A 115,343-nucleotide genomic window follows, 5' to 3' on the forward strand; every position below is an offset into this window, starting at 1 on the left:
TGTGGTGTTCAAACGCTCCATGGCCGCCGGCTACGCAGGAGTCCAAAACCCGCTGTTCTTCCGCGACAACTCCCAAATGCTCTTCGGCGACGCCAAACAGCGAGTCGAAGACATCCTCCGGGCGTTCTGATTACGAGACGAGAGACCATGACCCTGTCCCGAATATTTCGTAACTGCACTCCCAGCATGGCGACGCGGCTCAGTAAACCGGAGCCAATCATCAACACCGAACAAGCACAAGCACCAGCGCAGCTTGTCAGTTTCATCGACGAATTCCATGCATCAGCGTGGGTAGGACTCCACCACAGACACGAGTTTTTGCTCCATTACAAGCACGAGCTTTTGGAGCACCAGCATCCAGTGGCCGGTGGGCGTTGGTGACCTGACAGGTCACACGTAGGAGCAACTGGCTGCCCGAGCGATGCAACAAAAACGAGTACGAGCCCCGTCCCGGAGGGACAGGGCTCGTACCCGTTTAAGTAGCGGGGCCGGCGGCGGCTGGGGGAGGTGCACGTGGTCTCAGCCGTACACCTTCGCCGCCGGCTCCGCTGTCAACAGTACGGATGCGACCCGAGGGTTACCCGGGTAACGGGTACCCGATTCCCGTGGAAGCCTTACTTGCCCGAGCCTGCCGGGACCGTGCCCGGACTAATGCGTCGACTTGATTTCGTGGATGGTCAGGTCACGGAAAGTGGCGGCTCCTTCGTGGGCGTACAGGCGGATCCCGCTGTCGCCTTCAAGAGGGAAGACCCGGTGCGAGTGCACCACCCGTCCGTCTCCGACGAACATCTCCACGCTCGTGCGGTCCACGAGGATGCGGATGGTGAGCCTTCCCGTCGAGGGGTCAATCGGCGTCCGGGTTTCACCGCCGGTTGGGTTGATAGTTGGGCGCCTGTTCACGTAAACGAAGGGACCCCGCAGGAATGCGCCGGCGGCGACATGCCGGCCGCCGCCCGGTGCACGGCATACTTCCAGCCCCACGTTGGCAGGCGGGGAAGCGGGGTCCCACATCAGCTCGCAGGTAAGGTCGTAAGCGGCTGTGCGAACGTCGAGGTCCCGGGTGCCCCGTACAACGACGTCGCCCAGGAGATGGGTGCGCTTCACATGGTTTTGCAGCGCCGCCGTGGGGGCGGAAACGAGGTGGTACACACCGTTCGTGTGTTTGAGGCGGACGTCGCGCACGATCATGTCATCGCCGTTGTAGCCGTCGGTCTCGAGGGTGGGTGTGTTGTGGGGGTAGTCCCAGAAGTTGGCCCACCCGATCGCCCGGCGGAGGGTCTGATCTTCCGCACCCGAGGCGTCGTGATGCGGATATGTAACTGCTCCATAAAAGTCGTAGCCATAGTCGAGCCATTCGGGCTCGGGATGATCAGGCGTGAAAGACGTGCCGTCGAAGGTGCCTGTCCAGTACGCGTAGGTGGCGGGCAGGCCGCGGCCTTTGCCGTTGGCGCTCGTGCCGAGGATCCAATGCGGGCTGCCGTCGTCGGCGGTCATTTGGAAGATATCAGGACATTCCAGCAGCCCAAGATCGGTACGCACGAATTCGCCGATGCGCTCCCAGGACCGCAGGTCGGCCGATGTGTAGAAGCCGAGCTTTTGCCCTTCCGCGTTCATCATGAACCATCGCCCGCGGTCAGCGTCCCAGATCACTTTGGGATCGCGGAAGTCATGCACTCCGGGGTTCGGCAACACGGGGGCTGTACCCGCGGGCTGGAACGAGCGTCCCCGGTCGGTTGAGTACCAGAGGTACTGAGCCTGGCGGCCATTCGGCGCCTGCGTGACGAGGGCTATTACCGCACCCTCGCCATACCCGGCGGTATTCCGCTCGTCGACCACAAGGGATCCTGACCAGCAGTCGCCGTTGCCGTCGCTGAATTTGGGGATCGCGACGCCGCGGTCGGTGAATGCCACGTGATCCGTGGTGGTGGCGCGGCGCCACGACGTGCCTCCGCCGCCCTGCAGGTAGTCGGCGTTGTACAGGTAGTAGTAGTGGTATTCCCCGTCCAGGTAGATGGGGCGCTGGGGGTCGTTCTTCCAGTTGTCGGGGACGCTGAAGTGATAGGTCGGGCGCATCCGGCGTGATCCTTTTGACAGTGAGCCTTTTGATCCGGGGTCAGGCGTCTTCGCCGGCGCGGCTGCAGCGGGTTCGGCGAAGGAGGCTGAAAGTGCAAGCGATCCGCTGAGTGCAGCCACCCCGCTTCCGCTAAGGATTGCACGGCGGGAGACCGGGGGTGGCAGTTCAGTCATGCGGTTGCCGTTTCTTGAACGTTCGACGGCGGGACGTTGGGTTGGGCCGGTTCGCCCGTCAGGGCGTGGCCGTCGGCACCAGCCCAGGGCCGGTAGAGGTGGCAGCGCACCCAGTGGCGGTTTGCAGGGTCACCAACCTGATGGCGCACGGGTTCCTCGGCCGAACAGGGCTGGTTCGTGTCGCCGTCGTAAGCGCACGTGGTTGAAGCCATGACCGCTTGCCGCAGTTCGGCGCGGCGGACGGGATCGTATGAGCCTGCCCGCGCGGGATCCGGGACAGCCGACACCAGGAGTTGCGTGTAGGGGTGCGCGGGGTTTGCCAGCAGGTCCACGGACTCGCCCTCCTCAACAACTTCACCGGCGAACATCACGGCCGTCCGGTCCGCCAGGTAGCGGGCGGACGCGAGGTCGTGGGTGATGTAGAGCATCGAGATGCCCTGCTCGTCGCGGAGCTTGCGCATCAGGTTCAGCACGCCGATGCGGACGGACACATCCAGCATCGAGGTGGGCTCGTCAGCCAGGATGACTTGTGGTTCGACGGCGAGGGCCCGGGCAATCGCAACGCGTTGGCGCTGGCCGCCGGAGAGCTCGTGCGGGTACGAGTTCAGCATGTCAGCCTGCAGGCCAACAGTGGTCATGAGGTCTTCGAGACGCCGCCGGGTCTCGTCCTCGGTGCCGCCACTTTTCCCGTGGATCGCCAGCGAACGCCGCAGGAAATGCTCGATCCTGTGGGCAGGGTTCAACGAACCGAAGGGGTCCTGGAAGACCATCTGCAGCTGGGACCGAAACGCACGAGACGCCTGGAAACGATCGCGTTTGAGGATGTCGACGCCGTCGATCAGGATCGCGCCGGAGTTCGGCTTCTCGAGCCGGGCCACACAGCGGGCCAGCGTGCTCTTGCCGGAACCGGACTCGCCAACAAGCGCCACGATTTCGCCGCGGTCCAGGGTCAGGTCGACACCGTGCAGGGCGCGGACCGACGAGCGGGTGAACAGTCCTCCGATGGGGAAGGACTTGCCGAGGCCACGGATTTCAAGGGCGGGTGTGCTGGTGGTGGACCCAGCCGCCGGGAACGTCAGGGAGTGGCTCATCGTGCGGCTCCTTCCAGGTTTGCGGAATCAATGACTGAAGCGTCGGCACCAAACGGGGCCACGAAATGGCCGGGCGCAGCCTCGCCCAGGTCCGGGATGTTCCGGAACTTCACGCCGTCGGGCAGTCCCGTCAGCGGAACCCGCGGGCCGGTGAGCGGCGGGAACGCACCCATCAGCGCCTGCGTGTAGGGGTGAAGGGGGTTGGCGTAGACGTCCTGGGCTTTCGCGGTCTCCACGATCCTGCCGCCGTACATCACGGCCATGCGGTGGGAAAGTTCCACCATGAGTGACATGTCGTGCGTGATGAACAGGACTGAGAATCCAAGCTCGCGCTGGAGGTCCTTGATCTGCGCCATGATCTCCTGCTGCACCACCACGTCCAGCGCGGTGGTGGGTTCGTCGAGGATCAACAGCGACGGCTTGAGTGCCACGGCCATCGCTATGACAGCGCGTTGACGCATGCCGCCCGAGAGTTGGTGCGGGTAGGACTTGAGGCGCGCGGGGTCTATCCTCACGAGTTCCAGCAGTTCAGCGGCGCGCCGCAGGGATTCCTTGCGGGAGTAACCGGCGTGGGTAGTAAAGATGTCCACGATCTGTTCGCCGATGGTCAGCACCGGGTTGAGCGAGTTCATGGCCGACTGGAAGACCATGGCCACGTCCTGCCAGCGGAAGCGCCGCAGCTCCTCCGGGCTCATGGCCAGGACGTCCTTGCCGCCGAAGGAAATGCTGCCGCCTGCGATCTTCGCAGGATCCTTCAGGAGCCGCATGATCGAATTGGCGATGGTTGACTTCCCGCAGCCGGATTCCCCTGCGAGACCGAACACCTCACCGGTGCCGATGCTGAAGGAAACACGGTCCACGGCGGTGGTGGAGCGGGTGTCGCCGATGTACTTGACGGTGAGGTCCTTGACGTCCAGGACAGGTTCGTGGGAGCCGAAGGACACTTGGGAGATGGTCATTTGGCGGCGCTCCTTTCGGTGTCTTTCGGGGTTTTGATCTTCCGCAGCCGCGGGTTGGTGACCTCGTCCACGGCGTAGTTGATGAGGGCAAGGGCGAAGGCGACCAGCGCGATGCAGACGCCCGAGGGAACGAACACCCACCAGCTGCCGGTCAGCAGGGCGCCTTCGTTGCCTGCCCAGAAGAGGTTGTTGCCCCACGAGACCGTGCTGGCATCGCCCAGGCCCAGGAACTCCAGGCCTGCTTGGGCACCGATGCCATAGATGACGCAGGCCAGCAGCGTGCCCATCACGATCGAGGCCATGTTGGGCAGGATTTCGCGGAACATGATCCGGCCGGCCCGTTCACCGGACACCACGGCCGCGGCCACAAAGTCCTTCGAGCGGATGGACAGGGCCTGCGAGCGCAGGACGCGCGCTGAGCCTGCCCACCCGGTGACCACCAGGACGAGAATCACTGTGCCCAGTCCCGGAGGGAGGAACGCGGCCAGGATGACCAGCAGCGGCAGGCCGGGAAGGAGCAGGAAGACGTTGGTTACCAGGGACAGCGCTTCGTCGATGAACTTGCCGAAGTACGCCGAGGCAAGTCCCACCAGGATGCCGACGAAGGTGGACGCGAAGCCCACGGTGAGCCCCACGAACAGCGAACTCCGGGAGCCGTGGACCGTCAGCGCGAGCACGTCCTGACCCTTGGCTGTAGTTCCCAGCCAGTGCTCGGCCGATGGTTCCATGGATGCCATGGCGGTGATCCGCGACGGGTCTCCGGGGAAGAGTACCGGTGCCAGCAGGGCCAGTGCGATGAAGACGAGCATCACGGCCATGCCTGTGAGGGCTTTTTTGTTGGTGAGGATGCCGTGGACGAAGCTGCGGTTGGGCTTGCGGGCCGCCGGGGTTTTGGCGGCCGTTGTGCCGGGTTGCTTCAGGATTGCGGTTGTCATGATCGCTCCCTCTAGTTACTGCGCACGCGCGGGTCGAGGCGGACGTAGAGGATGTCCACCAGGAAGTTGGCCAGCAGCACGGCGGCGGTGATTGTCAGGAACAGGCCCTGCATGAGCGGGTAGTCGAGGCCCTGGACGGCGTTGAGGAGCTGGTAGCCGACGCCGGGGTAGGCGAACACCACCTCGGTGAGCAGCGCGCCGCCCACCACGAATCCCAGCCCCATGCCGAAGCTTGTGACGGACGGGAGCATGGCGTTGCGGGCTGCGTAGCGGAGCATGATGCGGCCCGGGCGGAGTCCCTTGGCCTCGGCCATGGTGATGTAGTCCTCGGAGTTGGTGGCGATCATGGTGTTCCGCATGCCCAGCATCCAGCCCCCGATGGAGACCAGCACGATGGTCAATGCCGGAAGCACCAGGTGGGCGCCGACGTCGCCAATGAACTCCCACGTGAACCCTGGCTCCAGGCCGGCAGTGAAGGCGTGCCGGATGGGGAACCAGTTCAGGACCACCCCGAACAGGTACAGTGCACCCATCGCGAGCCAGAAGTAGGGGAACGAGCCGATGAACACGAGCAGCGGCGGAAGCGCGGAGTCGACCGCGCCGCCGCGGCGCCAGGCTGCAAGGACACCCAGCAGGTTACCCACGACGGCGGCAATCACCAGGGCGGTTCCGCCGAGCAGGAGGGTCCACCCGATCTGGGACGAGATGACTTCGGTGACCGGGGTGGGGAACCGGGAGATGGAAACGCCCATTTGCCCTGTGAAGATGTTGGTCATGTAGCCGATGTACTGCTCCCAGAGGGGCCGGTCATCGACACCCAGCAGCTTTCGCAGGGCCTCAATCTGTTCGGGCTGCATTCTGTCCTGGGAGCGGGCGAACATACGGGAGACGGGGTCTCCCGGCATGAAGCGGGGGAGCAGGAAATTCAGGGTGATGGATGCCCAGAAGGCAATCAAGTAGAAACCCAGGCGGCGCAGGATGAAGCGCACGGTTTCCCTCCATTCGGGAAATACGGAAAGTTTGGGGGCTGGCCGCCGGATGATCCGGCGGCCAGCTAATGCGGGCGGCATGGGCCCACGCCGCCCGGGTTCCCTGGCCGAAGCGAAGCGAGGCCAGGGAGGCGGTGGGGTGTTATTTGCGCGGTTCCAGCGTGGTCAGCACCAGCACCGTAGAAGGTGAGCGGACTGAAAGGGTTGCGTAAGGGTTGTCCTCAGTGGGCCAGCCGGTGAAGCGGGTGTCATTGAACGCGCCCCACTCCGGACCGGAGAACAGCGGCACCAGCGGTGCGGAGTCGTCGTATTCTTCCTGCAGCTTGTTGGCGATGTCCTTCTGTTTGGACTCGTCGGCCTCGGCAGCGAACTCCGCCAGCAGGGCGTCGGCGGTGGTGTCGCCGAAGCGGTGGTAGTTGTCGAACGTCTTGGTGCCCACGGGCTTGACCGTCGCAGTGCCCATGGCGGCGTTGAAGTACTTGTACGGGCTGGGATCGTTGGCGCTCCAGACGATGCCGGAGTCGAAGTCGCCCGTCTCGTAGCCGGCAACCACGGCAGCCCAGTCCGGTGACTCCACCTTTGCCGTGACGCCGACTTCTGCCAGGTTCTGCGCAATCACATTGGCCACGGACAGCCAGTCGGAAGAAGACGCTCCCACAGAGATCTTGAATTCGAACGGCTTGCCGTCCTTGAGCGTCCGCTTGCCGTCGGCACCCTTCGGGTAGCCCGCCTTGTCCAGCAGCTCATTGGCCTTCTGGACGTCCAGCTTGGTCCAGGTGCAGTTCTCCTTGACCTCGTTGTTCTTCCAGGTCTCGTAGTTACCGGACAATCCGGTGCAGTCTGCAGGCTCGGCGTAACCGCCCATGCCGATCGTGGTGACCTGCTCCCGGTCCACGGCCATGCTCAGGGCCTTACGGACATCAACATCGTTGAAGGGGGCCTTGGTGGTGTTGAGCTGCCAGTTGATCATGGCGCCGGTGGCCGGGAACCAGTAGTGGCGGTGTTCCTTGTCCTTGGAAACGAACGTCTTTTCGATGTTCGGGATGTACTGCGGGGCCCAGTCCACGTCGCCGTTCGCGGCGGCGAGGTTGGCGCCGTCGTTCCCTGCAAAAGCGAGCATCTTGATACCGGCAATCTTCTGCTTGTCCGGCTGCCAGTAGTTGGGGTTCTTCTTGAGCACAAACGACTGGGCCTGGAAACTGTCAACCTCGGTGTAAGGGCCTGTGCCGACGGGCTTGGCATTGGCGTCCTTCTCCGGATCGGCAAGGGCGGACCATACGTGCTTGGGCAGGATGGTGAGGTGCCCGACGTCGTAGAGGGCCGGCGACCAGGGCTTGTTGAAGGTGAACGTGACCTTATTGCCTTCGGCGCTCACGGTGTCAAGGTACTCGAAGCCGCCCTTGATCTTTTTCTGGAGCTCGAAGGTGTAAGCGACGTCCTCGGCCACGAAGGGCTGGCCGTCGGACCACTTAACGCCGTCGCGCAGGGTGAAGGTGATCGACTTGCCGTCGTCGGCGGCCTTCCATTCAGTGGCCAGCCACGGCACAGTGTCACCCTTGGCCGGGTTGAAGATCAGCAGCGATTCGTAGATGGACTGCTGGACCATTGGGTTGACGGTGGGGGCGAACGGGTTGAAGTTCTGCACGAACGTGCCCATGTCCTCACGCGGAATGGTGAGGAAGGCGCTGGCGTTCGCCGCGGCATCGGTGCTGGCAGCCTTGTTGCCGCTGGCTGCACAGCCGGTCAGCAGCAGTGCGCCTGCCGCCAGGCCGGCCGCCGTGATGCGGGCAGCCCTCAGGAATCGGGGTTGTGTCATGATGGTTGTCTCTTTCCTATCTTCATCTGCAAGGTGAAGGGGTGGGGGAGGGGTTGCTCTTCGAAAGTGATTTCGCGGTCAGACCGAAGAGCGTTCTAGCAGCGGACAGCCGACTAATTGCTGGTCGGCAATTATCGGCTGTCCTGCTGTAAGGGCTGCGAGCGTCTGGACTCCCAGGGCGCCCATTTTTTCGAACGGCAACGCAACCGTGGTCAGCTTGGGCCTGAGGTAGGCCGCAATCAGTTCCTGGTTGTCGAAGCCGATCACGGCGATGTCTCCGGGGATGGTCAGGCCCCGTTCCTTGATGGCGTCGTAAGCGCCCATCGCCATGCGGTCGTTGAGGCAGAACAGCGCGCTTGGCCTGTCCTCCTGTGGGTAGCGGTCCAGGATGCGGCACGCGGCCTCGTACCCGCCGTCCGCCGTTGCGTATCCGGGCACCACGAGCTCGGGATCCAGCTCGAGTCCGGCTTCGGCGAGTGCTTCGCGTGCACCCGCCAAACGCCCGACTGCAGCTGGAATGACCGGGTCAAGGTTGATGACTCCGATCCGGGTGTGGCCCGCCTGGAGCAAACGTTCGACGGCGACGCGTCCGCCCGCACGCTCGTCGGGGACGATCGAGGGCAGCTTTCCATCCGCGTCGAAGCAGTTGATCAAGACGGTGGGTACTTCATTGGCGCTCTCCGGAACGTGGACGCCGCGGTGAAAAGTTGCTGCGTACAGAAGTCCTTCCACCCGCTGCTCCAGCAGCTTTTCGGTTGCGGCATCTTCCAGGCCCTGGTTGGGTCCCACGGCATCGGCCTGGTCGGAGGGCGCGATGAGCAGGAACTTGCGGTCGAGCCAGGCTTGGTCTTGTGCACCCTTGATGATGTCGACGGCGAATGGGGCCGTCACGATCTCGGTGACAATCCCGTACCAATCACTTCGCTGCGATGCCAGTGCCCGTGCTCCGGCATTCGGGCGGTAGCCCAACGCCTGAACAGCTTCGATGATCCGGGAGCGGGTTTCCTCGGAGATGCTGGCATTTTCGCGGTTGCTCAGCACGAACGAGACGGCAGTCCGGGAAACGCCGGCGTGCTTGGCCACATCATTCATGGTGACACCCCGCTGCCGCGCAGCCGCAGCATGATTTGAGGTGGTGGTCTTCGCCATTGAATGCTCCGGAGATCGTGGTGATGTTGCTTAAGAGTAACGCGCGTTACTAGTGCGTGTGATCGAGGTTACGCGCGTTACTCTCGCACTGTCAAGGGGAATTTTTCTTGGCTGTGGGGGTCAGCGCCGCACTGTCCCATGGCGCCGCGGGGAGGGCTGGTGCTACGGGCGGGACTGCAGCTGGGGCTGATGCTGGAGGCTGGCGCGAAGTTCATCTTCAGTTGGAAGCCGGGCGCCGGCCTGGGATACGGTGATCGCGGCCGCAGCGGCCGCCATGCATCCCAGCTGGTCAAGGACTGCAGGCGCCAGGCCCCCGGCACCGCGGGTGAGGAGTCCCAGGATCAGGGCCGCCATGTATGAGTCACCGGCGCCGATGGTGTCAACAACGGACGTCTTCACTGCAGGGACGGTAAGGGACGCGGCGGGTGTGGCGAGCAATGAACCTGATGGACCCGCGGTGATGACGGCCAGGTCCGCCCCCAGGCCCAGGATGTGCGTCGCGGTTTCCTCGAGGCCCTTTTCCGGGTACAGCCATCCGGCGTCCTCATCGCTGAGTTTGACGACGCCGGTGAGGTGCACCAGTTCCTCGAACGTGCGCCGTGCTTCGGCATGGGTTCCGAGCAGGGCTGGCCTGATGTTGGGGTCGTAGGTGATGATGCACTGGCTGCGGAGCTCCTGGAGGACGGCCTTGACTCCACCTGCGCCCGGTGGCAGGAAACTTGCGATCGAACCGGTGTGGAGGACCTTGGGTGGGGTGAGAGCAAGGTCCGGCGCTTTCACATCCCAGGTGATGTCGAAGGCGTAGCCCGCCGAGCCGTCGCCGGCGATGGTGGCGGTCGCCGTCGACGTTCTCTTCTGGGAGCGGGAGCCGGGCAAGAGCGCCACCCCGGCGCCGGTGAGGTGCTCCTCGAGAGCATCACCGCGGCGGTCAGCGCCCATGGAGGTGAGCAGCCCGGTACTGACTCCCAGCCGGGCCAGGCCGTAGGCGACATTCGCCGGCGACCCGCCGGGGTGTTCGTTGGTGCCCTCTGGCGTGGTGACGACGTCGATGAGGGCTTCCCCGATAACGACGACGTCCAGCACCTGCCGCGGAGGGTGCGGCTTGCCGTTGTTGTGCACGTCTGTTTTTCCTTGCTGTGGGTGCCGCCCTACGCGAGCTGCGTGACCTGAAGGCTGTTGATGGTGGCCCCGCCGCCGACGGCGTAAACGGCGAGGTCGGTGCTGGTCTCGGCCGGGAAGATCAGTTCGGTCATGGTGACCTGGCCGCCTTGGGCAAAGACTTCAACGGAGCAGCGGTCAACGTAGATGGTGAGGTCGTAGGACCCGTGCTTCGGCAGGACAGGAGCGGTGTCGATGGAGAGGAAGGATGCGTGGAAGTCTGTCTTTCCGGATTCCCGCCGGTCCACGAACAATTGGGCTTGGCCGGGCCGAATGCCCACACGGGTTCCCTTCGAGCCGTCCCCGCGCAGGATGAGCCCGAATTCGTCTGCACTTCCCGGCGTGAAGCTGGCGTCAATGCGCTGGACCGTGCCGGCCGCGCCGGCCAGAACCTGCACGCCGTCGTGGATGGTAGTTTCGGAAAGGCGGAAAGACTCCGGCTGGGCCAGGGCAGCCAGGTCACCCGCGGGCTGCTGGACCAGGCACAGTTTTCCGTCACTGGTCTGGAGTGAGATTTCGCGGGCGAGGCTCATCGGGCTGCGCCAGGGTGTGGTGGGGATGTGGTTGGCGTAGTCCCAGTTGTTCATCCAGGCGATCATGAGGCGGCGGTTGTCCGGGGCGTCGCTGAAGGAGACGGCAGCATAGTAGTCCCGGCCCCAGTCCAGCCACCGGTATTCGCCAAGCCGGTCAGCATCCTGGAGGCCTTCGGTGATGGTGCTGGCGGAGGTGAAGGTGGTTCCGTCGAAGTCTCCGATGAAGTATTGGCCGGCTGAGCCGTTGTTGGGCCCGCCGGGGTTGAGGTTGACGGTAAGGACCCACTTGAGGTTGGCCGGGTCACCGTCCACGGGGAGGGGGAAGAGGTCCGGGCATTCCCAGACGCCGCCGGTGGCGTTTGCGGGACCGAAAGTGCTCAGCAGTTCCCAGTTCTTCAGGTCGTCGGATTTGTAGAGGACCACCTGGAAGTCTTTGGCTTCGACGGCGACCATCACCCAGTAGCTGCCTGCGTCGCCGTCGTACCGGATGACTTTGGGATCACGGAACTCGGCGGACCCGCGGTTCAGGACGGGGTTGCCTGTGTGTTTTGTCCAGGTGTAGCCCCCGTCCAGGCTGTAGGCCAGGGACTGGGCCTGGACTCCCTCATGCACGGAGCCCGGTTTGTAGGCGCTGGTGTAGATCGCCACGAGAGGGGCAACGGACCCGTTGCCGAATCCGCTGGTGTTCTGACGGTCATAGACGATGCTGCCGGAAAAGATGTCTTCGTTCTCGTCGCAGGCGATGGCTACGGGGTGTTCGGTCCAGGCCAGCAGGTCGGTAGAGGTGGCGTGGCCCCAGGACATGTTGCCCCACACGTTTCCCAGCGGGTTGTTCTGGTAGTAGAGGTGATAGACGCCGTCGTGAAAAATCAGGCCGTTGGGGTCATTGAGCCAGGTGTCTTTTGCGGTGTAGTGCAGGGCCGGGCGGTAGGAGTCTGTGGTGGCCGTGCTGATCGGGGTGAGTGTATCCATGGGGTTCCTTTCGAAAGTGTGTGCTATTTGCTCGCGCCGGCCGTGAGGCCTTCGCGCAGGGTGCGTTGGCCGAAGATAAAGACGACCAGTGCGGGCAGCATGGACAGGATCACGCCGGCGAGGACCACCGATATGCTCCCGGTGCCGAGGTTGCCTTGGAGCGTGACCAGGCCGAGGGGAAGCGTGAAGTTCTGCTCGCTGATGGTGAGGATCAGTGGCCGGAAGAACTCGTTCCAGTGGAAGTTGAAGGCAAGGATCCCGACGATGGCCATGCCCGGGACCGCCAACGGCGCGTAAACGGAACGGAAGATCCGCCACGGCCCGGCACCATCAAGGGCGGCCGCTTCCGCGAAATCATTGGGCAGGCCCAGGAAGTATTGGCGCATCAGGAAGGTGCCGAAGGCGGTGGGAATGGCCGGCAGGATCAGGGCCAGCAGCGTATCGGACAGGCCCATCCCACGGATGAGCATGAACACCGGGACGATGGTGACCTGCACCGGGACCATCATGGTGGCCAGCACCAACGAAAAGATGGCCTTCTTGCCGCGGAAGTCCAGGCGGGCGAACGCGTAGCCCGCAAGGGTGGCCGAAGCCATCTGGCCAAGCGCGATCAGCCCGGTCACCAGGGCGCTGTTCAGGACCAGGAGGCCAACGTTGATCTGCCTGAACACCTCCTGGTAGGCGGTGAAGTCAGGATTGATGGGCAGGAAGGACGGGGGCAGGTTGAATGATTCCGACGGCGCCCGCAGCGACGTGGACAGGGTCCACAGGACCGGGCCGAGGGTCAGCGCGGCCGCCACGGCCAAAGCGGTGTACCGGCCCACGGCTCCGGCAGCGGGCAGGCCGCGCTTACGGGAGCGCCTGTGGGTGGCCGGCGTGCCGGTAGTGGAACCGGAATCCTTGTCGGTCCCGGTATGCAGGGTCTGGCTGGACATGAGGGACCTCACTGGTAGAAGACGAAGCGGCGGCTGAGGCGGAACTGCAGGGCGGTGACGGCAAGGATCAGCACGGTGAGGACCAGGCCGATGGCCGAGGCTTCGCCGAACTCCAGTTGCTGGAATGCGGATTCAAAGATCACCATGACAGCAGTCCGGGTGGAATCCCCGGGGCCACCGTTGGTCAGGACGTAGGGCTGGTCGAAGACCTGCAGGGCACTGATGATGGCCATGACGGAGGCGACGAGCACCGTGGGACTGATCAGCGGAAGGGTGACATTGCTGAACTGTTTCCAGCCTGTGGCGCCGTCCAGGTTCGCTGCCTCGTGCAGTTCCTTGGGAATGTTCGTCAGGGCGCCGAGGAAGAGCAGAAAGGAGAACCCGAAGTTCTGCCACACATAGACCAGAACCACCACGGCTGCCGATGCCACGGGACTGGTCAGCCATGGCACTGCGGGAACGCCGATCAGGGACAGGAGCCAGTTCACCACGCCGAACTGTTCGTTGAACATGTACCGCATGAAGATGGACACCGACGCGGCGGAGAGGACCAGGGGAAAGAAGAAGGTGGAACGGAGGAACACCCTCAGCCAGGACGGCATCCTGCCCTGCAGCATGGAAGCCAGGCCAAGGGCGATGCCCAGTTGGAGGATCACCGCGACGATGACGAACATGATGGTGTTCAGGAAGGACACGCGGACGGTGGGGTCCTCTGCCAGTGAGGCGAAGTTGGCGAAACCGACAAACTGTGGTGCCGAAATGATGTCCCAGCGGAAGAAGGCCAGGACCAGCGAGCCGATGATCGGCAGGAAGGTGAACAGGGCCATCCCCAGCAGCGTGGGGGCCAGGAAAATCATGGCCAGCCATCGCTCGACGAACGAGCGGCGCGCGGCCGGCGGTTTTGCGGTCTGGCGCGGGGCGGTGGAAGTGGTGGTCATGGGTTCCTCCTCAGAGCCAGTTCGAGATCACGCTGCAGGGTGCCCATCGCGGTCCGTACATCAGCGGAGCTGCCGCTGACAGCGGTGGAAACATTTTTCATCAGGGCAGTTTCGACGGCGGCCTGCTGGGGCGGCGCGGGGATGGGGCCGGAGGTGGGGAACCGGTCGAGGGTGTCGTAGAACACTTTCCAATGCCGGGGCCCGGTGGCCGCGTAAAAGGACTCGTTGACCATTGACCGGCGGGTCGGAGTGGTGTTCGGCTTGGGAATGGCCAACTGCATCGCTTCCCGGCTGGAGCAGAACTTCACCCATTCCCAGGCTGCGTCCTTGTCCTTCGCCGTGCGCATGATGGCGTAGCCGGCTGCGCCGAACTGGTGCCGCTGCGTCCGCCAGCGGGGGAAGAACTGCACATCGAACTGGTCGGCGGTCATTCCGGCGTCGTGCAGGCCCTGCGCCCAGTAGCCGCCGGCCGGCGTGGTGCCGATGCGGTTGTTGCCGAACAAGCCGACCAGGGCGTTGCCGCCGCCTGATTCAGGACGGACGCCAAGTCCTTCGGCAACCAGTTCGCGCAGGTAGTCGAAGGTCTCGATAACCCGCCCGTCTTCCGCGTTGGGGGCCAGCCATTGATAGCCGCCGCCACGCGTGGCGCGGGCGGGGTCGTTCGGGTAAAAACGGTCCCACATCCAATCCCCGCCGGAAGCCTTGGTTTCGGTGAGAAAGCTGGTGTCGTTGGCGTACAGCCAGGGCACAACCCCGCCGAAAAGCCGGTTGGTCCAGTAATACGGGGTGAAGTCGGCCGGGCGGGCCTTCCGAAGGGCGCGGAGGGTGGCGCTGAAGTCGTCCTGCGTCCAGTCGTCCTTGGGCCGGTCAAGCCCTGCCTGGGCGAAGGTGGTGGTATTCAGATACATGTTCGCCGCGTTCCAGTCCAGCGGAAGCTGGTACAGGCTGCCTTGGTACATGAAGGCTTCCAGCAGGCTCGGATGAACGTCATCGAAGTAGTCGCTCATGTCGGCGGCGTCCCGGCGGACATAGTCATCCAGCGGCTCGGCGAGCTTGTCGGCGAACAGTTGGGCGCCCTCGGTGGCCACGTAGACGACGTCCGGCGGTGTTCCGGCGGCCACCATGGTGAGGATTTTGGAAAAGAAGTCCTTCCAGTCGGCGCCCTGGATGGCCTGTACCTGGACCGGAATATCAGGGTGGGCGGCGGTGAAGGCGTGAATCAGACCCTGCCGGGCGGCCGCATCGGCTGCCGTTCCAAGGATGGCGATGCTCAGGGCCTTGCTGCCGCGGCCCGGAATGTCTGTGCCTGTCAGTCGAGGCCAGGCTCCCACGGTGGCTCCCGCTACAGCAAGTCCCGTAAGGCCGAGCATGGAACGTCGCGTGAGTTGTGATATTCCGCTGCCGGACTGCGGGGCATGCGAGGGGGCTGGTTGCCCCGGTGTCTTTTCAGACGTCATTGTCGGCTCCTCCTAACACGTGTTAAGCAGAGTAGATACGCCACCTAACACGTGTCAAGTAGATGGCTCGATTGTTCGTTCGGGCCTGCTGTGAGGTTTAGAAACCGCAGCGGCTGAAGGTCCCCTGGTCAGCGGGCCGGAACCGCTGCGGTTGAAGCCCGCGGGATGATCCGGCAGGGCATGTAGAGGGTTCCTGCTTCCGGGTTCCCCGCTGCCGGGGTTTGTCCTTCCACCGCATCCAGCAGTATGGACATGGCCGATGCTCCGATTTCGGCGTGCGGAAGTGCCACGGTGGTCAGGGCGGGAACAAGGTTGGCGGCAAGGTTCTGCTGGTCGTCGTAGCCCACCACGGAGAGATCCTGGGGTACGCGCAGTCCCGCGCTGGCTGCATACAGCAAAACACCGGTGGCAACCCTGTCGTTGGAACAAATGATTGCCGTCGGCCGGTCTCTTCCGCCCAGCACAGCGGAAGCGGCCCGGTATCCTTCATCGATGTCCCATCCGGTCGCATGGACGTGCTGCTGTTCACTGCCCAGCCCTGCCTCTTCCATGGCCTCGCGGTATCCCTGTTCGCGTTGCGGGGCGGCAGGTGAGCTGAGGGTTCCGGTCAACAGGGTGATGCGGCGGTGGCCCAGGTCGATCAGCAGCTGTGCCGCGGCGCGCCCGCCGTCGACCTCTGCCGGTATGACCGACTGGAGCCGGGAGCCGGCATCGGTGCAATTGGCCAAAATCGCGGGCAAGGTGAGCATTGCCGGCGGGGCGGTAATTTCGCGCAGGCTGCCGGTGGCGTACATGATCCCGTCTACCTGCCGGTGCACGAGTTGCTGTGCCGCGGCGCTCTCGCGGGACGTGTCGTGTTCTGAATCGACCACCAGGACCATGTACCCGCGGGCCAGGGCCGTGCGTGAGGCGCCGCTGATCAGCCGGCCGGCGAAGGGGCTGGTGACGATGTCATCCGTAATGATGCCGATCGTCGATGTCTGCTGGTTGCGCAGGCTGAGGGCAACGGAGTTGGGCGTGTAATCAAGCTCCGCCGCGGCGCGGAGGACGCGCTCCTGGCGTTCTGCGGTGACGTTGCCGTTTGCCCTGCCGTTGAGCACCAGTGATACTGCACTGCGGGACACGCCTGCCCGTCGTGCCACATCCAGTGCGGTAGCTTTTCGTTTCACCATGCCGATCTCCTCGCTTTGAGTTCAGCATACCTAACTCGTGTGAGGTCCGGGCGGCGAGGTGGCCATGGGACTCAGCCGGGGGTTCTCAGCCGGTGAAGGCAGTCATCCGGATCGAAACGAGTATTCCCGGAAGGTCGACGCCGAGCTTGGCGACGTAGCGTGTCGGAGGGTCGTGCGGGAACCACCTCGCATACTCCTCATTCAATCCCGCGAAGTCCGAGGGAGCACTGAGCAGCACGCCGACCTCAACGACGTCTCCCAGCCCTGCCCCCGCTGCTTCAAGGATGGCCTCGCAGTTTGCAAGAGCCTGGCGCGTCTGGTCCTGGATGCTGTTGCCCGCAAGCTGGCCGCTGACCGGATCGGTGCCAACCGTCCCGGAGACAAAAACGAATGGTCCCGCTTTGACGCCCTGGCTGAAAAACTGTGAACCAGGCGCCTTGTCCGCCCTGACGATCTCCCTCGGCATGACCGATCCTTTCCTGGAGCCCGGTGGATGCTGGCAGCAGAATGGCAGTCATCGCTGGATACCGCAACCCCTGGGCCGCCTCGATACCCGCCGGGTCATCCAGGTATGCGGGTTGCGGGCGGTGGCGCAGGATCTCGTGGCGGTGGGCGTTAACTACTGTCGCAAACTCGCTGGGTGAAGGCCGCCGGGGGTTTGACCTGCGGAAATACCGGGTGGTCCCGGCGCGGTTCCACCGCTACAGAGGGCCGTGAGTGTTTACTGAAGCGGGGGTGGGCAGTGCCATGTCCGGCTCCGCATCCATGGCACCATCCTTCACCGCCCCAAGGAAAGCAGAACCATGCCCGAGAAAACCAGGCCCTTTTCACTTGCCCTGGCGGTGATCGCCGTCATGGGAAGTGCCTTTGCCGGTGTCAGCAGCGCACAAGCCGCGTCTCAGGTCTACAACCCGTGCCAGCGCCTGTCCGCCGGTCAGGTCAAATACTCAAGCTTCGGCGCCAACCGGGTGACGTTTGCAACCGCAGACAGCCGCGACTCGAACAGGGTCACCATCACCGGATGCGTACGCTCCGGCAACCAATACATCCAGGAATGGCAGGACTGGGGCTATGCCGGACTGAAGGGCTTCGCCCCTCCCGGCCTGACCTGGGAAGACACCTACAAGTCTCCCTCCGGGTCCTACAGTGTGACCGAGGCCCTCGGCCGTTCCAACCCGGGAACCGCGCTCGCCTATCACACCGTCAATTCGAACTCCCGCTGGGGCGGCGAATTCGGGCCCACCTACAACCAGTATTTTGAAGGCCGCGGCGGTCCTTCAGACGAGAACCTCTACACCTACATGAACCAGGGCTACTACGAGCAGGCCGCGGTCATCAACTACAACCGCCAGCCTGACATGCCGGTAACCCAGGGCGCCTCCTACGCGATCTTCCTGCACGCCGGCCGCACCACCTCCGCCGGCTGCATCTCCACCAGCCTTGAGGTCGTGAACCGTTTCCTTCGCAGCAACCGCCCCGGAGACCGCATCATTATGGGTGCCGTGGACGACGTCTTCACACCCCACTCCAGCGATCCGTTCGGCGCCGTCACGGAGAAATACGCTCAGTCGGGTGGACCGGCGGGCAGGCTCGGAAGTCCCACGTCCAGCGAAACAGGCGGACTGAAAGACGGGGGTGCCTTCCAGAATTTCCAGGGCGGTGCGATCATCTGGTCACCTGGAACCGGCGCACGGTTCTCCTGGGGAGCAACCCGCGACAAGTGGGCTTCCACCGGCTTCGAGAATGGTCCCCTCGGATACCCGATCACTGATGAAGTGGGCGGGCTCAAGGGCGGCGGCGTGTATCAGGTGTACCAGGGCGGCGTCATCATGTACTCGCCCGCATCCGGCGCGCGGCTGTCCTCGTTTGGCCCGATCCGCGACAAGTGGGCCGACACCGGGTTTGAGAACGGGGTCCTTGGCTACCCAGTCAGCGACGTCATCACCGGCCTGAGGAACGGCGGCTCCTACCAGGCGTACCAGCACGGCGGAATCTTTTCCTCGGCGGCAACGGGAACGCACGCGATCACCCATGGGATTAACGGCAAGTGGCGGGCACAGGGAGCCGAGAACGGCCCTCTGGGCTATCCGACTGCTGACGAAGTGCATGGAATCAAGGACGGCGGATCGTGGCAGGGTTTCGAGGGCGGGGCGATCATGTTCTCTCCCGCGTCAGGCGCCGCCATCAGCACAGGGGTCATCCGTGACAAGTGGGCTTCCACCGGCTTCGAGAACGGCCGTATGGGCTATCCGACCACTGACGTTGTCACTGGCCTGAAGGAAGGCGGCTCGTTCCAGAACTATCAGGGCGGATCCATCCTTCATACGCCTGCCCATGGTGCTCACCTTTCCATAGGAGCTATCCGCACCATCTGGGCTTCGCTTGGCTTCGAGCACGGCAGGATGGGCTACCTCACAACTGACGAATATCTGGTCCCGGGCGGGGTGGCCCAGGACTACCAGGGCGGCGTGATAACGGCTGGCCGGTGGGGCGTTTTCCCGGTTTCGGGAGCCACCGCTGACGAGTTCAAGGCCAACACGTGGCTTGGCACTGCAACCACCGGGGCCAACCCTGGTAAGAATGGCGGCACCTGGCAAGGCTTTGAAAAGGGCGTCATCATGTGGTCCCCGGCATCGGGCGCCCACATCTCCTTTGGACCCCTCCGGGACGTCTGGGCCCAGCACGGGTATGAAAACGGTGCATTGGGCTACCCGACGTCAAACGCACTCGACATGAACAGCGGCGTGTACCAGACCTACCAGGGCGGCATCATATTCTGGTCTCCCTCCACAGCAGGGCATGCCCTGCTTGCCGACTACACGAAGAAGTACAACGACGTCGACGGAGGGGGCATCCTCGGCTTCCCCACCTCGGGCAGGGTCAACGGTTTGAAGGAAGGCGGCTCGTACCAGAACTTCCAGTGGGGCGCGTTGATCTCCAACCCCGTCGTCGGCGTTCGTGTCTCCGTCGGAAAGACCCGCGAAGCGTGGGCCGCTACCGGGTTCGAACATGGAAAGCTCGGCTACCCGACCACCGACAACTATGTCACTGCCGATGGGAGCACCGTCCAGGACTACCAGGGCGGGCGGATCACGGTGACCAGGGACGGCACCACGAAGATTGAATATGGGGTGCCGGCACCAGCGGCCACGGTGGCCCCGGAAGCAGCTGGCCCCACTCCAACTTCCGGCACTCAAGCTCCCTCAACGGAAACCAGCCCTGCTCCAACGGCAATTCCTACTCCTGACCGGAGCAGCCCTGCTCCGACGGCAATCCCGACTCCTGACCCGAGCAGCCCGACTCCGACGGCGACCTCCACCAAGGATCCATAGGCAGGGCCCATAGAGGGTGTCGGGCTGTCAGCCGCTCGGTCCGCGCTGCCTGTGACGTAGCCGGCGGCGATGGTGGCCGGGGTGGAGCGCTGTCAGCCCTCTTTCGGTGCAACGAATCCCGGCTCTCCCGGGAAAGGGTAGGTGCTGTACGGGAAGTTCTCCCTGGTGATGTCAAGGATCCCTGGATTCTTCTCAAACCACCGACGGGCCTTGTCATCGGTGACCTCGTACATGGGCTTTGGCAGCCCCTTGGGTTTACGGAGCTTGCGGGCCCGCCATTCCTTGCGGAGTACTGCGGTGCTGGCCAACCAGCCGCCGGTACATATGAGGGTGAGGAATGCGAAGAACAGGGTCAGGACACGCCCATGCCCATGTCACCCAGATCGGGGAAGGACATGATGACCGTGAGGATCCCGAAGGGAATTCCGAATGGGGCCAGGATGGCAGGGACCGTCATGATCAGGGCGACCAAACTCTGGCCGATAACGCTGTTGGCCATGTTGGAGGATTCTGTGGCACTGTGACCTCCGAGGCCCCATTCTTCCTGCGTGTAGGCGTAGACCACGTACTCCTTGTTCCACCCGCCAGTCCCGTACCGGTACTTCGGCACATGCTCCTTGACGTACTCCTCCATGCGCCTCTGCCTCGCAGCCTTGCGCAACTGCCTCTCGGCTTTGCTTCTCATGGTTGAGGGATGCCCGTGGGGCCAATAACGGCGAAGCGAAGGAACAGTGGAGAAGCGCGATTACTGCGGTGAGGGTGGTGAAAGGGCTTGTTCAAGGTTGTCCAATGGGCCGGAGGGCGCGCGGAGGCGGCGCGCCCCCGGCACGATGCAATCCCAGGTACCGGTGAACCACCGGCCCCTGTTGCTCACATAGTCTTCACCCAGCGAAGAACGACCGGTAAGTGCCGGGGATCAATCCATGCGGCTCACGCGAACGCCGCCAACCGCTCCCGTCCACGGCGTATCGCCCGGGCTGGGCAGGGTCAGATGCGCGAAAACGTACCCCTGCTGAAGTTCAAGGACGTGCGACGTGCTCCCGGCACAGTCCAATGCGAGCACTAACGGCCGGAAAGGCGCGCCGGGGTGCTCCTGTCCGACGGATATTTCCGCTCCGGAGGCACCAACACAGGCTGCGGTGACGGTGTACCGCCCGGCCGCCGGTACCCTCGCAGTTTTGCCGAACCCCCTGACCGGTCCGTCCATTGGCCCAACCTCGGAAAGGAGGACTGGCTCCGGCAATTCCCCCAGGAGCCGGTCCAGCTGAGCGTAGTTCCTGGCCTCCAGTTCGAGAATCCGCCGATCGTTGTAAGGTTTCGGGGCCGTCGACGTTGGGCCGGCTGTTGGCATACGCCCCTGTTCGTAGGCGGGTACCGGTGTGTGCACAGGCTCCGAGTATTCATAGGCGCATCCCGCCGTTCCGCTGACCGGGATCAGCAGGCACAGGGCAAACGCGAGCCGGCGCAGCCTGTCCTTCATTTCCACCCTTCAATGGTGGGCAACCCTGCCGCCCAAAACAACCACAAGCATGACCAGTGAAGCCCGCAAGCAAATTGCTAATGATAATGATTTGCATCTAGGGTGTTGCGTCGGACTACTAACGCTTGGCGATCAGAAGGAAAGAACAAATGGGTTGGCAAAAGATGAGGGTGGCTGGCGCGTCCGCCGTCGCACTGTTGATGATCGCGGGGTGCGCCGCGGGCGGCAACGACGCCCCGGCACTTACGCAGCCGCTGAGGGTGGTGGGGCAGTTTGAGTTCCACAGCCTTGACCCCTCCACGGCCGGCGGCTTCTTCACCCGGCTGCAGGTGGCAGAAACCCTGGTGGACGCGGACGTCCAGGGCAACCTCCAGCCCGGACTGGCCGAAAGCTGGAACGCCTCCGCAGACGGACTGTCCTGGACGTTCGCGCTCCGTCCGGATGCCCTCTTCCATGACGGCACGGCTGTCACTGCCGAGGTGGCAGCGGCCGCGCTGACCACGGCACAGGGCAAGGCCGGCACCCCGCTGGCAACGGTTCCCCTCAAGGCGATCTCTGCAGAGGGCAATGCTGTCCGCGTGGAACTGGCGGAGCCGTTTGCACCCTTGCCGGCGGTGCTGGCCCACACGAGCACCCAAATCCTCGCCCCCAGTTCCTACGGTCCTGATCAGGCAGTCACCAAAGTGGTGGGCTCTGGGCCATACCAGGTGTCGCACATCGAGCCGCCGGCCAAGGTTGAACTTGCGGCCTTCGAGCAGTGGCATGGCGAGAAGCCGGACATCTCCGAGGTTACTTATCAGGCCGTCGGAAGGGCCGAAAGCCGGGCCTTGATGGCCGAAAGCGGCCAGGCGGACATTACCTTCGGCATGGACCCCACCAGCCTCCAGAAGATCAGGCAGGCAGGCAAGCTGGATATCGCCGCCGTGACCCTGCCCAGGAGCATCCTGCTGAAGGCCAACTCCGGCCACGAAATCCTCGGCGACGTCCAGGTGCGCCGCGCCCTCAGCTTGGCACTGGACCGCGAATCGATGGCAACGGCATTGTTGCGTGATCCGGAGATGGCGGCCACCCAGCTCTTCCCGCCATCCCTGCCGGACTGGCACCAGGCATCGGCCAAGCCCCTGGAGCACGATCCCGTCGCCGCCCGGAAACTGCTGGCCGACGCCGGCTGGGCCCCCGGTAGCGACGGCATCCTGGAACGAGACGGCAGGAAATTCACCGTCACCCTGCGGACCTTCCCTGACCGCCCGGAACTTCCCATCCTCGCCACGGCGATCCAGGCCAAGCTGAAGGAACTGGGAATCGCCGTGGACGTGAAGGTGGGCAACTCCAGCGAAATCCCGGCCGGGCATAAGGACGGATCCCTCGAGCTGGCGCTGTACTCCCGCAACTACGCACTGGTACCGGACGCACTGGTGACCCTGAGCGACGATTTCGCCCCCGAAGGTGGAGACTACGGTTCCATGGGGTGGAACGATCCCGCCCTCACCTCGGCTTTGCACCACCTGGCCAGCGGCAACGACGCCGGGAAGGCAGCAGAGTCCCGCGGAAAAGTCACGGACATCCTGCAGGCCCAGTTGCCCGTCATTCCGGTGGCCTGGTACCGGCAGAGCGCCGTGGTCAGCCCCCGCGTCGACGGCGTGACGCTGGACCCGCTGGAGCGTTCATGGCGCCTGAGCGACCTGGCCTGGAAAAAGTAGGAGGGGACATCATGACCTTATCCACCGCAGAGCCCCGTACCTTATCCAGGCCCGCTGTTCCTCCCGCCGTGGCCACCACGGCAAGGGTCCTGGGCCGCCGCGCCCTCCAGGCGGCCGGGGTAGTCCTCGTCGTCTCCACCGCCTGCTTCGCCATTGTCCAAAACCTCCCAGGAGATATCGCTTTCCGGATTGCCGCCGGCCGCTACGGCTATGACCAGGTCACCGCTGCGTCCGCCGACAGCGTCCGTGCTGAACTGGGGCTTGACCAGCCGGTCTGGCTCCAGCTCATGGACTGGCTGGCCGGCCTGGCGTCCTTTGACCTGGGCAATTCGCTGGTCACGGGGGCAAGCGTGGCCGGGGAACTTGGCCTTCACCTCTCGAGCAGCCTGCAGCTGGCGGCTGCCGCGCTGGTTCTTGCCTTGATTGTCGGGACCACCGTGGGAGCCCTCGCAGCGGCGCGGCCGGGCGGCCTCCTTGACCGGCTCACCACAGTCTGGGTGTCCGCCGCGCGGGCCTTGCCGCCCTTCCTGCTCGGGCTGCTCCTGATCCTGCTGTTTTCCGTCCACCTGGGCGTGCTGCCGGCCGCCGGCCATGGGGAAGCGAACAACATCGTGCTCCCGGCGGCGACACTCGCCGTCGGCCTCTCCGGGCTGTTCGCCCGGGTAACCCGGGATGCGATGGCGCAGATCCGCCAATCAGACTATGTCCGCTTCGCTGCCACCAAGGGGCTGGGCGGCTGGCTCGTGTTCCTTCGGCACATCTGCAGGAACACCGGCGTGACCCTGATCGCCTACGTCGGCGTGCAGGTCCTGGTTCTCATCGAAGGCGTTGTGGTGGTGGAAAGCCTTTTCGCCTGGCCCGGCCTGGGGCACGCCCTGGTCCATGCAATCTTTTGGCGGGACATCCCCATGATCCAGGCCGCGGCACTGGCGCTGGCGCTCATGGTGGTCGCCATGAATACGCTGGTTGACCTCGCCACAGCAGCTGTTGATCCCCGGCCCCGCCACAAGGAGGCAGTACTGTGACCAACGCCGTCGCCATGCACGAACTTTCCCCGGCACCAACCCAAAGCGCCAACCGGCCGCACTGGGTGGCTGGCCGGACAAAAACACAACTCGTTTCCGCAGCCCTGCTGGCCGCCCTGGCCGTCTTCGCCATAGCCGGGCCCCTGGCCTGGCCGGACCACGCGCTCCAGGACCTGTCCAGGTTCCTGGAGGCACCAAGCCCCGGAGAGCCGCTGGGCCGTGACCACCTGGGCCGCAGCGTCATCGCGCGGCTGGCCCACGCCACCCAGCTCTCCCTCGTGATGGCGGTGCTGTGCGTCAGCGCCGCCCTGCTCTTCGGCACCCTGGCCGGCATAGCGGCAGCATGGCGGGGTGGCTGGGCCGATTCTGTACTCCACGGCCTGTCCGAAGTCTTCATCGCGCTGCCTGCCCTGCTGGTGGTACTCGTCGTCTCAGCCATCGCCAACGGTGACCTCTGGACGCTCTGCCTGGGACTCGCCATGGCGCAGTGGGTGGAGTATTTCCGCATGGTCCGCGCCCGCAGTGGCCTGGTCCTGGCCGGCCCGGCGGTGGAGGCCGCGGGCCTGCTCCGGCTCGGACCCGCACACATCATGCGCCGGCACCTCTTCCCCGAACTGCGGCCGCTGCTGAGCACCATGGCGACCTTCGGCGTCGGCTCCTCCATCCTTGCGCTGTCCACGCTCGGCTTCGTGGGCATCGGCGTCCGGCCGCCCACACCCGAGCTGGGACTGATGATCACCGAAGCCTTTCCCTATTACCACGAGGCACCCTGGATGGCGCTGGCGCCGGTCCTGGTTCTCACAGCCATCCTGATCGGGCTCCTGGGCCTGCGGAGCAAGGAGTCCCGAGCATGAGCCTGCGCCTGAACAACCTCGTCGTAACCCACGGCGGCAAAGTCCTGGTCGAGGCCGACCAACTGGATTTCGAACGCGGGCAACCCGTGACGATCGTTGGTGAGAGCGGCTCGGGCAAATCCCTGCTGGCCCACGCCATCATGGGGACGCTCCCGCCGAACCTCACAGCCCGCGGCACCCTGACCGTGGACGGCCGCTCCTACGACGTCGGCGACCAGTCGAACCGGCGCGGCCTGTGGGGCCGGACCATGTCCCTTCTGCCCCAGGAACCCGTGCTGGCCCTGGACCCCACCATGCGGGCCGGCGAGCAGGTGGCTGAAGGAGCCCTTAGCTTCAGTACGGACAAACGCGGGGCGCGGCGGGCTGCGGATACCCTTCTGTCCTCGCTGCGTCTGGGTAAGGCTTCAAGGGCCTTTCCACACACGCTATCCGGCGGCATGGCGCAGCGGGTGGCATTCGCGGCGGCGACCATCGGCGGCGCTCCTGTTCTCATCGCGGACGAGCCTTCCAAGGGCCTGGACCAGCGCGCCAGGACGGAACTGGCGGAACTGCTCCGGAGCCACCTCGACGGCGGCGGCGTCCTGCTGACCATCACCCATGATCTCGACCTGGCCCGAGGGCTCGGCGGGAAGGTCCTGGTGATGAAGGATGCCCATGTTGTGGAGCATGGGCCCGCCGGGCAGGTCCTGGCACAGCCGGAACATCCGTACACCCGGCGGCTCCTGGCTGCCGAACCCTCCCACTGGAGGCACCCGTGGATGAGGAACCCGTTGGATGTGGCGGAGCGGACAGGCGCCGTTCTGGTCTCGGGAGAGGGCCTCAGCAAGTCCTTCGGCAGCGAGCAACTGTTCAGCGATCTCTCGCTGGAGGTCAGGGCAGGCGAGCGGATTGCGCTAAGCGGTCCGAGCGGAAGCGGGAAGACCACCCTTGGGAATGTTCTGCTGCGCCTCCTTCCGCCCGACACAGGGACGGTGCAGCATGCGGACGTCCTCAAACGGGGCCGGCTCCAAAAGCTGTACCAGGACCCTGCCCTGGCGTTTCCCCCGCGTGTGCAGCTGAAGGACGCGCTGGGGGACGTGGTCCGCCGCCACGGCCTGGACCGCTCCCGCATTGAGGAGCTCATGGGCTCGCTGCGGCTTGCCCCCGAACTTCTCCACCGCAGGCCGGGGCAGATTTCCGGCGGGGAGCTGCAGCGGATCGCCATCATCCGGTCGATGCTCCTTGAGCCCGCCCTGGTCTTCGCCGATGAGCCGACATCCCGCCTGGACCTCATCACGCAGGAAGAAACCATGCGGTGCCTTATGGAGCAGGTGGACCGGCTGGACTGCGCGCTGGTTCTGGTAACGCACGACGACGGCCTTGCCGCCGCTGTGACGGACCGCAGCGTCACGTTGGGGGCGGCTTCGTCGTTGCCGGTGCCGGTACCCGAAGTTCAGTTCGCAGGAGGCTAGTTCTTAATGCGGGTGGCGGAGGGCTGAGGGTCAGGCGTCAACCAGGGCGAGCACGCGGGCCGGGCTGCCGGTTCCACCCACAATCGGCAACGGGGCGACGATGAGCGCTGCACCCACCGGTGGCAGCTTCGCCAGATTCCGCAGCGAGGTGAGGCCGTACTTGTCATTGCCCAGCAGGAAGTGGTGGGCCGGGAATGGGGGCTGCTGCCCGCCGGCGGCACCGGCGTCAATGCCCACCGTTTCCACGCCGACTCCGGACAATGGGGAGTGTTCGCCGATCCACTGGGCGCATTCAACGGTGAATCCGGGGGAGTGGGGATTGCCCTGTTCATCCTTGTTAAGGAAGCTTTCGCGGCTCTGGGAACGGGTGTCCCAGCCTGTCCGCACCAGAAGCCAGCCGTTGTCCGGCAGGGATCCGTGCTCCGCCTCCCATACGCGGATATGGTGGACATCCACTAGGAAATCGGGGTCCGCGGCGGCCTCAGCGGTGACGTCCAGGACAAGAGCAGGGCCCAGTAAACGGCCTGGCTCGATGGATGCTACGTCCTTGCCGTCGCGCCCGGTGGCCCAATGGACCGGGGCGTCCAGGTGCGTGCCGATGTGCTCGCCGGTGTGGATGTTGTGGTGCTTCCAGTAGGGTCCAGGCTCGTTGTACGCGGAGACCTCCTCCAGTGAGAAATCGATGAGGTTGGCAAACGGCGCCGGCAATTCCAGGGTGGGGGTGGCCGCGGAGAGCGGGGTGGTAAGGTCCACCACTTCGGTCCGTCCGGCGGCCATGTCAGCGAGCAGGGTTGCCAGCCCTGCCTGGCGTACGTCATTCACAGCACTTGGTTCCATGAGAGCTCCTCAAATCTTCACCCGCGGGAAGACCGGCGGGGATTGCGTGACTGCCCGCGGTGTACACCTCAGGGCCAATGGCTGCGACGTTAGCACCACGCTGCCGGGGTCCGGAATACTTGCTGGTCCGTCTCCGGCCGGCATACCCGAACACGCATAGACCCTGGCGGTTTAGGCATTCGACGCCCCCGGGTCATGGAGGGAGACTGAGATCAATAGACGTAATCCCCGTCACAGTCACCTACTTCGGCACTAGGAGCAGCGATGTCCCACCCCCAGACCACATTGCCGGGACAACGTCCCGGCGTCCGCCGGTACGTTGTTGCCTCGCTCGTGGGCAATGCGCTCGAGTGGTACGACTTCTTCCTGTACGCGACGGCGTCGGCAGTCGTTTTCGGCCGTTTGTTCTTCCCTGCCGACACTGACCCGCTGGTGGGCACCATGGCCGCTTTCGCGGGATTCGCCGTCGGTTTCGCCGCCCGCCCGCTGGGCGGAATCCTCTTCGGCCACATCGGTGACAAGCTGGGGCGCAAGCACTCGCTGGTCCTGACGCTGACCATTATGGGCATCAGCACGGCGCTGATGGGTGTGCTGCCCACCTATGCGCAGGTGGGGCTGTTGGCACCGGCGCTCCTCATCCTCCTCCGCATCCTGCAGGGCATCGCAGCCGGCGGCGAATGGGGTGGCGGCGTATTGCTGATCAGCGAAAACGCGAACACTTCACGCCGGGGCATGCTCTCGGCATTCAGCCAGGGTGGAATCTCTCTCGGCTTCGTGTTGTCGTCCCTGGCATTCTTCCTGGTCCAGCTGATGCCTGAGCCTGAGTTCCTTGCGTGGGGGTGGCGGCTGCCGTTCCTCGTGAGTGTGGTCCTGCTGGCTGTTGGCGCCTACATCCGCTTCAAGCTCCCTGAGTCCAAGGAGTTTACTGAAGTCCGCGAGAACCGTTCCGAGCACCGCGTTCCCGCACTGGACGCCTTGCGCGCCCACCCCCGCGAAATCCTCATTGCCATGGGCCTGCGCGTCGCTGAAAACGGCGGCTCGTACATCTTCCTCTCGTTCTCCATCGTCTATGGCGTCCACGTGGGAGTGGATAAGGGCCTGCTGCTGTTGGCCGTGGCCGTGTCGATGCTGGTGTCTTTCGGCACCTACATCTTCTTCGGATATCTCTCCGACCGGATCGGCCGGCGCCCCGTGTACGCCTTTGGTGCCGTGGGCATGGGCGTGATGGCGTTCCCGTTCTTCGCAATGATCGACGCCAACACCCCTGCCGTAGTGATCCTTGCCTTCCTCATCGCCAACGGCGTCTGCCACGGAGCCATGATCGGTACGCAGCCGGCATTCTTCCATGAGCTGTTCTCCGCCGAAGTCCGGTACTCCGGCATGGCAATTGCCCACGAAATCGCGGCCGTCTTCGCCGGTGGTGTAGCCCCCTTGATTGCCACTGCCCTCCTGCTGAACTTCAACTCCTCCGCACCTGTTTCGCTGTACCTCATCGGCATGGTCCTGCTGACCCTCATTGCCGTAGCGGCCGCCGGCCGGAGGACGCGCAACGACGACCAGCGCCACGAGGCGGGCCAGGCGACGGCTGAAACCGTCTCCTAAAGGACCGGAAATCTCCCGCCCCTGATCGCAGTCACCAAGAGAGGAACCGACGTGACGGCCTCCATCATCGGGACAGGGCAATCGCCTTACACCCGCCATCCCCAGCCGGGGACGGACACATCCCAAACCATTGCCCGTGCCGTCCGCAACGCATTGCTCGAAACAGGCCTGACGCCCGGCGACGTTGACGGGTTCGCGGTCTCCAGTTTCACGCTCAACCCCGACCACGCCATTGACCTGGCCTGGCGGATGGGCTTCCGCCTCACCTGGCTGATGCAGGACACGAACGGCGGCGCAAGCGCCGGCGGCATGCTCCAGCACGCAGTCCGGGCGATTGAGGCCGGCGATGCCAAAGTCATCGTTCTCGCAGCGGGGGACCTCATGGATACACCGGCCTTCTCACGGCTTGTAGCCACCTATAACCGGGCGACCCAGGACCACCTCGCGCCGCTGCCCATGAAGGGACCGAACGCTCTGTTTGCGATGCTCACCACCCGCCAGATGGAGGCGCTCGGGCTGACGCGCGAAGACTATGGACGAATTGTGATTGCCCAACGCGAATGGGCTGCGGGCAATCCCGGTGCCGTGTACCGGGAAGCCCTCACCATGGACGATTACCTCAATGCGCCGGCTGTCGCCACGCCATTGGGGCGCTACGACTGCGTGCCTCCGGTGACCGGCGCAGATGCCGTCGTCCTTATCGCGGACCCGGGCAACGGCGCTCCGCGGGCAAAGGTGCTCACGGTGCGCGCGTCCTACAACGCCGACCAGCAGGCGGGTGACGGGCTGGAAACCGGCCTCCGGTCATGCGCCCGGGCAGGATGGGAGGAAGCCGGAATCGGCCCGGCGGATATCGGCCTCGCCTGCGTCTACGACGATTACCCCTCCATGGTGGTGGCCCAGCTGGCGGACCTCGGCATCCTGCCGGCCGAGGATCACCCCGCGGATTTCATCAAGCGGCGCATTGCCACCCGGGACCTGCCGGTCAATACCTCCGGAGGCCAGCTCTCCGCGGGACAGGCAGGAGCAGCCGGCGGCATGCACGGGCTCGTTGAGGCAGCCCGCCAGCTGATGGGCACTGCAGGGGAACGTCAGGTGTCCGCCCGCCATGCCGTGGTCAGCGGATATGGCATGGTCCTGTACCGCTACGGCGCCTGTGCCACCATGTCGGTGCTGGAGGCTGCGTCATGAGCGCGATGGTGCAGGAATGCCGCAGCTGCAGCACCCTCCTCTTCCCGGCCCGCCTCTTTTGTCCCTTCTGTGGCGGGGACAGCTTCTCATTGGTTGCAGTGGGACACGGGACGCTGGAGGAAACCACCACCCTGTCTGACGGCATCGTCCTGGCAACCCTGAGCATCGACGGCGGGCCCAGGGTCATCGCCCGCCTCACCGGCCCCGGCGCCGAAGAGGGCCAGATCGTGCCCCTGACCAACGACCCCAACACCACTTCCGGCCTCCACGCCTACATACCTGTCCACTCGACCTTGAATGAGGATCACTCATGACTTCGACACTCGCTGAACGGCGCCAGCGTCCGCTGACCATCCCGGAGATGCTGCTTGAACGCGCCCGGAAATCTCCCACGGCCCCCCTGTTCCGCTGCGGCAACGTCCGCCGGGACAGCCAGGCAATGGTTGATGCCGCAGCCAGCGCAGGAGGAATGCTGCGCAGCGCCGGAATCGAGCGCGGACAGACAGTGGCACTGATGTCCGCCAACCGGCCGGAGCTACTGGACCTGATCCTCGGGTGCGCCTGGATCGGTGCCGTCGCCGTCCCTGTTAATACAGCCAGCCGCGGGGAACAGTTGCGGCACGTGCTGGAGAACTCCCAGGCCTCGCTGGCAGTGGTCGAAGCCGAACTGCTGCCGCATGTCGCCACGGTGGCGCCGGCTGGCCTCGCCAGAGTCTGGGTCATCGACGGACCTGCTCCCGAACTCGACGCGCCCTTCGAGGTCCACCCGATGCCGCAACCGGGGCCTGCCGTGGGAGCAGTGGACACCGCTCCGGCCGAAACCGCAGCCATCCTGTACACATCCGGGACCACCGGAGTGTCGAAGGGCGTGCTCTGCCCGCAAGGCCAGTTCTACTGGTGGGCGGTCAACATGTCGGACCAGCTGGGGCTGCGGCCGGATGACGTCCTGTACACCTGCCTGCCGCTGTTCCACACGAACGCGCTCAACGCCTTCATGCAGGCCGTCGAAAGCGGCGCGGAGTATGTTCTCGGCCCGCGTTTCTCCGCATCGCGGTTCTGGGCTGACGCCTCCTCGGCAGGAGCCACCGTGACGTACCTTCTGGGCGCCATGGTCGGGATACTCGCGGGCAGGGATCCGGGGCCCGGTGACCGGGACCACCGGATCCGGCTGGCCCTCTCTCCGGCAACCCCTGCCCGGCTGGTTGAACCTTTCCGGGACCGGTTTGGAGTGCTGCTGCTCGACGGCTACGGCTCCACGGAAACGAACTCCGTGATCGGATCAACTCCGGATCAGTGGCGCCCCGGCTATGTAGGCAAGGTGCGGCCCGGGTTCTCCATCCGCGTGGTGGACTCCGACGGCGTGCCCGTTCCAGCCGGCGTGCCCGGTGAACTGCTGATCCGCAGCGACCAGCCCCACGCCATGGCCACCGGATACCATGCCATGGCCGACGCAACAACTAAAACATGGCAGGACCTGTGGTTCCACAGCGGAGACCGGGTTGTTATCGACGAGGACGGGTGGGTGCGCTTCGTTGACCGGATCAAGGACGTAATCCGCCGCCGCGGCGAGAACATCTCCTCCGTGGAAGTGGAGCAGGTGCTGCGGCAGCATCCGGCCATCCAGGACGCCGCCGTGTATGCCGTCGATTCGGAGTTGGGGGAGGATGAGGTCATGGCAGCACTCATCCTGCGGGAACCGGTCGATTTCGCCGAGTTGTGCGATTTCTGCGCTCCACGGCTGGCGTCCTTTGCCATCCCGCGCTTCCTGCGCGTAGTGGATCAACTGCCCCAGACCGAAAACGGCAAGGTACGTAAGCAGGTGCTCAAGGCGGCCGGCCGTGAAGCGGCCCAGTGGGACCGGGAAGTTGCGATTCCGCGCCAGCCCGCTGCGGCCGCTGCCCGCTGATCGCTGGAGGGCAAGCCCGTAGGATGAAGAGATGGACCTGCGGGCGCTGCTGACCACCCACCTGAAGCTGCGCCACCTTGTGATCGTGCTGGCCATTGCGGAACAAGGCAGCCTCGTGCGGGCTGCCGAGGAACTGTATCTCACGCAACCTGCACTGAGCCGGGCATTACGGGAAGCCGAGCATGCCGTTGGAACGTCGCTGTTCGAGCGGACCGGACGCCGCATGGTACCCACACCCGCAGGCCAGGTGTGCCTTGAGCATGCCAAGGCAATCGTGGGTCATGTGGGTACCTTGCGCCGCCGGGTGGATGAGCTGACCGACCCGGAAGCAGGCGTGGTCCGCGTGGGTGCACACGTGACCGGCGCGAACCTGCTGATCCCGCGGGCCGTGGCCCGCTTCACTGCTGACAGGCCACGGGTGGAGGTCCTGCTCCGGGAGGCGCCCCCCGAAGCCCTCATACAGGAGCTGGGAAGCGGCGACCTCGACCTGCTTGTCGGCCGGGTTACTGACCATCCCAGTACATCCCGGCTGCGGCTTGTCCCCTTGTACCGGGAGGAATTCCGCGTTGTTGCCGCACGCAGCCATCCCGTGCATGCCCTTGCGGAGGCCTCACTGAAGGACCTCGTCGGGTACCCCTGGGTCGTGCCGCTGGCGCATACACCATTGCGTGACGAACTCGAGGAGAACTTTCGCAGCGCCGGCCTGACCCCTCCCGCCCAGCGGGTGGAATCCGGAACCCCTGCCACCTTGCGCACGCTCGTGGCAGAGGCCGGATTCCTCGCACTGATGCCGGAGTCCATGGCCGTGGCGGAACCCGGCCTGCAGATGCTTGACCTGCACCTCGCCGGACTCGCCCAGCAGGTTGGCATCCTGCTCCACTCGGACAGGCCACTGGCGCCCAACGCCGAACTGCTCGCCGGGAAACTGCGCGAGGTGGGCGACGAGATCCGGCGCGAACTCCTCGTCACCGTCCCCGCAGCAGTGCCGCCCCACGATGCCGCCCTCTGACGGCACACCACCAGCCTCCTTGCTTATTTCATATACTTGACGGCCGTAAATTATCGGCTATACCATCATCTAAGGGTGAGACCAGGCCTGCGCCATCGACGCCGCCGGCTATCCCTTCCGCGCACTGTCCCCAGAAGGAGAAGAGACAATGACTGTTATCACCAGCAGGTTGGGAGGCAGCGACGTGGTTACCCGGGACGATTCGGTTGCCCCTGTGGCCGCCAACGTCAGCGAACTCGTCGGATATACGCTCGCCCGCCTCGGCGTCGGCCACATCTTCGGGGTGGTGGGCAGCGGGAACTTTGTAGTAACCAATGCGTTGCGCCGGGCAGGAGTGCCTTACACCGCCGCCCGCCATGAAGGTGGAGCTGCCACCATGGCCGATGCCTACGGTCGGATGTCCGGAAAAGTGGGCGTCGTCTCCACCCACCAGGGCTGCGGGTTGACCAACGCCGTGACCGGAATCGGCGAAGCCGCCAAGAGCCGCACGCCCATGATAGTCGTCACTGCCGATACGGCCGCCTCCGCCGTGGGATCCAACTTCAAAATTGACCAGGACGCGCTGGCCCGCAGCGTTGGCGCAGTGGCCGAGCGGATCCACTCGCCCCAGACCGCGGTAGCTGACACCGTCCGGGCCTACCGGACCGCAGTCAACGAGCGCCGGACGGTGGTTCTGTCCTTGCCCACGGATGTCCAGGCAGCGCCCGCCCCGGACGGCAGTTCCGTACCGGGACCGCTGGCTCCGCCGCAGCGGTTCGCACCCTCGGACACTGCCGTAGACGAGCTGACAGAGCTCCTCCGGAACGCCCGGCGACCGGTTTTCGTGGCCGGGCGCGGCGGCCGCACGGCAGGGCCCGAAATCGCTGCACTGGCGGAGGCGGCCGGGGCACTTGTGGCAACGTCGGCCGTCGCGCACGGCCTGTTCCAGGGAGACCCGTTCAACCTCGGCATTTCCGGCGGCTTTTCTTCGCCCTTCACGGCCAGGACGATTTCCGAAGCCGACCTGATTGTGGGGTGGGGGTGTGCCCTGAACATGTGGACCATGCGCCACGGTTCGCTGATCGGTGCCACGGCCAAAGTGGTCCAGGTGGACGTTGAGGACCGCGCCCTGGGGGCCAACCGGCCCATTGACTTGGGCGTGCTGGGCGACAGCGCCGAAACAGCGGCGGCTGTGCTGGGAAGGATGCGTTCACTGCAGCACAACCCCATGGGCCTCCGGACTTCCGATATGGCGGAGCGCATCGCAAAGCATGCCCGGTGGAATACGGAACAAACGGAAGACTTGTCTACGTCCGAGGCTATCGATCCCCGCGTGCTGAGCCGGGAACTTGACCGCATCCTGCCGTCCGAGCGCATTGTGTCCATCGACTCCGGCAACTTTATGGGTTATCCCAGCGCCTACCTGTCCGTTCCCGACGAATATGGTTTTTGCTTTACCCAGGCCTTCCAGTCCATCGGCCTCGGTTTGTACACCGCCATTGGTGCCGCCAAGGCGCGGCCTGACCGGCTGCCCGTCCTGGGCGCCGGTGACGGAGGCTTCCTTATGGCCATCTCCGAACTGGAGACCCTGGTCCGCGAGAAAATCCCTTTAGTGGCCATTGTCTACAACGATTCCGCCTACGGCGCCGAGGTCCACCACTTCGACGCCGACGACGATGACCTGGACGTCGTGCGGTTCCCGCAGGTGGACATCGCCTCCATTGCCCGCGGCTACGGCGCTGCAGCCCTCACTGTCCGCTCGGTGGCCGACCTTGACGGCGTCAACGAATGGCTGGCAGGGCCGCGCAATGCGCCGCTGGTCATCGATGCCCGCATTGCTTCCGACGGCGGGGCCTGGTGGCTGGCCGAAGCGTTCAAAGGTCACTGATTGGAGGGCCCGGTCTTTCAAATATGCTTGGAAGGATTGCGGTCCCGACAGAATCGAAAGCCAATCTCATGGTTGACATGCCTGCCCCTTCGCTGCCCCAGCAGCAGCTCATCCTGACGATTTATGGTCTCTACGGGCGCCGCGGGGGCGGGCAGCTTCCCATTTCCGTGCTGATCCAGATGCTGGGCGAGCTGGGCCACGATGCGCCCGGCGTCCGCTCCGCCGTCTCCCGGCTAAAGGCCAAGGGAGTGCTGACGAGCGTCAAAAACGGTGGCGTGGCAAGATACGAGCTCTCCGAACGTTCACTGAAGCTCGTCAGCGAGGGCGACGAACGCATCTTCGCGCCCTACCGCGCAGCCACCGGCGCCCCCTGGGTCCTGGCCATCTTTTCGGTGCCCGAGTCGATGCGCGACCGGCGCCACCAGCTGCGCACCGAGCTGACCAGGCTGGGTTTTGGTTCCATGGGGGCGGGCGTCTGGATCGCTCCGTCCGGAGTGCGGGAGGGCGCACGGAAGCGGCTCGAATCCCGGGGGCTGGACGAGTACGTGGAGTTCTTTACCGGCGACTACTCGTCGGATTCGGACATGCGGGCGAAGGTGGCCCAATGGTGGGACCTGGAGGCCCTGGAGTCGCAGATCTCCGAGTTCATGGACACGTACGGCGGATCGCTCGAGGACTGGACCGCGCTGGTGGGGGATGACCCCGACAAGGCGTTGGCCGCGTCCTCGGAGGATCTTCGACGGGACGCTTTCCGCTACTACGTGCCCATGCTGACCCTGTGGCGGCGCCTGCCCTACCGTGACCCCGGGCTGCCCCTTGAGTACCTCCCGCCGGGATGGCAGGGACCCGAGGCGCGCCGGATCTTCTTCAGCGTGCACCGCCTGATCGCTCCGTTGGCTGAAATGTATGCCATGTCCCTGGTGCAGGAAGCGGAAGCAGCCTAGAGACCAAAAAGCCCGGGAGCCCGAAGAGGATCCGGCTGGCCGCATGGCCGGCCGGATCCTCTTTGCTTTCCCGGGTCAGCGTTCGCTGATGACAGCGATGCCCTGGATTTCAATCATCGCCTCTTTTTGCCACAGGCGGGTGACCCCGATGCCTGCCATCGCCGGATACTGCGAACCCGCCATCTCCCGCCAGATGCGTCCGATCTCGCGGCCGTTGGCCATGTAGTCCTCAACGTCGGTCAGGTAGATGGTCACATTGACCAGGTCCTCCGGCTGGCCGCCTGCTTCGCGCAGCGTGGTGAGGACGTTCGAGAACGCCTGCGTGAACTGTTCCACGATGCCGCCTGGGACGATGTTCATGTCCTTGTCCAGGGCTGTCTGGCCGCCCAGGAACACCGTGTTCCCGGCGAGCATCCCGTGCGCAAATCCGGACGGCTTGGGAAGCGACTCCGGGTTGATTGTCTTGTGGCCCATGCTGTTCCTCCTGGTGTGTGGCTTCGGAAAAAAGTTCCGGAAAGGCTCTGTGCAGATCAATTCCGCCGTGCTACGTTGAGCATATGTGACGATCGTAAAAAAGTCGACACATCATTCTCGAAGGGACAGAATCCATGAAACTCGCCACCTTGCGCACGGCCGGACAGGGAACGACGGCGGCACTCGCCATGGGTGCCGACGCCTATGTTGCCCTCCCGGCCTCCGACGTCGGGGAACTGCTGGCCCGGCCGGACTGGCGGGACCTGGCCCGCGAGGCCGCTGCTGCAACGGATCCGGTACTGATTGAAGGCGGCGACGTGGACTACGCACCCCTTCTTCCCCGAGCGGGCAAAGTCATCTGCTGCGGCCTGAACTACGCTGACCACATCCAGGAGATGGGCAGGGAACTTCCCCAGTACCCCACCCTGTTCGCCAAGTACGCGGACACCCTGGTGGGAGCGACGGACGCCATCGAGGTCCAGGGAAGCGACCGCGTCGACTGGGAATCCGAGCTGGCGGTGGTGGTCGGCACTGAAATCTTCCGCGCGGACGAGGATCAGGCCACAGCGGCAATAGCCGGCTACACCGTCGCCAATGACGTCTCGATGCGCGACTGGCAAAACCGGACAGTGCAGTGGTTCCAGGGCAAGGCGTTTGACGCCACCACCCCCGTCGGCCCCGTCCTCGTCACACCCGACGAGGTTGGCGCAACCTTCGACGTCGTCGGCTACGTCAACGGCGACGTCGTCCAGAAGGGCAATACCGGCACCCTGGTGTTTGGCCCGGCCAAACTGCTTTCCTACATCTCCCAGTTCACCACCCTGCGCCCGGGCGACCTCGTCCTGACAGGAACGCCGGGGGGAGTGGGCATGGGCATGACGCCGCCCCGGTTCCTGAACGACGGCGACGTGCTCACCACCGAAATCACCGGAATCGGACGCCTCGAAAATGTCGTCCGCATCCGTACAACATCAACCAAGGAGTGACCGCAATGAACCAGACAGCCACCGACTACCGCCTCGAAGGCGACAACTCCATCTACGCCCAGGCCGACGGCAAGGTAGTCCCCGTGGTTACCCGCGCCGGTCACGAGGACACCAACACCGCCCAGTCAGGTGACTGCATCCGCGTCTCGGGCGTCAGCATCCAGCACACACCTGCCACCAAGATCTGGTTCGGCCAGGTATCCAACACCCCCGGGTACCGCTCGCTTCCGCACCACCACGGCGAAGCTGAAACCGGCGGCTACGTGCTGCGCGGCCACGGCCGCATCTACTTCGGTGAGAACTACCAGGAATTCCTGGACATGAAGGCCGGCGACTGGGTCTTCGTCCCGCCGTTCATGCCCCACGTAGAGGCAAACATGTCCGTCACGGAGGAACTCGTCTGGCTGACGGCGCGCACGCCGGAAAACCTGGTGGTCAACCTCGACGACGTGGCCGACGAAACCCTCGCCGGCTACCGCAGGGCCTGACCGCGATGATCGCCGGAACCCTGACCTCGGAGACCTTCCTGCGGGCCGTCGAGCTGACGCCCGCCCCGGCAGAGGTCTACGACGAGGCTTACGAGGCTGCCAGCCAGTACGTGCCCTGGCCCAAGGCCTACGGCGGGGACATGGTGGCACAGGCGGCCGCAGCCATGATGCGCTCAGTCGACGGAGACAGGGCACTGCACTCAATGCACAGCTACTTCATGCGGCCCGTCGACGTCGGGGCAACCATCCGCTACGAAGTGGAGCGGCTGCGCGACGGCCGGGGGTACTCCACCCGTACCGTCCGCGGGTTCCAGAACGGCAAGGCTGTCTACGCCGCCATGGGTTCCTTCCAGGTTCCCGAGGACGGCCCGGACTTCCAGCCAAAGGCTCCCGCCGCCGTCGAACCTGATTCCCTGCGCAGTGCCGCAGAGGCACTGGAGGAAGCCACCGGTCCTGCCGCCGACTACTGGTCCACCGGACGCAGCTTCGACATGCGCCACGTACCGGGACCGGTGTACATCGACCTGGAAGGCGGGCCCGTTCCGCAGCAGGCCATCTGGGTCAAGGCCTTCGATTCCTTGCCGGACGATGCCGATCTTCACCGCACTGCACTGGCCTATGTCTGCGACTACACCATCCTGGAACCGCTCCTGAGGGTCAACGGCCTCCACTGGTCCAGCCCCGGACTCGCAACTGCCAGCCTGGACCACTCCATGTGGTTCCACCGCGACGGCCGCGCTGACGAATGGATCCTGTACGCCCAGGAAGCCGTCTCAGCCCAGAGCAACAGGGGCCTGGCCATGGGCCGCTTCTTCGACCGGCAGGGACGGCTCCTTGCCACGGTCGCCCAGGAGGGCATGATCCGCCCCGGCTCCTGACCTGCCACCCACCCAACCATCTGCCTGACGCACCACTGAAAGGAACGGCCATGAGCATGACGCCATCGGCCCACGTGGACACGTTCACCCGCGACCACCTGCCGCCCGCCGACACCTGGCCGGCGCTCGAATTCACCCTCCCCGAACTCCAGTACCCTGAACGGCTTAACGCCGCCGCCGCGCTCATCGACACTGCCGTCGCCGAGCACGGCGCGGACAGGCCGGCGCTGCGGACCCCCGACGGTACCGTCTGGACCTACGGCGAACTGCAGAAACGCGCCAACCAGGTAGCCCAGGTCCTCACCGAAGACCTCGGTGTGGTCGCCGGGAACCGCGTGTTGCTGCGCGGACCGAACAATCCGTGGATTGTGGCCGCCTGGCTGGGCGTGCTGAAGGCCGGTGCAGTAGTTGTCACCACGATGCCTATGCTGCGTTCCAGCGAGGTCGCCACCCTGATCCAGCTCACCAGGCCCGTGGTGGCCATCTCCGACCACCGCTTCGTGGAGGACCTCGAGGCTGCCGCCGGTGAGGTCGCGGTTGTGAGCTATGGAGGGCCCGACGGCGGCGACTTCACCGCGCGCTGCGCCGCCAAGAGCGGGACGTTCTCAGCGGTGGACACCGCCGCCGACGACGTTGCACTCCTGGGTCCGACGTCGGGCACCACCGGCGTGCCGAAGGTGACCATGCACTTCCACCGGGACATCCTGGCCAACGCCGACACCTTCGCCCGGCACATCCTGCAGCCCACCGCCGACGACGTCTTTGCCGGGTCGCCGCCCCTGGCCTTCACCTTCGGGCTTGGCGGACTGGTGGTCTTTCCCCTGCGGTTCGGGGCATCCTCACTGCTCACCGAGAAGGCGGGCCCGGTGGAGCTGGCCGAACGCGCAGCAGCTGCGGGAGCGACTGTTTTCTTTACCGCTCCCACCGCCTACCGCGCCATTCTCAAGGAAGGACGGGGCGACCTCCTCCGCAACCTGAGGATCGCCGTCTCCGCTGGTGAGCACCTGTCCAAGGAGACGTGGGAAGCCGTCCATGAGGCCACCGGACTGCGGCTGGTCAACGGCATCGGCTCCACCGAGCTCCTTCACGTCTTCATATCAGCGGCAGGCGATAACATCCGGCCGGGAACCACAGGCAAGGCAGTCCCGGGCTACCGGGCCACCATCCTGGACGACGACGGCAACGAACTCGGGCCCGGGCACAACGGGCGCCTGGCTGTCATCGGTCCCACCGGCTGCCGCTACCTGGACGACCCGCGCCAGTCCAAATATGTGGTGGGGGGCTGGAACGTCACAGGCGACACCTTCTCCATGGACGCGGACGGCTACTTCACCTACCAGGCCCGGTCCGACGACATGATCGTCTCATCCGGCTACAACATCGGCGCCCCCGAGGTGGAAGCTGCGATAGACCAGCACCCGGATGTGGTGGAGAACGCCGTCATCGGCCGGTCCGATCCCGACCGGGGAACCGTGGTCTGCGCCTTCGTGGTGCTGCGCGACGGCGTCAACGGTGACGCCGCCAAATGCAAGGAGATCCAGGACTTCGTGAAGGCGACCATTGCGCCCTACAAGTACCCCCGCGAACTCCGCTTCGTCACCGAGCTGCCCCGCAATCCCAGCGGCAAGCTGCAGCACTTCAAGCTCCGCGACAGCCTCGCGGGCGAAACCCAACTACTGACTGCCGCCGGCCAGTGCCAGGCATAAAAAGGAGCAAGACCATGAAAATCGCCATTGTTGGAGGCGGCCCCGGCGGCCTGTACTTCGCAGCCCTGATGAAGCAGCTCGACCCGTCCCACGAGATCACCCTCTGGGAACGCAACGCAGCGAACGATACCTTCGGGTTCGGCGTCGTCTTTTCAGACGAAACGCTCGGCGGTATCGGCAACGCCGATCCCGTTGTGGCCGAATACATGAGCCGCCGCTTCGCCCGCTGGTCCGACATCGACGTCCACTTCGCCGGGCAGACGATCAGCGTGGGCGGCCAGGGCTTCGCCGCGATGAGCCGCAAGGAACTCCTGGAACTGCTCCAGCGCCGCTGCGCCGAACTCAACGTGGACCTGCGCTTCCAGACGATGGCCCCCGCCATCGAGGAACTCGAAGCGGACTATGACCTGGTGCTCGCCGCAGACGGCGTCAACTCCCAGATCAGGGCAAAGTACGCTGATGCCTTTGGCCCTGACCTGGATCCGCGCACCAACAAGTACATGTGGCTCGGTACGGACCAGGTCTTCGAAGCCTTCAAGTTCTTCGTGAAGGAAACCGAGTGGGGCGTCATGCAGATCCACGGTTACCCCTATTCGGACGAAGGTTCCACGTTCATCGTCGAAATGCATGAGGATGTGTGGCATGCCGCCGGCTTCGACGAGACCGCCAACGAGGTCTTTCCCCCTGGCGTCTCGGATGAAAAGGCCATCGCCAAGGTCCGCTCCATTTTTGCCGAGGAACTGGACGGCTATGAAGTGCTTTCCAACAACTCGAAATGGCTGAACTTCAACACCGTCCGCAACCGCAGTTGGCGCAAGGACAACGTGGTGCTGCTCGGCGATGCCGCCCACACCGCACACTTCTCCATCGGCTCGGGCACCAAGCTGGCCATGGAAGACTCCCTCGCGCTGGCCGCCTGCCTTCACGAACACCAGGACCTTGAGTCCGCCCTGTCCGCGTACGAGGCGGAGCGCCGCCCCGTGGTCGAATCCACCCAGCGGGCCGCCCAGGCATCGCTTGAATGGTTCGAACGGATCGGCCAGTACAAGGACCAGGACGCCACCCAGTTCGCGTTCAACCTGCTGACCCGCAGCCGCCGCATCACCCAGGAGAACCTGCGCCTGCGGGACCCGGAATTCGCTGCTGACGTGGAGCGGCATTTCGCCCAGTCCCAGGGACTCACCCAGGCAGCGCCGGCCATGTTCCAGCCCTTCCGCATTGGCGGACTGGAACTGAAGAACCGGGTTGTGGTGTCTCCCATGGACATGTACTCCGCCGTCGACGGGATACCCGGCGACTTCCACAAGGTCCACCTCGGGTCAAAGGCCCTGGGCGGTGCGGGCCTGGTGATGACCGAAATGGTGTGTGTCTCAGAAGCCGGCCGGATCACGCCAGGCTGCACCGGACTGTACACGGACGTGCAGCGGGACAGCTGGAAGGAAATCGTGGACTTCGTGCACAGCCAGTCCACTGCCAAAATCGGAGCCCAGATCGGCCACTCAGGCCGCAAGGGCTCCACCAAGCTCATGTGGGAAGGAATCGACGAACCGCTGGAGGCCGGAAACTGGCAGGCCGTGGGCCCATCTGCGGTCTCCTACGGTCCGCGGAACCAGGTTCCCCTGGAGCTGGACCGCGCCGGGATGGACTCGATCAAAGAGGAGTTCGTCGCCGCAACGCTGCGGGCCGCGGAAGCAGGTTTCGACCTGCTTGAGGTGCACGCTGCCCACGGCTACCTGCTGTCCTCGTTCCTTTCGCCGGTTTCCAACCGGCGGACCGACGAGTACGGCGGCAGCCTGGAGAACCGGCTGCGGTTCCCGCTGGAAGTGTTCGACGCCGTCCGGGCCGCCTGGCCTGCCGGCAAGCCGGTGACGGTCCGCATCTCCGCGACGGACTGGATCGACGGCGGCAACACCTCCGACGATTCGGTCGGGATCGCGCGGGCATTTGTGGCACACGGTGCGGACGGCCTGGACGTGTCCACCGGCCAGGTTGCCAAGGAAGAAAAGCCTGCCTTCGGCCGCAGCTACCAAACGCCGTTTGCCGACCGCATCCGCCAGGAAGTGGCCGCCCCGGCAGGCGCGGCCGTCATCGCCGTCGGCGCCATCTCCACCTACGACGACGTCAACTCCATCCTCCTCGCCGGCCGCGCCGACCTCATTGCCCTGGGCCGCACCCACCTGTACGACCCCCAATGGACCCTGCACGCTGCCGCGGAGCAGGAATACCAGGGCACCGGCGCCACCTGGATTCCGCAGTTCCGGGCCGGCCGCCGCAAGCCGCCGAGCTCCCGCACCGACGCCGTACGTCCCCGCCTGTCCCTCCTGAAGGAACCAGATGCCGCAACCTCCACTCCCCATCTTCGCTGGACTCCCGCGTCAGCCGCTGCATCGGTTCTGGTGAAGTAGCCATGGCCGCCGCACCCGCTACCAACTGGAACGTCCCCAAGCGCAGCACCGGCGTTGTCCTCTTCTGCTGCTGGCTTGCCATCCTGGCCGAGGGCTACGACGTCGGCGTGCTCGGCGCCATCCTTCCCGCCCTTGCCGAGTACAAGGAATGGAACCTGAGTCCGCTTGCCCTGGGCGGCCTGGGCTCCTATGCGTTGATTGGAATGCTGATCGGCGCGCTGTTCATCGGCACGCTCAGCGACCTCGTCGGCCGCAAGAAGATGCTGCTGGCCTCGATGGCCATCTTCACCCTGACTCAGGCAGGCGCAGCATGGGCTCCCACCCCTGAGCTGTTTGGCCTGTTCCGCCTCATCGGCGGCCTGGGCATGGGCGGTGTCATCCCCGTGGCAGCGGCGTTGACCATCGAATATTCGGCCCCGAACAAGCGCTCCTTCAACTACGGGCTCATGTACTCCGGCTACTCGCTGGGGATCGTGGCAGCCGCACTGGCCGCCCTGTTCGTCCTGCCCCTTGGGGGCTGGCGTGCCGTGATCGCCATAGGCGCCGCACCGGTGGTCCTTCTGCCGGTGATCTGGAAGCTCCTGCCCGAATCGCTGGAATACCTTGAGTCCAAGGGCCGCAGGTCGGAAGCGAAAGCGCTGGCGGCGAGGCTTCGGATCACAGACTATGCACCCGTGGCTGCGCCGGCAGCGGCCACAGCGGGTGCAGCGGCGGAACCGTGGTGGCGGACAATCACCACCATGTTCTCCCGCAAGTACCTGCGGTCCACCGTCTTCTTCTGGATTTCCCTGTTCTGCGGACTGGTCCTTGTCTACGGCCTCAATACCTGGCTGCCGAGCATCATGAAGAAGGCCGGCTACGATCTCGGCTCATCCCTCACATTCCTGCTGGTCTTCAGCCTTGCGTCCGCCATCGGCGGTCTCCTCCTCGGCCGCGCCGCAGACAAGTACGGCAAGAAGCTCATCCTGGTGGTGTTCTACATCCTTGGCGGGCTGGGCATCATGCTGCTGGTCTTTCCGAACACCATGGTGGTCAACCTGCTCTTCGTCGCCTTCGCAGGCGTTGGTTCCATCTCCACATCCCTGGTTCTCACTGGCTACATCGCCGACTACTACCCGGCAAAGGTGCGTGGCACCGCCACCGGCTGGGCCTTGAGCTTCGCCAGGCTCGGCGCCATCTCCGGACCCTTGATCGGCGGCTGGATCGCCGGTTCGAAGCTGCCGTTCGAGGCCAACTTCGCGATCTTCGCCGGGATCGCGGTGCTTGCCGCCGCGGCGGTGGCAATGATTCCCAAGCCGCAACCCGAGCCGCCGGTTGTCTCGACTACCGCCGATGGCGACCCGGACGAAGAGGTCGCCGGGATCGGCGCACGCTAGGAGCATCATGGAGCACGGTGGAATGCGGGGGAGTGCCCCTTCAGGGAGTATCGGAACCCCGGACACGCATTTTGCGGAGGCAAGCGTTGAACGGATCGTGGAGTGGGTGGATACCGATGCTTCGGGCCACCAGCACAATTCGGCCATTCTGCGGTGGGTGGAAGCAGCCGAAGGGGAACTGTTCCGTAAGCTTCAGCTGCCCGACTACTTTCCCAGCGCCCCCCGCGTTCAGCAGGTGGTCAATTACACGGCCAAGCTGTGGTTCGGCCAGCGCGTGAGGGCAACAGTGAAAATCACCGCGCTTGGCCGGACCTCGCTGACCATGGGCTTCGAAGTCCGGGGTGAAGCTACCGGTGCTCCCGGTGGCGCAACGCCGCAGTCTGGCACCGTGGCCGCGTTCGGCACAGTCACCACAGCACACGTCCCGCCCGGAGCTTCCACCGCACAGCCCTGGCCTGAGCACTTCGTCAGGGCTGTGCAGGGCACGGCGTAGCGGGCCCACACAGTATCACCAACAACGTCACAGAGGACTTTTGTATGACCAGAATGTTGATCATTGGGCCTCCCGGTTCCGGCAAGGGAACCCAGGCTGAGCGGATTTCGGGGCGTCTTGGCATTGTTGCTGTCTCCACCGGGGACATCTTCCGTGCCAACGTTAAACGCGGGACCCCTCTGGGGCTTGTAGCCAGGAAGTACATGGACGCCGGCGACTTTGTACCGGACAACGTCACCAACAACATGGTGCGTGAGCGCCTCCAGGAGACTGACGTCCACGACGGGTTTATGCTGGACGGCTACCCCCGGACCGTTGACCAGGTGGACTACCTGGACCGGATCCTGGCCGCCGGCGGCCAGAAGCTCAATGCCGTCCTGCAACTGACGGCCGACAACGAAGAGCTCGTTGGACGCATGCTACATCGGGCCAAGGAGACGGCACGCTCTGACGACAACGAAACCGTCATCCGCCACCGCTTGGACCTTTACCACGAGCAAACCGGGGCCGTTGTGGAGCAGTATGAACGTCGCGGCATCCTGACCCAAGTACATGGGATCGGAAGCATCGAGCAGGTCACCACCCGTATCTTCGATTCCTTCGACTGCCTGGTGCAAGCTTCCTAGCGCTCACCAACGCTGCCCACATCGGCTGCAAAGCCATGCACCCCTGATGCGATCGAGGTTCAGTAACGGTGTTTGGGGTTCGCTTTGGGGATCCTCTAAGGTGATCCCCGATGATAGCCCTTGACGAAACGTCCAGTCAGCCCCATGCCGCGTCGCCGCATGGACCCGTATTCGTCGACGCGTCCGGTCGCCGGCTGAGGCGCGTCAAGCTGATCGGCCTCGGGGCCCTGGGGCTTGTGGCGGCGTATGTCCTGCTCCTTTTAGTGGCGCTCATCAGCGGATCCAATGTTTCCGCTCCCTACCTGCCCCTTCCGGCCGCCGCCGAGGCCCCTGCTCCGCAGCCGGTGCCGTCGGCGCCCGCTTCCAGTGCGGCTGGCCCTCCGGCCGTGGAAGCCCCGGCGGCCGGGCCGGCAGCCCTGCCCGCCGGCCAGGCCGCGGTGGCTGCACCCCCGGCCGCGCCCGTGGCACCGCCGGTCAACAGCCCGCCGGTTCAGGCTGTGCCGCGTGTTGAAGCTCCAGCGCCTGCTGCGGAGCCGGCGGCGCCCGGCATGAGCGGGTCGGCCCCGGGCCAGGCAACCCGGCCATCCGCCCCGCCGCGCCCGTGAGCGTGCGCCGCCGGAGCAAGAGCGCTGTTCCTGTCAACGTAAGGGCTCATTGGTTCGTCCTCATGGCGGTCCTGTTTGCCCTCGGTATTGCCCTCGTGGTGCAGGGATACATGCACCACCTCGCCGCAGTCGGCTACGACTCCGCGCCGGTGAATGGACCGTCCGGCAGCGTCCCGAAGGCCGTATCGCAGGGCGGTCCCGTGATCGACGCCCGGAACGGAGCTGTCCGCACTGTGACGCCACCGGACCGAACGGTCGCCCTGACCTTCGACGACGGCCCGGATCCCGTCTGGACGCCACAAATCCTCGATGTCCTTCGCAAGCACCAGGTACACGCGACGTTCTTCGTCGTCGGTTCGGCCGCGATCGAGCACCCAGATCTTGTGCGGCGCATCATGGCCGAAGGCCACGAGATCGGCGTCCATACGCTCACCCATGCCGACCTTGGCACCGCCGACGAGTGGCGCCGCCAGCTTGAAGTCCAGGGTGCCCAGGACGCGATCATGGGCATCACTGGCCACGCGGCGTCCCTGCTGCGTCCCCCGTACAGCTCCGGAAACGGTGCCGTGGCCGGCGGTACCTGGTCCGCAATGCAGGCATCGGCGGACGAGGGGTACCTCACCGTGTTGAGCAGCCTGGACAGCGGGGACTGGCGGCTGCCGGGCGTCGGGGAAATTGAACGCAATCTGGCTCCTTCCGGGCCGCAGGGGCAGGTGGTCCTGATGCACGACGGCGGAGGAGACCGGGAGCAGACGGTTGCCGCCCTGGACTCCGCCCTTGCAAACTTCGCGGACAAAGGTTTCCGGGTCACCACCGTCGGTGATGCGATCGGCGTCGACACCATGCGGCCGGCAACCGCCACGGAACAGGCCAGCGGGACGGCCCTGGCGTGGGGCATCCGCCTCAGCGGCTTCGTTGTCACGGCCATCTCGTGGGCGCTGGTTGCAGCCGGAGCCGTGACGTTCATCCGTGCCGTCCTCGTGGTCTTCTTCGCCGCGCGGCACAGCCGTGCCGCACGCCGCATCTCAGCGGCCGGCCGCGGCCGCCGCCGGGTGGACGTGCTGGTCCGGCCGGAGGTTACCGGCCCGGTCACAGTGATCGTGCCGGCGTACAACGAGTCGGCCGGCATCGAAGCCGCGGTCCGGTCCATCGTGGCCTCCACCCACCCGGTTGAGATCATCGTCGTCGATGACGGATCCACCGACGGGACCGCCGACATCGTGGACGCGCTCGGACTGCCCGGCGTCACGGTGATCCGGAAGGAGAACGGAGGCAAACCGTCCGCGCTTAACGCCGGGCTGCAGGCCGCCACCCACAACCTTGTGGTCATGGTGGACGGCGACACCGTCTTCGAACCGGACACAGTCCATGCCCTCATCCAGCCCTTCGCCGACCCGCGGGTGGGTGCCATCTCGGGCAACACCAAGGTCGCCAACCGCGGTGGCATCCTCGGCGCCTGGCAGCACATCGAGTATGTCGTGGGCTTCAACCTTGACCGCAGGCTGTTCGACGTCGCGGAATGCATGCCCACTGTCCCCGGCGCCATCGGGGCCTTCCGCCGCGATGCCCTCCTCCGCGTCGGTGGAGTCAGCGATGACACACTCGCGGAAGACACGGACCTGACCATGTCACTGTGCCGGGACGGCTGGCGCGTTGTGTACAAGGACGACGCAAGGGCCTGGACCGAAGCGCCGGCGAGCCTCTCGGCGCTTTGGAAACAGCGGTACCGCTGGTGCTATGGAACGCTGCAGGCAATGTGGAAGCACCGCGGCGCGGTGGTGCAGGGAGGGGCAGCCGGCAAGCTGGGGCGGCGCGGCCTCGGCTACCTGCTCGTCCTCCAGGTGCTGCTTCCGCTGTTCGCGCCGGTCGTCGATATCTTCGCTGTCTACGGTCTGATCTTCCTCGATCCACTCCGGATCGTGGCGCTCTGGTTCGTCTTCCTGGCCGTCCAATTCCTCATGGCCGCCTACGCCTTCCGGCTCGACAATGAGCGCCTCCGCCCGCTGTGGACCCTTCCGCTTCAGCAGTTCGTTTACAGGCAGCTCATGTATCTCGTCGTCATTCAGGCCGTTGTCACCGCCGTGGCCGGCGTGCACCTGCGGTGGCACCGGATGGAGAGGTACGGCAGCCTGCGCGTCCCTACCGGACAATCCCAAGAGTAGGGGCCGCCTACCGGACCAGCCGGTAGCGGACATGCGTCACCAGGCTGGTGCCGCTGACCTCCGTCGGTTCAAGCGTGACATTCCGGATGCCGTCCATCAGACGCTCGCCCCCTCCGAGGATGAGCGGTGAGGTGTGGAGCCGCAGTTCGTCGATCAGTCCCGCCGATAGAAATTGCTGCACGGTTCTGGCGCCCCCGGCAATCGCGACGTCCTTCCCGGCCGCAGCCTCCCGCGCCCGGGCCAGTGCTGCCTCGATCCCATCGGCCACGAAGTTGAATGTCGTGCCGCCCTGCATCTCCAGGGGAGGGCGCGGATGATGCGTGAGGACAAACACCGGTGCGTGATAGGGCGGTTCCTCTCCCCACCAGCCGCGCCAGTTTTCCGGCCAGGGCCCCGGGCCGGGGCCGGCGAACATGTTGCGGCCCATGATGAAGGCACCTGCCTGAAGGATGCCCTTAATCGCCGCCGCATTCGCCTCGGGTTCTTCGAACATCCAGCGGTGCAGGTCCTCGCCGCCCTCGCCCAATGGTTCGGCCAGGCTTTGATTCGGACCGGCGACGAATCCATCAAGGGAAACGGTGAGGTCACACGTAACGCTGTTCATGGCTTCCTTCTCCAGTGCAAGGGACATTAGGAACGCCGGGCACCGCCAATGCTAGCGGGACCCGCCGGCGGCTGGAAGGCGCGTGGGGTTGTGCGGGGGTCCGGCCGCCGCGGCTGCCACAGCAACGGGCAAAGTAGACCTGATGTCAGCGTGGCACCGAGGCGGTTCGCAGTCCGCTGTACGCCACAACCGCCCCGGCCAGGAAAATGAGCGCGGCCACGTAGACCGGTCCGAGGTGGCCAAGCGTTGCCAGTCCCCAGGGGTAGTGGGCGGGGAGGGCCACCGCGAGTCCGACAAACGGGACGATAACGGCTGTGGCGAAGGCCCACCGTTCTCCACGCCGTACGCCGTACCAGGACAGACCCGCGACGGCGAGCCCGGCGGCCGCGATGAAGCCGCTGATCGTGATGTGCAGATGGCTGATGTAGTGGTACAGCTGGGGGCTGAACGCCTCAATCTCCGTTTTTCCCTTGTTCACTTCGTCTGGTCCTATGCCCAGCTCAAGGAAAGCACCTGTGAAATTAAGCACAAAAAAGACCACGGCGTACCCCACGAAGGCCAGACCGGCCAGTGTCATCAGGGCCGCTCCCGTCCGGACCCGGAACTGCTTTCCCGGGGGAACCTGGATGTCAGGCATGGTCAGCACCCCTTTCTTGTATACGTAGGTCCTCGAATGAGAGTCCTGTGATCGTTGCCTGTCAAGAGACTCCCGAACAGGAAAGGAATCCTTGCCGTGCGGAGGGGCGTAACCCGATGTGCGGTGGGCAATGGGCACTGGGTACTGTTCTTCGGATGCGAAAAGACAAGAAACACCTCGCTGCCCTCCTGATCACCCTCGTCCTGGCCGGCGGCCTGCTGACCGCCGGTTCCGCTCCTGCAGGCGCCGCTTCGTGGCCCTTTGGTTGGTGGAACTGGATCACCGCCGGTGCCCAATCGCCGGCTCCTTCGGCGCCTGCCTCAGCTCCCGCAACCCGGACGCCCGTACCGGTTCCGGCCACACCCAGCCCCGCTGTGGAGCCGGCGAGGACGCCGCCGGCTGAGGCTCCCGCAGCTCCTGCTGAGGCTCCGGTTGCCGCAGCGCCCGCTCCGGCTCCTGCCGAAGTTCCGGCCCCCGCAGCTCCGGCACCGGCTCCTGCCGAGGTTCCGGTTGCCGCAGCACCGGCACCGGCTCCCGCCCCAGCGCCCGCACCGGCTCCCGCACCTGCTCCTCCGGTGGCGCCGTCCGCTACCGGCACGCCGTCCAACGCCGTCGCCCAGCGATCCTTCCAGCTCATCAATGATTACCGGGCGGCCAAGGGCCTTGCCCCGTTGCGCTACAACAGCGGGCTCGAAGCGGTTGCCCAAAACTGGTCGAACACCATGATGAATGACATCAACGCCCAGGGCAGCGCCGGCTTCCGGCACAACCCCGATGCGGCCGCCCAGATCCCGTCCGGCTGGAGCCGCACTGCCGAAAACATTGCCGTGAACGCCGACGCCGATGCACTCTTCGCTGCCTGGAAGGCCTCACCTGGCCACAACGCCAATATGCTCAACGCCGCCCTGACCGACTTCGGGTTCGGCTCTGCCCGGCTCTCCGCCGGTTCGCCCTACGGGGCGCAGCTGGTGGCCACGCAGAACTTCGCCACCTACGCGTAGTTAAACAAGGAACGACGGCGGCCGCCCGCCGTCGTTCCTTCTCCCGCGCAGCTGCCAGGCAGTTTGCCGTGCGGCTGTCTGATAGACGCCTCTCCCTAAAGAAGAAGGGGGATTTGCTCGTTGACTTTCAAGTGCAACGTGAGGATCCTCAGACTTACATATTTGGTGTAGTAATCCCTGCTGAAATCAGGCCGCCATGGGCAATGATGACTGTGGAATTTTGGAACTTGACCTCATGCGGTCCTGGCAGCTGCGCCGGGACGGGGCAGTTGTCCATGTTGCTGCCCGGCAGCAGCGGCTTATAGCAGCACTGGCAGTCCGCGGTCCCAGTCTCCGGAACTACCTTGCCGGCATGCTGTGGCCGGAGTATCCGGACGCCAAGGCACTGGAAAGCCTCCGGGTGGCGGTCCATCTGATGACGAGGCAGGTGCCGGGCGTGCTGGTCAAGGATGGGGCCCTGCTGACCCTCGACAGCCGGGTTGCCGTGGACCTGTACAGGGTTCGCGCCATGCTGAAAGAGGCCGCCCTTTCGAGTACCGGCAGCACGTGGACGCTGCTGCGGGACCTGCGGGACGCGGAATTCCTGCCCGGCTGGTACGAGGACTGGGTGATCTTCGAGCAGAGCCGGCTGCGGCACGATCAGCTCCGGGCCTTCACGCTGGCCGCACGGGAGTTCTCTGGCCGCGGGGACCACGGGGGCGCTGCGGAAGCGGCGTTGGCCGCACTGGAAATCGAACCCCTCTACGAGAGTGCCGTACGGGTCCTTGTTGCCTCGGAGCTGGCGCAGGGAAACCTGGCCTCCGCCCTGCTCGCCTATGACAAATACCAGGAACAACTCCTCAGTGACATGGGTGTTCCACCCTCGGACGGTTTGAGGCAGCTGATCGGCCAGACAGCAAAGCCGCAAGCCACCCATGCGGACGCGCAGCTAGTTCCTTCCCTGGACATCGGACTGGGTCAGCAGCCACTGCTGCACAACGTGTAGCACTTTATCCCGGTCGGCAGCGGAAACCGTGGTGCGCTCCTCGCCGTGGCCTGGGCCGTAGGTGATCCTGGCGCGGAATCCGGGGGGCTGTGCGCCGTCTTCATGCCATGCCCGGATCACCAGGGTGCTGGCATCAGGAACCGCCGGCATCCTGTTGTGCCCTTCGTCAGGTGCCTGACCGACGTCCTTCATCCGCATGGTTTCCCGCTTTCAGCCAGCCCAGCGTCATTCAAGTAGACCCCGACGCGCGTTACTGCTGCATGACCAACCCCGCGCAGTGCCGGACCGCTTGTGCAGGAGGCGGTAACGCCGTCGTAACGGCCCGTCTGATCAGCTGTCCCCACAAGGTACATGCCCACGGGGGAGGGACACAGGCTTCCGGAAGAGGGGCACGCGCAATGGGCAATCAAGGAGACGACGGCAGGCTGCCCATCATCTACGTCCGCGGCTTCGCCGGAAACGGCAGCGCCATCAACAGTGCGGTGGATGACCCGTTCTACGGCTTCAGCCAGGGATCGGTCCATGTCCGCTCGGACAGCCGCGGCCGGGCGCAGTTCCACCAGTTCGAATCGCCCATGCTGCGCCTCATCACGGACCACAAGTACGAGGTCCCGGTGCATGGGGACCAATGGGCATTCCTGGAAGGCGTGGCAACCGGCACGGTCAATCCTGCCTCCATCTGGATCTACCGCTTCTACGACAACTCCGCCGACACCTTCGCAGAGGAACCGGACAGCTTTTCGTTTGAAACAGCCGCACGTGACCTGTTCAAGCTCATTAAGCTGGTGCTTGACAGGACGGGGGCTCCGAAGGTCTTCCTGGTGGCGCACTCGATGGGCGGGCTGATCTGCCGCTCCCTGCTGCAGCGCGTGATCCCGGAAGACTCAGCCGACGCGGACGGAAACGTCGATCCTGCCGCCGGAACCAGGTACGTGGCCAGGGTCTTCACCTACGCCACACCGCACGGCGGAATCAGCTTCGCCATCGGATTCGGCCTGCTGGAGCGCATCCGGGACGCAACAGGAATCCACGGTGCCGACATCTTCGGCCCCGACCGCATGTATGACTACCTCACTCCTGCAGCCCGGCGGCCTGTCCTGAAGCGCGACGGCTTCAAGGGAACGGAAATTCCGGCGGGCAGTTTCCCTGTTGATGAGCTCTTCTGCCTCGTGGGCTCGAATCCGGAAGACTATGACGTCGCGCTGGGGTTGTCCTCCAAGGCTGTGGGTGCACGCAGCGACGGATTGGTCCAGATCGACAACGCCGCGGTACGTGGCGCTCCGCTCGCCATTGTCCACCGGGCCCACAGCGGCCGGTACGGGATCGTCAACTCCGAAGAGGGGTACCAGAACCTTCAGCGCTTCCTCTTCGGGGACCTGAAAGTCCAGATTGAGCTTGTAGGCTTCACTGTCGGAAGGAGCGCCCCGGACGAGGTGGAATTCCAGCTGGATGTTGCCTTGGCCATCCGCGGGCTGCCCGTCCTGGTCCATGAACAGACTGCCGCCCACTTTTGCCCCATCCAGATTGAGCGCTGGAAGGAAGGTAACCCCATCGATTCGCCGCAACCCCTCCTCACCACGTTCCTCTCCTCCCACGCTCCCCGGCCCCTGGTGGGCGGAAAGGCGGTGCCCAGGCTCCGGCACGCACTGCGGCTGCGGCTGTTGTCCATGGTCGAAAAGCAAGGCCGCTTCTTCTTCGACGACCACATGGAACAGACGGAAGACTGGCAGGACACGCTGGTGGTGGACATCCAGCCGCCGTCCCCCGGACAACCGCTGCCAAGGGGCTGGGCCGCCTGGAACAGCACCATCCCCACAGCGTTGCGGGACTGGGACCCGGAGGACAAGGACCGGCTGGTGGACCAGGACAAAACGGCCAACAGGTGGCGCGGCCGGATCGATGTTCCGGACCTGATGAAGCCCCTGCTCGGAGACAACGCCGGCTTGCAGATCACCGTGACGCCGCGGGTGCTGCCGGTGTAGCAGCGGGCCACGGAGTAGCCGTAACGGTGACGTAACGCGCGGCTGCCTAGACTCGCTGCCTACCAGTCCACTACGCCGGTTGAGCCAGTCGGAAGAAGGCAATGATGTCCCAGTTGCAGGGGTTTCACTACCACGCCGGGGCGGAAGGTGCGCAGGCGCGGTCCGCCGAGTCGTTCAGGAGCCAACCACCCGCCGGGGCACCGGACGCGCCTGCCCTCTCCTTCAACAGCAACGAGGCCGCCGCCAGGTACTACCTCGACCAACTGCTCCAGCAGGACGAACGTCCGGCCATGAGGTCCCTGGTGGAGCCGGAACTCCCGGAGCGCGTTCCCGGGCTGGTGGTGGAAAGTGAGCGGGAAGTGCCCGCGCTGGGGACCCGGACCTTGCGCTTTTCGCAGACCTACCGGGACATCCCCATCTTCGGGGCAAGCGCGCTGGTGGAGCTCACCTCATCCCGGGAACTGGTGAGCGTGAACGGACAACTGGGTGAAGCTCCGGAGGCCAGCCCTGTCGAGTCCCTGAGCCGGCCCGAGGCACTCGAACGGGTGGCGGTCTTCACCGGTGCGGAGCTTCCTGCCGACGCCGGCGTTGGCGCGCGGCTGAACTTCTACAAGAAGGACGACGACGGGTCGTGGCACCTCGCGTGGTTTTTCACCGAGCTTCCCGCAGAGCCGCCTGGCGCAAGTGACCCTGGAACTGCCCCCGATGAAGGACTGCTGGGCCACGGCCTGGGACGGCGGCCGGTTCCGCCCAGCTACAACTACCTGGTGGACGCCCACAACGGCGAGATCCTGTTCTGCTATAGCGCCGCCCCGACTGCCCTGGCGGTTCCCGCCCGCTGCAAGGGCATCGACGAGGACGAAGAGGAGCAGACGTTTTTCGGTGAACTGGTTGCCCCGAACGAAACCACATGCCGGCTCAACGACCCCCGCCGCATGGTCCGCACGTACGACCTGAAGTTCGCTGACATCGACAACAACCCGCGCGATCCCGACTTTCCCGTAGAGGCGGCCAGCAGCGACTACGGGACGACCAACCGGGCGGCAGTTTCGGCCCACGCCAACGCGTCCCGCGTGTTGGACTTCTACAACGTGGTGCTGCAACGGAACGGCATCGATGACCAGGGGATGGACCTCATCTCGCTGGTCAACGTCACGGCATCGAGCATGCAGGCTCCGCCCGTCCTCCTGAACGCCTTCTGGTTCAGGCACCGGATGTGGTACGGCCAGATCCAGAAGAACGGCCGCCTGGTCAGCCTCTCGCGCTTCCTGGATGTCATCGCGCATGAACTCACGCATGGCGTCATCGAAACTACGTCGAACCTGGTCTATGCAACGCAGTCGGGTGCGCTGAACGAATCCTTCGCTGACATTGCCGGTGTCATCATCAAGAACTGGTACGAAGCGCCGGACCGGGCGGACGTTTCCACGTGGGACTGGGAAATCGGCCCCGGACTGCGGCCGGACGAGCGGCCGCTTCGGAACTTCGCCGACCCCTCACGCACCGGCCACCCCAAACACATGGACAACTTCCGGCACCTGCGGCCCGGTGAACTGCCCAGCGGAGCCAACGACCAGGGGTGGGTCCACTTCAACAGCAACATCCACAACAAGGCCGTCCACAACCTGCTGACGATGGAAAACAACGGAGTTCGAGTGTTCACCGTCGAGGATGTCGCGGTGCTGACGCACTTGGGAATGGCACGGCTGACACCCCTCGCGACGTTCCCGGAAGCCCTTCAGGCGCTGGTGGACGTCGGGCAGACCTACTTCGGCGGCGACGCGCAGAAACAGGAGAAGGTGGACTCCATCCGAACGGCGTACCAGCTGGTCGGAATCGCCTGAGGCAATGCGCCGCTAATGTTGGCCTTTGTCGATCACGAGTTTGTCAGGGGCCCACGACTGGATCCGGCGGGGGAGCGGACCGCCGGCATCAGCGGCGACGGATATTTGGGCCTGCCCGTTTCCGAGGTCTTCCCAGCGACCCGGCGTGGCCTGGCCGCGGTCATCCGGGCTGCTGCCGTGCCAGATGCAGGAGCCGTCCGGCCGTACCTCGATGGCGTCCCGCCAACGGGCGGGACGCAAAGGGTAATCGCGCGGACGGAACACCATGGCGGAGGACGTATCCTCCTCGTGCGAGTGCAGCCAGACTCCCGTAACTTCCGGCGGGATTCCACTCACGGCTCTGCCCGTCCTGGCGCTGTGGTCATCGTCCCATCATCCACCAGTTGAGGCCGTAGCGGCACTGTTCAGCGCCCCGCGGATGCCATCCAGAATCGACTGGATCCGTTCGTTGTCCTTGCGGAGCCGTTCGATTTCCTGCCGCAGCTGCAGCACGTCGCCGTCCTCCTGCTTCTGTTCCGGGCCGGACTGCGCCGGGGCTGCCGTTGCCGCCGCGCCAGGCAGGGCGAAAGCGGGAGTGGCCAGGAAGGAAGCCCGGGCCCCTTCAAGGCAGGCATCCATGCGCCGGGACTGGCCTTTTGTGAACATAAACATGGCGGCGTCGTCGGTGTAGTCCATGTAGTTCATGAACATGCTGCCGTCCGGCCCATTGTTGCAGCTGAGCTGCGGAAAAGTCGGACTGTTGAAGGTGGCGTCCGCCTGGTTCGGCGTGTCGTCGACGAAGTCGGTTCCACTGCACGAACCGCGGTCATCGCCCCAGATGTGCCGCAGATCCAGCCAGTGCCCGATCTCGTGCGTTGCGGTCCGGCCAAGGTCGAAGGGGGCTTGCGCCGTCCCGCCCTTGCCAAAGCAGAAGCTTGCGATGACAACGCCGTCGGTGGTGGGTGGGCCCCCGGGGAACTGTGCATAACCAAGAATCGTCCGCCCGATGGTGTCCTTGAGATCGTTGCACACCCAGACGTTGAGATACTCGTCGCTGGGCCAACCGTCTGCCCCGCCAGTATTGCTGGACTTCACGTCGTCGAATTCGGTGGTGAAAAACTGCATGTTCGTCGCTGTCCGGGTGATCCCGCCGGTCGGGTTGCCGTCCGGGTCCTGCGACGCGAGCCGGAATTCTATGTTGCAGTCCGCCACCCGGTCCGCCCACACCGCCGGAACGCCCGCGACGTCAGGGTTGCCGGCGCGGAAGTCCTCGTTAAGGACGTCCACCTGGCTCCGGATCTGGGCTTCGCTGATGTTCTGGGCAGGGTCAGCAGGATTGTGCACTACATGGACCACGATCGGGATGACGAGGACGCCGTGCCGTCCAACGCGGCGGGTCTGTTCCTCGTAGGCCAGCGCCCGGTTGTCGATCAGGGCGCGGCGTTCCTGGTAAGTGACGCTCTGGTTCAGCAGCCGCCGGTGTACTTCCATAGTGCCGCACAGTTCACGGCTCCTCGGCTCCGTAGCGTTCAATTGGTTTGTCTCAAACATCGTTTCTTCTCCTTCACGTGATGGGTCCGGCACTACATGTCCAAGCCGAGGGCCTGCGTAACGAAGGTGGCGTTCATCCGCAGAATCTCCATGGCGAGGCTGATGTCGAGTGTCTCGAGCGTGTCCCGCTCGGTGTGGACCCGGTCGTTGGCCGAGTCGGTGCCCTCGATGGTCAGGACGGCCGGGATCCCGAGATCGATAAAGGGCACGTGGTCGCTGTTGAAAGGGTTAAGGCTGGTCTGGACGGCCAGGGACGTGTGTTCCCGGGCGATGCCGGCCAACGCGTCCATGACCGGCTGCGACACCGGTGCACCTTCGAGCAGCACGGCGGGAAGGCTGGAGTTCAGGCAGGCAATCATGTCCATGTTGAGCACGGCGCTGATGCGGGTGCGCTCGGCCCCATCGAGTCCGGCCACGTAATGGCGGCTTCCGAACAGTCCCTGCTCTTCGCCGCCGAACAGGATGAGCCGGAGGTCATGCCTTCCTGTACGGCCGGCGAGGGCCCGCGCGATGGCGAGCACGCCCGCTGTGCCCGACGCATTGTCGTCCGCACCGGGTGCCGCTGCCGCCATGCCTTTGGTGTTCACGGAATCCAGGTGGGCGGTGACGAGCACTACCTTCCGGTCCCCGCCGTCGCCGGTGCGGTCCGCGATGAGGTTGCGGCTCGTCCCGCCGGGCACCGGCACGGTCTGGACGGATGTGGCAAACCCGAGGTCCTGCAGGCGGTCCTTTGCCCACTCAAGTGCACCGAGGAACTCTGCGCTTCTGGAGTGCCTGGTCCGCAGGAAAGCCAGCCGGTCGACGTCGTCCGTGAACGACTCCCGCGACAGCGCAGCGGCCGCCGTGCCCGTGTCATCAGCGGGAACGGCCCCGGGCCGGGCCGGCAGTTCATCGAACACTACTGTGCCGGCCGTAAGCGGCCGGACCGAGTAGCAGGACGCGTGCGGGCCTCCCGGCGGCGCACCGGGATCGGCGTGGACCACCAGGTAGCGTCCCTTGTCCACGATGATCCGGGCGTCGGGGTGGTCCTCCTGGAAAGAGCGGCCGATCTGGGTGACGACGTGCAGCCGCTCCTCCGGAACGAACAGGCGGCCATCACCAGCCACATCGCTGTGCCCGCTGCGCTCTCCTGCCGCGGCGGGTGACCGCACCACCAGCACATCACCGAGCCTCGTCCAGGTACCCCCGGTTGCTGCAACGCGGTCCATGACCGCGCTCCGCGTTGCCGGCGAAACATGCAGCACGGTCGTCTCCACCGGTTCCCCATCATCAAGGAACACCTGCACCAGCGGAACGAGTTCAGCCAACGTTTCCAACCCGCCGTCCGGCTGCCCGGGACCCCGCACGTGAACTGCCACCAGTCCGAGCAGGCCGGCGGCGCGAACGTGGTCGCTGTTCTCGGTAACGAAAAATATGTCCTTGAATTCAAGGGCCGGACTGATCTTCGAGGCTGCCGTCCGGAAGACTGCCTCGTCCGGCTTAAATACGCCCACCTCCGTGGAAAGCGTGACCCGCTCTGCGACGGGCTCGAAGAACGCCCGGATGCCGAGGTCATCAAGCAGGCTGTAGTACTGCTGCTGGATGGTGCCGACGTCCGATGGCTGGTGAGGCATGTGGAAGTCTGACACGAGGCCCAGGAGCGGCGCGGCTTGCCCGTCCCTACGCAGGGAAGCGATGGCCTCCAGCGTCTCGAGTGCCCCGGGCCGCAGGACACCCGCGCTTTCGAGCGTGTCCCCAAGATCGAACAGGACGAGTTTCACAGCGCGGCGTTCCATCTCCGGCCCATCACCACTGGATGTCCGCCAGGCCGCCCAGCGGTTCCCGCTCGCCGGCGGCCCGCAGCGACGTACGGGCGTCCGCGTCCTGCATCGCGTCGGCGAAGCGCAGCCCGGTACGTTCTTCGAGTTCCTCCGTGGTGACCTGGAAGGCCCGGAACTCGTCCAGGTCGAGGGCTTCGAAGGGGTTCAGGTTCTGGGTCAGCAGGAAGGCCCTGCTCTTGAACTCGCCGCTTGCCACATAGGCGAGGATCTTCCAGTATTCCCGCGGCAGCCTGACGCCCCGGTACTCGCGGTCATTGTCCTGGAAGATGGGTCCCCCAAAAGCGGTCACCTTCAAGTCCTGGACGTCGACATCGGCGAAGACTGCGTCCTCCAGCCGCCCCCAGACCCCGTCCTTGCTGCTCTGGTTGAAGTCGTCCATCTGCGGCGCGATGTTGGTGAAAAAGAACGAGTCCTTGTTTGCGCTCCTGGCCTCCGTCTCTGAACCCCACACAAGATCCGCACGGCGGGCGAGGTGCCCGCGGTCCAGGCGGTTGCCGCTGTACAGTTCATCGCCGTTCTGGAACTGGGCCGGAATGCGGGAGTCCTTGACGAATGGGATGCCGTTCCGGCTCACCTTCCTGATGCTACCGCCGTCTATATTCCACGCTACCCACCGCGCAAACCCCCGCGACTTGCTGAGGGCGAGGGAGAAGTGCGTGTAGGGAATCGCGGCGGAGCCGTCGAGCTGGACGGCGTCGTCCGACAACGCGGCATCAAGAGCGGGCGGTTCCAGCTCGTTTCCGAGGAACCCGGACGAGTAGCCGCTGGTGCCAAGTTTTTGATTCTGGACCATGGCCGCAACCTAGTACCGGCGGCGTTATCCGTGCGTTACGGCGCCCGTCGGTGTACCGGGCGGGGCCCGCTTGGCCAACCTACCGGTGCAACTGTGCCAGTGATTCCGCCAGCGGTATGCGCAGTGCGGGACCGTGGCCGGGCAGGATGACCGAAGCGTTGACGCCGGCCAGGCGGCGGGTTGCAGCCACGGCCGCTGCCGGGTCCGCGTGGTACATGGGGTGGAGCATCTGGGGGCCGGTGGTCCGGCTGAGTGGGTGGCCGCCAACGAATGAGTCCCCGACGGCGATCGCGCCTGCACGGGGTAACAGGACTGAGGCGTTGCCGGGGGTGTGGCCCGGCAGCAGGATTGCTTCCGGGGAGCCTGGCAGGCTTCGCAGCCCCGCCGGGTTCCACGCGAGTGCTTGCGTTGCCGGCTTCGCTTTCAGGGCCCCAGCTTGAATGACGTGCAGCAACCAGCGGAAGACGCGCGGGCGCCAGGCCCGGACCAGTACCTGGCCGAACGTGACCTGGTGCTTCTCCTTCCCCTGGACGTGGGGCAGCTCCTCGGGGGCGCACAGGATGGGTGTCCCGAACGACGTGGAGAAAAACGCCGCGGAGCCGGTATGGTCCACGTGGCCGTGGGTGATCAGCATGGCCTTGGCGTCGGCCGGCTCCAGACCCAGATAACGGATGGATTCAAGGACCAGCGGCCGGTCGGCGGGATAACCGCTGTCGATGAGGATAAAGCCGGCCGGGTCACGGACCACAACCCAATTGGCAGCGGGGCCTTCGACGAAATACACGCCGGGTGCCTGCTCTGAAACGTGGTCCGCCGGCTCCCAGCGGGGTGAATGCTGCACAGGTTCCAGACTATCTGCCGCCCCAGCCGGTCCCTCACACCAGTGGTCACGGCACCCGCAGCCCGCTCAGCGGCTCCGACGTTGAATTCACCATCAGCACGGCGGGTGCCTGGCCCTCCACATAGGAGATGGCCGACACCGAACCGGGGCTGATGACGATCCGCTGGAAGAGGTCCAGGTGCGTCCCCATCGCATGCGCCACCGCGGCCTTGATGGGGTCGGCGTGGGAGAAGCATACGACGACGCCTCCGGGGTGTGCGGAGCGCAGCACCTCGAGTGCGGCGACCATCCGTGCCTGCATCTCCGTGAAGCTCTCCCCGCCGGGGAAACGGAAGGTTGAGGGACTGTGCTGGACGGCCTGCCACTGCGGCAAACCAGTCAGGTCGGCGAGCGCGGCCCCGGTCCACTCACCAAAGTCGCATTCGATGAGGCCTGCGTCCTCGTGCACAGCGAGCCCGGCGCTGACTGCAGAGGGCTCCGCGGTCTGGCAGGTGCGCTCCAAAGGCGAGCTGTGGATGGCGTCAACCGGGAGCCCGGCGAGGCGCTCCGCCACCCGTTCCGCCTGCGTCCGGCCCCGCTCGGACAGGTAAAGTCCAGGGGTGCGTCCGGGCAACACCCGGCCGGTGGTGGGCGTCTCCCCGTGGCGCACCAGGAGGAGAAGAGTGCCTTCAGCAGTCATCAGCCTAAGCGTAGATTCCCGGTGGCCGGAGGGCTACCGTAGTGGGGTGACTGACCGTCCAGATATCTTCACCGTTGGCGAACTGCGTGCCGCCGGCCACGTCCATAAAGACCTAAGGCGCGAAATCCGGGACAACCTTCTCGCCGCGCTGGCCACAGGCCGGGATCCGTGGCCCGGGATGTATGGGTTCGGCCGCACCGTCCTTCCCCAGCTGGAGCGGGCCCTGATCGCCGGCCACGACGTTGTCCTGCTGGGTGAGCGCGGCCAGGGCAAGACCCGCCTGCTCCGCACCCTCGCCGGGCTGCTGGACGAGTGGTCACCGGTGATCGAGGACTCGGAGCTGAACGAACACCCGTACCAGCCCATCACCGAGCAGTCCCGGGCCCGGGCCCTCACTGAAGGGGACCGGCTGCGGGTGGGGTGGCGCCACCGCTCGGAGCGTTATGTTGAGAAGCTTGCGACGCCGGACACCTCGGTGGCCGATCTCATCGGCGACGTCGACCCGATGCGCGTGGCCGAGGGCCGCCGCCTCGGCGACCCGGAGACCATCCATTATGGCCTGATTCCGCGCTCCAACCGCGGAATCATTGCCATCAACGAGCTGCCCGACCTTGCCGAGCGGATCCAGGTGGCCATGCTCAACGTGATGGAGGAGCGGGATATCCAAATCCGCGGCTATGTCCTCCGGCTGCCGCTGGACGTGCTGGTGGTGGCGTCCGCCAACCCTGAGGACTACACCAACCGCGGCCGGATCATCACACCCCTGAAGGACCGCTTCGGCGCCGAAATCCGGACCCATTACCCCATTGAGCTCGATGACGAGGTAGCTGTGATCCGGCAGGAGGGCCGGCTCCTGGCCGACGTCCCGCCCGTGATCCTTGAGATCCTGGCCCGCTACACGCGAGCGCTGCGGCAGTCCCCGGCCATCAACCAGACCTCCGGAGTGTCCGCACGGTTCGCCATCGCCGGCGCCGAAACCGTTGCCGCGGCGGCCCTGCGGCGGGCAAGCGTGCGCGGCGAGGACCAGGCTGTTGCCCGGATCATCGACCTCGCGCCCGCGGCCGAGGTCCTCACCGGGAAGATCGAGTTTGAATCGGGTGAGGAAGGGCGTGAGCAGGGTGTCCTTGACCACCTCCTGCGAACGGCCACTGCCGAAGCCGCGCGTGCGCATTTCCAGGGCATCGACCTGGGACCCCTCGTGGCCGCGCTGGACGGCCACACGACCGTGACCACCGGTGAGCACGTCACCGCCCGGGAGTTCCTGCAGAACCTCCCGTCCCTGAACGGTTCAGGCCTCTATGACGAAATCAGTGCACGCCTGGGTGCGGAAAACGACGGGCAGCGTGCCGCCGCCGTCGAACTTGCGTTGGAAGGCCTCTACCTTGCCCGGCGGATCTCCAAGGAGTCCGACGACGAGGCGACGGTCTACGGCTAGGTACAGGAGGCAGCATGGCGGCTTACAACCGGTCCGCCAGGTACGGCCGGTACGCCGGAGGGCCGGATCCCCTCGCCCCGCCGGTGGACCTTGCGGAGGCGCTGGACGCCGTCGCCGAGGATGTCATGGCGGGATACTCGCCCCGGCACGCCCTGCAGGAGTTCCTGCGGCGGGGCGGCCGGAACCGGGAAGGGCTGGACGACCTCGCCCGGCGCGTCCGGGAGCGCCGCAGTGAACTGCTGGGACGGCACCGGCTGGACGGCACCCTCAATGAGGTTCAGAAACTGCTGGAGACGGCTGTGCTGGAGGAACGCAAGCAGCTTGCCCGCGACGCCATGATGGACAACGCCGACCGTGCGTTCCGGGAGATGCAGCTGCAGAACCTTCCCGCCTCCACCGCGGCGGCGGTCAACGAACTCGCCTCCTACGACTGGCAGTCGAGCGCCGCACGGGAAGCGTACGAGAAGATCAAGGACCTGCTGGGCCGGGAGGTCCTGGACCAGCGCTTCGCCGGCATGAAGCAGGCACTCGAGAACGCCACCGAGGAGGACCGGGCCGCCGTGGCGGAGATGCTGCGGGACCTCAATGAGCTGCTGGACAAACACCGGCGCGGCGAAGACACCGACGCCGACTTCCAGGACTTCATGGCCAGGCACGGCGATTACTTTCCGGAGAACCCGCGGTCCGTCGAAGAGCTGATCGACGCGCTCGCCAAACGCGCCGCGGCGGCTCAGCGACTCCTGCAGTCCATGTCCGCGGAGCAGCGGGAGGAGCTCATGCGGCTCTCCGCCCAGGCCTTCGGCTCGCCCGAACTCATAGCCCAGCTCGATCAGCTTGACTCAAGCCTGCGGTCCCTGCGGCCCGGGGAGGACTGGACCGGCTCGGAACGTTTCGAGGGCCAGGAGGGGCTCGGGCTGGGTGACGGTACCGGTGTGCTGCAGGACATCGCCGAACTGGACGAGCTGGGCGAACAGCTGTCCCAGTCCTACAACGGGTCACGCCTGGACGATCTTGACCTCGATGCCCTCGCCCGCCAGCTGGGGCAGGACGCCGCCGTCAGCGCCCGCACCCTTGCCGGCATCGAACGGGCCATGCAGGACGGGGGCTACCTGCGGCGCGGCGCCGACGGTGACCTCCGGCTGTCCCCGCAGGCCATGCGGCGGCTCGGGAAGTCACTTCTGCGGGACACGGCCAGGCAGCTCTCCGGCCGGCAGGGGCGCCGGGAGACCCGGACGGCGGGCGCCGCCGGCGAACAGACCGGCTCCAGCCGCCAATGGGAGTTCGGGGACGCCGAGCCGTGGGACGTCACACGGACCATGACCAACGCCATCCGCCGCACCGTGGCAGACGGCGATGATCCCGGCCGCGGCTTCCGCCTTGGGGTGGGCGACATCGAGGTGACGGAAACGGAGGCGCGAACCCAGGCCGCCGTCGTCCTTTTGGTCGACGTCTCCTTCTCGATGGCGGCTGAGGGCCGCTGGGTACCAATGAAACGCACCGCGCTCGCCTTGCACCACCTGGTCTCGACCCGGTTCCGTGGCGACCGGCTGCAGCTTGTCACGTTCGGCCGCTATGCGCAGTCAATGGACATCGGTGAACTCACGGCACTGCCCGCCCTGCGGGAGCAGGGCACCAACCTGCATCACGGCCTGCTGCTGGCCGGCCGGTTCTTCCGCCGGCATCCGTCCATGCAGCCCGTCCTCCTGGTGGTGACCGACGGCGAACCCACCGCGCATCTGCTGGCTGACGGTGAGTCATGGTTCTGCTGGCCACCGGATCCGGAGACCATCCGCGTCACGGTTGCCGAACTTGACCGCCTTGCGCGTGCCGGCACGCAGGCCACGTTCTTCCGCCTCGGTTCGGACCCAAGCCTTGAGCGTTTCGTGCAGCGGCTGGCACGCCGCATCGACGGCAGGGTGTCCGCGCCTGAGGTGGGGGACCTTGGCGCTGCGGTGGTGGGGGAGTACCTCCGCGCACACTTCCGCCGCCCCTACGACACCGATGACTGGATGTGACAGACGCCGGCGGCACTGGAGTGACCGTAATGTTCAGTCGCTGGAGACAGCACCGTCCCGCTGCGGAGTGTCCAGTCCCGCCTGCGCCACCAGTTCGGTCAGCCACGGCCGGTGTTCACGATGAAAACGGATGCCCTCCGGCAGCCCTTCCACCGAGGGCTCCGAACCGCTGATGTTGATGGTCATGCGGCCGCCGGCCATGGGCGCGTTGCTGATATGCAGGTCCCCGAACGACTCGGGCAGAGCCGGGTCCATCCAGAAGCCGCCCCGTGACACGTGGGCGTCGTACCGCATCAGGCTGGTAATCAGCATGATCGGGGTGGTGGCCGCCCACGCCTGCGGCGAACAGGCAGTGGGATACGGCACCGGTTCGGCCACCTGTTCCCGGCTGAAACCGCAAAAGAGTTCAGGAAGCCGGCCATTGGAGTAATCGGCCGCTTCCAGCAGCGCCGTAGCGATTCGCTGTGCCTCCTCCACGTAGCCGTAGCGCATCAGGCCCGCTGCGATGATCGCGTTGTCATGGGGCCACACCGAACCGTTGTGGTAGCTGGCGGGGTTGTAGGCGCCCATATCGGTGGCAAGGGTGCGCACACCCCAGCCGCTGAACATCTCGGGCGACATCAGCCGTTCGGCCACCAGCGGGACTTTGTCGTCGTCCACGATGCCGTGCCACAGGCATTGCCCCATATTCGACGCGCACGCGTCCACCGGCCTCTTCCTGCCGTCCAGAGCGACGGCGAACCAGCCCCGCTCGGGCAGCCAGAACTTTTCGTTGAACCTCTTCTTCAGCCGGGCCGCCTCTTCGGTGAGCCGCGCGGCCATCGATGCGTCCCCGCCGTCGTACGCCATCCATGCACGGGACAGCAACGCGCTGTACACCAAAGCCTGCACCTCGCACAGCGCAATCGGCGGCTCGGCCAGCGTTCCGTCGGCGAAATTGACGCCGTCCCAGGAGTCCTTCCAGCCCTGGTTCAGGAGGCCCTGATCGTTGAGCCGGGCGTACTCGACGAAGCCGTCACCGTCCTTGTCGCCGTAGTCCCGGACCCAGTCCAGTGCCCTGTCCGCATGGGGAATCAGGGCAGCAATGATGTCCTTGGCAAACCCCCAGCGGCTGACCGACCCCAGCGTCATAACGAACTGGGGCGTGGCGTCGACGCTGCCGTAGTAGACGGACTTGCCGCCCAGCGCCAGCCCGCTGGAAACACCCAGCCGGACCTCGTGCAGGATCTTCCCGGGTTCCTCCTCGCTCATCGGATCCACCACCTTGCCCTGGCGGTCAGCCAGCGTCTGCAACGTACCCAGGGCCAGCGAGGGGTCCACGGGGAGGGCCATTTCCGACGCCCACAGGGAGTCCCGCCCGAAGAGCGTCATGAACCACGGCGCACCCGCTGCCACCACGATCCGCTCCGGATGGGCGGGATCCTCGATCCGCAGCGCACCCAGGTCGTCATAGCTGCGCCGCAGGGTCCGTTCAATGGAACGGTTGCCCATGTGCAGCCTGGGGATCTTCGCCACCCACTCCCGGCGCCGGCGGTCACTCGGAGATTCCTGGAGTCCAGCCTGATGGACGGGAGGCGCGGAAGGAGCCCCGGTGCCGGCAGCGGCAGGCGTTGCGCTCAGCCGGGTGCTCCATTGCCCGCGCGGCGGGACAAGCGTCTGATAGGTGAGTGCGTCCGGAGTGGCCACGGCGCCGCTGCCTTTGATGACCACCCGCTTCAGGACGTCGTGCCAGACGGCCTCGATGGTGAGCGACTCGCCGTCGGAGCGCCGGGATTCCTCCCAGTGCCGCTGGACCCGCGCCTCCTTAACTTCGAACAGATCCGCGAAATCCGCTTCAACGCTGACGGAAACACTGCATTCGGCCGGCTCCGACGAGTAGTTCCGGATGGTGATCTCCTCAAAGAGCCCGGCGGCCACTTCGCGCAGGCGCTCCACGATCAGCGGGCTGTCCGCATACCCGTCGGAGCGGGGAACGCGGCCGATGAACAAGGCGCGGTACGGTTCCTTTGTTTCCGCCGTCAGCGGTTCCAGGGGCTGGCCGTTCACCGCCAGGTTCCAGCGGGACACAATGCGCGTGTCCTCGTGGAACACCCCGTGCGGATGTTCCGGGTGCATGTCTCCATTGGCCAGCGAAATGCAGAAGGACGAGCCTTCCACGAGGGTGTTGGTTCCGGCTCCCACAGGTCCGGCAGCTGTGTCAGCGTTCCATCCGGCCACGTCCGCTCCTTCAAGGGTCAGGGCGGAGACGGCTCCCGGCAATCCGGCTCGAACGACCCGTGGCGCCGCCCGCGGAATCGAGGTTACGCCTAACGCCACCACGATAAAAGGTGCGCCTCCGCCGGTCCTGCCGCCCGGCACCGGCGCCCTTGATCGCAGGAGCGATGCGGGAATAGCATTGCCCGCACACCGACGTCGATCAGAGCGGGGGCGGCCATGGATGAGCCGGCAGCAGCGGGGTCCGGCGGAAGCCTGATGGTTGACCTGATCATCTCCCTGGACGGATACGCCTCCGCCGAGGGCTGGCCGGGCTGGTGGGGGCTGGAGGGGCCGGAGTACCTGGCCTGGCTCGACCAGGAGGCCGAAAAGAACTACACCGTCCTGATGGGGGCGAACACCTACCGGCTCATGTCCGGCATGTCGGCGGCCGCCTCCGCGGACGGCTCGGGATTCCCGGACAGTGAGGGGGCCAGCCTGACCGGACTTGCTGCCGTGCCCAAAGTCATTTTCTCCTCCACCCTGCAGGAACCCCTGGACTGGCCCAACTCGAAGCTGGTCAGGGGTGACGCCGTGGAGGCCGTGTCGGAGATGAAACGGAGCGGCGACCGCCCGCTGAGCACCCTGGGCAGCCTCAGCCTCTGCCGCTCACTGCTGGCCGCGGGCCTCGTGGACCGGTTCCGGCTGGTTGTCTTCCCGGTGATCACCGGGAAGACGGGGCGGGAACGGATCTACGACGGCTATCCCGACGTCGGGCTCGAGATGGTGGACAGCAGGACCTTCGACGGCAGGCTTCAGCTGCTCGAATACGCGCCCACCGTGCTCGCCCGCCCACCGGGCACTGCCTCCTGAGCCGGACCCGCCAGCGTTTCTTCATTGTCGCGCCCTCCTGGAAATCGCTGTTCGGCACCAGGATGGTCCCGTCCGGTTGGCTGACCCCTGCTTTGTGCTTCGCAGAAATTTGGCAGACTGCAGGAAGTAAGTCATCGGTGAAAGGGTAGTTTTCCACAATGGGCGCGATCGGATACCTTGCTGCTTCCGTCCCCCTGCGGCTGGCCAGCGCGGGTTCGGTGGTGGCGCTCCCCATCCTCGCCGTGGAGCGGCTGGGTGACGTCGCCGTCGGGGGCCTCCTCGTGGCCGCCTCGCTGGGTCCCAGCGTTCTTGCGGCTCCGCTGGTGGGTGCCGTCCTGGACAGTTCCTCCCGCCCGGGAAGGTGGGTTGCCGCCTCGGGGATGGTTACGGCTGCTGCCTTCGCTATGACGGCGTTCATCGGCAGTATTCCGCTACCCGCCATCTTCGCGGTGCTTGTCCTTGCCGGCACGGCCTCCCCCTTCTACATGGGCGGGCTCTCGAGCTTTGTTGCCGGTGCCATTCCGGACGTTCGGCGGGCGTTTGCCTATGACGCCCTTTCCTACAATGTGGCGGCGGTGGCTGGACCTGCCATCGTGGCGCTGATCGCGGTGTTCCTGCCGGCCCAGTCGGCGCTGGCGGTCCTGGCCGCCGCTGCGGCGTTCGGCCCTCTGGCCCTGCGGGGACTCCGCCTGCATCCCCATGCCCGCGCCCGCGGTTCGCTGTGGCAAGCGGTCAAAGCCGGCCTGCACAGGATTGTCAGCCACCGGCCGCTGGCAGTTGTTACAGCCTCCTCCACCTTCACCCAGCTCGGCCAGGGCGGCCTGGCCATCGCAGCGGTCGCGCTCTCGATCGAAAGGGTCGGTTCGCCCAGCGAGGGCGCCATGGTGGTGACCGCGTTCGCCGTCGGCAGCCTGCTCGGGGCCCTCCTGGAGACAGCCCGGCCTGCGCGAGGCCGCCCCAACATGGTCATGATGACCGGCTTCCTGGCGACGGGACTGCTGACAGTGGCAGCCGCTTTCGACATCGGGACGGCCTGGACCGTGGTGGCCATCGGCCTCTCGGGCCTTTTTACGGCGTCCACCTCGGCCGCCATGCTGTTCCTCCGCAACCTGCACAGCCCGTCCCACCTCAAATCCCAGATCTTCACCGTGAGCGCAGGCTTCCGCGCCAGCGCCTCGGCTGCCGGTGCGGCGCTGGCCGGGTCGGCAACCGGATGGGGTGGCGCCGTGACGGTCGCTGCGGTCGGCATCGTCTGGATTGCCTCGGCAGCGCTGATGGGCGCCTATCCAAAGGGCGAGGACTAGAACCTACTTGAAGCAGCAACGACTTGTTAGGGCGCTTCTTCGGCCTAGAGTCGACCACAGCTGGCTTAACGTAAAGGACTCCAGGGAACGGACGAATCATGGCAGACACGAACATCCGGCCGAAGTACATCTCTTTTGATGTCTACGGCACGCTCATCAACTTCGACCTCGACCCCACAACGCGACGCCTGCTCGATGGCCGCATCCCGGAAGAGCGGTGGCCTGCCTTCAAGAAGCAGTTCCGCGGGTACCGGTTCGACGAGGTCCTTGGCGGCTACAAGCCCTACGAGCAGGTCCTCCAGGATTCCTTTGCCCGGGTGTGCAGGCGCTGGGGCATTGGGCCCACCGAAGGTGCCGGCGCGGCGTTCGCCGACGCTGTACGCGGCTGGGTTGCACACGGGGACGTGCCGGCTCCGCTGAAGACCATGGGCGACAACTACAAACTGGTGGCTTTGTCCAACGCCGACGACAGCTTCCTGGACATCAGCATCCCCAAGCTCGGGGCAAACTTCCACGCCGTGTTGAGCGCGGAGCAGGCCCAGGCCTACAAGCCGCGCTACCAGGCCTTCGAGTACATGCTCGATACCCTGAACGCCAAGCCGGAGGACTTCCTGCACATTTCCTCGCACACACGCTACGACATGCACCCGATGCACGACATGGGCTTCCGGAACCTCTGGCTGCTGGACCGTGGCTATGACCCCATTGGCCCGGGCTACGGCCTCAGCACTGCCAACTCCCTGGACGAGATCAACAGGCACCTGGGTCTCTGACCAGCAGGTCGAGGCGAAAGGTCACACCGTGAAAGGATCAGGTATGCCCCACCGCCTGATGCTGCTCGACACTGCGTCCCTGTACTTCCGCGCCTTCTACGGCATGCCCGACACCATCCGCCGCCCGGACGGGATTCCTGTCAATGCAGTGCGGGGCCTGCTGGACATGATCGCCAGGCTCACCACCGACTATCACGCCACGCATCTGGTGGCGTGCTGGGATGATGACTGGCGTCCGCAGTGGCGGGTGGACCTCCTCCCCACCTACAAGTCGCACCGCGTGGCCGAGGCAGTCACGGATGCGCCCGACGTCGAAGTGGTTCCGGACGCGCTGGAGGCGCAGCTGCCCATGATCCGCCGAACGCTGGAGTTCGCGGGCATCGCCGTGGTGGGCGCCGCCGAGCACGAGGCCGACGACGTCGTGGGCACCTACGCGAGCCACGCAGACTTGCCCGTCGACGTTGTCACCGGTGACCGGGACCTCTTCCAGGTGTGCGACGACGGCCGTCAGGTCCGCGTGATCTACACCGCCCGCGGCATGCGCAACCTCGAAGTGATGACCGAAGAGACCGTGGTGCGGAAGTACCGGGTGCTGCCGCAGCAGTATGCCGATTACGCCACCCTGCGCGGCGACGCTTCGGACGGGCTTCCGGGCGTCGCCGGGATCGGGGAGAAGACGGCGGCGTCCCTGCTTTTGAAGTACGGCACCCTGGAAGGACTGCTGGAAGCGGCCGACGACGACGGCAGCGGATTGGCCAACCCGGTGCGGGCCAAACTCGCCGCCGCCGCCGACTACCTGAAAGTAGCCCCCGCCGTCGTCCGTTTGGTGCGGAACCTGGAGCTGCCCACCCTGGAGGAAGCCGGCGCGCAGCTGCGCCCCGTCGCCGGTGATGCCCGCGCCGAACTTGAGCGGCTTGCCGTCGAATGGAACCTGGGCGGCTCGGTTACCCGGCTCCTTGCAGCGCTCGACCTCAGGGGACAGGCGTAAAACGGCGACATCTGGCCTGATTCGGACAGGACGCATGAAGTTCTGTGTATCGGAATTACCGTGCGTTTCGGCGCGAGTCTGTGCATTGCGAAGCCGGTTGCCAGGGCGTATGGCGGATGGTTTGGTGAGGTAACGATCCACAGGAGAGGCCATTCCCATGACAGCCACATCAGATCTTGCTCCCCGGCGGCTCCGGGACATCTTTGGAAGTTTTGCCACCGGACTGACCGTGATTACCAGCGCCACGAAGGACGGGCCGGCCGGGTTCACGTGCCAGTCCTTCGCCTCCCTTTCCCTGGATCCGGCCCTGGTGACCTTCAGCCCGGCCCGGACGTCGAGCACCTGGCCCGTGCTGCGGAAAGCAGGTTCCTTTACGGTTAATATTCTTCCGGCGGAGCACCAGCACCTGGCCGGTCAGTTCGCCCGTTCAGGCTCGGACAAATTCGCAGGAGTGGGCTACACGCCTTCTCCGCTGGGCAATCCAATTCTGGACGACGCCCTCGCCTGGATTGACTGCGAACTCCATGCGGAATACGACGGCGGCGACCACACCATTGTGGTAGGGGCAGTCCAGCACCTGAATGCCCGCCAGGACGCAGAACCGCTCCTGTTTTTCAAAGGCCGCTATGCAGCATTGACGCCGGCGAAAAGCCTCCTTGAGGCTGCCGGCTGCCGGCTGACGCCTGCCGCAAAAGCTGAAAATTCGCAGACATAAGGAGGCTGCCATATCCGCGGGGGATATGGCAGCCTCCTTCTATCTGCGTGCCGGAAATTCAATAGGAAATGAAGGCGACGAGTTCGCCCACGCGGTCCTCGGGGTAGTTCTTGGCGATATCGGCCTGGCTCAGGACACCCACCAGGTTGTGCCCGTCAATGACGGGAAGCCGGCGCACCTGATGGTCCTGCATGGTGCGGATGGCTTCTTCAATGGAATCGTCGGCGCCAATGGTTACCGGCTTGCCTTCACCCAGTTCACCCGCCTTGACGCTGCGCGGGTCGCCGCCTTCAGCCAGGCATTTCACCACGATGTCGCGGTCCGTCACCATGCCCTTGAGCCGGTTGTCTTCACCGCAGATGGGAAGCGAACCGACGTCAAGTTCCTTCATTTTCCGGGCGGCTGCTTCCAGGGTTTCGTTTTCACCGATGCACTCCGCGCCACCGGTCATGATTTCCCGTGCCGTTGTCATGATGGCCTCCTTCATGAATGCCGTGCCGTGTCTCTTTTGCCTGCTCAGATGGCTCTTCGGAACCCTGCCGGTACATGACGGCTCCGGAGAGCTGGCCGATAAAAAAATGCTAAGCCTGCTGATTATTGATGTCCAGCATGGTGGCGCCGCACCCCCGGGGGCGTCTAGCAGGCCGCTCTTACCTTGTTGCATCCGCGGGACCAAGTAGTAAGCTTGCTGAGCATTACTGGTAAGCATGCTGATTAACCGGATGAGGGAAGCAGGGGTAATGGGCACAGTATTCGGTGTTGCCTGGTCGCTGATGCTGGCGGCCGGCGGAGCCGCCGTGGCTGCAGGCGCGCCCTTCGGCGCTGCCGGACTCGGCGGTCAGTACCTGGCCGGCCATGTCCTCCTTGGGGTGGGCATCGGCCACCTGCTGGCGATGGTGGTGCGGTTTGCCGTCCGCCGGATCATGAAAGGTGCCCGCACCCGCCCCGTTGCGGTCCAGGCACCGGAAGCCCGCATGGCCAGCGTGACAGTCCTGCCTGCCAGGCCTGCCTCCGTCCCGCCGCTCCGTGGCCGGCATGCCGCCTGAGGCGCCGGGATCCACAGGATCAGGCCCGGTCCGGCCAACGGCGGCGCGGCGGGTCCTGACAGCCATCGCGGCACTGGCAGTTGCGGGTGCCGTGGCGGCGATTGTGGTTGCCGGGGTGATGGGTTTCCGGCTGTCCGACTCTGACGAAGCCACCCTCCGCGGCTTCCAGATCCGGGTTCTGAGTATCAGCCAGGCAGCAGCGGAAAACAGGATGGACGGAGCCCTGGCCGCACTCCAGGCGCTGGAGAAGGACCTGGATGCCGCCGCACGCGATGGCCGGATTTCGGCTCCGCGCCTGCTCGGAATTGAAACAGCCCTGGCGGCAGTCCGCACGGAAATAGCCGGCCAGTTGGCGGCACCGGCCCCTGCATCCGGCACGGCCGGGCTGGTTGGACCTTCCGCGGCAGCACCGGCCAGCCCCACTGTGCCCCAGACGCAGCCGGTCCAGCCGGTGCCCGGAGAGCAGGCCGTGGCGCCCCAACCGGTGCCTGTTCCGGCGGGCCAGGAGGCGGCGCTTCCGGAAGCAGCCAAGGATGCCAAGGGGAAAGGCAAGGGCCAAGGCAAGCCCTGACCAGGCGGGCAGTCACTCCGCTGCCCGGCCGCCCTCAGCGAGGGAAGGGGCGCGGAACCCGCGCAAGGGGAAGGGGGCCGGGCAGAATGGACGGGTGACTTCATCAAACCTGCGCGGCCGGCGCAACACCGCGAAAGCCTTCGACCTCGGTGCCATCGGTGCCGACCTGGCCTTCGCAGGTTCCCTTCCGGACCTGGAGGAGGCCCTGGACACCGGGCCGGCCGCGGGCTCGGCGGTGGTGCAGGCGCCGCCCGGGACCGGAAAAACAACACTCGTCCCGCCGCTGCTCGCGAACCTCGTCTCCGGCACGGGCAGGGTTGTGGTCACCCAGCCGCGGCGGGTGGCGGCACGTTCCGCTGCGCGCCGGCTTTCCTTCCTGGACGCCAGCCGGCTTGGCGGCCGCGTGGGCTACACCGTGCGCGGCGAACGGCAGGCGGGGCCCGATACCCTCGTCGAGTTCGTGACGCCCGGCATCCTCCTGCGCCGCCTGCTGGCCGATCCCGGCCTTGACGGCGTTGCCGCCGTCGTCCTGGACGAAGTCCACGAGCGCGGTTTGGAGACGGACCTGCTGATCGGCATGCTCGCCGAAGTCCGCCAGCTGCGCAGCGACCTCACCGTCGTAGCCATGTCGGCAACCCTCGACGCTCCCCGCTTCGCCGCCCTCCTGGGGGAGCCCGACGGCGGTCCCGCGGCTCCCGTCGTCGACTGCCCGTCCGTGCTCCATCCGTTGGATGTCCAGTGGGAACCTGCCCCGGGCCCGCGGCTGGACACCAGGGGAGTGGCCCGCAGCTTCCTGGACCATCTCGTGGAAACAGCGGCACGCGCCTACGCCCGCGCCGTGGCCGGGGACGGCTCCGTGGATGCCCTGGTTTTCGTCCCCGGCGCCCGCGAAGTCTCGCAGGTGGCAGCAGGCCTCCGCGTCCGGCTGGGGGAAGGCGTCGACGTGCTGGAGCTGCATGGCCAGGCAGGTGCGGCGGAGCAGGACCGCGCAGTGTCCGGACGGCGGCCGGGGGACAATGCCCGGATTATCGTTTCAACCGATCTGGCGGAGTCCTCGCTGACCGTCCCGGGCGTCCGGCTGGTCATCGATTCCGGGCTAACCCGGGAGCCGCGGCGGGATGCCGGCCGTGGCATGAGCGGCCTGGTAACGGTCTCCTGCTCCCGGGCATCGGCGGATCAACGTGCAGGCCGGGCGGCCCGCCAAGGTCCGGGCACGGTGGTCCGCTGCTACACGCAGCAGGCGTATGGGGCAGCGCCGGCCCATGTCACGCCCGAAATCAAGGTGGCGGACCTGACCGGCGCAGCATTGACGCTGGCATGCTGGGGATCGCCGGGGGGCGAAGGGCTCGCCCTGCCGGACATGCCGCCGCGGCAAGCCTTGGATGACGCCGTCGAGGTCCTCAGGGAACTGGGTGCCGTATCAGCAGCCGGCCACGCCACCGCCACGGGGCGGACTCTGGCCGGAATTCCTGCCGACCCGCGGCTTGCCCGCGCCCTGCTGGACGGCGCGGCAACCATCGGTGCCCGGGCGGCGGCAGAGGTGGTGGCCGCAGTTGCCGGAGACCACCGTGCTCCCGGCGCTGACCTTCCGCGGCTGTTGTCCCAGCTTCGTGGCGATTCCGGGCCGGCGGGCCGGCGCTGGGCGGACGAGTCAAAGCGGTTGCGGGCCCTGGCCCGGGAAGCGGGAAACCCCGCGCCCCCTGGAGTTCCCACCTCGGCAGTTCCCGCCCCGGGGCCGGCCGGCACCGAGGCGGTGGGTGCCGTCGTCGCCCTGGCCTTTCCGGACCGGGTGGCCCGGCTCGTGCCCGGTGACGGGCCTGCACGGTACCTGCTGTCGTCCGGGACGCGTGCCGGCCTGCCGGCGGGAAGCAGCCTGTCCGGGTACGAATGGCTGGCCGTGGCCGAAGTGTCGCGGGCGGAGGGCAGGGACTCGGCCGGCACCGGCGCCGTCATCCGGACGGCTGCACCGCTCAACGCCGAGCTCGCCCAGGCAGCCGCCTCGCACCTCCTGGCGGAAACGGTCGAGGCGCAGTTCGTCCAGGGACGTGTGACGGCACGGAAAGTCCGGCGCCTGGGTGCGATCGTGCTCGCGGACACCCCTGTCCGTCCCTCACCGGCCGAAGGCAAGGCGGCCGTGGCCGGAGCCCTGCACAAGGAGGGCCTTGCCGTCCTGGAATGGTCGACGGCGGCCGACGCCTTGCGCCGCCGTCTTGCCTTCCTGCACCGGGAGCTGGGCGGGCCGTGGCCCGACGTCTCGGACGCCGCCCTCCTGCTGCGCCTGGACGACTGGCTGGGTCCGGAACTTGAAAGCCTTGCGGCGGGAGGCGCGGTCGCGGCGTTGGACCTCACCCAGCCGCTGCGGCGCCTGCTGCCCTGGCCGGAGGCCGGACGGCTGGATGAGCTGGCCCCGGAATGGCTGGAGGTTCCCAGCGGCTCACGGATCAGGATTGACTACCCCCATCACGACGACGACACCGCGCCGCCTGTGGTGGCCGTCAAGCTGCAGGAATGCTTCGGCCTGGCGGATTCGCCCCGGCTGGTGAACGGCACGGTTCCGGTCCTGTTCCACCTGCTGTCCCCGGCCCGGCGCCCGCTGGCCGTGACCGGTGACCTCACGTCCTTTTGGTCCGGTCCCTATGCCCAGGTCCGGGCAGAGATGCGCGGCCGCTATCCCAAGCACCCGTGGCCGGAGGATCCCTGGACTGCCCCGGCCACAGCACGGGCCAAGCAGCGCAGCTAGGGTCCTTCCGGGCACATGCCACGAGGCTCCGGCGACTGCGTGAGAACTCCGATACACACCTGAAACGTCGCGTCGACGTGCTGAAACATGCCTTGGCTACGCTCGGTGGTACGTGGACAGCGTGGTCCATACCCCACATGGAAGGACATACCGATGTTTCTCTTTAACCTTTTGCTCGACGGCCGGCGCAGCGACGACAACCGGTCCTGCAACGGCGGCAGCGGGAAGAACGATTTTCCCGAAGGCCGGCTCACCTCCACAGCGTGGGAGGGCTGGTGGCACGAGGAAGCAGCGTAACCGGATGGAGCCGGGCGGGCGGGCCTAGCGGGCGGACCGGATAAAGTCGGCCACCGGAGCGGCCAGCGAGGCCCCGATCTCACCCGCCGGCCGTTTCGCACCTGCGACGGCGAAGGAATGGTCGCCGCCGTCCATCCACTGCAGTACCGCGGACGGCCCGATGCGTGACACGACGTCCTGCAGGATTTCCGGCGTGGCAAACGTGTCGCGGGTGCCCTGCAGGAACAACATGGGCGTGGTCATCCCGTAGAGGTGTTCGTCCCGCAGTTTCTCCGGCTTTCCGGGCGGGTGCAGCGGGTACCCGAGGTAGATCAGTCCCGCAGCAGCCATCCCTTCGGACACTGCCATGGACGCCATCCGGCCGCCGAACGATTTGCCTGCCGCCCACAGGGGGCCGGAGTCCCCGTGGGTTGCTGCGCGTTCCGCAGCAGCTGCCATCGCCGCATTCCAGGTGGCAATGGCGGCCGGCGGGCGGTCCGGGAACCGCCGCCCGGCTTCCCGGTAGGGGAAGTTGAAGCGCAGCGTTGCCAGGCCCAGGGAGTTCAGTGCGTCCGTGAACCCGCGCAGGAAGGGGTGCTCCATTCCCGCGCCGGCACCGTGGGCGACCACCACTGTGGCCCACGCATTGTGCGGGCGGGCATAAGCGGCGGAGACGGTGACCTCGCCAACGGCAAGCGGAAAGTCTGATTCTTCGGCGGGCATGTCTCCATCATGCCGCAGGGACGTCCGGAAATGTGCCGGCATCCGGACGGCGGGGTGTACGTTGTCCCCATGGCGAGCGAACAGACAAAAATCACGGTTCCGGGCCCCCACGGCGAGCGCGAAATGCGCATTTCCAGCCCCAGCAGGGTCCTGTGGCCGGACCTCGGCCTCACCAAGCTGGACCTGGCCAAGTACCTTTGCGATGTGGGCGAGGCGTTCATTGCCGCGAACGGTGACCGGCCCGTGGCGCTGCAGAGGTACTCGGACAACGTGGACGGCGAGCAGTTTTTCTCAAAGAACCCGCCCAAGGGGACCCCTGATTTCATGCGCTCAGTGAAAGTGGTCTTCCCGAGCGCCCGTTCGCATCCCATGCTCGTCCTGGATGAACCGGCAGCCGCCGTGTGGGCTGCGCAGATGAACACCGTGGTGTTCCATCCCTGGCCGTCCCGGGCCGGAAACCCGGATAATCCGGACCAGCTGCGGATCGACCTGGACCCGCAGCCCGGGACGGATTTTGATGATGCGGTTCCCGCGGCCCTGGTGCTGAAGGAGGTCCTGGCCGAGGCCGGACTCGAGTGCTTCATCAAGACCTCGGGAAACCGCGGCCTCCACGTCTACGCGCCCATCGAGCCCACCCGGGAATTCCTGGATGTCCGGCACGCCGTGATTGCCGCCGCCCGGGAGGTGGAGCGGCGGATGCCGGAGAAGGTGACCACCGCCTGGTGGAAAGAAGAGCGTGGCCAGCGGATTTTCCTCGACTTCAACCAGGCCAACCGGGACCGCACCATCGCCGGCGCCTACAGTCCCCGGGCTTTGCCGCACGCCCCGGTGTCCTGCCCCATCACGTGGGATGAGCTGGAGAACGCCGATCCCAAGAACTTCACCATCCTGACCGTCCCCGAAAGGCTCCTGACCACCGGGGACCCCTGGGCGGACTTCCACAAGAATCCGGGCAGCATTGACACCCTGCTCGAGTGGTGGGAGCGGGACAGCAAAGCCGGCCTGGGTGAGCTGCCGTTTCCGCCGGACTACCCCAAAATGCCGGGGGAACCGCCGCGGGTCCAGCCCAGCCGGGCAAAGAAGCAGGACTGACCGGACGCCGGGGCCCGGCCGGAACCTATTCGAAGCGGGAGGGGTCGCCGGCGCCCTGCCGGACCACCTCGGCCACGCCGCTGGAAAAGTCCACCACCGTGGTGGGCTCCGCGCCGCAGTCGCCGGCATCGATCACGGCGTCCACCTGGTGGTCCAGCCGTTCCTTGATGTCCCACCCCTGGGTCAGCGGGTCTTCCTCGTCGGGCAGCAGCAGGGTGCTGGACAACAGGGGTTCGCCGAGCTCGGCCAGCAGTGCCGACACCACCCGGTTGTCCGGGATCCTGACGCCGACGGTCTTTTTCTTGGGATGCAGCAGGCGCTTGGGGACTTCCCGGGTGGCCGGAAGAATGAACGTGTAACTTCCGGGCGTGACCGACTTGATGCTGCGGAATACCTCATTGCCGATGTTCACGAACTGGCCCAGCTGGGCGAAGTCCCGGCACACCAGGGTGAAGTGGTGCTTGTCATCCAGCCGGCGGATGCTCCTGATCCGGCCCAGGGCATCCTTGTTCCCCAGCTGCGCGCCCAGTGCATAGCAGGAGTCCGTGGGGTAGGCGATCAGCCCGCCGTCGAGCAGGATGCGGACCGCCTGGGCAATTGCCCGGGGCTGGGGGTCCTGGGGATGAACGTCGAAGTATCTGGCCATGCCCCCGAGCCTACGTTCCGAAGGCGCCAGCCCGCACGTCAAAACCCCCTACCAGCGCGCCCTTCTTTGGGGCAGGATGTTGTCTGGTCCATGTCAGTCCCCACAGCAAGGAGCACAAGCCATGCCAACTGTCCTCAATCCGTACCTCAGCTTCCGGGACAACGCCCGCGAGGCGATGAACTTCTATCAGTCAGTTTTCGGCGGGGAGCTGCGGGTCAGCACCTTCGGGGAGTACCAGGCCAGCGAGGATCCCGCGGAAGCGGACAAGATCATGCACGGCATGCTGACCACCCCGCAGGGCCTGGTCCTGATGGGGGCCGACACCCCCAACGGCATGGAGTACAGCCAGGGTTCAGCCATCTCCATCTCCCTCAGCGGCGAGGACGAATCGGAACTCCGCGGTTATTACGACAAGCTGAGCGGCGACGGCGGGTCGGTCACGGTTCCGTTGGAAAAGTCCCCCTGGGGTGACATCTTCGGAATGTGCACGGACCGCTACGGCGTTGCCTGGCTGGTCAACGTCAACGCTGCGCAGGGCACCACGGGCGCGCCCTGATCCTGCCGGACGCGCCCGATTGATGACGGGCTTAGCCCTGTTTTGACGCCACGAAGTAGGCGTTGAACGGGTCTTCGTCCAGGTCCACCGCCCGGACGTCCTGGAATCCGGCGTCCCTGACCAGCCGTTCGGCCTGCTGGACGCCGCACACGGTCCCCAGCCCGTCGCCGCCCTGGGACAGTGAAACGGACATGCAGTGGGTGGTGGAGATGGCGTAGAGGAAGGCAGCCCAGGGCAGGTCGATGTTGTCCTCGAGGTTGCTGGAGGCCTTCATGTCCACCATCAGGAAGGTCCCGCCCGGCTTCAGTGCTTCCCGGATGTTGCGGAGCACGGCCGCCGGGTGGGCCTGGTCGTGGACGGCGTCGAAAACGGTGACCAGGTCCAGTTCTTCCCGGAGGTCCAGGACGGCGGCGTCGCGCAGCTCGAACCGGACGTTGGGCAGGCCCAGCCGCTGCGCCTCGGCCCGCCCGGCGTTAAGGGCTTCCGCGAAAAAGTCGTAGCCCACGAAGCTGCTGGCGGGAAAGGCCTGCGCCATCAGGTTCACCGCGTGGCCCGCACCGCAGCCGATATCGGCCACCCGGATGCCGGAGCGCAGGTCGTCAATCCTGCCGGACAGCGGAAGGATGGTGTCCACCAGCGAGGCATCATGGACCGAGGCGCTGTCTGCCGCCTGGATCTGGACGAAGCCCGGGTAGTCGGAGTAGTCCAGGCCGCCGCCCGTACGGAATTTTTCCACCACCTTGCCGGCCACCTCGCCCATTAACGTCACGTACGTGAGCGTCCGCGCAAGGTTGGCCACTCCCGGTCCGCTGACGGAGGGGACGATGTCCCGCCGCAGGAAGTATGTCTTCGCGCCGGGCTCGTAATCGATGAAGCGTGCAGTCACCATTCCGCCGAGCCACTCGCGGACGTAGCGCTCATTCAGCCCCGCCGCGTCGGCGATCTGGACGCTGCTGGCGGGAGGCAGGCCGGCCAGCGTTTCGAACAGTCCCGTCTGGTGGCCGATGCTCGCGAGCACGGCCACGGAACCGTCATTGAGGATGCCCACGAGCCGTTCCGCGGCAGCCTCCGCTGCTGCTTCGGCTGATTCCGTGGCTGGCTCCGCCTGGTACGTGGTCATGATCCGCCCTTTCCTTGTGTGTCCCCGGGCCCGTTGCCCGGACCTTTGGGTGTTCGGATACTCCGAGGCTATGGCGGGGGAGCGGACGTCCGCGTCGGGTGGAATGTGCATCTTTCCGCGCGGGGATGGGGCAGATGCTGCAGCCTGGCAAAAGGAGGCCGCTGGAAGGCACTGCTTCGGGCCAGGCCCCGGGAAGGTACGACGGCGGGAGGCGGCCGCGTGCCAAGGTGCGGCATCCACACGGGCGCCGGACGCCGTCGCGCGTTCCGGCAAGGGGCACCGAAGCGTACGGCCCTACAGCAGGCGGTGTTCCCGGGCCCAGCCGGCTGCGCCCGTCCGCGATGTCACGCCGATCTTTTGGAAGATGTTGGCCAGATGGCGCCCCACCGTCTTTTCGCTGAGGACCAGGGCGCCTGCCACATCCCGGTTGCTGGCTCCGCGGCTGACAAGGGCGAGCACCTCCGCCTCCCGCGCGGTGAGCCCGCCCGGCAGCCCTGGCTCGAGCCGCCGGACGTCCGGCAGTGCGCCAAGCTGCCGGTAGATGGCCAGGGCAGTAGACATGTCTGCCTCCGCGGCGGCCTGTTGGTGCATGGATGTCCTGCAGGCAGCGAGCAGTTCGTGTACTTGGGCGATGCTGTAGCGGGCACGCTGGCTGCGGTAGATGCGGGCCGCGGATTCCAGTGCTGCCGCTGCTTCTGCCGGCATGCCGGAGGACAGCAGCAGGTGCGCCCGGGCATGGCTGGCCCAGGCGAGGAAGCCCGGCGATGCGAACCGCTCCGCGATCTGTTCCAGCTCGCCGCAGTAGGCTGCAGCGAGGTCCGGCTGCCGGCAGGCGAGTGCGATTTCGGTCGCGGGAAGGAGGAGCCGGGCGCGGTCAAGGGGATTGCCTTCGCCGAGGGAACGGCTGAGCTGCTCCAGCGCCTGGCCGTGGTGGCCGGCGGCATGGAGCAGCAGCGCCTCACCCGGCTGCGGGTCCAGCCCCGTCCCGCGGACCCGGGAAAATGCCCGGGCAGCACCGGAGCTGTCACCGCGGAGGCGGAGGATGTCACCCAGTTCATAGAAGCCGGCACCGGCCATCCAGCCGTGGGCGGCGGCCAGTTCTTCGCTCAGTGGCCCGATTTCCCGGACAACGTCCTCCCACGCGCCCTCGGTACTGAGCAGCTGGAGTTCGTGGACGCGCGTCACCCGCGCGTAGACGAAGGTCCGGGACAGGCCCGACGTCCAATGCTCCAGCGCCTGCGTCCATGCGCGCATTCGGGCGAAGTCGCCCAGCGCATGGCAGAGGTGGGTCACCGTGCAGTAGATGTCGCCGCTCCACTCGGCCGGCACTTCGCCGGCAAGGACGGGAAGCATGGCTTCGTCGATGTCGCTGAAGCCCGTCGCCGTCTGTCCGCCGCGCACCAGGGCCAGGCCGGACAATATCCGGGCGAAGCAGAGCAGTGCCGGGTCCCGGTGGGTCCGCCACAGTTCCACCAGGGCGGCGGACGCCCCGGCCACGGGTGCCGCGTCGCCGTCGAAGTCCAGGGACATGGACGCTTCCACGTACAGGAGGTAGCCGTAGGCGGGAATGTCCTCGAGGCCGTCGAGGTTCCGCCGGGCCCGGTTCAGCCACCCGGATGCGAGCGCCAGGTCCCCGCGGGTGCCCCAGCGCAGGGAGAGGTTGATGGCCGTCATGGCAGCACCGGGGCGGTCGCCGGCGTCGTTGAGCCGCCGGTAGAGTTCTTCAGCCCCGGCCAGCGCCCCGGGCACGTTGCCCAGCCACCAGGCCGAGCTTGCCAGGGCTTCCAGGTCCCGGGTGGAAAGCGGCGCCTGGCGGGCTGCTGCCGCAAGGTTGTTGGCGGCCGCGGGCCAGTCCCGCCGGGCGAATGCTTCGCGCCCGGACGTCAGCAGCTGGTCCAGTTCTGGCATGCCCGTCTCCCGGATGACGTCTTTAGCGTACTGCCGCACGCCCGGACGGAACAGCAGGATGCCGAACTCCTTGAGGCCGCAGCCGGCGACTGCGAGGATGGACGGGTGGAGTCACTTCTTGAGTTCCTCTCCGACAAATGGTGGCTGGTCTTTCCGCTCAGCGCGTTTGCCGGCCAATATGCCAACAGCTGGCGCAAAGCCAGTGAGCGCCGCCACCAACGGAAGGTGGAACTGTACACACTGAAGAACCAGGCCCGTGAGGCCGAGAAGGCGTCGGCGGCTGAAGTGGAAGCCCTGATGGCCGCCCATGACGCCACCAACCGCCGCTGGCTGGACTACGAACTCGACGTCGGAAAACTCATCGACTTTCCGCTCATGACGGACGTCAGGGAACCCCTCACGGTTGCCTTCCTCCGTGCAAAACGCGAGGCGGACGGCCAGCGGCCGGCCTCGGCCGCTGACATCACGTCTCCCGCACGGCTCGAGGCGTACCGCCAGGCCGTCAACAGCTTTGCCGTGGCGCTCGATGTTGCCGAACGGGAGGCCCGGCGGATCCGGGACAGCAAATTCTCCGGTCCCGAGCGTGAGCGGCTGGCCACCGCCCGGAAGCTGCTGATGATCGCGGAGAACCATGCTGCCACGCCGGCCGAACGCCAGGCAGCCTACAAGCGGGCCCGCCGGGAGCTGGACGGACTGATCGTCCTGCCGGACGTGACCATCGCCGCCTTGGAGGAACGGGTGGCGCCGGGACTGGATGCTGGACGGCAGCCGTCGGAGTCCGGGCCCGCCTGAGCGGCTGGAAGGGGCAGCGTGGCACGCACGCTCTACATCGACGTCGACGGCGTCATCTGTCCGTTTGGCCCGGAAGGAACTACACCGTGGGGTTCCGCCTGGCACCGTGCCGACGCCGGTCTCCTTCCCGTTGCCTATGCAATGGAACTCGTGGCAGGACTCAATGCCCTGGCGCGGACGGACGGCGTGCGGTGCGTCTGGCTCACCAGCTGGGAGGACCTCGCGCCGCAGTACCTGTGCCCCGCCATCGGCGTGGAAGGCGGGGCCTGGCCATACCTGACGGCGACGGGCGAAGGCAGCGGGAACAGCTGGTGGAAGCTTCGCGCCATCCAGGAGGATGTGGAAACCACGGGTCCGGAGGCTGCCGTGTGGATCGATGACCAGCTGGCCTTCGAAGCGGAGGCGCAGTCCTGGGCCCGGCTCCTGGGATGGAGGATGCTGGCGGTCTCCCCGAATCCGCGGCGGGGAATAGCACCTGATGAACTTGCACCTGTCCGCTCTTTCCTCAGCCGGCCGTTGTTTTGACCTGATGCCATGGACGCGTACGATCGATAGGGTTTCACGCCGGTTGTGTTAACGCCACAGGTCATTCCAAGCGAACAGCTGGTGAATTATGCTGTGCAGCACAGCAACCGGGGGACAGAAACTGCTGAACGTCGACTCTGCAGATTGGGCAACAGGTGGATATCACCTTCATGGTGGCGCTGGTCATCGCACTGGCACTATTTTTCGACTTCACGAACGGTTTCCACGACACCGCGAATGCCATGGCCACGCCCATCGCAACAGGTGCCATCAAACCGAAGACCGCGGTGACCCTCGCTGCCATCCTCAACCTGGTGGGCGCGTTCCTGTCCACCGAGGTGGCCAAGACGGTTTCCGGCGGCATCATCCGTGAAGGCTCGGGCGACATCCAAATCACGCCGGAGATCATTTTCGCCGGCCTCATGGGCGCCATCCTGTGGAACATGATCACCTGGCTCAAGGGCCTGCCGTCGAGTTCCTCCCACGCCCTGTTCGGCGGCCTGATCGGTGCTGCCATCGCGGGTATCGGCTTCAACTCGATCAACCTCGAAGGCCTCATGCAGAAGGTCATCCTCCCGGCGATCTTCGCCCCGCTCATCGCGGGCATTGTCGCGTACGTCTGTACCCGCCTTGCCTACGCCCTGACCTCGCGGCATGATCCGGAAACCGGCAGCAAGCTCACCCAGAAGCGCGGTGGATTCCGCACCGGCCAGATCTTCACGTCAAGCCTTGTGGCGCTGGCCCACGGCACCAACGACGCACAAAAGACCATGGGCATCATCACGTTGGTCCTGATTGCCGCAGGTACCCAGGATCCCGGTTCCGGTCCGCAGTTCTGGGTCATTGCTGCCTGCGCCTTCGCTATCGCCATCGGCACGTATGCCGGCGGCTGGCGCATCATCCGCACCATGGGCGCCGGGCTTACCGAGGTCAAGCCGGCCCAGGGCTTTGCCGCCGAAACCAGCACGGCTTCGGCGATCCTGGCTTCCTCCCACCTGGGCTTCGCCCTGTCCACCACGCAGGTGGCCTCCGGTTCGGTGATCGGTTCGGGAATGGGCCGCAAGGGAACCAGCGTCCGCTGGAGCATGGTGGGCAAAATCGCCCTCGGCTGGCTCTTCACGCTTCCCGCGGCAGGCATCGTGGGCGCACTGACCGCCCTGCTGGTCAAGACGGGTGTGGTAGGTGTGCTGATCGCCGCGGTGGCCGGCACCGCAGCCGTACTCTTTATGTTCTTCTACTCACGTAAGTCCGCGGTGGGCCACCACAACGCCATCGAGGTCGAGGAAGCCGGGCAGGCTGTCCGGTTCGCCAAGAAGAAGGCCATGGCACGTGCCCGCGCGAATGCCAAGGCCAAGGCAAAGACAAAGACGGATACCCATGTCGTTGCCGATGCTGACACTGATGCCAACGCCGAGGCCGGCGCCAACACCTCCAAGGAGACTCAGCGATGAAGTGGTTGGAACTCCTGACCGTTGCCGGTGCCACCCTGATTGCCGCGGTCACCGTGGTGGTCCTGTACTCGCTGGGGGTCCGGCTGACTGCCATCGCCGCCGATGCCCAGCAGACGTCCCCCGGGATCAAGAAGTCCTTTGCGTACGTGTGCTTCGGGCTGTGCAGCCTGGCGGTCCTCTTCGGGCTCTACCTGATCATCCCGTACTTCTCGGGATAGTCCGGGCCCCTCTGGGCGCTGCCGCGACGGTTGGCTAGGCTGGCTCCATGTCACGGATCCAATACTTCGTAGCTGCTTCCCTGGACGGCTTCATCGCCACACCCACGGACGACCTCGGCTGGCTCCTGCAGTTTGACGGCTTCGATGGCGGCAACGAAAGTTATGAGTCGTTCATGGCCGGCGTGGGCTGCATTGTGATGGGCGGTGAGACGTACGCCTGGCTGATGGAACACGAACCGGACAAGTGGGCCTACTCAGGTACGCCCAGCTACGTGTTCACGCGGCATGAGTACACCGCCCCTGCCGGCGCTGACATCACCTTTGTCCGGGGCGACGTCACTGAATTCGTTGAGGACTTCCGGCATGACGCGGGCGATAAGAACATCTGGCTGGTGGGCGGCGGCAACCTCGCCGCCCAATTCGCCGACGCTGGCCTGCTGGACGAGATCATCCTTTCGGTCATCCCTGTGGTCTTGGGCGAGGGCAAGCGGCTGCTGCCATTGTCAGGCCCAACGCCGCCCCTTGAGCTGACTGCCTCACGCGCCCTGGGGAGGGGCATTGTGGAGTCGCGGTACCTGCTGAAGGGGCCCGCGGACAACAGCGCCTGACTCGATTCCTGGAGGTTGAGCACGTCGAACCCCCAGGCGTGAGCGGGGCCGGCGTCGCAATCGGTTCAGGGCGCTATCCCTGGGGCGGCTCGGCGTTGTCCCGGATCATGTTGGTGATCCTTGCCGTGGAAAGCCGCCTGCCGTGCTCATCCGTCATCACGATCTCGTGCGTGGCCAGTGTCCGGCCCAGGTGGATGGCCGTGCACGTCCCGGTGACAACCCCTTTGGAGATGGACCGGTGATGGGTGGCGCTGACCTCGATGCCTACCGCGTGGCGGCCCTGCCCGGCATGCATGCCCGCCGAAAACGAGCCCAGCGTTTCGGCGAGCACAACATGCGCGCCGCCGTGCAGGATTCCTGCCACCTGCGTGTTTCCCTCTACAGGCATGGTGGCGACGGTCCGTTCCGGGCTCATCTCGAGGAAATGGATCCCCATTTTCACCACCAGGGCCCCGATCCCAAACCGGCCCAGCCAGCCGTGCAGGTGATCCGGGACGCCCGCGGCCGTCAGCTCGTCAGCGAATGGTCCGGGCGTGAAATTGTCCATCATGCCAACTAGGCTGGCACCTGTGAGTGAAACAACCAAACCGGCCCCTTTTCCGTCCCAAGTTCTTCCGCAGGACCCCGCCCTGGAAGGCGGAAGCGCCCAGGGCGGCACCGCCGTCAAGGAGAAAGTTCCTGCCTCCGCCGGTGAATCCGTTTCAGCTACCGCAGCCCCCGTGGTGCCCATGACGGGCCAGCCGCGGCTTCTGGTGCTGGACGGCCACTCCATGGCTTTCCGTGCCTTCTTCGCCCTGCCCGCGGACAAGTTCTCCACGATGAACGGGCAGCACACGAACGCCATCCACGGCTTTACGTCCATGCTGATCAACCTGATCAAGGAACAGCAGCCCACCCACATCGCCGTGGCCTTCGACGTTTCGGACGAGACCACGCACCGCAAGTCCCAGTACAGCGAGTACAAGGGCGGCCGGAATGAGACGCCCCGGGAGATGAGCGGCCAGATCGACCTGATCGCGCAGGTCATGGAGGCCTGGGGCATCAAGACCATCAAGCTGCCGGGCTACGAGGCGGATGACATCCTTGCCACCCTTGCCGCAATGGGTGAGAAGGCAGGATTTGAGGTGCTGCTGGTTTCGGGTGACCGGGACGCGTTCCAGCTCATTACGGACAACGTCTTCGTGCTCTATCCCAAGAAGGGCGTGAGCGACATCCCGCGGATGGACGCCGCTGCCATCGAAGCCAAGTACTTCGTCAGCCCGTCCCGGTACTCGGACCTTGCCGCGCTGGTGGGGGAGACCGCGGACAACCTTCCCGGTGTGCCCGGCGTCGGCCCGAAGACCGCGGCCAAGTGGATCAACCTTTACGGCGGACTCGAAGGTGTCCTTGAGCACCTGGACTCCATCGGCGGGAAGGTGGGCGACGCCCTGCGGGAGAACGTCGAAAACGTGAAGCGGAACCGGATGCTCAATCAGCTCCACACGGACCTGGAGCTTCCCGTCACGCTTGATGACCTGTACCAGCCGCGCCCGGACCAGGCAGCGCTGGAGGATCTGTTCGACCAGCTCGAGTTCAAGACCATCCGCAGCCGGCTCTTCGCCCTCTACAGTGACCAGGAAACACCGGCGGCTGAGCGGGAGAGCATCGACGCCCCCGAATACACCACACCTGCCAGCGCCGCCGAACTGGAAGCATTCCTGGCCGCGGGGGCCGGGCAGCGCTCGGCCCTGGCGGTGGACCTCATTCCCGGACGGATCGGCGAGGACGCCGCAGCGCTGGCCATCGTCCGGGACGATGCCGCTGTTTACGTCGACCTGTCCGGCCAGGATGCGGAGACCGAGAACGTGCTGGCCGGCTGGCTGCGGGACCCCGAAGCGCCCAAGGTGATGCACGGCTTCAAGGCCGCCCTGAAGGCACTGACGGCACGCGGGCTGGAGCTGGAGGGCGTGGTGGATGACACCTCGATTTCCGGGTACCTCATCCAGCCCGACCGCCGCTCCTACGAACTCGACGAACTCGCCCAGCACCATCTCAATGTCGGCATTCCTGCCGCCACCGCCAAGGCCGGACAGCTGGAACTGTCATTTGACGGGGACGATACCGCCGCCGCCGACGCACTGGTCCAGGCAGCCGCCGTCGTGCAGTCCCTCAGCCGATACTTCGAAACCGAGCTCAATGAGCGCAAGGCGGAGGAGCTGCTGTCCACCCTCGAACTGCCGGTCAGCCGGGTGCTGGCCGACATGGAACTTGCCGGCATCGCCATCGACATGGACCGCATGGATGAGCAGCTCGCCGATCTTGCCAGGGTCATCGACCACGCGCAGGAGCAGGCGTTCGCGGCCATCGGCCACGAAGTGAACCTGGGATCGCCCAAGCAGCTGCAGACCGTCCTGTTCGATGAGCTCCAGCTGCCCAAGACCAAGAAGATCAAATCCGGCTACACCACAGACGCCGCCTCGCTGAAGAACCTCCTGGAGAAAACCGGGCACGAATTCCTGGTCCAGCTCATGGCGCACCGTGAGGCATCCAAGCTGCGGCAGATGCTCGAGTCGCTGAAGAAGTCCGTGGCGGAAGACGGCCGCATCCACACCACCTACGCCCAGAACGTAGCGGCCACCGGCCGGATCTCCTCGAACAACCCCAACCTGCAGAACATCCCCATCCGCAGTGAGGAAGGCCGCCGGGTCCGCGGAATCTTCGTGGTGAGCGAGGGCTACGAATGCCTGCTGTCCGCCGACTACTCGCAGATCGAAATGCGGATCATGGCGCACCTGTCCGGCGACGAGGGCCTGATCCAGGCATACCGCGACGGCGAGGACCTGCACCGGTTCGTGGGCTCGAACATCTTCCACGTGCCCACCAGCGAAGTCACCAGCGCCATGCGCTCAAAGGTTAAGGCCATGTCCTACGGGCTCGCGTACGGGCTGACCTCCTTCGGCCTGTCCAAGCAGCTGGAGATCTCGGTCGACGAGGCCCGCACCCTCATGAAGGACTACTTCGACCGGTTCGGCGCCGTCCGCGACTACCTCCGCGGCGTGGTTGACCAGGCCCGCGTGGACGGGTACACCGCCACGATCGAAGGGCGCCGCCGCTACCTTCCGGACCTCACCAGCACCGACCGGCAACTGCGGGAAAACGCTGAACGCATCGCCCTCAACAGCCCCATCCAGGGCTCGGCCGCGGACATCATCAAGCGCGCCATGCTGGGAGTCCACGCCGGACTGCAGGCCCAGGGCCTGAAGTCCCGGATGCTGCTGCAGGTCCACGACGAACTGGTCCTCGAAGTGGCCGCGGGGGAGCGCGCGGCCGTGGAGAAGCTCGTCACCGAGCAGATGGGCGCCGCAGCGGACCTCAGCGTACCCCTGGAGGTCCAGATCGGCGTCGGACCCAGCTGGTACGACGCCGGCCACTAACCCGTGCGGTCCATGTGACCGGCGTGTTTATGCTGGCCAGGCGCCGGAATCATTGACTAGGCTCGGACAAATGGCTGATCTGAGCGGAAACTATGAAATCCGGCGCTTCGGCGCGGTATCCAAAGGACAGGACGGCTACACCGAAGCGGACACCTGGAGCCGCGCCGTGTCCTTCGGGTTCCACGAGTCCACCCGGACGCCCGAGCATGTGGCGAAGGCCCTGGCCACCTACGAGGCTGACGGACGTGTCCTCACCGGGGCGTACCAGACCGGAACTGTAGCGCCGTCGTCGATGCCCGCGGAAGTGCCCGTGGCCACCTTCGCGACGTTCCGCAAGACCCTCAACATCGGGTTCGGCCGGACCCTGGACACCCAGCTGGTCACCTCGGTGACGGTGCGGACCTCGCACCGCCGCCGTGGCCTGCTCCGCCGCATGATGGGCGAGGATTTGCGGCTTGCCCGGGAGGACGGCATCGCCATGGCAGCGCTCACCGCCTCCGAAGGGACCATCTACGGGCGCTTCGGCTACGGAGTGGCCAGCTTCGAAAGGGCCGTTAAGGTGGACACCACCTCCCGGTTCAGCCTCCAGCACCAAGCCACGGGCAGCGTGGAGGTTGCCGACCCCAAAGCCCTGCTGGGCCTGGCGCCCGCGGTCTTTGACCGCGTGCACAGGCTGACTCCCGGATCCATCGGCCGGCAGGAGTGGTACCGCCAACTTGCCTCCGGGTCAATGGGCCACGAAGGCAAGGAGGATCCCGCCGTCAAAGTGGCCCTCCACTACGGCCCTGGCGGTGACGTTGACGGCTACGTCTCGTACAAGTTCCTGGGCTGGGACACCAAGCCGTACACGGTAGAGGTCGTGGACCTGCTGGCAGCCACCAATGACGCCTACCTCGAGCTGTGGCAGTACCTGGCGGCCATCGACCTCGTGGAGTGCGTCTCTTGGGGTGTGGCCCCGCTGGACGACCCCCTGGCCTGGGCCCTCACCGATCCGCGCTGCATCGAATCCTCGGACAGCAGGGACATGCTCTGGCTCCGGATCCTTGACGCTCCCAAAGCCCTGGCAGCCCGGCACTACCCGGCTGATGGGAAGCTCGTCCTGGACCTCGGTGACCCGCTGGGCCTCACCGCGGGAACCTACGCGCTGGCAGTCAACGGCGGCCAGGCCGCCGTCGAACGCCTGCCCGACGGCTCCGCCGCAGACCTGGCGCTTGACGTTTCCGCGCTGTCCTCGATCTACCTGGGCGGCGTCTGTCCCGTCACGCTGACGGCAGCAGGAAAGATCCGGGAAAACACGGACGGGGCCGCGCTCAAAGCCCGGCAAATGTTCGCCGTGGAGCGTGCCACGCACTGCATGACGCACTTCTGACAGGGATGTGTCAATGGCGCCGCTTTGACCCTTGTTGCAGCCTGCGACTAGAATAAACGGGCGTGTACCACGTGCACGTTTTCTACAACCCACAAAATCAGGATGACCCGGAGGATCCGTCGGATTCACCGCGAATCGCGCCTGCGTTCCATAACGCGGGCGCGCCGGTTTGCCTGACCGACTAACTATCCACAACGGAGCCCCTACTACATGACCATCACCTCCACCGAGAAGCCCGGTACCCCCGTAGTCGCGATCAACGACATCGGTACCGCTGAGGACTTCCTCGCAGCTGTCGACGCCACCATCAAGTACTTCAACGACGGAGACCTCGTCGAAGGTACCGTCGTCAAGGTCGACCGCGATGAAGTCCTGCTCGACATCGGTTACAAGACCGAAGGTGTCATCCCCTCCCGCGAGCTGTCCATCAAGCACGACGTTGATCCCGGAGACGTTGTCTCCGTTGGCGATCAGGTCGAAGCCCTGGTGCTCACCAAGGAAGACAAAGAAGGCCGTCTGATCCTCTCCAAGAAGCGTGCTCAGTACGAGCGTGCCTGGGGCGACATCGAGAAGGTCAAGGAAGAAGACGGTGTTGTCACCGGTACCGTCATCGAGGTTGTCAAGGGTGGTCTTATCCTCGACATCGGCCTGCGCGGCTTCCTGCCCGCATCCCTCGTCGAGATGCGCCGTGTGCGCGACCTTGCTCCGTACATCGGTCAGCAGATCGAAGCCAAGATCATCGAGCTGGACAAGAACCGCAACAACGTTGTGCTGTCCCGCCGTGCATGGCTCGAGCAGACCCAGTCCGAGGTCCGCTCCACGTTCCTCAACAAGCTGGAAAAGGGCCAGGTCCGTCCCGGCGTCGTTTCCTCCATCGTCAACTTCGGTGCATTCGTGGACCTGGGCGGCGTAGACGGCCTGGTTCACGTTTCCGAGCTGTCCTGGAAGCACATCGACCACCCGTCCGAGGTTGTCGAGGTTGGCCAGGAAGTCACCGTCGAGGTTCTCGAGGTGGACCTGGACCGCGAGCGCGTCTCCCTGTCGCTCAAGGCTACGCAGGAAGATCCGTGGCAGACCTTCGCCCGCACCCACGCCCTCGGCCAGGTTGTTCCGGGTAAGGTCACCAAGCTGGTTCCGTTCGGTGCGTTCGTCCGCGTCGAAGACGGCATCGAAGGCCTCGTGCACATCTCCGAGCTGGCTGTCCGCCACGTGGAGCTGGCCGAGCAGGTTGTCTCCGTTGGCGACGAACTGTTCGTCAAGGTCATCGACATCGACCTGGAGCGCCGCCGCATCTCGCTGTCCCTCAAGCAGGCCAACGAGGGCGTCGACGCCGACAGCACCGAATTCGATCCCGCTCTGTACGGCATGGCCGCAGAGTACGACGAAGAGGGCAACTACAAGTACCCCGAGGGCTTCGATCCCGAGTCCAACGAGTGGCTTGAAGGCTACGAGAACCAGCGCGCCGCCTGGGAGCAGCAGTACGCTGACGCCCAGACCCGTTGGGAAGCCCACAAGAAGCAGGTTGCCCAGCACGCTGCCGACGACGCTGCTGCTGCAACGTCCGGTGACGGCGACTCCGGCGCCACCAGCTACTCCTCCGAGCCTGCTGCCGCCGACACCGGCGCCGGCACCCTGGCTTCGGATGAGGCTCTTGCCGCCCTGCGCGAGAAGCTGACCGGCAACTAATTGCCACCGGCGCCGGGGTCTCCCGGCGTCAACGCAACAGGCCCCCTGCGGAAGCAGGGGGCCTGTTGCGCTTAAGCCGGCCGTGCGGCGTGCTCCGGCGGCAGGCGTTCCTTAAAGTTCGACGACGGCGCCCACCGTCCCGTCGTCGTCGTGCGTCAGGTCGCAGCCAAGCCCGGCCAGGAGGCGTTGCGCGCCCAGGTTGCCGGCCAGGGTGCGCGCAACCACCCGCGCCAGGCCGGCGTGGCGCGCCTCGTCAAGGACCAGCCGCAGCGCGGCACTTCCGATCCCCTGGGACCGGAAACTCCTGCCGAGCCAGATGCCCGTTTCGGCCGCAGTGCCGCAGCCGCCGTCGTCGATCCTGCGGAGCCGTACAGACCCGGCGAGGGTGCCGCCGGACACAACGCCCCACGTCTTCTCAGCGGCTTCCCCGTCCAGGCCGTCCGCTGCCGCGCGGTGGTAGCTGCGGAACCAGGCGGTGCGTTCCGGGTTCCAGCCCGGCCCGCCCAGCGGTGGTGCAACCTCATCCGGGGACGCGTCGCGCTTCGCCAGGGCCAGGAGCGCTTCCATGACGGCGTCGTCCACGTCCACCAGCGAAACGTCAGGGGAGCGGGACATCAACCCACTCCGTCCCTTCGGGGGTGAGCATGGCAGTGCCGGCAGTCAGGGACCGCAGGCGTTCGGCTGCAGCCTCGACGGAGGCTGGCTCGTCCGGCAGGGCCACGCGCAGCACGGTGTCCCGGCCGCCGTAGCTCGTATCGCCCATGACAAAGCCCGCCGCGCGCAGATCGTTTTCCAGCCGGCCTGCCGAAGCGGGCGGCACTGCCGTGGAGCAGATCCGCAGCCGGCTGCGGCGCACCATGGAAACCGCGGCAAGGGCCGATGAGACGGATTCGGAGTAGGCGCGGACCAGGCCGCCCGCCCCGAGCAGCACCCCGCCGAAATAGCGGACGACGACGGCACTGACGTCGCTGAGGTCGGCCACCCCGGGCATTGTCTCCCTTTTGGCGAGGGCTTCGAGCATGGGTATGCCCGCCGTGCCGGACGGCTCGCCGTCGTCACTGGAACGCTGCACATCCCGGTCCGGTCCGATGATGAAGGCGGAGCAGTGGTGCCGGGCGTCGTGGAACTCGCGGCGGAGGGACGCCACGAGGTCCCGCGCGTCGTCTTCCGTCCCGGCGCGCCGCAGGACGGTGATGAACCGGGAGCGCTTGATCTCGAGTTCGTGGCGGACATCGGGGCCGGCAGCAAGGGTGGTGTAGGCGGTGGTCCTGCTGTCTTGCTCCTGCATCCGCCCAAGTCTAGCGAGGTGCGGGGCCCACGCCACCCAGGATAGGGCGGTGGTGGCGAGGGATAGGGTGGGAGGGTGCTGAAGATCGGGTTGACGGGCGGAATCGCGTCCGGAAAGTCAGTGGTGGCCACGCGGCTCAAGGAGCGTGGCGCGGTGCTGGTGGACGCTGATGCCTTGGCCCGGGAGGTGGTGGAGCCCGGTACGGAGGGGCTGCGGCGCATCGTGGCGGAGTTCGGTGCGGAGATGCTCGACGAGGGCGGACGGCTGGACCGTGCCCGCCTGGGCGAGGTGGTGTTCGGAAATGCCGAACGGCTCGCCGTCCTCAATGGGATCGTCCACCCGCTGGTCCGCTCGCGTGCCGCAGCTATCGTGGATGACGCCGCCAGCGATGCCGTGGTGGTCCAGGACATACCGCTGCTCGTGGAAACGGGCCAGGGGAGCGCCTTCCACCTCGTGCTGGTGGTGGATGCACCCGACGATGTCCGCGTGCAGCGGATGCTGGAACACCGCGGCATGACGGCAGAAGCTGCCCGTTCGCGGATGGCAGCCCAGGCATCGCGGGAAGAACGGCTGGCTGCGGCGGACGTGGTCCTCGACAACTCCGGCACGCTAGAACAGCTGACCAAGCAGGTGGACGGGCTGTGGGACGGGCGGCTGGCGCCGTTCGCCCACAACCTCGCCGCAGGGACCCGCGCGGCGAGGACCGTCGGGCCTGTCCTGGTCCCGTACCGGGAGGAATGGGCACAGCAGGCGGCGAGGATCATGGCGCGGCTCATGACCGTGGCCCCCGGGCGCTTCCTGAAGGTGGACCACATTGGGTCCACCTCCGTCCCCGGGCTCGCCGCGAAGGACGTTATTGACCTGCAGATTGCGGTATCCAGCCTGGACGACGCCGACAATGCTGCGCCGCTGCTGGCGGAAGCCGGCTTCCCCCTGGTTCCCGGCGCCGGATCCGATACACCCAAACCCGCGGAGCCGGACCCCCGGCTGTGGCAGAAACGCTTCCACGCCAACGCCGACCCCGGCCGTCCGGTCAACCTTCACGTCCGTGTTGCCGGCTCGCCCGGATGGCGTTTCGCCCTGATGTTCCGGGACTGGCTGCGGGACGACCCGGCCGCGCTCCGGCTCTACGCAGCGCACAAGGAGGATCTCGCCGGGCGCTTTGCCGGTTCGGGGAGCACCAGGGCGTATGCGGAGGCCAAGGAACCGTGGTTTACGGATGTTGCGTGGCCGGGAATGTGCGCCTGGGCCGAACGCACGCGGTGGGAGCCGCCGTCGTCCGCGTCCTGAAGCCGCCCAGCGGACCAGCGCCTGTTCGCCCGTAACGGACTCGCCCCGCCAGTGTCGGTGCCCGGTTGTAGATTAGATCCATGAGCCTTGCGCAGGAGATCAACCGTGTTGTAGCGCCCTTCGAGGTCATCAGCGAATTCAAGCCCGCGGGAGACCAGCCGGCCGCCATCGCCGAGCTGACGGAGCGCATCAAGAACGGTGAGAAGGACGTGGTGCTCCTGGGTGCCACGGGTACCGGTAAGAGTGCCACCACCGCGTGGCTCATCGAGCAGGTCCAGCGCCCCACCCTGGTGATGGTGCAGAACAAGACCCTCGCGGCGCAGCTGGCCAACGAGTTCCGGGAGCTCCTGCCCAACAACGCGGTGGAGTACTTCGTGTCCTACTACGACTACTACCAGCCCGAAGCCTACGTGCCGCAGACGGACACCTTCATCGAGAAGGACTCCTCCATCAACGAGGAAGTGGAACGGCTGCGCCACTCCGCCACCAACGCGTTGCTGACCCGCCGCGACGTTGTGGTGGTGGCTACGGTGTCCTGCATCTACGGCCTGGGCACCCCCGAAGAGTACATCGCCGGCATGGTCACCCTCCGCAAGGGCCAGGAGATGAACCGGGACGTGCTGCTGCGGAAATTCGTCTCCATGCAGTACGCCCGCAATGACATGGACTTCCACCGGGGCACCTTCCGTGTGCGCGGCGATACGGTCGAAATCATCCCCATGTACGAGGAACTGGCGCTCCGCATCGAGTTCTTCGGCGACGAGGTGGAGAACATCTACACCCTGCACCCCGTCACCGGCGAGGTCCTCCGCGAGGAGACGGAGATGTACGTCTTCCCCGCATCCCACTACGTTGCCGGGCCGGAGCGGATGACCCGCGCCATCAAATCCATCGAGGATGAACTCGCCGCGCGGCTTGCCGCCCTGGAGGGGCAGAACAAGCTGGTGGAGGCGCAGCGGCTGCGGATGCGCACCACCTACGACCTCGAAATGATGCAGCAGATGGGCTTCTGCAACGGCATCGAAAACTACTCCCGCCACATCGACGGCCGGGCCGGCGGCACCGCCCCGCACTGCCTCATCGACTACTTCCCAGACGACTTCCTGCTGGTGGTGGACGAATCCCACGTGACCATTCCGCAGATCGGCGCCATGTACGAAGGCGACATGTCCCGGAAGCGGACCCTGGTGGACCACGGCTTCCGGCTCCCGTCCGCCATGGACAACCGGCCGCTCAAATGGGACGAGTTCCTGGAACGCATCGGCCAGACCGTCTACCTTTCCGCGACGCCCGGCAGATACGAGCTCGGCAAGGCGGACGGCTTCGTCCAGCAGATCATCCGACCCACCGGCCTGGTGGACCCGGAAGTCATCGTCAAACCCACCAAGGGCCAGATCGACGACCTCCTGGGCGAGATCCGGACCCGGGTGGAGAAGGACGAGCGCGTCCTGGTCACCACGCTGACCAAGCGCATGGCCGAGGACCTCACGGACTACCTGCTGGGCCACGGCATCAAGGTGGAGTACCTGCACTCGGACGTGGACACGCTGCGGCGCGTGGAACTGCTGCGGGAACTCCGGCTGGGCAGTTTCGACGTCCTGGTGGGCATCAACCTCCTCCGGGAAGGCCTCGACCTTCCCGAGGTGTCCCTGGTGAGCATCCTGGATGCGGACAAGGAAGGCTTCCTGCGTTCTTCCACGTCCCTGATCCAGACCATCGGCCGTGCCGCCCGCAACGTCTCCGGCCAGGTGCACATGTACGCGGACCGCATCACGGATTCCATGGCCCACGCCATTGACGAGACCAACCGGCGCCGCGCCATTCAGGTGGCCTACAACAAAGAGCACGGCGTGGACCCGCAGCCGCTGCGGAAGAAGATCGCCGACATCACCGACCAGCTGGCACGGGAAGACGCCGACACCCAGGAGCTGCTCAACAACAACCGCCTGGCCAAGGGAGCCAAGCGGACCAAGTCCGGGGCCAAGGGCGCCGCCCAGGTCCGCGCCGACGGCCTCGCCGCCGCCCCCGCCGAGGACCTGGTGGGCCTCATCGAACAGCTCACCGAGCAGATGCACGGCGCAGCCGCCGAGCTGCAGTTTGAAGTGGCCGCCCGCATCCGCGACGAGGTCAGCGAACTCAAAAAGGAACTGCGCCAGATGCAGGCGGCAGGCCACGCCTGAGCACCTACTGGGCACCACGGGGCAACTCCTGGACACGCTCCGGCAGACATCCGGCGCGGCATGGGGCGGCCCGGCAGTGGCAACACTGCAGGCTAAGGTACAGTTAACGTCACGTAGGGGAGTATCCCAAGCGCTACGATCGTCAACACGCAGGGCATAGTTGCTCCGCCGGGCGTAGCGGGCCGCCGCATCAGCACCAAGTGCGCAGGCAGGCCGGAGAGACTTACACCGCATCTCTGTACCCTGCGAAAGGCTACCCTGTGCTCGAATTGCCCGTGTGGTTCGAGGTCGGCTCTTTTGTCGTCCTCGGCCTGATCCTCCTGATCGACCTCCTGCTTGTGGTCCGCCGTCCCCACGAACCCTCCATGAAGGAAGCCGGACTGTGGGTGGCGTTCTACGTCTCGCTCGCGCTCGTGTTTGCCGGCGCCATGTTCGCCTTCACCGGGCCTGAATACGGCGGTCAGTTTGTCGCCGGCTGGGTCACGGAATACAGCCTCAGCATCGACAACCTGTTTGTCTTCATCATCATCATGGCCAGGTTCTCCGTACCCCGGAAATACCAGCAGGAAGTGCTGATGGTGGGCATCATCATCGCCCTGATCCTGCGCGGCATCTTCATCCTGCTCGGCGCCATCGTCATCGAGCAGTTCAGCTGGGTGTTCTACATCTTCGGAGCGTTCCTGCTGTGGACCGCCTGGAAGCAGGCCCAGGACGAAGGCGAAGACGAAGAAGACCGGGAAAACCCGCTCATCGCGAAGATCCGCAAGGTCATTCCCATGTCGGAGAAGTTCGACGGCGGCAAGCTGCGCACCACCGTGAACGGCAAGAAGGTCTTCACCCCGATGCTGATCGTGTTCATCACCATCGGCCTCACCGACCTGCTGTTCGCCGTGGACTCCATCCCCGCCATCTTCGGACTCACCCAGAGCCCGTTCATCGTGTTCACCGCCAACCTGTTCGCCCTCATGGGCCTGCGACAGCTGTACTTCCTGCTGGGCGGCCTGATGAACCGCCTGATCTACCTGAAGCACGCACTGTCCTTCATCCTCGCGTTCATCGGCGTCAAGCTGGTCCTGCACGCCATGCACGTGAACGAACTGCCGTTCATCAACGGCGGCCAGCACATCGAGTGGGCCCCGGAGATCCCCACGTTCGTCTCACTGGCCGTGATTGTCGGCACCATCATCATCGCGGTGGTTGCCAGCCTGCTCAGCTCCAAAGCGAAGGAAACCCACCTGGATCCGCGCCTCGAAGAAGACGTACGCCGGAGCCACAGCGACGTCGACTAACCGCTGACCGCCCCTGCTTGACCACAATCCCGGCCGCTCCCAGCGGCCGGGATTGTTGCTTAAATTTGCCCCTGTGGAAGCCCGGCGCCGAGGACTATGCTCTGTCCATGGCCCCCACAGTGATGAGCGAACAGGACGTGCGACGGGTCCAGCGGCGTACCGTGGCTCTGCTGGCCGCGGCCCAGGTCTTCGGTGGAATTGGCACGGGCGCCACGGTTTCCATCGGCTCCATCCTCGCCGTTGAGCTCTCGGGCTCCAGCGCGTGGGCCGGTGCAGTGGCAACAGTCATGACCCTCGGCGCCGCCCTGGCGGCGCTGCCGCTGGCCTCACTGGCCGAGCGCAGGGGCCGCCGGATGGGCCAGCTGGCGGGCTTGTCCGCGGCCTTGGCGGGCACCGTGCTGATGGTCCTGGCCGTCGTGACCGGAATCTTCGGCCTGCTGGTGCTGGGTGCGGCCGGCATTGGAGTGGGGACCGCCGCAAGCCTGCAGGCGCGTTTTGCCGCCGTCGACCTTGCAGACGGCGAGCACCGCGGCCGGGCACTGTCAACCGTCGTCTGGGCCGTCACTGTCGGAGCCGTCGCCGGCCCCAACCTGATCCAGCCCGGCACGGTGGTGGGCGCGGCCCTGGGGCTGCCGCCGGTCGCCGGACCGTTCGTTATCTCCGGCGCCGGACTGTTGGTGGCAACCGTCCTCGTTTGGGTCGGACTCCGGCCGGACCCGCTCCTCCTCTCCCGTGAACTGGCCGCACGGGCTGAAGGCCCGGCTGCACCCGGAGTGCCCCAGGCAGGGAGCGTCGCCGCCGCGGCCAACCAGGGCAGCAGGCCGCCCGGATCCCTGGCCCGTGGCATGCGCGCCATCCGCGCCTCACGGATGGCGCTCCTGGCCGTGGCAGCCGTCGTCGCGGCCCATGCCGTCATGGTAGGTGTCATGTCCATGACGCCCCTGCACCTGCAGCACCTGGTGGAAGGCCCCGGCGCATCGCACGCCGGGCATACCGCCTCCGGCGACGTGCTGGTGATCATCGGCTTCACCATCTCGCTGCACATCGCCGGCATGTTCGCCCTGTCACCGGTCATGGGCTGGCTGACGGACAAGGCGGGGAGGACGGAGACCATCATGATTGGCTTCGCCCTGCTGATTGCAGCCGTCATCGTGGCGGGCTTCGGCCAGGGCTCCACCACAGCGGTGGCCGTCGGCCTGGTGCTGCTGGGCATGGGCTGGTCGGCCGCCACCGTCTCCGGGTCCACCCTGCTGGCAGAGAGCGTCGGGCAGGATGCCAAAGTTGTGGTGCAGGGCGTGTCCGACATGCTGATGGGGGCAGCCGGGGCTGTGGGCGGGGCCGTCTCCGGCCTGGTCCTGAGCTGGACCGGTTACCTGGGGCTCAACATGCTCGGTGGCGTGGTGGGCGCCTGCGTCCTGGCGGCAGCCTTCCTGACCCTCGTTACCCGGCGGCGGGCGTCAGCGGCGGCCTGACCTGGCCATCCCCAGCAGCCGGGCAAAGATCCCTTCACCGTCGTCGGCGATGCCATCGTGATGGAAGTCGCCCGTTTCCCAGACCTGGAGCCCGCGGACGGCAGCAGCCGTTTCAAGGGACAGCTTCCGGTCCACGTAGATATCGTCCGAGTAGACGGCCGCCGCCACCGGAACCCGGTTTGCGGCGAGCTGACGGACGTCATAGAGCGGCGTCCAGTCCTGCTTCGCGGCCAGCAGCCCGGCCACCTCGCGGAGGGGCCGCAGCGCAGGGTCCTGGTCGAAGTACCAGGGGTAGACCATTTCGCCGGTCAGCAACAGCGGTTCTACGTCCGGCCGGAACTCCGGGTACTCGTCCAGCACCCGCCAGGCGGACCAGTCCGTCGCCTGGCCCTGGCCGTAGATGGATTCGTGCATCAGGGCGTACAGCGGGTTGGAACGCCGCGAGACGATGCCCTGCATCTGTTCCAGGAAGGGGTCCGAGAGCCGGGGGCCCGCCGAGGTCTCCGTGAAGGCGTCCTCCAGCAGGTAGTGCAGGCTGTCCACCCGTGTGTTGCCGCCCAGGAACACCCCCGCCATTTGGAAGCGCTCCACGGTGAGCGGTCCGCCGTCGGGCAGGAACTCCGGCGTGCTGCGCAGGTGGCGGGCAATCCGTTCCACCATGGTGCGGTCCTCGGGGTACCAGCTGAAGTACTCTGCATTCCGCGCCGCCACGCGCTGGAACGTGGCCCGGTAGACGTCATCGGCCGGCCCCGTCAGCGGCGCCAGGCCGCCGGTGATGAGCACTTCCCGCAGTCCCTCCGGGGCGAAGGACAGATAGGTCAGCGCGCAGAAGCCGCCGTAACTCTGGCCGTAGATGCTCCAGGGCGGTGAGCCCAGCGTTTTCCGGATCAGCTCGGCGTCGGCCACGATCGAATCAGCCCGGAAGTGTTCCAGGTATGCGGCCTGCTCTGCGGCTGACCCGCGCAGCGGCAGGGTGTTCCGGTCTACCGGTGTGGACAGCCCGGTTCCCCGCTGGTCAAGCATCAGGATACGGAAGTCCTTCGCCGCGGCCTTGCTCCAGCCGCCCAGGGAACCGAACCTGTTGCCGCGGCCGCCCGGTCCGCCCTGCAGGAACAGCAGCCAGGGAAGGTTTTGCGCTTCCTCCTCGCTGTGCGCCGCCGATACATACTCGCGGGCGAAGACGGTGATGGTCTCGGGAGTGGCAGCGGACGCCGTGTGGTCCAAAGGCACGGTGAAGTAGTGCTCCACTGTGCGCATGCCGCGGAACGTATGCCGTGCCCTGACCTCGTGGCCCGCCGTCGCTCCCTGCCCGGGCCGGAACAGGCGCGTGAGGGCCTTGACGGCGGCCGGCTGCCGTACGTCAGCCATTGGCTGCGGCGGGGACAGCGCTGCCGAACCGTTCCAGGGCATCTCCGGTCAGGCGGAAGGTGGACCACCCCTCCATCGGCCTGGCGCCGAGGCTGCGGTAGAAGTTGATGGACGGCCCGTTCCAGTCAAGGACACTCCATTCCACCCGGGCATAGCCGTTCTCCACCGCAATCCCGGCGAGGTGCTGCAGGAGGGCCTTGCCGTGGCCTTCGCCGCGGGCCTCCGGGCTTACGTACAGGTCTTCCAGGTAGATGCCGTGCACACCCTCCCACGTGGAGTAGTTGAGGAACCACAGCGCGAAGCCCTGAACGTCGCCGGCTTCGTTTTCAGCCATGGCGGCGAAGACGCGCGGGTTCTCCCCAAAGAGGACCTGCCGCAGCATTTCCGGGGTGTTGCGGACGGCGTCCGGTTCTTTCTCGTAGTGCGCCAGTTCGTGGATCATCCTCAGGATCGCGGGCACGTCTTGCTCTGTTGCGGGGCGGATTAAGCTCATTGTTCGAGCTTACCGCCGTGGTTGTCGCCGCTGCCGCAGGGCCGCGGCAGCGTCAGAGCCGGTTGACGTCGGTCACCCGCACCACCGCAGTTCCGGTCTCATCCGACGCTGCAAGGTCCACCTCCGCGGAAATGCCCCAGTCATGGTTTCCTGCGGGATCATCGAAGATCTGCCGTACCTTCAACACTCCGGGTTCCTCGGTAATGATCAGCAGGTTTGGGCCGCGGGCGTCCGGGCCGGTTCCGATGTCGTCATGCTCATCGAAGTAGTCGTCGAGAACGTTTTCCCACCGGTCCCGGTCCCAGCCGGAGGCGCCGTCCAGCTCGCCGAGAGCCGCAGCGTCCTCGTCCGCGAACAGTTCCACGCGGCGGAACATCTCGTTGCGGACCATCACCCGGAAGGCCCGGATGTTCGAGGTAAGCGACGGCGGGGGAGGCGGCGGCGCGTCGTGCGGGGTGGGAGCGGCACCGGAGGCCAGTTCCTCCCATTCGTCCAGGAGGCTGGAGTCAACCTGGCGCACCAGTTCGCCCAGCCAGGCGATCAGGTCTTCGAGGTCATCCCGGAGCATGTCCTGGGGAACCGTTTGCCGGAGCGCCTTGAACGCGTCCGCGAGGTACCGCAGCACGATGCCCTCCGAACGGGCCAGACCATAGAACTGCACGAACTCGCCGAAGTTCATGGCACGCTCGAACATGTCCCGCACCACTGACTTGGGCGCCAGCTCAAAGTCGCCCACCCACGGGGCAGCCTTCCGGTATACCTCGAATGCCTCACCGAGGATCTCGGCGAGGGGCTGCGGGTACGTGACCTCGTCCAGCATCGCCATCCGCTGGTCGTACTCGATGCCGTCCGCCTTCATGGCGGCCACCGCTTCGCCGCGGGCCTTCTTCTGCTGGGCGGAAAGGATTTGGCGCGGCTTCTCCAGCGTCGCCTCGATCACGGACACCACGTCCAGGGCGTACGACGGCGACTCCGGGTCAAGGAGCTCCAGTGCGGCAAGTGCGAAGGGGGAAAGCGGCTGGTTGAGCGCGAAGTTCGGCTGCAGGTGCACGGTGAGCCGGACCGTGCGCCCGTCCGCTCCCTGCTGCTCTTCGGGTATCCGCTCCACCACTTCGGCAGCGAGCAGCTCCCGGTAGATGCCCAGCGCCTTCTTCATCAGCCGCAGCTGGGAGGACCGCGGCTCGTGGTTTTCCGTCAGCAGCCGGCGGGCGGCGGCAAAAGGATCCCCGGGCCGCTCCATCAGGTTCATGAGCATGGCGTGCGTCACCGTGAAGCTTGAACTCAGCGGATCCGGCACCGACTCGACCAGCCGCTTGAACGTTGGCTCACCCCAGGACACAAAACCTTCCGGCGGCTTCTTCTTAACCACTTGGCGCAGCTTTTTCTGGTCGTCGCCGAACTTGGCAACGGCCTTGGCCATCGCTTTGACGTTTTCGGTGACGTGCTCGGGGGCCTGGACCACCACCGTTCCGGCGGTGTCGTAACCCGCGCGTCCGGCACGGCCTGCAATTTGGTGGAACTCACGCGAGTTCAGCAGCCGGGTGCGGACGCCGTCGTACTTGCTGAGGGCGGTGAGCAGCACTGTGCGGATGGGGACGTTGATGCCCACGCCGAGGGTGTCCGTGCCGCAGATGACTTTGAGCAGCCCCGCCTGGGCCAGCTGCTCCACCAGCCGCCGGTACTTGGGCAGCATGCCCGCGTGGTGCACGCCGATGCCGTGGCGCACCAGCCGGTTGAGGGTCTTGCCAAAGCCGGCGGCGAACCGGAAGTTCGCGATCAGTTCGGCAATTTTGTCCTTCTCCTCGCGGGTGCAGACATTGATGCTCATCAGGTTCTGGGCCCGGTCGATTGCCTCAATCTGGCTGAAGTGCACCACATAGACAGGGACCTGCTTGGTGGCGAGCAGCTCCTCCAGCGTCTCGTGGACCGGGGTCTCGTGGTAGTAGTAATGCAGCGGAATGGGCCGTTCGGCCGAGCTCACGGTGGTGGTGGGGCGGCCGGTCAGATCGGTCAGTCCCTTTTCGAACCTCGCCACGTCGCCCAGCGTCGCGGACATCAGCAGGAACTGGGCCTGCGGGAGTTCCAGCAGCGGCACTTGCCAGGCCCAGCCGCGCTGCGGGTCCGAGTAGAAGTGGAACTCGTCCATGATGACTGCGCCCAGCTCGGCTGCGGCCCCCTCGCGCAAAGCAGTGTTGGCCAGGATTTCAGCCGTGCAGCAGATGATCGGCGCGTCCTGGTTGACCCCGGAGTCCCCGGTGATCATTCCCACGTTCTCCGCGCCGAAGATCTCGCACAGGGCAAAGAACTTCTCTGACACCAGCGCCTTGATGGGCGCCGTGTAGTAGCTGCGCCTGCCCTGCGCCATGGCCTGGAAATGCGCGGCGATGGCCACCAGGGATTTGCCGGATCCGGTAGGGGTGGCCAGGATGACGTTGGCCCCGGTGGCCAGTTCCATGATGGCTTCGTCCTGGGCCGGATACAGCGCCAGGCCACGGCTTTCCGTCCACTCGACGAAACGGGTGTACAGGTCATCGGGATCGATGGCGGCCTGGAGGTTCCCGGCGGGCAGATGGGTCAGCTGGTCAACGAGTTTCATCGATTTCCAGCTTAGTGCCAGGGCGCGCCGGGAAATCCGTCCCGGCCGGGCTAGGCTTCGCGGTAGCAGCGACAGCACCAGACAGTGGAGAAGCCTATGGAATGGGATCCGGCCAAATACGTTCAGTTCGGCGATCACCGGGACCGGCCGTTTTTCGACCTCACCGGAAGGGTCCACGCCGACAGGCCGGCCCGGGTGGTTGACCTGGGCTGCGGCCCGGGGAACCTCACCGCAACGCTCGCCGAACGCTGGCCGGACGCGGAAGTGGTGGGCCTGGACGCCTCGGCGGACATGCTGGCCAAGGCGGCGGACCACGCTGCACGGCATCCGTCGCTGCATTTTGAGCAGGCGGATATCACCCATTGGACGCCCCCGGCAGGGACGGATGTGGTGGTCAGCAACGCGGCCCTTCAATGGGTGCCCGGGCACCAGGAGTTGATGCGGTCATGGCTGGCCGCACTGCGCCCCGGCGCCTGGTTCGCGCTGCAGGTACCGGGGAACTTTAACGCGCCGTCCCATGCGCTGATGCGGGACGTCGCCGCCTCGGAGCGGTGGTCACCAAAACTCGGCGGGGTGCTGCGCGGCGGCGAATCGGTGGGGGAGCCGGCGGATTACCTGGACATCATGCTCGACGCCGGGTGCTCGGCAGACGCCTGGGAAACCACCTATCAGCAGGTGCTGCCAGGCCCGGACCCTGTCCTGGAGTGGGTCCGGGGTACCGCGTTGCGTCCCGTGCTGAATGTGCTCTCACCGGAGGACGGGGCCCAGTTTGAAGCCGAGTATGCTGCGTCCCTGCGCGGGGCATATCCGCAGGGCAGGCACGGCACAATCTATCCTTTCCGCAGGATCTTCGCGGTAGGCCGCAAGAACGAGTGACCGGCGTCCAGTCGCTGGATGATCTCTACTGGACTGGTCATGTTGTTGACGGCGGCTGAATGTGATCTGGCCTACAATGACGAACGTGGCCAATTGGGGGAGGCGACCATCGTTGTCGGCTTTCCTGACCTTACGGGAGGTGCGTTGCTGATCGGATTGATGGGGCGGCTCCTCAAGGGTCATGGATGGCACCTCGCCGCCATCGTGCTCCTGCAGCTGGTCCAGGCCGCCGCGAACCTCCTGCTGCCCACCGTGAACGCCGCGATCATCGACGACGGCATTGTGGCCGGCAACACCGGGGTGATTTCCCGCCTCGGGGTCCTGATGGCGGGCATCGCTGCGGTCCAGGCCGGTGCGGCCATCGGGGCCGGCTACCTTGGGGCTGTAACGGCCATGGGGATGGGGCGCCGGCTCCGGGCGGAGATTTTTTCGAGCATCCAGTCGCTGTCCTCCCAGGAGGTGGCACGCTTCGGGGCGCAGAGCCTGGCCACGCGGGCAACCAACGACACCCAGCAGATCCAGGCATTCGCGGTGCTGGTGTTCACCATGCTGATCGCCGGGCCCGCGATGGGGCTGGGCGGCATTGTCCTCGCCCTGCAGCAGGACGTGGGGCTGTCCGCAGTGGTCATCGTCGTTGTGCCGTTGCTCCTGCTGATCATGTCCCTGATCGTCCGGCGCCTGGTCCCGCTCTACCGTCAAGGGCAGGACCTGCTGGACAAGGCGGGCGGCATCCTGCGTGAGCAAATTATCGGTGCCGGGGTGATCCGTTCCTTTGTGCGCCAGGAGCATGAGATTGGGCGCTTCGCGCGTGCGAACAGCAGCCTTACTGCCAACAATCTGCAGTCAGCTCTGCTGGTGGCGGCCATGCTGCCGCTGATCATGCTGGTGGTGAACCTGTCGTCGGTGGCAGTTGTGTGGTTCGGCGGCCAGCGCATCCAGTCGGGCCAGATGAACATTGGTGCGCTCACGGCCTTCATCAGCTACATCATGCAGATCCTGCTGGCCATCATGATGGCCATGTACGTCCTGATGACGGCACCCCGCGCTGCCGCGTGCGCGGAGCGGATCACCGCCGTCCTGGACACCGAACCCTCGGTACGTGAGTCTGCGGGCCCCCCTGCGCATACCCTTCACGCCGCTCCGGCCGGCTGGCCGGCCGCGTCCGCGCAGCCGGGAACCCTTGAGTTCAGGGGGGTCGGATTTTCCTACCCAGGGGCAGAAGCACCGGTCCTCTCCGGAATCAGCTTTACGGCCATGCCGGGCACCACCACTGCCATCGTGGGATCCACGGGCAGTGGAAAATCAACGCTCCTGAACCTGATCCCGCGTTTCCTTGATTCCACCGAGGGGGAGATCCGGCTGGATGGCGTGAACATCAAGGAGCTGCCGCTGGACACGCTTCGCGGGGCCATGTCCATCGTCCCCCAGCACTCCCATCTGTTTTCGGGCACTATTGCCGACAACCTCCGCATGGCTGCCCCCGACGCATCGGACGAGGAACTCTGGGCAGTCCTGGAGAAGGCGCAGACCATGCGCTTCATGCGCGACCTGCCCTTGGGGCTGGCGACGCCTGTGGGCCAGGGCGGAACCACGCTGTCCGGAGGGCAGCGGCAGCGCCTGTGCATGGCGCGTGCCCTGCTGCGCACAGCGCCCCTTTATCTCTTTGATGACAGCTTTTCCGCGCTGGACTACGACACGGACACCAGGCTGCGGCAGGCGTTGGACGCGGAACTTGCGTCAGCCACGGTGATTGTTGTGGCAGAGCGTGTTTCGGCTGTGGAGGGCGCACACCTGATCCTGGTGCTCGACGGCGGGCGCATCGTGGCGCAGGGGACCCACCACGGGCTGCTGGAAACATCCCGCACGTACCGCGAGATCGCCGAATCGCAGCTGGCACTGGACGGACCGCTGTGACGACGGCCGCCGTCGGGACATCCTCGGACGGGTTCTGGCGCACATCGGGCAGGCTGCTTGGGCTGCTGCGCCCGTTCCGGCACCTCATGCTCGGCGCAGTGGCAGCCACCTGCGCTTTCGCGGGCCTCAACGTGGCAGCTCCGAAGTATCTCGGCGACGCCACCGACGTCGTCGTGAACGGCATCTTCCTGGGCACCACCGACCAGGAACGCCTGGTCATCCTGCTGTCCACTGTGGCGGTGATGTACGTCTTCGCGTCCCTCTTCAACTGGATCCAGGGCGCGCTGACGGCCCGCTCCGTGCAGGGGCTGATGTACGGGCTGCGGGCTGCGGTGGAGGACAAGCTGCACCGCCTGCCGTCCACATATTTCAGCGAGCGGTCCCGGGGCGATGTCCTGAGCCGGGCAACCAACGACATCGACAACATCTCACAGGCCATGAACCAGCTCCTCACGCAACTGATCATGTCCGTGCTGATGCTGTGCGGATCGCTGGCCATGATGTTGTGGATCTCGCCCATGCTGGCGGCCATAGCCCTCGCCAGCGTGCCGCTCTCCACCTGCATCACCGTTCTCGTTGCGCGCCGGTCACAGGCGCACTTTGAACGGCAGTGGAAGGAAACCGGGGAGCTCAACGCACACGTTGAGGAGTTCATCACCGGCCACGAAGTCATCAAGGCCTTCGGGCAGCAGTCCCGGGCCGCCGACATTTTCGCCCAAAGCAACCGGCGGCTGGCGCGCGCGGCCACCAAAGCCCAGTACTCGGCCGGGGTGGTCCAGCCCCTGATGGTGCTGATGGCCAACCTGAATTACATCGCCGTTGCAGTTGTCGGCGCCCTGCAGGTCATTGCGGGAGCGATGACCATCGGCGGCATCCAGGCGTTTATCCAGTTCAGCAGGCTCTTCAGCCAGCCCGTCGGGCAGATTGGCGGCCTGCTCAACCTCATCCAGTCATGCGCTGCGTCCGCGGCCCGCGTGTTCGCCCTGCTGGATGCGGAGGAGGACCCCGCGCAAAGGGGCGGCGATACGCCCGTTCCCGCGGATGGAACCATCGTCTTCGAGGACGTGACCTTCGGCTACCCCGGCTCGCCGCCGGCCGTGCGCAACCTCTCGTTCACCGCCGAACCGGGACAAACGGCGGCCATCGTCGGCCACACCGGAGCCGGAAAAACCACTGTGGTGAATCTCCTGTTGCGCTTCTGCGAACCGGGTTCGGGCCGAATCACCCTGGGAGGCATTGATACTGCCACCATCTCCACAGACCGCCTGCGGGGGCAGTTCGGGGTGGTGCTCCAGGATGCGTGGCTCTTCGCCGGCACCATCAGGGAGAACATCGCCTACGGGCTGCCCGGTGCCACCGAGGCCGGGATCCTGGCCGCGGCAGAGGCCAGCTACGTGGACCGCTTCGTCCGTTCCCTCCCCGGCGGGTACGACACCGTGCTGGAGAACGGCGGCGAACCCCTCAGCCAGGGCCAGCGCCAGCTCATCACCATTGCCCGGGCCGAACTGGCAGGGCGGCCGGTCCTGATCCTGGACGAGGCGACAAGTTCGGTGGACTCCAGGACCGAACTGCTGATCCGGCAGGCAATGCGGCGGCTGCGCCATGGCAGGACGAGCTTCGTGATTGCCCACCGTTTGTCCACGGTGCGGAACGCTGATCTAATCTTGGTCATGGACCACGGACGCATCGTTGAGCAGGGCACCCACCAGAGCCTCCTGGCGGCAAACAGCTACTATGCGCGGCTCTACAACGCCCAGTTCTCCGCCAGTCCCAGGCGTACCGGGGCCCTTGAGGCGGGACTGTGAAAACCACTCCCGACTTCCCGGGGGACTGGAAACCCAACGCCGGCAGCACCGTGGCCCTGTTTGAACAGCTGCGGCTCAGGATCATCCACCTGGCGGACAGCGGCGCGCTGCCCCCGGGCACCCGGCTTCCCGCCGTCAGGGGCCTTGCGGAGCGCCTGGACGTGGCGCCGCACACTGTCGCCCGGGCCTATAAGGAACTGGAAGCGGCCGGCATTGTTGCCACGCGGGGGAGGAACGGGACCGTGGTGTGTGCACGTGACGAACGCCTCAGCGGGCTCTCCGCAGCTGCCGCGGCCTACGCCGACGCCGCAAAGTCGCAGGGCGCCACGTTCGCGGAAGCGGTGAAGCTGCTCGCAGCAGCCTACGACGCCGGCTGAGCGCGCCGCCGCGTGGATGTTCGAAGAAGTTTTCGATTAGCATTATGGGGTGCCTAAAGCCGTAGCTGAAGAATCCGCCATCCAATCCGCTTCCGTCGCCGTGCCCTCCGCTGCCACACTTCAGCGGCCGGACCTCTCCCGCCTCGTGGTGAAGGGCGCCCGGGAGCACAACCTGCGCAACGTGGATCTCGACCTGCCGCGCGACGCCATGATTGTCTTCACCGGCCTCTCCGGCTCCGGCAAGTCCTCCCTCGCGTTCGACACGATCTTCGCCGAAGGCCAGCGCCGCTACGTGGAGTCCTTGTCCGCCTACGCCCGGCAATTCCTCGGCCAGGTGGACAAGCCCGACGTCGACTTCATCGAAGGACTCTCGCCGGCAGTCTCCATCGACCAGAAGTCCACCAGCAAGAACCCGCGCTCAACGGTGGGCACCATCACCGAGATCTACGACTACATGCGGCTCCTCTGGGCACGCGTGGGACGGCCGCACTGCCCGGTCTGCGGTGAGCCGGTGGCCAAGCAAACTCCGCAGCAGATCGTCGACCAGCTCCTGGAACTCGACGAAGGCACCCGTTTCCAGGTCCTCGCTCCCGTGGTGCGTGGACGCAAGGGTGAATTCGTCGATCTCTTCAAGGAGCTCACTGCCAAGGGCTATTCCCGGGCCAGGGTGGACGGCGACCTCGTCCAGTTGAGCGATCCGCCCAAGCTGGGCAAGCAGTTCAAGCACACCATCGAAGTGGTGGTGGACCGCCTCGTGGTCAAGGAAGGCATCAGCCAGCGCCTCACCGACTCCATCGAAACCGCGCTTGGCCTGGCCGAGGGCCGCGTCCTTGCAGAGTTCGTGGACCTTGAGGCGGACGACCCCGCGCGGATCCGCGCCTTCTCCGAAAACCTGGCCTGCCCCAACGAGCATCCCCTTGCCATCGACGAGATCGAGCCACGGTCCTTCTCCTTCAACAACCCTTTCGGCGCCTGCGCCGCCTGCAGCGGCATCGGCACCCGGCTCGAGGTGGACGAGGAACTCATCGTCCCCAACCCCGAGCTGTCCTTGTCCGAGGGCGCCATCGCCCCCTGGTCGCTGGGAACAGCCACCACCGAGTACTGGAACCGGCTCCTGGAGGGCCTCGCCAAGGAACTCGGGTTTTCGATGGACACCCCCTGGGAAAAGCTGGGCAAGGACGTCCGCCAGACCGTCCTGCACGGCAAGGACCACAAAGTGGTGGTGCAGTACCGCAACCGCTTCGGCCGGGAACGCAAGTACAGCACCGGCTTTGAAGGGGCCATCCAGTACGTCCACCGCAAGCACGGCGAGACCGATTCCGACTGGGCCCGCGACCGCTACGAAGAGTACATGCGGCAGATTCCCTGCCCCGCCTGCAACGGCGCGCGCCTCAATCCTGCCTCCCTGTCGGTGCTCATCAACGGCAATTCCATCGCCGACGTCGCGGCCCTTCCCATGCGCGACTGCGCAGAGTTCCTGAACAACCTGGTCCTGACCGGCCGCGAAGCACAGATCGCACACCAGGTGCTCAAGGAGATCCAGGCACGCCTGACCTTCCTCCTGGACGTGGGGCTGGAATACCTGAACCTGGAACGCCCATCCGCCACCCTCTCCGGCGGCGAGGCGCAGCGCATCCGGCTCGCCACCCAGATCGGCTCGGGCCTGGTGGGCGTGCTCTACGTGCTGGACGAGCCCTCCATCGGGCTGCACCAGCGCGACAACCGGCGCCTTATCGACACCCTTACCCGGCTCCGGGACATGGGCAACACCCTCATCGTCGTGGAACACGACGAGGACACCATCCATGTCGCCGACTGGATCGTGGACATCGGACCGGGCGCCGGTGAACACGGCGGCCAGGTGGTCCACTCCGGCTCCTACAAGGAACTCCTCGAGAACACCGCATCGCTGACCGGCGACTACCTGTCGGGCCGCAAGAGCATCGAAGTGCCCAAGAAGCGCCGCAAGTACGACAAGAAGCGCGAACTCAAGGTGGTGGGTGCGCGGGAAAACAACCTGGTCAACGTGGACGCCGCGTTCCCGCTTGGCCTCTTCACCGCGGTGACGGGCGTGAGCGGCTCGGGCAAGTCCACTCTTGTCAACGAGATCCTGTACAAGGTGCTGGCCAACAAGCTCAACGGTGCCAAGCAGGTAGCGGGGCGGCACAAGACCATCCACGGGCTGGAGCACCTGGACAAGGTGGTCCACGTGGACCAGAGCCCCATCGGGCGGACGCCCCGCTCCAACCCCGCCACCTACACCGGCGTGTTCGACAACATCCGCAAGCTCTTCGCGGAGACCACCGAAGCCAAGGTCCGGGGCTACCTTCCCGGCCGCTTCTCCTTCAACGTCAAGGGCGGCCGGTGCGAAGCCTGCTCCGGTGACGGCACACTGAAGATCGAGATGAACTTCCTGCCGGACGTCTACGTCCCGTGCGAGGTATGCCACGGTGCGCGCTACAACAGGGAAACCCTGGAAGTGCACTACAAGGGCAAAACCATCGCGGATGTCCTCAACATGCCCATCGAGGAGGGCGCCGAGTTCTTTGCGGCGTTCTCGCCCATTGCACGGCACCTGAACACGCTCGTGGACGTGGGCCTGGGGTACGTCCGGCTCGGCCAGCCCGCCACCACGCTTTCCGGCGGTGAGGCGCAGCGCGTCAAGCTGGCGGCTGAACTGCAGAAGCGGTCCAACGGCCGCAGCGTGTACGTCCTGGACGAGCCCACCACCGGCCTGCACTTCGAGGACATCCGCAAGCTGCTGATGGTCCTGCAGGGGCTGGTGGACAAAGGCAACACGGTCATCACCATCGAGCACAACCTGGATGTCATCAAGAGCGCGGACTGGATCGTGGATCTTGGGCCCGACGGCGGCTCCGGCGGCGGCCAGGTCGTTGCCACCGGCACGCCGGAGCAGGTAGCCACCTCCACCACCAGCCACACGGCCACCTTCCTGGCCGAAATCCTGGGCTAAGGCAGGAGAAGTATTCCGCTGCAGGCATGCGAGTTTCAGGCACTGCTTCTGTCGTGAGAAACTAACCCGGTGACTTCAACAACAGTGCCCGTGATCTTTGACCTGGACGGCACTCTTGTCGATCCGGCCGGTGGGATAACAGAAGGAATCGCCTCAGCCCTCCGCGGGCTGGGGCTTCCCGTCCCCGGCCAGGACCTGCTCGAGGCGATGATCGGCCCGAAGCTGAGCGATTCGCTCCTCAACGTCGCCAAGGTGCCGGCCGGCCTCCTGGACGAGGTCATCCGGCGCTACCGGGAGTACTACGTGGCCACCGGCATCGCCCAGAGCCGGCTTTACCCGGGCATCCTGGAACTGCTGGCGGCCTACGCTGCCGCTGGCCGGCCGGTGGCTGTCGCAACCCAAAAGCCGCAGAACCTGGCCCGGACGGTCCTGGCCCACCACGGCATCGACGGACTGTTCCTCAGCATCCGCGGCTCCGCGGATGACGAAACGGCCGTGGACGGCGTTCCCCTGGGGAAGACCGAGATCATTGCCGCAGCACTGCGGGACCTCGAGACCCAGCACGCAATCATGGTGGGGGACCGGGCGCAGGACGTCTCCGGGGCCATCGCCAACGGCCTCGACTGCATCGGCGTGGCGTGGGGGTTTGCGCCCGACGGCGAACTGGAGGCCGCCGGTTCAGTTGCGGTCGTCAGCACTGCCGAAGAACTGGCACAGGCCATCGACCGGCTGCAGGGCATCCACAGCGCAGCCATGAGCGAGGTGACAAACGATGGAAATGTTTGAAGCCGTCCGCTGGACCACCCGCACCCTGATCGCCGGCACCTGCCGGCCATCCGTCGTCGGCATTGAAAACGTCCCCACCGACGGGCCGTTCATCGTCGCTCCCAACCACCTGTCCTTTTTTGACAGTGTCATCGTGCAGGCACTGATGCCCCGCCCGGTGGCCTTTTTCGCGAAGGCCGAATACTTCACCACCGGCGGCGTCAAGGGCAAGGCCATGAAGGCCTTCTTCGAATCGGTGGGGTCCATTCCCGTGGAACGCGGCGAGCAGGCTGCCAGTGTCCAGGCGCTCAAAACCCTGATGGACATCCTGGAATCCGGCCGGGGAATCGGCATCTACCCGGAAGGCACCCGCTCCCGCGACGGCATCCTGTACCGCGGACGCACGGGGGTGGGATGGCTGGCGCTGACCACCGGGGCGCCTGTGATCCCGGTGGGCCTGATCGGGACGGAAAACCTGCAGCGGGCAGGCGAGAAGGGCGTGCGGCCGCAGCACTTCACCATGAAGGTGGGCGAGCCGCTCTACTTCGACAAGACCGGGCCGGACCACTCGCTGCCTGCCCGGCGCGAAGTGACGGACCGGATCATGGATGCCATCGCCGAACTCAGCGGGCAGGAACGGTCCACCAGCTACAACCAGAGCAAGGTCATCGAGTAGGCCCTGCCAACGGGGTGCCCGTCAGCGGCACGGCAAAGCCATCGGCCGCGGATCAGTAGACTATATAGGTGGCAAATCCAGCGAGTTACAGGCCCAGGACGGGTGAGATTCCCACCAACCCCGGGGTTTACCGGTTCCGTGATCCCCACGGCCGGGTCATTTACGTGGGCAAGGCGAAGAGCCTCAGATCACGGCTGAACTCCTACTTCGCCAACCCTGCCGGGCTGCTGCCGAAAACCTACGCCATGGTCCATGCCGCCAGCAGCGTGGAATGGACCGTGGTGGGCAGCGAGCTGGAGTCGCTGCAGCTGGAATACACCTGGATCAAGGAATTCAAACCGCGGTTCAACGTGGTGTTCAGGGACGACAAAACTTACCCCTACCTCGCAGTGACCATGGGGGAGAAGTACCCGCGCGTCCAGGTGATGCGCGGTGACAAGAAAAAGGGCACCCGCTACTTCGGCCCCTACACCGCGGGCGCCATCCGGGAAACCATGGACACCCTGCTCCGGGTCTTCCCGGTGCGCAGCTGCAGCGCCGGAGTCTTCAAACGGGCCCAGGCCAGCGGGCGCCCGTGCCTGCTGGGCTACATCGACAAATGCGCCGCACCCTGCGTGGGCCGCATCTCGCCGGAGGACCACCGGGCCCTGGCGGAGGACTTCTGCGCCTTCATGGGCGGGGAGGCCAAGCGCTTCATCGCCAAGCTGGAAAAGCGGATGGCAGAAGCGGTGGCTGAACTCGACTACGAGCATGCAGCCAGGATCCGCGATGACATCACTGCCCTGCGCAAGGTCTTCGAACGCAACGCCGTGGTGCTCGCGGAGGACACCGACGCCGACATCTTCGCCCTGCACGAGGACGAATTGGAAGCCGCCGTGCAGGTGTTCCACGTCCGCGGCGGCAGGATCCGCGGCCAGCGCGGCTGGGTCGTGGAAAAAGTGGAGGATTCCACCACCCCGGACCTCGTGGAGCACCTCCTGCAGCAGGTCTATGGCGGCGACGGCGACAGCCACGGCCGGCTGCCCCGCGAAGTGCTGGTTCCGGTGGAGCCCAGCAACACCGGGGAGCTGGCGGAGTGGCTTGCCGGCATCCGGGGCGCCAAAGTGGACATCCGGGTCCCGCAGCGCGGCGACAAGGCAGCGCTGATGTCCACGGTGCGTGAAAACGCGGAGCATGCGCTGAAACTCCACAAGACCCGCCGGGCAGGAGACCTGACCGTCAGGTCGCAGGCGCTCCAGGAACTTCAGGAGGCGCTGGACCTGCCTGTGCCGCTGCTGCGCATCGAATGCTTCGACGTTTCGCACGTCCAGGGAACCAACGTGGTGGCCTCCATGGTGGTTGTGGAGGACGGGCTGCCCAAGAAGTCCGACTACCGCAAGTTCTCCGTCACCGGAGCAGCAGCCGCGGACGATACCGCCGCCATGCACGACGTCCTGACGCGGCGGTTCCGCCACTACCTGCAGGACAAGTCCGCCCAGGTGGACGAGTCCGCGCTCAACCCGGAGCCCCTGACCGCTGAACCCCTGAGCCCTGAACCGCTGGGCCCTGAACCACCGGGCACCGAACCAACCACGGCACCGGCACCGGCACCCGCACCGGCACCGGAAGGCACCGTACTGGACAGCACCACCCCGGCACCGCGTGCGAAGTTCGCCTACCCGCCCAACCTGGTGGTGGTGGACGGCGGCAAGCCGCAGGTCAACGCGGCAGCGCGCGCCCTCGCGGACCTTGGCATCGATGACGTCTATGTTGTGGGCCTGGCCAAGCGCCTCGAAGAGGTCTGGCTTCCGGACAGCGACTTCCCGGTCATCCTTCCCCGCACCTCGCAGGGCCTCTACCTGCTGCAGCGCATCCGCGACGAAGCCCACCGCTTCGCGATCACGTTCCACCGGCAGAAGCGTGGAAAGGCCATGACGGTCTCCGCGCTGGACGGTGTGCCGGGGCTGGGCGCGTCCAAGCGGAAGGCCCTGCTGGCCCATTTCGGGTCCGTCAAGGGCGTCAAGGCCGCCACCGCGGAGGAACTTTCCCAGGCGAAGGGCATCGGACCGGCACTGGCCGGCGCCATCGTGACCCATTTTTCTGCCGAGGGTCCGACCGCAGCCACGGTACCGGCCATCAACATGACCACCGGCGAAATCATCGAAACTTAGCTAGGGTAAAGAGCGGGGTTTCCGCCAGTGCGGCCGCCCCGCGTGACAACAACAGAAACGGGGCGTACTTAATGGCAGACACGACGGCGGAATCCGGAGCCGGGCTTGACGGGATGCAGCCCGTAAAGCCGCTCGAAGCGGAGCTGCTGGTGGTCACCGGGATGTCCGGCGCCGGACGGAGTACAGCGGCTGACGCCCTCGAGGACCACGGCTGGTACGTCGTGGAGAATCTGCCGCCGCAGATGCTGGGGACGCTGGCCGAACTCGTCTCGCACGCCCCGCAGTCCATCCCGCGCCTGGCCGTGGTGATCGACGTCCGCAGCAAGGGCC

Annotated in this window: 98 protein-coding genes (2 of these 98 cut by a window edge); 61 read left to right on the forward strand and 37 right to left on the reverse strand. The window is 65.9% G+C overall.

Annotated elements, in window-relative coordinates; genetic code table 11:
• Window positions 1-130, forward strand: the end of a protein-coding gene (gene pntB / locus DXK94_RS00265) for a Re/Si-specific NAD(P)(+) transhydrogenase subunit beta (RefSeq protein ID WP_258868377.1). 1,349 nt of this gene lie to the left of the window's left edge; only the last 130 of its 1,479 coding nucleotides appear in the window; its start codon lies off the left edge, out of view; the stop codon is at window positions 128-130.
• A gap of 518 nt (window positions 131-648) precedes the next feature.
• Here pntB and DXK94_RS00270 read toward each other — a convergent pair.
• The 14 genes from DXK94_RS00270 to DXK94_RS00335 all read right to left on the reverse strand — a co-directional run bounded on the left by DXK94_RS00270 (window position 649) and on the right by DXK94_RS00335 (window position 16,817).
• Window positions 649-2,073, reverse strand: coding sequence for a glycoside hydrolase family 32 protein (locus tag DXK94_RS00270; protein ID WP_115523331.1), 1,425 nt, complete (start codon window positions 2,071-2,073; stop codon window positions 649-651).
• Between the two features lie 170 nt (window positions 2,074-2,243).
• The gene (locus tag DXK94_RS00275; RefSeq protein WP_115523332.1) at window positions 2,244-3,338 is read right to left on the reverse strand and encodes an ABC transporter ATP-binding protein; all 1,095 of its coding nucleotides are present in this window, start codon (window positions 3,336-3,338) and stop codon (window positions 2,244-2,246) included.
• On the reverse strand, window positions 3,335-4,297 hold the full coding sequence (locus DXK94_RS00280; protein ID WP_115523333.1) for an ABC transporter ATP-binding protein: 963 nt from the start codon (window positions 4,295-4,297) through the stop codon (window positions 3,335-3,337). Before DXK94_RS00280 ends, DXK94_RS00275 begins: the two co-directional genes overlap by 4 nt.
• Complete coding sequence (locus DXK94_RS00285) at window positions 4,294-5,232, reverse strand: ABC transporter permease (protein WP_079595952.1); 939 nt, start codon at window positions 5,230-5,232, stop codon at window positions 4,294-4,296. Before DXK94_RS00285 ends, DXK94_RS00280 begins: the two co-directional genes overlap by 4 nt.
• 11 nt (window positions 5,233-5,243) lie before the next feature.
• A complete protein-coding gene (locus DXK94_RS00290) occupies window positions 5,244-6,221 on the reverse strand; it encodes an ABC transporter permease (RefSeq protein WP_079595953.1) in 978 nt (325 codons plus the stop codon).
• 142 nt (window positions 6,222-6,363) lie between these two features.
• Window positions 6,364-8,037 (reverse strand): ABC transporter substrate-binding protein, encoded by a 1,674-nt coding sequence (locus DXK94_RS00295; RefSeq protein ID WP_115523334.1) that lies wholly within the window; start codon window positions 8,035-8,037, stop codon window positions 6,364-6,366.
• Between the two features lie 78 nt (window positions 8,038-8,115).
• The gene (locus DXK94_RS00300; RefSeq protein ID WP_079595955.1) at window positions 8,116-9,186 is read right to left on the reverse strand and encodes a LacI family DNA-binding transcriptional regulator; all 1,071 of its coding nucleotides are present in this window, start codon (window positions 9,184-9,186) and stop codon (window positions 8,116-8,118) included.
• A gap of 162 nt (window positions 9,187-9,348) precedes the next feature.
• On the reverse strand, window positions 9,349-10,305 hold the full coding sequence (locus DXK94_RS00305; protein WP_115523335.1) for a carbohydrate kinase: 957 nt from the start codon (window positions 10,303-10,305) through the stop codon (window positions 9,349-9,351).
• Between the two features lie 29 nt (window positions 10,306-10,334).
• Window positions 10,335-11,849: a glycoside hydrolase family 32 protein gene (locus DXK94_RS00310; RefSeq protein WP_115523336.1), complete on the reverse strand. Its 1,515-nt coding sequence runs from the start codon at window positions 11,847-11,849 to the stop codon at window positions 10,335-10,337.
• A 23-nt stretch (window positions 11,850-11,872) separates the two neighbouring features.
• Entirely contained in the window at window positions 11,873-12,784 is a 912-nt protein-coding gene (locus DXK94_RS00315) for a carbohydrate ABC transporter permease (protein WP_115523337.1), read from the reverse strand.
• An 8-nt stretch (window positions 12,785-12,792) separates the two neighbouring features.
• Entirely contained in the window at window positions 12,793-13,722 is a 930-nt protein-coding gene (locus DXK94_RS00320; RefSeq protein ID WP_115523338.1) for a carbohydrate ABC transporter permease, read from the reverse strand.
• Window positions 13,719-15,179 (reverse strand): extracellular solute-binding protein, encoded by a 1,461-nt coding sequence (locus DXK94_RS00325; RefSeq protein ID WP_115523339.1) that lies wholly within the window; start codon window positions 15,177-15,179, stop codon window positions 13,719-13,721. The genes DXK94_RS00320 and DXK94_RS00325 overlap by 4 nt, the downstream gene beginning before the upstream one ends.
• Before the next feature lie 128 nt (window positions 15,180-15,307).
• Window positions 15,308-16,351, reverse strand: coding sequence for a LacI family DNA-binding transcriptional regulator (locus tag DXK94_RS00330; protein ID WP_258868378.1), 1,044 nt, complete (start codon window positions 16,349-16,351; stop codon window positions 15,308-15,310).
• A gap of 85 nt (window positions 16,352-16,436) precedes the next feature.
• Window positions 16,437-16,817: a RidA family protein gene (locus DXK94_RS00335; RefSeq protein ID WP_115523340.1), complete on the reverse strand. Its 381-nt coding sequence runs from the start codon at window positions 16,815-16,817 to the stop codon at window positions 16,437-16,439.
• 337 nt (window positions 16,818-17,154) lie between these two features.
• On the opposite strand from DXK94_RS00335, the gene DXK94_RS00340 reads away from it, so the two are divergent.
• The gene (locus tag DXK94_RS00340) at window positions 17,155-19,683 is read left to right on the forward strand and encodes a hypothetical protein (RefSeq protein ID WP_258868379.1); all 2,529 of its coding nucleotides are present in this window, start codon (window positions 17,155-17,157) and stop codon (window positions 19,681-19,683) included.
• A 352-nt stretch (window positions 19,684-20,035) separates the two neighbouring features.
• On the opposite strand, the gene DXK94_RS00345 is transcribed toward DXK94_RS00340, so the two are convergent.
• Entirely contained in the window at window positions 20,036-20,317 is a 282-nt protein-coding gene (locus tag DXK94_RS00345) for a hypothetical protein (protein ID WP_115523341.1), read from the reverse strand.
• 995 nt (window positions 20,318-21,312) lie between these two features.
• On the opposite strand from DXK94_RS00345, the gene DXK94_RS00355 reads away from it, so the two are divergent.
• Genes DXK94_RS00355 through DXK94_RS00370 form a run of 4 tightly spaced genes read left to right on the forward strand, consistent with a single transcriptional unit; the run spans window position 21,313 to window position 26,193 of the window.
• On the forward strand, window positions 21,313-22,863 hold the full coding sequence (locus tag DXK94_RS00355; protein WP_115523343.1) for an ABC transporter substrate-binding protein: 1,551 nt from the start codon (window positions 21,313-21,315) through the stop codon (window positions 22,861-22,863).
• A gap of 11 nt (window positions 22,864-22,874) precedes the next feature.
• Window positions 22,875-23,888 carry an ABC transporter permease gene (locus DXK94_RS00360; protein WP_115523344.1) on the forward strand — a complete coding sequence of 338 codons (1,014 nt, stop codon included), beginning with the start codon at window positions 22,875-22,877 and terminating at the stop codon, window positions 23,886-23,888.
• Window positions 23,885-24,742 (forward strand): ABC transporter permease, encoded by an 858-nt coding sequence (locus tag DXK94_RS00365; protein WP_220272941.1) that lies wholly within the window; start codon window positions 23,885-23,887, stop codon window positions 24,740-24,742. The genes DXK94_RS00360 and DXK94_RS00365 overlap by 4 nt, the downstream gene beginning before the upstream one ends.
• A complete protein-coding gene (locus tag DXK94_RS00370; RefSeq protein WP_115523345.1) occupies window positions 24,739-26,193 on the forward strand; it encodes an ABC transporter ATP-binding protein in 1,455 nt (484 codons plus the stop codon). The genes DXK94_RS00365 and DXK94_RS00370 overlap by 4 nt, the downstream gene beginning before the upstream one ends.
• 30 nt (window positions 26,194-26,223) lie before the next feature.
• Here the strand turns inward: DXK94_RS00370 and DXK94_RS00375 are convergent, their stop codons facing one another.
• On the reverse strand, window positions 26,224-27,030 hold the full coding sequence (locus DXK94_RS00375; protein ID WP_115523346.1) for a cyclase family protein: 807 nt from the start codon (window positions 27,028-27,030) through the stop codon (window positions 26,224-26,226).
• 264 nt (window positions 27,031-27,294) lie between these two features.
• On the opposite strand from DXK94_RS00375, the gene DXK94_RS00380 reads away from it, so the two are divergent.
• The 7 genes from DXK94_RS00380 to DXK94_RS00410 all read left to right on the forward strand — a co-directional run bounded on the left by DXK94_RS00380 (window position 27,295) and on the right by DXK94_RS00410 (window position 35,549).
• Entirely contained in the window at window positions 27,295-28,632 is a 1,338-nt protein-coding gene (locus DXK94_RS00380) for an MFS transporter (protein ID WP_115523347.1), read from the forward strand.
• 51 nt (window positions 28,633-28,683) lie between these two features.
• Window positions 28,684-29,823: a thiolase family protein gene (locus tag DXK94_RS00385; RefSeq protein ID WP_115523348.1), complete on the forward strand. Its 1,140-nt coding sequence runs from the start codon at window positions 28,684-28,686 to the stop codon at window positions 29,821-29,823.
• The gene (locus DXK94_RS00390) at window positions 29,820-30,137 is read left to right on the forward strand and encodes a Zn-ribbon domain-containing OB-fold protein (protein WP_115523349.1); all 318 of its coding nucleotides are present in this window, start codon (window positions 29,820-29,822) and stop codon (window positions 30,135-30,137) included. The genes DXK94_RS00385 and DXK94_RS00390 overlap by 4 nt, the downstream gene beginning before the upstream one ends.
• On the forward strand, window positions 30,134-31,729 hold the full coding sequence (locus DXK94_RS00395) for an ATP-dependent acyl-CoA ligase (RefSeq protein ID WP_258868380.1): 1,596 nt from the start codon (window positions 30,134-30,136) through the stop codon (window positions 31,727-31,729). Before DXK94_RS00390 ends, DXK94_RS00395 begins: the two co-directional genes overlap by 4 nt.
• A 31-nt stretch (window positions 31,730-31,760) precedes the next feature.
• Window positions 31,761-32,738, forward strand: coding sequence for a LysR substrate-binding domain-containing protein (locus DXK94_RS00400; RefSeq protein ID WP_115523350.1), 978 nt, complete (start codon window positions 31,761-31,763; stop codon window positions 32,736-32,738).
• Between the two features lie 148 nt (window positions 32,739-32,886).
• Window positions 32,887-34,605 (forward strand): thiamine pyrophosphate-binding protein, encoded by a 1,719-nt coding sequence (locus DXK94_RS00405; RefSeq protein WP_115523351.1) that lies wholly within the window; start codon window positions 32,887-32,889, stop codon window positions 34,603-34,605.
• 68 nt (window positions 34,606-34,673) lie between these two features.
• Window positions 34,674-35,549, forward strand: a complete 876-nt coding sequence (locus DXK94_RS00410) for a PaaX family transcriptional regulator C-terminal domain-containing protein (protein ID WP_115523352.1) — start codon at window positions 34,674-34,676, stop codon at window positions 35,547-35,549.
• Between the two features lie 75 nt (window positions 35,550-35,624).
• Here the strand turns inward: DXK94_RS00410 and DXK94_RS00415 are convergent, their stop codons facing one another.
• Window positions 35,625-36,023: a RidA family protein gene (locus DXK94_RS00415; protein ID WP_115523353.1), complete on the reverse strand. Its 399-nt coding sequence runs from the start codon at window positions 36,021-36,023 to the stop codon at window positions 35,625-35,627.
• 134 nt (window positions 36,024-36,157) lie between these two features.
• Here DXK94_RS00415 and DXK94_RS00420 point away from each other — a divergent pair, with 134 nt between their 5' ends.
• The 10 genes from DXK94_RS00420 to DXK94_RS00465 all read left to right on the forward strand — a co-directional run bounded on the left by DXK94_RS00420 (window position 36,158) and on the right by DXK94_RS00465 (window position 47,748).
• Window positions 36,158-37,009 (forward strand): fumarylacetoacetate hydrolase family protein, encoded by an 852-nt coding sequence (locus tag DXK94_RS00420; RefSeq protein ID WP_115523354.1) that lies wholly within the window; start codon window positions 36,158-36,160, stop codon window positions 37,007-37,009.
• Between the two features lie 5 nt (window positions 37,010-37,014).
• Window positions 37,015-37,497 (forward strand): cupin domain-containing protein, encoded by a 483-nt coding sequence (locus tag DXK94_RS00425; RefSeq protein ID WP_115523355.1) that lies wholly within the window; start codon window positions 37,015-37,017, stop codon window positions 37,495-37,497.
• A 5-nt stretch (window positions 37,498-37,502) separates the two neighbouring features.
• Window positions 37,503-38,375 (forward strand): acyl-CoA thioesterase II, encoded by an 873-nt coding sequence (locus tag DXK94_RS00430; protein WP_115523356.1) that lies wholly within the window; start codon window positions 37,503-37,505, stop codon window positions 38,373-38,375.
• 50 nt (window positions 38,376-38,425) lie between these two features.
• Window positions 38,426-40,081, forward strand: a complete 1,656-nt coding sequence (locus tag DXK94_RS00435) for an AMP-binding protein (RefSeq protein ID WP_115523357.1) — start codon at window positions 38,426-38,428, stop codon at window positions 40,079-40,081.
• Window positions 40,082-40,095: 14 nt separating this feature from the next.
• Window positions 40,096-42,486 (forward strand): bifunctional salicylyl-CoA 5-hydroxylase/oxidoreductase, encoded by a 2,391-nt coding sequence (locus DXK94_RS00440; RefSeq protein ID WP_115523358.1) that lies wholly within the window; start codon window positions 40,096-40,098, stop codon window positions 42,484-42,486.
• 2 nt (window positions 42,487-42,488) lie between these two features.
• On the forward strand, window positions 42,489-43,862 hold the full coding sequence (locus DXK94_RS00445; RefSeq protein ID WP_115523359.1) for an aromatic acid/H+ symport family MFS transporter: 1,374 nt from the start codon (window positions 42,489-42,491) through the stop codon (window positions 43,860-43,862).
• A 7-nt stretch (window positions 43,863-43,869) separates the two neighbouring features.
• Window positions 43,870-44,355 carry a thioesterase family protein gene (locus tag DXK94_RS00450; RefSeq protein ID WP_258868381.1) on the forward strand — a complete coding sequence of 162 codons (486 nt, stop codon included), beginning with the start codon at window positions 43,870-43,872 and terminating at the stop codon, window positions 44,353-44,355.
• A gap of 53 nt (window positions 44,356-44,408) precedes the next feature.
• Complete coding sequence (locus tag DXK94_RS00455) at window positions 44,409-44,981, forward strand: adenylate kinase (RefSeq protein ID WP_181884707.1); 573 nt, start codon at window positions 44,409-44,411, stop codon at window positions 44,979-44,981.
• Between the two features lie 110 nt (window positions 44,982-45,091).
• A complete protein-coding gene (locus DXK94_RS00460; protein WP_115523362.1) occupies window positions 45,092-45,586 on the forward strand; it encodes a hypothetical protein in 495 nt (164 codons plus the stop codon).
• Window positions 45,587-45,648: 62 nt separating this feature from the next.
• A complete protein-coding gene (locus DXK94_RS00465) occupies window positions 45,649-47,748 on the forward strand; it encodes a bifunctional polysaccharide deacetylase/glycosyltransferase family 2 protein (protein ID WP_258868382.1) in 2,100 nt (699 codons plus the stop codon).
• A 7-nt stretch (window positions 47,749-47,755) separates the two neighbouring features.
• Here the strand turns inward: DXK94_RS00465 and DXK94_RS00470 are convergent, their stop codons facing one another.
• Window positions 47,756-48,352 (reverse strand): dihydrofolate reductase family protein, encoded by a 597-nt coding sequence (locus DXK94_RS00470; protein ID WP_115523501.1) that lies wholly within the window; start codon window positions 48,350-48,352, stop codon window positions 47,756-47,758.
• Window positions 48,353-48,497: 145 nt separating this feature from the next.
• Window positions 48,498-48,989: a hypothetical protein gene (locus tag DXK94_RS00475; protein WP_115523502.1), complete on the reverse strand. Its 492-nt coding sequence runs from the start codon at window positions 48,987-48,989 to the stop codon at window positions 48,498-48,500.
• A gap of 155 nt (window positions 48,990-49,144) precedes the next feature.
• Between DXK94_RS00475 and DXK94_RS21325 the strand changes: the two genes are divergently transcribed.
• The 4 genes from DXK94_RS21325 (at window position 49,145) to DXK94_RS00500 (ending at window position 54,801) form a co-directional block, all read left to right on the forward strand.
• Window positions 49,145-49,990, forward strand: a complete 846-nt coding sequence (locus DXK94_RS21325; RefSeq protein WP_181884698.1) for a CAP domain-containing protein — start codon at window positions 49,145-49,147, stop codon at window positions 49,988-49,990.
• Between the two features lie 196 nt (window positions 49,991-50,186).
• Entirely contained in the window at window positions 50,187-50,975 is a 789-nt protein-coding gene (locus DXK94_RS00485) for a BTAD domain-containing putative transcriptional regulator (protein WP_115523364.1), read from the forward strand.
• 398 nt (window positions 50,976-51,373) lie between these two features.
• Entirely contained in the window at window positions 51,374-52,957 is a 1,584-nt protein-coding gene (locus DXK94_RS00495; protein ID WP_115523366.1) for a triacylglycerol lipase, read from the forward strand.
• 101 nt (window positions 52,958-53,058) lie between these two features.
• Window positions 53,059-54,801, forward strand: a complete 1,743-nt coding sequence (locus DXK94_RS00500) for a M4 family metallopeptidase (RefSeq protein ID WP_115523367.1) — start codon at window positions 53,059-53,061, stop codon at window positions 54,799-54,801.
• A gap of 12 nt (window positions 54,802-54,813) precedes the next feature.
• Here the strand turns inward: DXK94_RS00500 and DXK94_RS00505 are convergent, their stop codons facing one another.
• The 6 genes from DXK94_RS00505 to DXK94_RS00530 all read right to left on the reverse strand — a co-directional run bounded on the left by DXK94_RS00505 (window position 54,814) and on the right by DXK94_RS00530 (window position 60,464).
• On the reverse strand, window positions 54,814-55,137 hold the full coding sequence (locus tag DXK94_RS00505) for a hypothetical protein (RefSeq protein ID WP_115523368.1): 324 nt from the start codon (window positions 55,135-55,137) through the stop codon (window positions 54,814-54,816).
• A gap of 36 nt (window positions 55,138-55,173) precedes the next feature.
• Window positions 55,174-56,331, reverse strand: coding sequence for a zinc metalloprotease (locus DXK94_RS00510; RefSeq protein WP_220272942.1), 1,158 nt, complete (start codon window positions 56,329-56,331; stop codon window positions 55,174-55,176).
• Between the two features lie 32 nt (window positions 56,332-56,363).
• Window positions 56,364-58,091, reverse strand: a complete 1,728-nt coding sequence (locus tag DXK94_RS00515) for a M20/M25/M40 family metallo-hydrolase (protein WP_220272943.1) — start codon at window positions 58,089-58,091, stop codon at window positions 56,364-56,366.
• A gap of 25 nt (window positions 58,092-58,116) precedes the next feature.
• Complete coding sequence (locus tag DXK94_RS00520; RefSeq protein ID WP_115523370.1) at window positions 58,117-58,944, reverse strand: DNA/RNA non-specific endonuclease; 828 nt, start codon at window positions 58,942-58,944, stop codon at window positions 58,117-58,119.
• 79 nt (window positions 58,945-59,023) lie between these two features.
• Window positions 59,024-59,785, reverse strand: a complete 762-nt coding sequence (locus tag DXK94_RS00525) for an MBL fold metallo-hydrolase (protein ID WP_258868383.1) — start codon at window positions 59,783-59,785, stop codon at window positions 59,024-59,026.
• A gap of 46 nt (window positions 59,786-59,831) precedes the next feature.
• On the reverse strand, window positions 59,832-60,464 hold the full coding sequence (locus DXK94_RS00530; protein WP_115523371.1) for an MSMEG_4193 family putative phosphomutase: 633 nt from the start codon (window positions 60,462-60,464) through the stop codon (window positions 59,832-59,834).
• A gap of 46 nt (window positions 60,465-60,510) precedes the next feature.
• On the opposite strand from DXK94_RS00530, the gene DXK94_RS00535 reads away from it, so the two are divergent.
• Entirely contained in the window at window positions 60,511-61,899 is a 1,389-nt protein-coding gene (locus DXK94_RS00535; RefSeq protein WP_115523372.1) for a sigma 54-interacting transcriptional regulator, read from the forward strand.
• 14 nt (window positions 61,900-61,913) lie between these two features.
• Window positions 61,914-63,914, forward strand: a complete 2,001-nt coding sequence (locus tag DXK94_RS00540) for a VWA domain-containing protein (protein ID WP_115523373.1) — start codon at window positions 61,914-61,916, stop codon at window positions 63,912-63,914.
• A 33-nt stretch (window positions 63,915-63,947) separates the two neighbouring features.
• Here DXK94_RS00540 and DXK94_RS00545 read toward each other — a convergent pair whose 3' ends face one another.
• A complete protein-coding gene (locus DXK94_RS00545; protein WP_115523374.1) occupies window positions 63,948-66,131 on the reverse strand; it encodes a glycogen debranching N-terminal domain-containing protein in 2,184 nt (727 codons plus the stop codon).
• A gap of 216 nt (window positions 66,132-66,347) precedes the next feature.
• Between DXK94_RS00545 and DXK94_RS00550 the strand changes: the two genes are divergently transcribed.
• The 5 genes from DXK94_RS00550 (at window position 66,348) to DXK94_RS00570 (ending at window position 70,760) form a co-directional block, all read left to right on the forward strand.
• Window positions 66,348-66,980, forward strand: a complete 633-nt coding sequence (locus DXK94_RS00550; protein ID WP_115523375.1) for a dihydrofolate reductase family protein — start codon at window positions 66,348-66,350, stop codon at window positions 66,978-66,980.
• A gap of 158 nt (window positions 66,981-67,138) precedes the next feature.
• On the forward strand, window positions 67,139-68,284 hold the full coding sequence (locus tag DXK94_RS00555; protein WP_115523376.1) for a hypothetical protein: 1,146 nt from the start codon (window positions 67,139-67,141) through the stop codon (window positions 68,282-68,284).
• A gap of 98 nt (window positions 68,285-68,382) precedes the next feature.
• Window positions 68,383-69,057 carry a haloacid dehalogenase type II gene (locus DXK94_RS00560; RefSeq protein WP_115523377.1) on the forward strand — a complete coding sequence of 225 codons (675 nt, stop codon included), beginning with the start codon at window positions 68,383-68,385 and terminating at the stop codon, window positions 69,055-69,057.
• Between the two features lie 43 nt (window positions 69,058-69,100).
• Entirely contained in the window at window positions 69,101-70,045 is a 945-nt protein-coding gene (locus DXK94_RS00565; RefSeq protein WP_181884699.1) for a 5'-3' exonuclease, read from the forward strand.
• Window positions 70,046-70,202: 157 nt separating this feature from the next.
• Window positions 70,203-70,760 carry a flavin reductase family protein gene (locus DXK94_RS00570; RefSeq protein WP_115523379.1) on the forward strand — a complete coding sequence of 186 codons (558 nt, stop codon included), beginning with the start codon at window positions 70,203-70,205 and terminating at the stop codon, window positions 70,758-70,760.
• A gap of 58 nt (window positions 70,761-70,818) precedes the next feature.
• Here the strand turns inward: DXK94_RS00570 and DXK94_RS00575 are convergent, their stop codons facing one another.
• Window positions 70,819-71,232: a CBS domain-containing protein gene (locus tag DXK94_RS00575; protein WP_079596004.1), complete on the reverse strand. Its 414-nt coding sequence runs from the start codon at window positions 71,230-71,232 to the stop codon at window positions 70,819-70,821.
• A 268-nt stretch (window positions 71,233-71,500) separates the two neighbouring features.
• On the opposite strand from DXK94_RS00575, the gene DXK94_RS00580 reads away from it, so the two are divergent.
• From DXK94_RS00580 to DXK94_RS21330, 4 genes are all read left to right on the forward strand, one after another.
• Window positions 71,501-71,806, forward strand: a complete 306-nt coding sequence (locus DXK94_RS00580) for a hypothetical protein (RefSeq protein ID WP_115523380.1) — start codon at window positions 71,501-71,503, stop codon at window positions 71,804-71,806.
• The gene (locus DXK94_RS00585; protein ID WP_147294345.1) at window positions 71,796-72,377 is read left to right on the forward strand and encodes a hypothetical protein; all 582 of its coding nucleotides are present in this window, start codon (window positions 71,796-71,798) and stop codon (window positions 72,375-72,377) included. Before DXK94_RS00580 ends, DXK94_RS00585 begins: the two co-directional genes overlap by 11 nt.
• Window positions 72,340-75,117 carry an ATP-dependent helicase HrpB gene (gene hrpB / locus DXK94_RS00590; protein ID WP_181884700.1) on the forward strand — a complete coding sequence of 926 codons (2,778 nt, stop codon included), beginning with the start codon at window positions 72,340-72,342 and terminating at the stop codon, window positions 75,115-75,117. Before DXK94_RS00585 ends, hrpB begins: the two co-directional genes overlap by 38 nt.
• A 153-nt stretch (window positions 75,118-75,270) precedes the next feature.
• The gene (locus DXK94_RS21330) at window positions 75,271-75,414 is read left to right on the forward strand and encodes a hypothetical protein (RefSeq protein WP_181884701.1); all 144 of its coding nucleotides are present in this window, start codon (window positions 75,271-75,273) and stop codon (window positions 75,412-75,414) included.
• Window positions 75,415-75,438: 24 nt separating this feature from the next.
• On the opposite strand, the gene DXK94_RS00595 is transcribed toward DXK94_RS21330, so the two are convergent.
• Complete coding sequence (locus DXK94_RS00595) at window positions 75,439-76,116, reverse strand: alpha/beta family hydrolase (RefSeq protein ID WP_115523383.1); 678 nt, start codon at window positions 76,114-76,116, stop codon at window positions 75,439-75,441.
• A gap of 69 nt (window positions 76,117-76,185) precedes the next feature.
• Here DXK94_RS00595 and ligD point away from each other — a divergent pair, with 69 nt between their 5' ends.
• Window positions 76,186-77,208, forward strand: a complete 1,023-nt coding sequence (gene ligD / locus DXK94_RS00600) for a non-homologous end-joining DNA ligase (RefSeq protein ID WP_115523505.1) — start codon at window positions 76,186-76,188, stop codon at window positions 77,206-77,208.
• A 25-nt stretch (window positions 77,209-77,233) separates the two neighbouring features.
• Here the strand turns inward: ligD and DXK94_RS00605 are convergent, their stop codons facing one another.
• On the reverse strand, window positions 77,234-77,854 hold the full coding sequence (locus tag DXK94_RS00605; protein ID WP_115523384.1) for an L-threonylcarbamoyladenylate synthase: 621 nt from the start codon (window positions 77,852-77,854) through the stop codon (window positions 77,234-77,236).
• Between the two features lie 121 nt (window positions 77,855-77,975).
• Between DXK94_RS00605 and DXK94_RS00610 the strand changes: the two genes are divergently transcribed.
• Window positions 77,976-78,410 (forward strand): VOC family protein, encoded by a 435-nt coding sequence (locus DXK94_RS00610; protein ID WP_115523385.1) that lies wholly within the window; start codon window positions 77,976-77,978, stop codon window positions 78,408-78,410.
• Between the two features lie 31 nt (window positions 78,411-78,441).
• Here the strand turns inward: DXK94_RS00610 and DXK94_RS00615 are convergent, their stop codons facing one another.
• Window positions 78,442-79,530: a class I SAM-dependent methyltransferase gene (locus DXK94_RS00615; RefSeq protein ID WP_115523386.1), complete on the reverse strand. Its 1,089-nt coding sequence runs from the start codon at window positions 79,528-79,530 to the stop codon at window positions 78,442-78,444.
• A gap of 294 nt (window positions 79,531-79,824) precedes the next feature.
• Window positions 79,825-81,438, reverse strand: coding sequence for a LuxR family transcriptional regulator (locus tag DXK94_RS00620; protein ID WP_115523506.1), 1,614 nt, complete (start codon window positions 81,436-81,438; stop codon window positions 79,825-79,827).
• A gap of 105 nt (window positions 81,439-81,543) precedes the next feature.
• Here DXK94_RS00620 and DXK94_RS00625 point away from each other — a divergent pair, with 105 nt between their 5' ends.
• The 5 genes from DXK94_RS00625 to DXK94_RS00645 all read left to right on the forward strand — a co-directional run bounded on the left by DXK94_RS00625 (window position 81,544) and on the right by DXK94_RS00645 (window position 85,032).
• Window positions 81,544-82,230, forward strand: a complete 687-nt coding sequence (locus tag DXK94_RS00625; RefSeq protein ID WP_115523387.1) for a hypothetical protein — start codon at window positions 81,544-81,546, stop codon at window positions 82,228-82,230.
• Between the two features lie 18 nt (window positions 82,231-82,248).
• Window positions 82,249-82,755, forward strand: a complete 507-nt coding sequence (locus DXK94_RS00630; protein WP_115523388.1) for an HAD domain-containing protein — start codon at window positions 82,249-82,251, stop codon at window positions 82,753-82,755.
• Window positions 82,756-82,910: 155 nt separating this feature from the next.
• Window positions 82,911-84,206, forward strand: coding sequence for an inorganic phosphate transporter (locus DXK94_RS00635; RefSeq protein ID WP_115523389.1), 1,296 nt, complete (start codon window positions 82,911-82,913; stop codon window positions 84,204-84,206).
• Window positions 84,203-84,424 carry a hypothetical protein gene (locus DXK94_RS00640; RefSeq protein WP_079596015.1) on the forward strand — a complete coding sequence of 74 codons (222 nt, stop codon included), beginning with the start codon at window positions 84,203-84,205 and terminating at the stop codon, window positions 84,422-84,424. Before DXK94_RS00635 ends, DXK94_RS00640 begins: the two co-directional genes overlap by 4 nt.
• 47 nt (window positions 84,425-84,471) lie before the next feature.
• A complete protein-coding gene (locus DXK94_RS00645; RefSeq protein WP_115523390.1) occupies window positions 84,472-85,032 on the forward strand; it encodes a dihydrofolate reductase family protein in 561 nt (186 codons plus the stop codon).
• Between the two features lie 73 nt (window positions 85,033-85,105).
• Here the strand turns inward: DXK94_RS00645 and DXK94_RS00650 are convergent, their stop codons facing one another.
• A complete protein-coding gene (locus tag DXK94_RS00650; protein ID WP_181884702.1) occupies window positions 85,106-85,582 on the reverse strand; it encodes a hotdog fold thioesterase in 477 nt (158 codons plus the stop codon).
• 220 nt (window positions 85,583-85,802) lie between these two features.
• Between DXK94_RS00650 and polA the strand changes: the two genes are divergently transcribed.
• The 3 genes from polA (at window position 85,803) to rpsA (ending at window position 91,500) form a co-directional block, all read left to right on the forward strand.
• Complete coding sequence (polA, locus tag DXK94_RS00655; RefSeq protein ID WP_258868393.1) at window positions 85,803-88,445, forward strand: DNA polymerase I; 2,643 nt, start codon at window positions 85,803-85,805, stop codon at window positions 88,443-88,445.
• Window positions 88,446-88,515: 70 nt separating this feature from the next.
• Entirely contained in the window at window positions 88,516-89,814 is a 1,299-nt protein-coding gene (locus tag DXK94_RS00660) for a GNAT family N-acetyltransferase (RefSeq protein WP_115523393.1), read from the forward strand.
• A 210-nt stretch (window positions 89,815-90,024) separates the two neighbouring features.
• Window positions 90,025-91,500 (forward strand): 30S ribosomal protein S1, encoded by a 1,476-nt coding sequence (gene rpsA, locus DXK94_RS00665; RefSeq protein ID WP_079596020.1) that lies wholly within the window; start codon window positions 90,025-90,027, stop codon window positions 91,498-91,500.
• A gap of 111 nt (window positions 91,501-91,611) precedes the next feature.
• Here rpsA and DXK94_RS00670 read toward each other — a convergent pair whose 3' ends face one another.
• Complete coding sequence (locus DXK94_RS00670) at window positions 91,612-92,115, reverse strand: GNAT family N-acetyltransferase (RefSeq protein WP_115523394.1); 504 nt, start codon at window positions 92,113-92,115, stop codon at window positions 91,612-91,614.
• Window positions 92,099-92,788, reverse strand: coding sequence for a YigZ family protein (locus DXK94_RS00675; protein ID WP_115523395.1), 690 nt, complete (start codon window positions 92,786-92,788; stop codon window positions 92,099-92,101). Before DXK94_RS00675 ends, DXK94_RS00670 begins: the two co-directional genes overlap by 17 nt.
• 75 nt (window positions 92,789-92,863) lie before the next feature.
• Between DXK94_RS00675 and coaE the strand changes: the two genes are divergently transcribed.
• The 4 genes from coaE (at window position 92,864) to DXK94_RS00695 (ending at window position 99,019) form a co-directional block, all read left to right on the forward strand.
• A complete protein-coding gene (gene coaE / locus DXK94_RS00680; protein ID WP_115523396.1) occupies window positions 92,864-94,078 on the forward strand; it encodes a dephospho-CoA kinase in 1,215 nt (404 codons plus the stop codon).
• Window positions 94,079-94,158: 80 nt separating this feature from the next.
• Window positions 94,159-96,258 carry an excinuclease ABC subunit UvrB gene (gene uvrB / locus DXK94_RS00685; protein WP_115523397.1) on the forward strand — a complete coding sequence of 700 codons (2,100 nt, stop codon included), beginning with the start codon at window positions 94,159-94,161 and terminating at the stop codon, window positions 96,256-96,258.
• A gap of 260 nt (window positions 96,259-96,518) precedes the next feature.
• Window positions 96,519-97,547, forward strand: coding sequence for a TerC family protein (locus tag DXK94_RS00690; RefSeq protein ID WP_079596025.1), 1,029 nt, complete (start codon window positions 96,519-96,521; stop codon window positions 97,545-97,547).
• Between the two features lie 107 nt (window positions 97,548-97,654).
• Window positions 97,655-99,019, forward strand: coding sequence for an MFS transporter (locus tag DXK94_RS00695; protein ID WP_115523398.1), 1,365 nt, complete (start codon window positions 97,655-97,657; stop codon window positions 99,017-99,019).
• Here DXK94_RS00695 and DXK94_RS00700 read toward each other — a convergent pair.
• From DXK94_RS00700 to DXK94_RS00710, 3 genes are all read right to left on the reverse strand, one after another.
• Window positions 99,005-100,276, reverse strand: a complete 1,272-nt coding sequence (locus tag DXK94_RS00700) for an alpha/beta fold hydrolase (protein ID WP_115523507.1) — start codon at window positions 100,274-100,276, stop codon at window positions 99,005-99,007. The two genes, DXK94_RS00695 and DXK94_RS00700, sit on opposite strands and share 15 nt — an antisense overlap.
• Window positions 100,277-100,379: 103 nt before the next feature.
• Complete coding sequence (locus DXK94_RS00705) at window positions 100,380-100,880, reverse strand: GNAT family N-acetyltransferase (protein WP_115523399.1); 501 nt, start codon at window positions 100,878-100,880, stop codon at window positions 100,380-100,382.
• Between the two features lie 52 nt (window positions 100,881-100,932).
• Window positions 100,933-103,476, reverse strand: a complete 2,544-nt coding sequence (locus tag DXK94_RS00710) for an RNA helicase (protein WP_115523400.1) — start codon at window positions 103,474-103,476, stop codon at window positions 100,933-100,935.
• Between the two features lie 96 nt (window positions 103,477-103,572).
• On the opposite strand from DXK94_RS00710, the gene DXK94_RS00715 reads away from it, so the two are divergent.
• From DXK94_RS00715 to rapZ, 9 genes are all read left to right on the forward strand, one after another.
• Window positions 103,573-104,352 carry a trans-aconitate 2-methyltransferase gene (locus DXK94_RS00715; RefSeq protein WP_115523401.1) on the forward strand — a complete coding sequence of 260 codons (780 nt, stop codon included), beginning with the start codon at window positions 103,573-103,575 and terminating at the stop codon, window positions 104,350-104,352.
• Between the two features lie 159 nt (window positions 104,353-104,511).
• Window positions 104,512-106,266, forward strand: a complete 1,755-nt coding sequence (locus DXK94_RS00720; protein ID WP_115523508.1) for an ABC transporter ATP-binding protein — start codon at window positions 104,512-104,514, stop codon at window positions 106,264-106,266.
• Window positions 106,267-106,352: 86 nt separating this feature from the next.
• The gene (locus DXK94_RS00725; RefSeq protein ID WP_181884708.1) at window positions 106,353-108,071 is read left to right on the forward strand and encodes an ABC transporter ATP-binding protein; all 1,719 of its coding nucleotides are present in this window, start codon (window positions 106,353-106,355) and stop codon (window positions 108,069-108,071) included.
• Window positions 108,068-108,448, forward strand: a complete 381-nt coding sequence (locus tag DXK94_RS00730) for a GntR family transcriptional regulator (RefSeq protein ID WP_079596032.1) — start codon at window positions 108,068-108,070, stop codon at window positions 108,446-108,448. Before DXK94_RS00725 ends, DXK94_RS00730 begins: the two co-directional genes overlap by 4 nt.
• A gap of 49 nt (window positions 108,449-108,497) precedes the next feature.
• On the forward strand, window positions 108,498-111,422 hold the full coding sequence (gene uvrA, locus DXK94_RS00735; RefSeq protein ID WP_115523403.1) for an excinuclease ABC subunit UvrA: 2,925 nt from the start codon (window positions 108,498-108,500) through the stop codon (window positions 111,420-111,422).
• A 69-nt stretch (window positions 111,423-111,491) separates the two neighbouring features.
• Entirely contained in the window at window positions 111,492-112,208 is a 717-nt protein-coding gene (locus DXK94_RS00740) for an HAD hydrolase-like protein (RefSeq protein WP_115523404.1), read from the forward strand.
• Entirely contained in the window at window positions 112,195-112,863 is a 669-nt protein-coding gene (locus tag DXK94_RS00745; RefSeq protein WP_079596035.1) for a 1-acyl-sn-glycerol-3-phosphate acyltransferase, read from the forward strand. The genes DXK94_RS00740 and DXK94_RS00745 overlap by 14 nt, the downstream gene beginning before the upstream one ends.
• A gap of 68 nt (window positions 112,864-112,931) precedes the next feature.
• Window positions 112,932-115,013: an excinuclease ABC subunit UvrC gene (gene uvrC, locus DXK94_RS00750; RefSeq protein WP_115523405.1), complete on the forward strand. Its 2,082-nt coding sequence runs from the start codon at window positions 112,932-112,934 to the stop codon at window positions 115,011-115,013.
• A 71-nt stretch (window positions 115,014-115,084) separates the two neighbouring features.
• Window positions 115,085-115,343, forward strand: partial view of an RNase adapter RapZ gene (rapZ, locus tag DXK94_RS00755; protein WP_079596037.1) — the 5' portion only. 665 nt of this gene lie beyond the right edge of the window; the window shows 259 of its 924 coding nt (coding positions 1-259); it begins with the start codon at window positions 115,085-115,087; its stop codon lies beyond the right edge, outside the window.

The sequence above is a fragment of the Arthrobacter sp. RT-1 genome (genome assembly GCF_003367205.1).
Lineage (GTDB): Bacteria > Actinomycetota > Actinomycetes > Actinomycetales > Micrococcaceae > Arthrobacter.

What these genes read in the sequence shown, in the direction of transcription:
- DXK94_RS00285 (WP_079595952.1), bottom strand. Translation starts at nt 5,232, where the DNA reads ATGACAACCGCAATCCTGAAGCAACCCGGCACAACGGCCGCCAAAACC.
- DXK94_RS00715 (WP_115523401.1), top strand. Translation starts at nt 103,573, where the DNA reads ATGGAATGGGATCCGGCCAAATACGTTCAGTTCGGCGATCACCGGGAC.
- DXK94_RS00560 (WP_115523377.1), top strand. Translation starts at nt 68,383, where the DNA reads ATGGCAGACACGAACATCCGGCCGAAGTACATCTCTTTTGATGTCTAC.
- DXK94_RS00645 (WP_115523390.1), top strand. Translation starts at nt 84,472, where the DNA reads ATGTCACGGATCCAATACTTCGTAGCTGCTTCCCTGGACGGCTTCATC.
- DXK94_RS00550 (WP_115523375.1), top strand. Translation starts at nt 66,348, where the DNA reads ATGGATGAGCCGGCAGCAGCGGGGTCCGGCGGAAGCCTGATGGTTGAC.
- DXK94_RS00450 (WP_258868381.1), top strand. Translation starts at nt 43,870, where the DNA reads ATGGAGCACGGTGGAATGCGGGGGAGTGCCCCTTCAGGGAGTATCGGA.
- DXK94_RS00475 (WP_115523502.1), bottom strand. Translation starts at nt 48,989, where the DNA reads ATGCCTGACATCCAGGTTCCCCCGGGAAAGCAGTTCCGGGTCCGGACG.
- DXK94_RS00340 (WP_258868379.1), top strand. Translation starts at nt 17,155, where the DNA reads ATGCCCGAGAAAACCAGGCCCTTTTCACTTGCCCTGGCGGTGATCGCC.
- DXK94_RS00585 (WP_147294345.1), top strand. Translation starts at nt 71,796, where the DNA reads ATGCCGCCTGAGGCGCCGGGATCCACAGGATCAGGCCCGGTCCGGCCA.
- DXK94_RS00335 (WP_115523340.1), bottom strand. Translation starts at nt 16,817, where the DNA reads ATGCCGAGGGAGATCGTCAGGGCGGACAAGGCGCCTGGTTCACAGTTT.
- DXK94_RS21330 (WP_181884701.1), top strand. Translation starts at nt 75,271, where the DNA reads ATGTTTCTCTTTAACCTTTTGCTCGACGGCCGGCGCAGCGACGACAAC.
- DXK94_RS00670 (WP_115523394.1), bottom strand. Translation starts at nt 92,115, where the DNA reads ATGTCCCGCTCCCCTGACGTTTCGCTGGTGGACGTGGACGACGCCGTC.
- DXK94_RS00435 (WP_115523357.1), top strand. Translation starts at nt 38,426, where the DNA reads ATGAGCATGACGCCATCGGCCCACGTGGACACGTTCACCCGCGACCAC.
- DXK94_RS00710 (WP_115523400.1), bottom strand. Translation starts at nt 103,476, where the DNA reads ATGAAACTCGTTGACCAGCTGACCCATCTGCCCGCCGGGAACCTCCAG.
- DXK94_RS00675 (WP_115523395.1), bottom strand. Translation starts at nt 92,788, where the DNA reads ATGCAGGAGCAAGACAGCAGGACCACCGCCTACACCACCCTTGCTGCC.
- DXK94_RS00485 (WP_115523364.1), top strand. Translation starts at nt 50,187, where the DNA reads ATGGGCAATGATGACTGTGGAATTTTGGAACTTGACCTCATGCGGTCC.
- polA (WP_258868393.1), top strand. Translation starts at nt 85,803, where the DNA reads ATGGCTTTCCGTGCCTTCTTCGCCCTGCCCGCGGACAAGTTCTCCACG.
- DXK94_RS00405 (WP_115523351.1), top strand. Translation starts at nt 32,887, where the DNA reads ATGACTGTTATCACCAGCAGGTTGGGAGGCAGCGACGTGGTTACCCGG.
- DXK94_RS00455 (WP_181884707.1), top strand. Translation starts at nt 44,409, where the DNA reads ATGTTGATCATTGGGCCTCCCGGTTCCGGCAAGGGAACCCAGGCTGAG.
- DXK94_RS00430 (WP_115523356.1), top strand. Translation starts at nt 37,503, where the DNA reads ATGATCGCCGGAACCCTGACCTCGGAGACCTTCCTGCGGGCCGTCGAG.
- DXK94_RS00300 (WP_079595955.1), bottom strand. Translation starts at nt 9,186, where the DNA reads ATGGCGAAGACCACCACCTCAAATCATGCTGCGGCTGCGCGGCAGCGG.
- DXK94_RS00695 (WP_115523398.1), top strand. Translation starts at nt 97,655, where the DNA reads ATGGCCCCCACAGTGATGAGCGAACAGGACGTGCGACGGGTCCAGCGG.
- DXK94_RS00325 (WP_115523339.1), bottom strand. Translation starts at nt 15,179, where the DNA reads ATGACGTCTGAAAAGACACCGGGGCAACCAGCCCCCTCGCATGCCCCG.
- DXK94_RS00610 (WP_115523385.1), top strand. Translation starts at nt 77,976, where the DNA reads ATGCCAACTGTCCTCAATCCGTACCTCAGCTTCCGGGACAACGCCCGC.
- DXK94_RS00400 (WP_115523350.1), top strand. Translation starts at nt 31,761, where the DNA reads ATGGACCTGCGGGCGCTGCTGACCACCCACCTGAAGCTGCGCCACCTT.
- DXK94_RS00650 (WP_181884702.1), bottom strand. Translation starts at nt 85,582, where the DNA reads ATGATGGACAATTTCACGCCCGGACCATTCGCTGACGAGCTGACGGCC.
- DXK94_RS00280 (WP_115523333.1), bottom strand. Translation starts at nt 4,297, where the DNA reads ATGACCATCTCCCAAGTGTCCTTCGGCTCCCACGAACCTGTCCTGGAC.
- DXK94_RS00595 (WP_115523383.1), bottom strand. Translation starts at nt 76,116, where the DNA reads ATGCCCGCCGAAGAATCAGACTTTCCGCTTGCCGTTGGCGAGGTCACC.
- DXK94_RS00360 (WP_115523344.1), top strand. Translation starts at nt 22,875, where the DNA reads ATGACCTTATCCACCGCAGAGCCCCGTACCTTATCCAGGCCCGCTGTT.
- DXK94_RS00310 (WP_115523336.1), bottom strand. Translation starts at nt 11,849, where the DNA reads ATGGATACACTCACCCCGATCAGCACGGCCACCACAGACTCCTACCGC.
- DXK94_RS00470 (WP_115523501.1), bottom strand. Translation starts at nt 48,352, where the DNA reads ATGAACAGCGTTACGTGTGACCTCACCGTTTCCCTTGATGGATTCGTC.
- DXK94_RS00620 (WP_115523506.1), bottom strand. Translation starts at nt 81,438, where the DNA reads ATGCCAGAACTGGACCAGCTGCTGACGTCCGGGCGCGAAGCATTCGCC.
- DXK94_RS00555 (WP_115523376.1), top strand. Translation starts at nt 67,139, where the DNA reads ATGGGCGCGATCGGATACCTTGCTGCTTCCGTCCCCCTGCGGCTGGCC.
- uvrB (WP_115523397.1), top strand. Translation starts at nt 94,159, where the DNA reads ATGAGCCTTGCGCAGGAGATCAACCGTGTTGTAGCGCCCTTCGAGGTC.
- DXK94_RS00575 (WP_079596004.1), bottom strand. Translation starts at nt 71,232, where the DNA reads ATGACAACGGCACGGGAAATCATGACCGGTGGCGCGGAGTGCATCGGT.
- DXK94_RS00495 (WP_115523366.1), top strand. Translation starts at nt 51,374, where the DNA reads ATGGGCAATCAAGGAGACGACGGCAGGCTGCCCATCATCTACGTCCGC.
- DXK94_RS00295 (WP_115523334.1), bottom strand. Translation starts at nt 8,037, where the DNA reads ATGACACAACCCCGATTCCTGAGGGCTGCCCGCATCACGGCGGCCGGC.
- DXK94_RS00615 (WP_115523386.1), bottom strand. Translation starts at nt 79,530, where the DNA reads ATGACCACGTACCAGGCGGAGCCAGCCACGGAATCAGCCGAAGCAGCA.
- DXK94_RS00440 (WP_115523358.1), top strand. Translation starts at nt 40,096, where the DNA reads ATGAAAATCGCCATTGTTGGAGGCGGCCCCGGCGGCCTGTACTTCGCA.
- DXK94_RS00380 (WP_115523347.1), top strand. Translation starts at nt 27,295, where the DNA reads ATGTCCCACCCCCAGACCACATTGCCGGGACAACGTCCCGGCGTCCGC.
- DXK94_RS00320 (WP_115523338.1), bottom strand. Translation starts at nt 13,722, where the DNA reads ATGACCACCACTTCCACCGCCCCGCGCCAGACCGCAAAACCGCCGGCC.
- ligD (WP_115523505.1), top strand. Translation starts at nt 76,186, where the DNA reads ATGGCGAGCGAACAGACAAAAATCACGGTTCCGGGCCCCCACGGCGAG.
- DXK94_RS00660 (WP_115523393.1), top strand. Translation starts at nt 88,516, where the DNA reads ATGGCTGATCTGAGCGGAAACTATGAAATCCGGCGCTTCGGCGCGGTA.
- DXK94_RS00510 (WP_220272942.1), bottom strand. Translation starts at nt 56,331, where the DNA reads ATGTTTGAGACAAACCAATTGAACGCTACGGAGCCGAGGAGCCGTGAA.
- DXK94_RS00605 (WP_115523384.1), bottom strand. Translation starts at nt 77,854, where the DNA reads ATGGCCAGATACTTCGACGTTCATCCCCAGGACCCCCAGCCCCGGGCA.
- DXK94_RS00415 (WP_115523353.1), bottom strand. Translation starts at nt 36,023, where the DNA reads ATGGGCCACAAGACAATCAACCCGGAGTCGCTTCCCAAGCCGTCCGGA.
- DXK94_RS00330 (WP_258868378.1), bottom strand. Translation starts at nt 16,351, where the DNA reads ATGGTGAAACGAAAAGCTACCGCACTGGATGTGGCACGACGGGCAGGC.
- DXK94_RS00570 (WP_115523379.1), top strand. Translation starts at nt 70,203, where the DNA reads ATGACAGCCACATCAGATCTTGCTCCCCGGCGGCTCCGGGACATCTTT.
- DXK94_RS00500 (WP_115523367.1), top strand. Translation starts at nt 53,059, where the DNA reads ATGATGTCCCAGTTGCAGGGGTTTCACTACCACGCCGGGGCGGAAGGT.
- DXK94_RS00745 (WP_079596035.1), top strand. Translation starts at nt 112,195, where the DNA reads ATGGAAATGTTTGAAGCCGTCCGCTGGACCACCCGCACCCTGATCGCC.
- DXK94_RS00540 (WP_115523373.1), top strand. Translation starts at nt 61,914, where the DNA reads ATGGCGGCTTACAACCGGTCCGCCAGGTACGGCCGGTACGCCGGAGGG.
- DXK94_RS00420 (WP_115523354.1), top strand. Translation starts at nt 36,158, where the DNA reads ATGAAACTCGCCACCTTGCGCACGGCCGGACAGGGAACGACGGCGGCA.
- DXK94_RS00390 (WP_115523349.1), top strand. Translation starts at nt 29,820, where the DNA reads ATGAGCGCGATGGTGCAGGAATGCCGCAGCTGCAGCACCCTCCTCTTC.
- DXK94_RS21325 (WP_181884698.1), top strand. Translation starts at nt 49,145, where the DNA reads ATGCGAAAAGACAAGAAACACCTCGCTGCCCTCCTGATCACCCTCGTC.
- DXK94_RS00345 (WP_115523341.1), bottom strand. Translation starts at nt 20,317, where the DNA reads ATGGAGGAGTACGTCAAGGAGCATGTGCCGAAGTACCGGTACGGGACT.
- DXK94_RS00315 (WP_115523337.1), bottom strand. Translation starts at nt 12,784, where the DNA reads ATGTCCAGCCAGACCCTGCATACCGGGACCGACAAGGATTCCGGTTCC.
- DXK94_RS00460 (WP_115523362.1), top strand. Translation starts at nt 45,092, where the DNA reads ATGATAGCCCTTGACGAAACGTCCAGTCAGCCCCATGCCGCGTCGCCG.
- DXK94_RS00705 (WP_115523399.1), bottom strand. Translation starts at nt 100,880, where the DNA reads ATGAGCTTAATCCGCCCCGCAACAGAGCAAGACGTGCCCGCGATCCTG.
- DXK94_RS00725 (WP_181884708.1), top strand. Translation starts at nt 106,353, where the DNA reads ATGCTCGGCGCAGTGGCAGCCACCTGCGCTTTCGCGGGCCTCAACGTG.
- hrpB (WP_181884700.1), top strand. Translation starts at nt 72,340, where the DNA reads ATGCCAAGGGGAAAGGCAAGGGCCAAGGCAAGCCCTGACCAGGCGGGC.
- DXK94_RS00565 (WP_181884699.1), top strand. Translation starts at nt 69,101, where the DNA reads ATGCCCCACCGCCTGATGCTGCTCGACACTGCGTCCCTGTACTTCCGC.
- DXK94_RS00465 (WP_258868382.1), top strand. Translation starts at nt 45,649, where the DNA reads ATGGCGGTCCTGTTTGCCCTCGGTATTGCCCTCGTGGTGCAGGGATAC.
- DXK94_RS00355 (WP_115523343.1), top strand. Translation starts at nt 21,313, where the DNA reads ATGGGTTGGCAAAAGATGAGGGTGGCTGGCGCGTCCGCCGTCGCACTG.
- rpsA (WP_079596020.1), top strand. Translation starts at nt 90,025, where the DNA reads ATGACCATCACCTCCACCGAGAAGCCCGGTACCCCCGTAGTCGCGATC.
- DXK94_RS00410 (WP_115523352.1), top strand. Translation starts at nt 34,674, where the DNA reads ATGGTTGACATGCCTGCCCCTTCGCTGCCCCAGCAGCAGCTCATCCTG.
- DXK94_RS00395 (WP_258868380.1), top strand. Translation starts at nt 30,134, where the DNA reads ATGACTTCGACACTCGCTGAACGGCGCCAGCGTCCGCTGACCATCCCG.
- DXK94_RS00425 (WP_115523355.1), top strand. Translation starts at nt 37,015, where the DNA reads ATGAACCAGACAGCCACCGACTACCGCCTCGAAGGCGACAACTCCATC.
- DXK94_RS00270 (WP_115523331.1), bottom strand. Translation starts at nt 2,073, where the DNA reads ATGCGCCCGACCTATCACTTCAGCGTCCCCGACAACTGGAAGAACGAC.
- DXK94_RS00375 (WP_115523346.1), bottom strand. Translation starts at nt 27,030, where the DNA reads ATGGAACCAAGTGCTGTGAATGACGTACGCCAGGCAGGGCTGGCAACC.
- DXK94_RS00720 (WP_115523508.1), top strand. Translation starts at nt 104,512, where the DNA reads ATGGGGCGGCTCCTCAAGGGTCATGGATGGCACCTCGCCGCCATCGTG.
- DXK94_RS00445 (WP_115523359.1), top strand. Translation starts at nt 42,489, where the DNA reads ATGGCCGCCGCACCCGCTACCAACTGGAACGTCCCCAAGCGCAGCACC.
- DXK94_RS00640 (WP_079596015.1), top strand. Translation starts at nt 84,203, where the DNA reads ATGAAGTGGTTGGAACTCCTGACCGTTGCCGGTGCCACCCTGATTGCC.
- DXK94_RS00520 (WP_115523370.1), bottom strand. Translation starts at nt 58,944, where the DNA reads ATGGTCCAGAATCAAAAACTTGGCACCAGCGGCTACTCGTCCGGGTTC.
- DXK94_RS00580 (WP_115523380.1), top strand. Translation starts at nt 71,501, where the DNA reads ATGGGCACAGTATTCGGTGTTGCCTGGTCGCTGATGCTGGCGGCCGGC.
- DXK94_RS00700 (WP_115523507.1), bottom strand. Translation starts at nt 100,276, where the DNA reads ATGCGCACAGTGGAGCACTACTTCACCGTGCCTTTGGACCACACGGCG.
- DXK94_RS00530 (WP_115523371.1), bottom strand. Translation starts at nt 60,464, where the DNA reads ATGACTGCTGAAGGCACTCTTCTCCTCCTGGTGCGCCACGGGGAGACG.
- DXK94_RS00275 (WP_115523332.1), bottom strand. Translation starts at nt 3,338, where the DNA reads ATGAGCCACTCCCTGACGTTCCCGGCGGCTGGGTCCACCACCAGCACA.
- DXK94_RS00370 (WP_115523345.1), top strand. Translation starts at nt 24,739, where the DNA reads ATGAGCCTGCGCCTGAACAACCTCGTCGTAACCCACGGCGGCAAAGTC.